Genomic DNA, 112,074 nt, shown 5'->3' on the forward strand with positions numbered 1-112,074 from the left:
CTCGTTCACGAAACGAGGCGAAATGCGGAAATGCCGGGCGGCTTCCCGGTGTCCGTGCCCCTCGTCGACATACCCAGCAACACGCTCACGCAACGCCATCGGTAGCGGCTTGCCCATCGCGGTTCTCCTTCAAACCGCAATGAATCACGCCGCAGCCTCAATGGGAATCCTGAATCACGTCAAACGCGACACGCTCTAGGATGACGAACGCATGGTGGCTAAGCCCGAACCTGCTGCGCTTCCGGCGACAGCACCCTCGCCCTCTGCCGTTCCGCCCAGTCCTCCAGCCATTCGTGGCTCTGCATCTCGATCAGCCGTGACGCCGTGCGCTCGAATTCGAAGACCTTGTTGCCGCGCCTGGCCGTATAAAGCTGCGGCGGCGGTGCAGCGGCGCTCATCACCAGCCGCACATGATGATCGTAGAGCGTGTCGATCAAGAGGATAAAGCGCTTGGCCTCGTTGCGCCTGCCTTCGCCCAGCACCGGCACGTGATCGATGAAAACGGTCGAGAAGCGGGCTGCGATGGCAAGGTAGTCGCGGGGGCCGAGCGGCTTTTCACAGAGATCGGCAAAGGAGAAGCGCGCCGCCTCGCCGGCGGCAGCCGGCACCACGACCTGCCGGCCCTTCACCGTCAGCGTCGTCTCGGCCGTCGGCCTGCCATGCGTCATCGCCTCCCAGGCCGCGTCGAGCGCGGCATCGGCGGCCGCATCCGCAGGGGTGATGTAGACCGGCATGCGGCTGAGCTTGTCCAGCCGGTAGTCCTTGTCGGCGCCCAGCGCCAGCACATGCGCATGCCGTCCCAGTATGCCGATGAACGGCAGGAAAAGCTTGCGGTTCAACCCGTCGCGGTAGAGATCCTCCGGCGCGACATTGGAGGTGGCGACCAGCACGACGCCGTTGGCAAACAGCGCCGAGAACAGCCGGGACAGGATCATCGCGTCGGCGATGTCGGTGACGGAAAACTCGTCGAAGCACAGCACCCAGGCTTCCTCGGCCAGCGCGCGGGCCACTGGCGCGATCGGGTCGTCTTCCCTGACGGTGCCCTCTTTACGCGCCTGCCGGTGCTTCTGGATGCGATCCTGCACATCGGCCATGAAGTCGTTGAAATGCACACGGCGCTTGCGCCTGACCGGCACCAGCTCGAAGAACATGTCCATCAGCATGGTCTTGCCGCGGCCGACGCCGCCATGGATGTAAAGACCCTTGACCGCCTCACGGGTCTCGCGCTTGCGCGCGAACAGCCACCCCAACGCGCTCGATTTGTGCGCCATCCGCTTTGCCGAAATCTCATCGATCAGCCGGTCGAGGTCAGCAGTGATCCGCTCCTGCGCCGGATCGCGGCCAATCAGGCCCGTCTCGACCAAATGGTCGTAGCGCTGCCTGACGGTCGCATGGGTCTGAAGGCCGTCACGCAGATGCATCGGTCACGTCGTTCTAGAGCGGTTTTCCGTCGGGAATCGCGTAAAAACAATAAGGGGCGGTCAGCCTACCTTGTAAGCGAGATTGGCAGGCCGTTGGAAGTCTGGCCGTCGAATTTCTCTCCGCCCGAGGAATAGAGCCGTGCCAGCGTGCCGCCATTCTCGTCGTACAGGGTCAACTGCTTGCCGGCGACGTTCCAGGATTTGATGCCGTCGATCGGCGCCGGGCAATGCAGCGGTCCGGCCCGATAGCCGGCGCCGAATTTGGTCTGCGGCGTCGCCACCTGGCAGCTCTGGCCGGACACACTGGCCTTCCACACGCCGGCGACGCTACCTGCTGTAAGATCCGGGGCTCCGGCCGGAGCCGTCCCGTCCGGCGGCAGCGAGGCGACCTGGGGGTCGAGCGTGCCTTGTGGCGCCGTCGGGAATTTCGACGGGTCGGCCGTGCCAGGCGCTGCCGGCGGCGGCAACTGATTTGCCGTCACGTTGCCGGAAGGCGCGGCTTGCAGCGGCGCCGGCTGCTCCTGGTCCATCGACGAGAACCGTGAGGTTGAGCAGCCGCTCGCAACGAGCGCGGCAAGCGATACGGCCAGCAGACCGGTCTTCGAAAAATTCATTTCAAACCTCCGTGGAATCCGGCTGGGGCTGCGGTCCACACAATCTCTCCCTCACCAAGATGGAGAAGGTGGCGAAATTTCAACCCGATATGGTTAAAATACTATTTGCGGCAGCATCTGTTGCAACTTTATCACAAAATGCATGCTGCCCAAAGCCTGCCCGTCGGGCCTGACCCGAGGCTGCGCAACGGTTTGCCTGGACCGGTGCCCTTGGCATTCCGGTCGCCAAATGCTTGCGCCGGCCGGCTTCGGCCCTATCTCTGATGAAACGGGACCCTGCCGGAGGCGAAACCTTGGCTGCGAGAAAAAGAGCCGCCAATCGCTACTACAGCGGCCCGCCCAGCGACCATTTCGACGGCGCCTTGTTCTTCAATCCCGACGGCAAGCCGCCTGGCCGTTTTTCCGATCTCTTGAGGTGGCAGTTGGGTGGCGAACGCGCGAAATGGCCGGCGGCGAATCCGAGCCCGTTTCCGCAGGCGAAACCGGCTGAGCGGATCGACGGCTCCGGACTGAGGCTCACCATGGTCGGCCACTCCTCGCTGCTCATCCAGACAGCCGGCCTGAACATCCTAACCGACCCGGTCTGGTCGCGGCGCGTTTCGCCGCTCTCCTTTGCCGGGCCGAAACGGGTCAATCCGCCGGGCATCGCCTTTTCCAACCTGCCACCGATCGACCTCGTACTGGTCAGCCACAACCACTACGACCATCTCGACCTCGCCACGCTGAAGCGGCTGAAGGCAAAGCACGACCCGCTGGTGCTGACGCCGCTCGGCAACGACGCCGTCATCGACGATGTCGTTCCCGCCATGCGGCTCTCCGTGCATGACTGGGGCGACCGGGTCGACATCGGTGACGGCGTCGCCGTCCATGTCGAGCCGGTACATCACTGGTCGGCGCGCGGCACCCGCGACCGGCGCATGGCGCTGTGGGCGGGTTTTGTGGTCGAGACGCCGGGCGGAAAGGTCTACTTCGCCGGCGACACCGGTTTCCACGACGGCATCAATTACCGGCTGATGGCCGAAAGGCACGGCGGTTTCCGCCTCGCCATCCTGCCGATCGGCGCCTACGAGCCGCGCTGGTTCATGGCGCCGCAGCACCAGAACCCGGAAGAGGCGGTGCAAGGCATGCTTTTGTGCAACGCCGCCCATGCCGCCGGTTGCCATTGGGGCACGTTCCGGCTCACCAACGAGCCGATCGATGAGCCAGCCAGAAAACTGGGCGAGGCCCTCGACGATCAAGGTATGCCGCAAGATCGCTTTCGCGCCTTGCGTCCCGGCGAGGTCTGGGACGTGCCGACGGTATAGAGCGACCAACGTCCGGGCAGCGGAACCCTCAGGCGGAACCCAGGGCATCGTAGATGCGTTGGTGGGGCATCCAAACTTGTCGGCTGCGAGGTTTTTCTAATGATCAAATGGATCATCATTCTTCTGATCATCGCGGCCGCGGCCAGCCTGCTCGGCATGCCGGCATTGGCCGGAGCCGCTGCCACCGGCGCCCGTATCCTCATCGGCATCGTGCTGATCATCTTCCTGCTAATCGTGCTTGGTGTCTTCGCGGTGACGTAGACGCGGCCGCACTGGTAATTTCAGCCGCTATCCGCCATATAGGCGCCAAACCGGCATGAGACCTTTCGATCGATGGCAAGTACTGCCCCCTTCGCCAAGATGAACGGCATCGGCAACGAGATCATCGTTGCCGACATGCGCGGCCGCGCCGATCGGGTGACGCCGGCTGCCGCCCTTGCGCTCAATGCCGATGGCGCGACGAAATTCGATCAGATCATGGCGATCCACGACGCCAGGACGCCGGGCACCGCCTTTTTCATCGACATACTGAATTCCGACGGTACCGGCGCGCAAGCCTGCGGCAACGGCATGCGCTGCGTGGTGCAGGCACTTGCCGCCGAGACCGGCCAGAAGGCATTCGCCTTAGAGACCGTCGCCGGCATCCTCAACGCCGAAGAACATGCCGACGGGCTGATCTCGGTCGACATGGGCAAGCCGCGTTTCGGCTGGCAGGACATTCCGCTGGCCGAGGAATTCCGCGATACCCGCATGATCGAGCTGCAGGTCGGCCCGATCGACGCGCCGGAGCTGCATTCGCCGTCGGCCGTCTCGATGGGCAATCCGCATGCCATCTTCTGGGTCGACCGCGACGTCTGGTCCTACGAGCTCGACCGTTTCGGCCCGCTGCTCGAAAACCACCCGATCTTCCCCGAACGCGCCAATATCACCATTGCGCGGGTGACCTCACCTGAGACGATGGTCATCCGCACCTGGGAGCGTGGCGCCGGCCTGACTAAGGCCTGCGGCTCGGCCGCTTGTGCCGCTGTCGTTGCTGCCGCTCGCACCAGGCGGACCGGACGTAGCGTCTCTCTGGTGACGCCCGGCGGCGGCTCCTTGCATGTCGAATGGCGCGGCGACGACCACGTCATCCTCACCGGTGCCGCCGAATGGGAATTTTCCGGCAGATTCGACCCGTCGACCGGTGTGTGGGCCCGCGACAATGAAAGCGTCGCCTGATGCCCGCTCTTCCCACGATGGGGGTTGACGTCGTCACCTTCGGCTGCCGGCTGAACACCTACGAATCCGAGGTAATGCGCAGCGAGGCGGAAAGCGCCGGCCTTGGCGCGCTGGCAGGCGGCGCCATCATCTTCAACACCTGCGCCGTCACCGGCGAGGCGGTTCGCCAGGCAAAACAGTCGATCAGGAAGGCTCGCCGCGAGAACCCGACCGCCCGTATCATCGTCACCGGCTGCGCCGCGCAGATCGAGCCAGAGAATTTCGTCGCCATGGACGAAGTCGATCTCGTGCTCGGCAATGAGGAGAAGCTGAGGGCACATTCCTATCGCGCGCTGCCGGATTTCGGCGTCAACGACACCGAAAAGGCCCGCGTCAACGATATCTTTTCGGTACGCGAGACGGCCGGCCATATGGTCGACGCCATCGAGGGCCGGGCGCGGGCCTTCGTCCAGGTGCAGAACGGCTGCGACCACCGCTGCACTTTCTGCATCATCCCCTACGGCCGCGGCAATTCGCGCTCGGTGCCGATGGGCGCCGTGGTCGAGCAGGTCAAGCGGCTGAGCGACAATGGCTATGCCGAGATCGTGCTGACCGGCGTCGACATGACCAGTTTCGGCGCCGACCTGCCTGGCAGCCCGAAACTCGGCAAATTGGTCAAGGCAATCCTGAAGCAGGTGCCCCACGTAAAACGCCTGCGCCTCTCCTCCATCGATTCGATCGAAGCCGATGACGACTTGCTCGAGGCCATCGCCACCGAGCCCAGGCTGATGCCGCATCTGCATCTGTCGTTGCAGGCGGGCGACGACATGATCCTGAAGCGGATGAAGCGCCGGCACAACCGGGATCAGTCGATCCGTTTTTGCGAGGATGTGCGCAAATTGCGCCCCGGCATCGTCTTCGGCGCCGACATCATCGCCGGCTTCCCGACAGAGACGGACGCCATGTTCGAGAATTCGCTGAAGATCGTCGAGGAATGCGGGCTGACACATCTCCACGTCTTCCCGTTTTCACCGCGCGAAGGCACGCCCGCCGCGCGCATGCCGCAGCTTCGCCGCGAGGTGGTCAAGCAGCGCGCGGCACGGCTGCGCGCCGCCGGCGACGCCGCCTATCGTAGCCACCTTTCCTCGCTGACCGGGTCGCGCCAGTCGATCCTGGTCGAGCGCGAGGGGCTCGGCCGGACCGAAGGCTTCACGCTTGCCGCCATCTCTTCGGGCGCGCCGGGCGAAATCGTCGAGGCTGATATCGCCGGCCATGACGGCGCCCGCCTGATCGCGGCGCCGCTTGCCGCCCGCGCCGCCTGAGACGCAAGAACATGGCTGGTTTTTTCAAGAAGATATTTTCGTTCGGCAAGAAGGAAGTGGTCGAGGAGCGGATCGACGAGACCGCGCCGCTGCCGCCGATCAAATGGGATGCGCTGGAGGCGCTGAAGCCAGCCGCCGGGCAGGCCGTTCCGGAATTTTTGAAACGCGAAGAGCCTCGGCCCGAGGCGGAAGCTGCGCCTCCGCCACCGGTCGAGCCGGAAGCACCTCCCGCGCCGCAGCCGGCGCCTATTGAAGAGGCCAAGCCAGCTCAGATCATTCCACCCGGGCCTGACATCCAGCCGGAGCCTGCTCCGGTCGAGGAGCCTAAGCCCGAGCCCACTCCGACCATTCCGCCCGAGCCTGAAATTCAGACAGAGCCTGCTCCGGTCGAGGAGTTGCAGCCGCCGAAGTTCGAAACGGCTGCTGAGGAGCCAGCGCCCGAGGAAATCCCGGCCGCTCCCGTCATCCCTGAGCCAGTTCCTGCACCAGAGCTGCAGGAAATTCCTGAGCCCGAGCCGCAGCGACCAGAAATCGCCCCGTCCCAGCCGGAAAAACGGCCTGAGCCAGCGCCTGTCGAAATGCCGGCACCGCCCGCCGAGGCTCCCTCGACAGCACCGGAGCCTGCAGCGCCGCCGGCGGAAATAGCGCCCCCCATTCGCCAGCCCGCGCCGGTCGAAACGCAGCCGATCTTCGACGAGATCGCGCCCGAACCGCAGGCCGTACCGCAACCGGAGCCAAAACCCGCTCCCGGCAAGGTGACCGTCACCAAGAAGGTCGAGCAGAAAGCCGAGCCGCAGAAGGCGCCGGAACCGGCACCGAAACGCTCCTGGTTCCAGCGCATGAAGGAGGGGCTTGCCCGCTCGTCCCGGGAACTGTCCGGCAACATCGCCGGCGTCTTCACCAAGCGCAAGCTCGACGAGGACACGCTGCAGGATCTGGAAGACGTGCTGATTCGCGCCGATCTCGGCATGGAGACGGCATTGCGCATCACCGATTCGCTGGCCGCCAGCCGCTACGGCAAGGACGTCTCCGAGACGGAAGTGCGCGCCATCATGGCGGCCGAGGTGGAGAAGGTGCTGACCCACGTCGCCTTGCCGCTGGAGCTCGACCTCAGCCACAAACCGCATGTCATCCTTGTCGTCGGCGTCAACGGCACCGGCAAGACCACGACCATCGGCAAGCTGGCGGCAAAGCTCACCGATGGCGGACTGGCGGTGATGCTCGCCGCCGGCGACACGTTCCGTGCCGCGGCAATAGAGCAGCTGAAGATCTGGGGCGAGCGCACCAAGTCGCCGGTCATCGCCTCGAAGCTTGGGGCCGATGCGGCAGGTCTTGCCTACGACGCCTTCGAACAGGCCAAGCAAGCCGGCTCCGACGTGCTGATCATCGACACCGCCGGGCGGCTGCAGAACAAGGCCGAGCTGATGGCGGAACTGGAAAAGATCGTGCGGGTTCTGGGCAAGCTCGATCCGGAGGCGCCGCACACCGTGCTGCAGACGGTCGACGCCACCACCGGCCAGAACGCGCTCAACCAGGTGGAGATCTTCCGCAACGTCGCCGGCGTCAACGGCCTGGTGATGACCAAGCTGGACGGCACGGCACGCGGCGGTATTCTGGTGGCGATCGCGGCAAAGCACAAACTGCCGGTCTATTTCATCGGCGTCGGCGAACAGGTCGACGACCTCGAACCTTTCTCCGCAAGCGAATTCGCCAAGGCGATCGCTGGAGTGGCGTAACAAGCATGACCCCAAAGAGTTGCAGACTTTTTGGACAGGGTCATCCGTAAGAAGGAAGCCTATGAACCCGCCCATCCTCGAACGCGACCCGTCCGATCCGCAGAAGCAGAAAAAGGAAGGCGTCAATCCGCTGCTCAAGCTGATGCTGGAGCTCGGCCCGCTGCTGGTGTTCTTCTTTGCCAACGCGCGCGGCGAATGGTTGACACAGAAATTCCCAGCGCTGGCCGAATTCGGCGGGCCGATCTTCGTCGCCACCGGCCTGTTCATGGCCGCGACGGCTATCGCGCTGATCGCCTCCTGGCTGCTCACCCGCACCTTGCCGATCATGCCGATGGTGTCGGGCGTCGTCGTCTTCGTCTTCGGCGCGCTGACGCTCTATCTGCAGGACGACGTCTTCATCAAGATGAAGCCGACCATCGTCAACACGCTGTTCGGCGGCGTGCTGCTCGGCGGCCTGTTTTTCGGCAAGTCGCTGCTCGGCTACGTCTTCGATTCGGCCTTCAGCCTCGATGCCGAGGGCTGGAAGAAACTCACCCTCCGCTGGGGCCTGTTTTTCCTGTTTCTGGCCCTTGTCAACGAGGTGGTCTGGAGGAATTTTTCCACCGATGCCTGGGTTACCTTCAAGGTCTGGGGCATCATGCCGATCACGCTTCTTTTCACCTTCAGCCAGATGCCGCTGATCATGCGCCATTCGCTTGAAGGCAAGACCGGAAAAGAAGAGAAGGCCGGCAAGTAACTGTTAGGGAGAGGGTATGGAATTCGTCACCACGCGCGAAGAGCTGAGAACGATCTACAAGACGCCTCGGCCCACCGACGGCTCGATCCGCAAGGAGCTTAAGGCGCTGGATGGCCACTGCCGTTCCTTCATCGGCAAAAGCCCCTTCGTGCTGATCGGCTCCTCCGACGGCGCCGGCAATGCCGATGTGACGCCGAAAGGCGACAGGCCGGGCTTTGCCGCCGTGCTCGACGAGAGGACCATCGCCATCCCCGACCGGCCCGGCAACAACCGGCTCGATACGCTGGAGAACATTCTTCTCAACCCCTCGGTCGGGCTGCTCTTTCTCATTCCAGGCATGAACGAGACGCTGCGCGTCAACGGCGACGCCCGCATCACCGTCGATGCGGCTTTGCGTGAGCCGCTCGCCGTCGACGGCAAGGAACCGCAAAGCGTCGTCCTGGTGACGGTCAAGGCCGCCTACATGCATTGCGCCAAGGCCCTCATGCGCTCCGATTTGTGGAAGCCCGAAACCTGGTACGACCGCGCGACGCTGCCGACACTCGGCCAGATCCTGCGCGACCAGCTAGCGCTCGCCGATTCGGCCGAAGCGACCGACCGCTGGCTGGACGAAGAATACAAACACACCATGTGGTAGCTTTTTCGGACATGGTTCGTCGAAATCCCTCGGCTTTCGCCGAGTTCATCCGTGTCCGCTGAGCGGCCGCGCCGCAACCATTTAAAGGACGCGGCGGAAGCCTGTTTTCAGCCCTTGCTGCGCCGCGTCTCGACATCGGTCTCGCCGACGAACCAGTCGCGCGCATTGACCTCCTCGAAAACCACCCAGACGTCGTTGCTGGTCAGGCCGGTGGCGCCGGTGATGGCCGCCGTCACCTGGGCAGCGATGGCGGCTTTCTTGCCGGCCGGGTCGGCGGCGATTACCTCCTTGACGATGCGGATGTTCACGAACGGCATGGCGTCCTCCCCTGGATATTGCCTGGCGACCGCTCAGTAGGTCTTTGCGCCGTTGACCATCAGCCGGACCATGTAGAGCGAGGTCGTACCGGCGATGTAGAGGCAGTTCAGCTTATTGCCGCCGAACACGCAATTGGCGACGACTTCCGGTACCTTGATCTTGCCGATCAGCGTTCCGTCCGGATCGTAGCAATGGATGCCGTCGGCGGCACTGGTCCAGATGCGCCCCTGGTCGTCGAGCCTGAAACCGTCGAACAGGCCGGCCGTGCAATCGGCGAAGACCTTTTCGCCGGAGACCTTCTTGCCGCCCTCGTCGACATTGAACACCCGCATATGTGCCGGATTCTGCGCGCCATGCGTGCGGCCGGTGTCGACGACGTAGAGCTTGCTCTCGTCAAGCGAGAAGGCAAGCCCGTTGGGCCTGACCATGTCGGTGATCACCGCTTCGATCTCGCCGGTGCCGGGGTCGACCCGGTAGACATGGCAGGCGCCGATCTCGCTTTCGGCCTTGTCGCCCTCGTAATCCGTATCGATGCCGTAGGTCGGGTCGGTGAACCAGATCGACCCGTCGGACTTCACCACCGCGTCATTGGGCGAGTTCAGCCGCTTGCTGCGCCATCTGTCGGCGATGGTGGTGACGGAGCCGTCATGCTCGGTGCGGCTGACACGGCGGCCCGAATGCTCGCAACTGACCAGCCGGCCCTGCCGGTCGACGGTATTGCCGTTGGAATTGCCGGACGGCTGCCGAAACACGCTGACGCTGCCGTCGGTCTCGTCGTAGCGCAGCATGCGGTTGTTGGGGATGTCGGACCAGATCACATAGCGGCCGGCCGCGAACCAGGCCGGCCCTTCCGCCCACCGGCATCCGGTGAACAGCTTTTCCACCTGCGCGTTGCTGTTGAACAGCCGCGCAAAACGCGGATCGATAACCTCGTAGTAGTCTTCGGCGGCCATGGTTTCCTCCCGGTCATGCAGATCGCTGGTACCGGCGCGATCAAGCCAGCCGGCGATCGATATGGCAAGATCGTTGATATCACTCTCACCGCATCTTGAGGCATCGAGGCGACCGGCGGCAACGCCGCCTTGCCCAAATGACAGGTCATGCGCCGTTAACCCGGCTATGCGCCCAGTGCAATGGTGCATTGCAACATCTTCTTTTTGCATCGCACCATAACTATGTCATGCTCAGTATCGATCAAGGGAGGAACAACCTGCCGCAACAATGCGGCGCAGAAGGAACCTCGCTATGATCCTCGACAGCCTCATGAGCCGCGCTCGCGCCAGCATCGCCAAGCGCCGGCAATACAACCGCCTCGTCGCCGAAATCGACTCCTTTTCCAGCCGCGATCTGGCCGACATGCGCGCCGACCGCAGCGAAATGCTCTATCAGGTCCACAAGCAGATTTACGGCTGAGTTCGACGCATGATCCCGAACCGAAGGTCAGCGCAGCAAAAAGTTGCAGACTTTTCGGACAAGATCATGCGTAAATAGAACAGTCCGATCGGGCTTAGCCCATCCATTCGATCCAGCGGCCGTGGTAATCGCAATGGGCCAGGCGGCGTGTCTCGCCGCCCGGCCATAGAGTGAGGCTGAGTACCGCCCAATTGTTTGTGGGATCGCCCGGCTCCATCCTCAACCTCGCGATAGGCGCAGCTGCCGTGGCCTGTCTGCCCGCCTGCTCCAGCATGGCGGTGATGGCATCCTTGGTCGCCCGCGGCAGATATTGCCACATGATCGAATGATAGAGCACGAAGGCGGCGCCCGGCTGCCGTGCGGCCAGTGCCTTCCCGACAAATTCCGCCGCATCCGCTTTGACAAGCGGCGGTGGAAATTTTTCGGCAAGCGACAGCGCGGCGTCGAGCCGGGCCAGCCGCGCTGCCTGATCGGCCCAGATGTAGGACCGAAGCCGTAGCCGCGCGGCTGCGTCAGCGAGATCGACCGGCGCGATGTCGCAGCCGGCGCGATGGCGGACGTCGATCTTCCCATCAAGTGGAACAGCGAGGCCGCGCGCCTCCGGCGCCAACCGGACGGGGGAGGCCGGGTCGCCCCACTCGGCATCGCCGTAGCGGAAGTGAAAGCGATCCAACAGTAGATTGAGCCCGGCGCTGGCGCCAATCTCGCACAGGTCCAGCGGCAGGCCGGTTTCCCGCGCGACCGTCAGAAGTCCAGGCAGCAGCATCGCCGACCGGGCGATTTCATTGGTCTGCGGCGCGCCGGCGAGGCCAGCGAGTATCCGCTCGTCGGATCGCGCAATTGCCTCCGGCAGCACCGCCGCGATCTCCGATTCGCTAGCCTGGTTGGGCGGATAGAGTCGTGCCAGCCGCTCACCGGCACCCGTCAGGACCAGCGCATGCAGCGCGCCACAGAGCCGCAGTGCCAGGGCATCGGCGCGCGCGTCGCCCGACCAGCCGAGAACCGCCTGCCCGGTCCTGGTGTTGGCGTCGAGAACCTTGGCCAGCGCACGGCATAGATTCGCCGTGAAAGGCGAGCCAAGTCCATCGCAGGCTTTCGCCTGCGCCAGAAAATGATCGCGGATGTCGCGTTCGTCCATCGCGTTTCCGAAGCCTCAGCCGGGCGCGGCCAGTGCCTTCTCGATCTCCGGCAAAAGCAGCGTCTGCGCCGAGCCTGGCGTCAGTGGGCCGACATGCTTGTAGGCGATCTTGCTGTCCTTGCCGATGACGAAGGTCTCCGGCACGCCATAGACGCCCCAGTCGATCGCCGCCCGACCCGCCGCGTCGACACCGATCGCCTGGAACGGATTGCCGAGATCGCCGAGGAACCGGCGGGCGTTTTCCGGCTGGTCCTTGTAATTGAGCGCGGCGATGACGAAGCGCTTGTCCTGCGATAGTGCCAGCAGCACCGGATGTTCGTCGCGGCATGGTCCGCACCAGGACGCGAAGACATTGACCAGCGTGACCTTGCCGGCGAACGACTTGGAATCGAGCCCCGGCAAATTCATGCCCTCGAGCGCCGGCAGATTGGTCTGCGGCGCCGGCAGGCCGATCAGCGCCGATGGCACTTCCGAAGTGTCGCGACCGGACAATAGCTGCGTCAGGAACAGTCCCGCCAGCCCGAGGAAAATCAGCAGCGGCAAAAGCACGATCAGGCGCCGCCCGCGCGCTGGCGTTTCCGTTTCCATGCTCATGATTTCCCCGCCTTGTCGGAGCGCCGCCGCACGCCGGACGCTTCCAGCTCGGCGAGGTCTCGTCTGCGTGCCCGCTGGTCGAGAAGGATCCAGCCGATCAGCCCGGCCAGAGCCACGGCCGTGAAGGCATAGGCAGCCATGACATAAAGGGCGTGTACACTCATTTCCCGATCCAAGGCTTCTTGCAGTGGAGTTCATAGCTGCACTGGCCGTCCGTCGCAATGAACGGCGTCTGCGGCAGATTTGCGGTCACTCGGAATCCGATGTTCATCTCACTGTGACTGCAGCAGACCGGATATCTTAATGATTCGCATGAACTGGCATGTCAGGGACAGCCTGACAGCTCCTTCGCAGGTGAGCAGAATTTTGCCTGCGTCATCCCACATTCTGACCGTGCTCCTGTCATGACTCTGGAACTTGCGAACGCTGACTGACTCGACACCTTCGAACCCGAGTTGAAAATGCACTGCGTTGAATGGCCCCCATTTCACGGGAGGCCGGGAAGATGGGTCGATATGAAATGTAGATGCAGACTAGGCCCGTCACGACTGATTTCGGCCTTGGTGACCTCGACGGAAGACAGGTCCGGATAGTGGCCGTAGATGGTCTGGAGAAAGAACGGATTTTCTATGCGTAGCGGCCACATCAGTCCGCCCCATGGCGCAGCGCCAGCGCCGCGGCGACCGGCCCCAGCACGGCAAGAAACAAGGTCAGCGCGGCAAGAATGAGGAAGGGCTGCAGGAACGGATCGGGGTCCGCTACCGCGCCATAGCTTGCCGAGACCCCGAAGATCAGCACGGGAATGGTCAGCGGCAGCACCAGCACCGAGATCAGCAGCCCGCCGCGCGGCAGCGCCACCGCCACCGCCGCACCGGCAGCGCCAATGAAGGTGATCGCCGGCGTGCCGACCAAAAGGGTCAGCGCCGTGGCGCCGATGCCGATCGGCTCCATGTTCATGAACAGGCCGAGCAAGGGCGCCGCGATCACCAGCGGCAGCACGCTTCCCGCCCAATGCGCCAGGCATTTCGTCAGCACGGTCAGCGCCAGCATGTGCCGATCGTTGCCGAGCACCAGCAGGTCGAGCGAGCCGTCTTCCCGGTCGGCCTGGAACAATCGGTCGAGACCGAGCAGGCAAGCGAGCAAGGCGCCGATCCACAGGATCGCCGGGCCGATGCGGGCGAGCAGATTGAGGTCCGGTCCGACGCCGAAGGGGATCGTGGCGATCACCGCGAGAAAGAAGATGACGCCGGTCAGCGCCCCGCCGCCGGCACGGATACTGAGACGGATGTCGCGCAGGAAGAGTGACCACATTACGATGCGGCCCCGATGTATTCGTAATGGCCAGGCAAAGGCCGGAGTTCCTTCGCGCCGCCCCCGGCAGGACAGAGGGGGGCGCGAAGAAATGAGACTTGCATTATTCAACCCTCCCCATCACCAGCGCTTGCGCCCCCTCGAGCCCCAGTGGCAAATGCGTTGCCGCAATGATGATCCCACCTTCCCCGCAATGCTTGCGCATCAGTTCGCCAAATCGCCCTTCCGAAGCCTTGTCCAGCCCGGCCGTCGGCTCGTCGAGCAGCCACAGCGGCCGCCGGCTGACCAGCAGTTTTGCGATCGCCGCGCGGCGGCGTTGCCCGGTGGAGAGATAACCGAACGGCAGATGACCGATACCATCAAGCCCGACCGTTTCCAGCGCCTCTTCAGCGCTCAAGAAGTCCGCGCCCGCAAAATCGCGCCAGAAGCGCAGATTTTCTACCACGCTCAGCGCCATCTTCATCGCGTTCTGGTGGCCGAGATAATGGCAGGCCGAGGCAACCGACGGAAAATCCGCGTGCCCGCCTTCGATAAGCAAACGGCCTGCCGCCACCGGCAGCAGCCCGGCGACGACCCTGAGCAGCGTCGATTTCCCCGCGCCGTTCGGCCCGGTGACGATCAGCGCCTGGCCTTTTTCGAGGGCAAAGCCGATGCCGGAAAAGACCGCCTCGCCGCCGCGTTCGCCGCCCAGATTTTCGGCGATCAGCCGCATTCGTTCCCCTTCGCCGAAAGTCCAAGCGCGGCTTCGGTGCGCCGCAACAAAAATGGCGATTCCGTGTCTAGAACTATTCCAGGAAATTCTCTATATGCGGGTCATCCGTGCCAGCGGTCGGCACGGGAACAGAATTAGCGCCGAACCAGCGCACGCGCCGCCTTGAACGGCTCGGGTTGGCTGGGAACGGACAGCGGAAATGGCCGTACCCGCACCTTTGCGCGTGATTGCATGCCATCGGCGTCCGTTCCCTTTCAGGCTGAACAGACAAGGACGGACCGCACGTGTCAAAATCCCTCGACAGTTTCAATTGCCGCCGCACGCTCGCCGCAGGCGGCGCCGACTATGCCTATTACGACCTTGTCGAGGCCGAGAAGAACGGCCTCACCGGCATCGCCCAGTTGCCCTATTCGATGAAGGTGCTGCTGGAGAACCTGCTTCGCAACGAGGACGGCCGTTCCGTCACTAAGGAGAGCATCCAGGCGGTCGCCGGCTGGTTGACCGACAGGGGCACCGCCGGCGTCGAGATCGCCTATCGCCCGGCCCGCGTGCTGATGCAGGATTTCACCGGCGTTCCGGCCGTGGTCGATCTCGCCGCGATGCGCGACGCCATGGCCTCGCTCGGCGGCGACCCGCAGAAGATCAATCCGCTGGTGCCGGTCGACCTAGTCATCGACCACTCGGTCATCGTCGACGAATTCGGCACGCCGATGGCTTTCGCAAGGAATGTCGAGCTCGAGTATGAGCGCAACGAAGAGCGCTACAAATTCCTGAAATGGGGCCAGCAGGCCTTCCGCAACTTCCGCGTCGTGCCGCCCGGCACCGGCATCTGCCATCAGGTCAACCTCGAATATCTCGGCCAGGTCGTGTGGACCAACACCGAAGACGGTGAAACCACCGCGTATCCCGATACCTGCGTCGGCACCGATTCGCACACCACCATGATCAACGGCCTTGGCGTGCTCGGCTGGGGCGTCGGCGGTATCGAGGCCGAGGCCGCCATGCTCGGCCAGCCCGTCTCCATGCTGTTGCCCGAAGTCATCGGCTTCCGCCTCACTGGCAGACTGAAGGAAGGCGTCACCGCCACCGACCTCGTGCTCACCGTCACCCAGATGCTGCGCAAGAAAGGCGTCGTCGGCAAGTTCGTCGAATTCTTCGGCCCGGGCCTTTCCAACATGACGCTGGCCGACCGCGCCACCATCGGCAACATGGCGCCGGAATATGGCGCCACCTGCGGCTTCTTCCCGGTCGATGGCGAAACCATCCGCTACCTCACCATGTCCGGCCGCGAGGAAAACCGCATCGCCCTGGTCGAGGCATACGCGAAGGCGCAAGGCATGTGGCGCGATGGCGGCTCGGCTGACCCGGTGTTCACCGATCTGCTCGAGCTCGATCTCGGCGATGTCGTGCCGTCGATGGCCGGGCCCAAGCGACCGGAAGGACGCGTGGCCCTTGAAGGCATCCCGGAAGGCTTTGCCAAGGCGATGGAGACCGAATACCGGAAGGCCGCCGAAATCGACAAGCGCTACGCCGTCGAAGGCACCGATCATGATCTCGGCCATGGCGATGTCGTCATCGCCGCCATCACCTCCTGCACCAACACCTCGAACCCGAGCGTGCTGATCGGCGCCGGGCTGTTGGCGCGCAACGCCAACCGGCTCGGGCTCAAGCAGAAGCCGTGGGTCAAGACATCGCTGGCGCCGGGCAGCCAGGTCGTCGCCGAATATCTGGAGAAATCCGGCCTGCAGAAGGAGCTCGACAAGATCGGCTTCAACCTGGTCGGCTTCGGCTGCACCACCTGTATCGGCAATTCCGGCCCGTTGCCGGCGCCGATCTCCAAGACCATCAACGATAAAGGTTTGATCGCTGCCGCGGTGCTCTCCGGCAACCGCAATTTCGAAGGTCGCGTCTCGCCCGACGTGCAGGCGAACTACCTCGCCTCGCCGCCGCTGGTCGTCGCCCATGCACTGGCTGGGACAGTGACCAAGGATCTGACCACCGAGCCGCTCGGCGAGGACAAGAATGGCAACCCGGTCTACCTCAAGGACATCTGGCCGAGCTCGGCCGAGATCCAGGAGTTCATCGAGAAGAACGTGACGCGCGAACTGTTCGCCCGCAAATATGCCGACGTCTTCAAGGGCGACGAATACTGGCAGAACGTCAAGGCGCCAGAAGGCCAGACCTACGCCTGGGACGACAATTCGACCTATGTGCAGAATCCGCCCTATTTCGCCGGCATGACATCGGGCTTCGGCACAATCGGCGACATCAAGGGCGCACGCGTGCTCGGCCTGTTCGGCGACAAGATCACCACCGACCACATCTCGCCGGCCGGCTCCATCAAGGCGGCCTCGCCGGCCGGCAAATACCTCACAGACCATGGCGTCGGCGTCGCCGACTTCAACCAGTACGGCACGCGGCGCGGCAATCACGAGGTGATGATGCGCGGCACCTTCGCCAACATCCGCATCCGCAACCACATGCTGGGCGAGAACGGCCGCGAGGGCGGCTACACCATCCACTATCCGTCGAAGGAAGAGACATCGATCTACGACGCCGCCATGGAGTACAAGAAGGAAGGCGTGCCGCTGGTCATCTTCGCCGGTGTCGAATACGGCAACGGCTCGTCGCGCGACTGGGCGGCTAAGGGCACCAACCTTCTGGGCGTCCGCGCCGTCATCGCCCAGTCCTTCGAGCGCATCCACCGCTCGAACCTAGTCGGCATGGGCGTCATTCCCTTCGTCTTCGAGGAGGGCACCTCATGGGCCTCGCTCAACCTCAAGGGCGACGAACAGGTCGAGATCGACGGACTGAGCGCCATCAAGCCGCGCCAGAAGATGATCGCGAAGATCACCTATGGCGACGGCACGGTGAAGAACGTTCCAATAATCTGCCGCATCGATACGCTGGACGAACTCGACTACTTCAAGAACGGCGGCATCCTGCAGTATGTGCTGCGCGATCTGGCAGCGTAGGAATTAGGGGAGTAGGGGAGTAGGCGAGACAATACCTATTCCCCTATTCCCCTATTTCGGCGCCCCGAAGCGCGCCGTCGCCGCCAGCAGCACGCCGAGCATCAGCCCGTTGAGGATGTGCCACAGGAAATGCGTGCCGAGCGGAAAGCTGCCGCAGACCAGCGGATCGATCATCCGGCAGATGGCCGACACGACGAAGATCGCCGCGCCCGCCAGATTGTACCAGCCGGCACGGTTGCCGCTCGCCGCCGCCATGGCGCCGAAGAAGGCGAGCGCCAGGAAGGGTGGCAGATAGCCGGTCGTGCCGTTCGACGCCTGGCGCAGCCAGTCCGGCACGGCCCAGGTCAACAACCCGGAAACGGCATAGAAGGCTAAAAAGATGGCTATCGCCGCGCCCCATTTCATGCCCAGGAAGCGGCGCAGGTTGAACAGCGTGTAGGCCAGCGTGAACCCGGCGATCGGCAGGACGTCGGCCCAGACCGTGCCCCACGTTGCAAAAGTGTGGAACAGCGTCGAGCCTATGCCGATCGCCACCACCCACCAGGCCAGCACTTCGGCGAAGATGCCGGTGCCGCGCCGGCGCACCTCCCGGACACCCCACAGGCCCGCGACAAGAAAAGCCAGATTGGTCAGTGCGTTAACCGGCTCGGCCCAGAGCTCCGGCCCGAGCCGCTCGCAATAAAGGTCGACCGGCGTCAGGAGGGTTTGCCACATGCTGATCGTTGCCCGAATCGGCTTCTACCGTGAAGTGTAGCCACTTCCTATTGCGCCCTTGCAGTTGGTTGCAATGGCAAAGTTTCACCGCAACGTGACTTCCCGTTGACTGCCGCTTCTGCCAAATATTTCGCCAATCAGAATAAGGCCGGCGTCACCGGCGGGAGTCGAAACGGCTATGACATCTCGAAGACCATTGCGGCTTGCGGCATTTGCGCTGGCCCTCTCGGTGTTTGCCGGCGCCGGACTTGCCGGCAATGCGCTTGCCGGCGAAGCCGACCAGGCTGACAGATTCTTGACCGAGAAACCTTTGGGCGTTGTCGAACTCTTCACCAGCCAGGGCTGCAATTCCTGCCTGCCGGCCGATGAATTCTTCGCCGAGCTTGCCGCCAAGGAGAACATCGTGGCGCTTGCCTATCATGTCGACTACTGGGATTACCTCGGTTGGAAGGACACGCTGAGCCGCAAGGAGAACACCGAGCGGCAATATGAGTATATGCGCGCCTTTGGCGGCCGCTCGGTCTACACGCCGCAGGCCGTCATCAATGGCCGCAGTCATGTCAACGGCGCCAGCCGCAAGGAAGTCGACGGCGCGCTAGCCCGCATGGAGAGATCCGGCGAAGGCATGCGGGTCAGCATCAAGGTCAGCCAGACCAGCGATCGCGTCATGATTGACGCCGGCGATGCCGGCAGCGGGCCTAGCGATGCCCATCTCGTCATCGTCTATTTCGATCCGCCGCAGACGATCAAGATCGCCAAGGGCGAAAACTCCGGCCGCAGCATGACCTATTGGAACGCCGTCACCGGCATCCAGACGGCCGGCATGTGGCACGGCAAGGCTCAGCGCTACGAATTGCCGATGAGCGAGATTTCCAAGAAGTCCAAGAAGGGCGGCTGCGCCGTGCTGTTGCAGTCGGTTGGCGAAGACGGCTTGCCGGGGCCGATTCTGGGCGCCGCCTTCATCCGCCAGCGGTAACCGGCTGCGCATTCCGCTTTAGGCATCCACTTTCCATCCAGATATAAAAAACCGGCGTCAGCTTGCTTCTGACGCCGGTTATTTAGGTTTTTGGGATCGTCGCACCCGATTTTTCCAGGGAAAAACCGAGGTTGGTTCGATCCGACGCAGACCCGTGGGCGGGGGGCTTGGGGTTTACGAGCCAGTGTCGGACCGAACCGTCTCAGGCAACACCCGTAAATTCGTCGGACATTGGGGCATGAGCGCGGATAAAAGATGGCAGGATTGTGGCGGAGCATCACCAATTTCAACGAACGTTTCATAAACGTGACTGGACACTGCGGAAACTGGAGGGCTCCGCCTTTGCCCGCTTGGGCTTGCAATTCCACGGCGAAAGCGCCAATTTTGGTCGGCGTAAGATTCATTTGAAGGCATCGAGGCATGGCTGATCACGGCAGTGGGACGGAGGATGGAGACGCATCCGCAATACTGATCCCGCTGCACGAGGCAAGACGCGAACGCCTCGACCAGCCGGTGCGGTTCGACCGACGCGAACTGGACCAGATTCTGAGGCTTTACGGGCGCATGGTTGCCGCCAATGAATGGCGCGACTACGCCATCGACCATCTCACCGATCGCGCCGTCTTTTCCGTGTTCCGCCGCACCAGCGAGGTGCCGCTGTTCCAGATCGTCAAGGATCCGAAACTGGCGCGCCGGCAAGGCGCATTCACCGTCATTGCCGCCGGTGGCCGCATCCTCAAGCGCGGCCAGGAACTTGGCCGCGTGCTTGGCGTCTTCGACCGCAGACTGAAGCTGGTCGAGGCCTAAAGCGCGTCGCGCCTGAAGGGATTCATGCGGCGCGCTTAAGTTCTTGTTTTTATGCATGTCGTTGTCCCAAACCGCTGCGAACTTTTGGACGACATGCCCTAGCTTTATTGACAGAATTTCCGTTCCGGCAAAGAGCGGGGATCGGGCGGAGCCAGGGCCCCGTCATTGATCGAAAGTTGCATGAACACCGTGTCCAGCCAGCGTCCATGCTTAAAGCCCGAGCCTTCCAGGCGACCCGAATGGCGAAAGCCGAGCTTCTCATGCAGCCGCACCGAGGCACTGTCCGGCCGGCCGTCGCCGATCACCGCGATGATCTGGCGGAAGCCCGCCGCCTTGGCCGCCTCGATCAACCCTTGCATCAGGTTGAGCCCGACGCCTTGGCCCTTGGCCTCGGGCGCAACATAGACGGAATCTTCTACAACAAAGCGGTACGCGGGGCGCGGCCGGAAGGCGCCGGCATAGGCATAGCCGAGCACGATGCCGTCCTTTTCGGCCACCAGATAGGGAAAGCCGCCCGCTATCAAACTGTCGAAGCGCCGGCCCATCTCGGCGAGATCAGGCGGCTCCAGTTCGTAGCTTGCCGTGCCATGGGTCACTGCATCTGCGTAGATGTCCGTGATCCGGTCGAGATCGGCCGGTGTGGCGGCGCGTATCGTGATACTGCTCATAATTTATGCACGTCAATCATCTGCCGGCCATTTCATCAAAGACCGCGACAAAAGAAAAGGGCGACCGTTGGGCCGCCCTTTCCAAACTCGCTGGTCCAGAGAAACAGGGATCGTTTTAGCGACGATCGCCCATGAACTGCAGCAGAAACATGAACAGGTTGATGAAGTCGAGATAGAGCCTCAGAGCGCCCATGATCGCCTTGCGGCCGGCGACGTCAGTCTCGTCGCCCTCGAAATACATCTCCTTGATGTTCTGCGTGTCGTAGGCGGTGAGACCTGCGAAGATCAGCACGCCGATCGCCGAAACGGCGAAGGAAAGCGCCGACGACTGCAGGAAGATGTTGATCACCATCGCGATGATCAGACCGATCAGGCCCATGACCAGGAACGAACCGAACGCGGAAAGGTCGCGCTTGGTCGTGTAGCCGTAGAGCGACAGTCCGCCAAAGGCGGCGGCCGTGGCGAAGAAGGTCTGCGAGATGCTGGCGGTGGTGTAGACCAGGAAGATCGACGACAGCGAGAGGCCGACGAGGCCGGCATAGACCCAGAACGTCGTCTGCGCGGCCGAAACGCTCATCGACTGGACACGGAACGACAGGAACATCACCGCTGCCAGCGGGGCAAAGATCACCAGCCATTTTAGCGGCGAGCCGAAGATCGCGTAGCCGAAGGAGGTCAGCATATCGCCGTTCGGCAGCGTGGCGACCGCCGAAGCCGGATCGGTGGTGGTGGCCAGCATCACCGTGCCGACCGCCGCAAGGCCGGTGATGAGGAGGCCAAGCCCCATCAGATTGTAGACCTTGATCATGTAGGCGCGCAGGCCCTGGTCGATGGCAGCATCGACGCCGGCGCCGGGCACGGCGCGCGTCTGATAATTGCGAAGGGGTTCAGCCATGGAAATCCTCATATTGCTTCTGCCCCGTCCGGTGTCAGGTCCATTTTGAACCCAGGCGCCGCTGGCGGGGCTCCAGCATGCCTGCGGCGAAATATGATGGTTCTTGGCGTCAAGAACAAGAGCGTAACCGGACGTAATGCTTCGTGAAGTACCGGAAATCCGGTTTTATTGGCCCTTCAAGCCGCAACATTAACCAGATTTAATCAAAACCCGGTCGCATGACCGCGAGAATCGACCGATTTTCGACAGGCATCATGCGCGAAATCAAAGCGCTAGCGTTCTTTGCACGTCCAGAAATACTCGGCGCCGCGGTCGCGTTGGACCCCGTAAATCCTTGCGGATCAGAGATTGCGCAGCACCGGCGCCGCCTTGTGGCCTAGCACCCGCCAGGTGCCGGCGAGGCCAATGCCGACCGTGACCACCAGCGCAAACACGATGGTTGCCACCGCCACATCAGGCATGAAATGCGATGGCAGCGTCATGATGCGTGCGACAATGAACCATGCCGCGACGCCGCCTGCCGCCAGCGCGAAGATCGCGGTGGCGAGGCCGATCAGCAAATATTCCAGCGAAAAGGCCGCGATCAGCGTCTTCCTGGTGGCCCCCAGCGTCTTCAGCACCACCGCGTCGTGGATGCGGGCGCGGTTGCCGGCGGCGAGCGCGCCAGCCAGCACCAGTACCGAGGCGATCAGCGCCACGCCGGCCGCGGCTCTGATCGCGGTGCCGAGTTGCGCCACCAGCCGGTTGACGATGTCGAGGGCGTCCTTGACCCTGACCGTCGTCACCGCGGGAAAGGCACGGGTGACGGCGTTGAGAAGACGGGCATCGTCCGCCCCAGACGCGCCCTTTTCGGTCAGCGTCGCCAGCCAGCTATGCGGCGCGCCGGCAAATGTGCTGGGCGAGAATACCATGACGAAGTTGATGCCCATCGTCTCCCACTCGACCTGGCGGAAATTGGCGATTTTCGCCGTCACGTTGCGGCCAAGCACGTTGACGGTGACAGTGTCGCCGAGCTTCAGCCCGATCTCTGCGCCTTCCTCGGCCGAAAACGATACCAGCGGCTCGCCGGCATAATCCTCCGGCCACCATGTGCCTTCGGTCAGCGTCGCATTCTGCGGCAGCCTGGCCTCGTAGGTCAGCCCGCGATCGCCGCGCAGCACCCAGGCCCCTTCCGCCGGAACCTTGACCTTGTCGACGTCGACACCGTTCAGCGCCATCACCCGGCCGCGCAGCATCGGCACCTTGACCAGCGTGCCCTGCGGTGCCTCCTTGCCGACCAGCGCGGAGAACGCATCGACATCGCTGCTCTGGATATCGACGAAGAAGAAGTTCGGCGCCCGCTCCGGCAGGCTGCCGGAAATCTGCCGCCTGAGATTGCCGTCAATCAGCGCCAGCGTCACCAGAAGCGTCAGCCCCAGTCCCAGCGACAGCACCACCGACGGCGTCAAGGCACCCGGCCGATGAATGTTGCCGATGGCCAGCCTGAGCACCGTCGAGCGAACGCGCGGGCTTCTTTTGGCGACCCACTGCACCAGAACGCCGACGATGCGCAGCACCAGAAAGGCAAGAATGGTGGCGCCGACGAAGATCGAGGCGATGCGGCGGTCGCCGGAAAACAGGATGGCCAGCGCCGCCAGGAGCAGCGCGATGCCGAGGGCCGCCGCCATGTAGAAAGGACGCGGAAAACCGCGGCCTTCAAAACCCATTTCGCGAAACAGCGCCGTCGCCGGCACGTCGCGCGCCCGGCCGAGCGGCAGCAAGGCGAAAGCCAGCGTCACCAGCAGCCCGAACAGCGCCGCCATACCCAGCGCGCCGGGATAGAACCCGCCTTCCGCCGGCACCGGAATGACCGACTGGAGTGCCGCGCTGGCCGCGAACGGCATCAATGCGCCAAGCACAAGCCCGAGCGCGATGCCGAGGGCGGCGATCATCAGGATCTGCACTAGGTAGACGGCAAAGACGAAACCGCCCGAAGCGCCCAGGCTCTTGAATGTAGCGATGACGCCGCGCTTGCCGTCGAGATAGGCGCGTACCGCATTGGCCACGCCGACGCCGCCAACCACCAGCGCCGTCAGCCCGACCAGCGTCAGGAACTGCGAGAACCGCTCGATGTTGGAGGATAGCGCGGGCGCCGCGTTGCTGCGCGTGCGGATCGACCAGCCGGCCTCGGGAAAATCCTCTGCGGCCTGATCTTGGATCGCCTTGATGCGCGCTTCGCTGGCGCCGCTGGGCAGGCGGATCTTGTAGGTATTTTCGACCAGGCTGCCGGGCTGGATCAGGCCGGAAGCGGCAAGCCCTTCCGTTGAGACCATCAGCCGCGGCGCAAAGCCGAAACCGTCGGACACCGCATCCGGCTCATCGACGATCCTGGCCCGCAGTTCAAACGTGGCGCTGCCGAGCCTCAGCCGGCCGCCAATCCCAAGGTTCAGCCGCTCGAACAAGAGGTCGGGTGCGGCAGCGCCGAAAACACCGGATCTTTCGCCGAACAGTTCCTGCTTCGACAGCGCCGGCTCTGTCTCCAGAGCACCATAGAGAGGATAGGCTCCGTCGACCGCCTTCGCCTCGACCAGCGCCTGGTCGGAGCCGTCTTCGAGCCGCGCCATCGAGCGCATGTTGGCGCTGTGCGAGATCGTGCCCAGCCCATGGAGAAAGGCATGCTCCGCTTGCGTGGCATTGCGCTGGTTGAGCTGGAAGCGGAGATCGCCGCCGAGCAGCGACTGGCCTTGGTTGGCAACCCCGGCGGTAATAGCCTGGGCCACCGAATTGACGCCGCCGATCGCCGCAACGCCAAGCGCAATGCAGGCTAGAAAGATCAGGAAGCCGGACAGCCCGCCGCGCATCTCGCGCAGCGAGAACCGGAAGGCGAGCCTCAGCGTGCGCGACCAGGCAGCCCCCTCATCCGGCCGCGGAGCCTGTCCTCGGACTTGCCGGAGGCGAGACCCGTGGGCGGCCACCTTCTCCCACAGGGGGGGCCGGCGCCGGCGTTGGCGATCTCCTCTCCCCTCGGGGAGAAGGTGGCTCGAAGAGCCGGATGAGGGGACCTTGTCCGCCATGGCGCTATGCCGTCACTTTGAGCAATGGCGCGGCCTCGATCTGGCCCGACCGCATCGAAATCTGTCTTGAGCAGCGCATCGCCAGCGCCGGATCATGGGTGACCAGCACCAGCGTCATGCCGCGCTCGGCCGCCTTGGCGAACAGAAGGTCGGCGACCTGCCGCCCCGTCGCCTGGTCGAGATTGCCGGTCGGCTCGTCGGCGATCAGGATGCGCGGCGAAGGCGCCAGCGCCCGGGCGATCGCCACACGCTGCTGTTCGCCGCCGGACAGTTCGCCGGGATAATGGGTGACGCGGTCGCTCAGGCCCACCGCCTCCAGCTCCCGCGCCGCCACGCCGAACGGATCGGCATGGCCGGCAAGTTCCAGCGGCACTGCGACATTTTCAAGCGCCGTCATGTTGGGGATGAGATGGAAGGACTGGAAGACGATGCCGATGTTTCGCCCCCGAAACGATGCGACCTGGTCTTCGCTCTTGCCATTAAACAATTCGCCGGCAATTCGTACCGTACCCGAATCGACCCTTTCCAAGCCGGCAAGAACCATCAGCAGCGTCGACTTTCCCGAGCCCGACGGCCCAACGATACCGGTTGCCTCGCCGCTCGCCACGTCGAGGCTGACGCCTTTCAGCACATGGACGGAAGACGCTCCTTCGCCGAGCGTCAGCGAAACGTCTTTCAGCGCGATGACGGCTTCTGTCAAAATGAAATCGTCCTATATGGGAGGAGGGGAGGCCGGATTCGGCCTGCCGCCAACAAGATGTCCTTGGTCATATGGGGCCTGCCGCATGGCTTTCAAACACACTCTTGCCGCAGCCTTCATCCTTTTTCTCGGAATTTGCGGCGCCATTTCGTCGGCGCGCGCCGAGCCCTTCAAGATCGTCGGCTTCGGCGACAGCTTGATGGCGGGCTTTGGCCTTAGACCGGACGAAGGCTTCACCCAGAAACTTGAGGCAGCACTTCGTGCCAAGGGCCACGATGTGACGGTCGCCAATGCAGGCGTCTCCGGCGATACGTCGAGTGGCGGCCTGTCGCGGCTCGACTGGTCGGTGCCGGACGGCACGCAACTCGTCATTCTCGAGCTCGGCGCCAACGACATGTTGCGCGGCGTTTCTCCCGACATCACGCGAAAGAATCTGGACGCCATGTTGGCGAAGCTGAAGCAGCGCAAGATCGCCGTGCTGCTGGCCGGCATGCGCGCCGCGCCCAATCTCGGCGCCGACTACCAGAACGGCTTCGACGCGATCTTCCCGAAACTGGCGGAAAAATACGGCGTCCCGCTCTATCCGTTCTTTCTCGACGGCGTCGCCGGCGAGTCCGCCTTGCAGCTCGATGGCCTGCACCCGAATGCCCGGGGCGTCGACCTTATGGTTGAGCGCATCCTGCCGGCCGTCGAAAAGGCCATCACAGCAGTGCAAGACAATTCCTGAGGAGGAAGCGTTCGGTGGCAGCATCCGTGCAAACACTTGGACGTACAAAATACGCTCTAACACTTTGATCCGACGCATCGTGCTTTCCAAACCGAAGATCAGCGCAGGCAAATCGGTTTCTACCGGGCTGATGGGTTGGGAGAAGATTTTAGGTGGGACTGCGACCAACAAACCACTTGCCCCGCTCGATTATCGATGATTCGCTAGGGACAAGAGTTCGATTCGAGGACAGGAGGCTTACCATGCCGCGTCTTTTTACCGCCCTCGAAATACCGCGTGACGCCGCCCTTTCGCTGTCCCTGCTCCGGGGCGGCCTGCCCGGAGCCCGCTGGATCGACGTCGAGAACTACCATCTTACGCTACGCTTCATTGGCGATGTCGAGGGCCATGTCGCCGACGAGATCGCCAACGCGCTCGACCGCGTCCATCGCCCGTCCTTCTCGTTGACGCTGTCCGGCGTCGGCGCCTTCGGTCAGAAAAAACCGCATTCGGTGTGGGCCGGCGTTTCCGCCTCGCCTGATCTTTCGGCGCTGCAAAGCGAGATCGAGCGCATCTGCCAGCGCCTCGGTATCCCTGCCGACCCGCGCAAATTCATGCCGCATGTGACGCTGGCGCGCTTACGCAATTCGAGCCCGCTCGACGTCGCCCAATACCTGTCGGCACGCGGCAATTTTTCGACGCTGCCCTTCCGTGTCGGTCGCTTTGTCCTGATGTCGTCGCGCGATTCGGTGGGTGGCGGACCCTACATCGTCGAGGAGGCCTGGCCGCTGTCGGGTGCCGACAGCCGCGCCTCGATCCGCGTCGCCAACGTCTCCGACGCTTCGCGGATCATGCGGTAGACCGAGGCAAACGCGTCCGGCCCGTCATGATAGGGGTCCGGCACGTCGCTCACCCTTCCGACCGCGAACTCCAGGAACAGATGGACACGGTCGCGCATGGCGGCGGGCGCCAGCGCTTTCAGATCCCGGAGATTCGATCGGTCCATGCCGAGAATAAGGTCGAAACGGGAAAAATCGTCTGGCGTCAGCTTGCGCGCCCTCTGTCTGGAAATGTCGATGCCGTGCCGCTCTGCGATCGACATGGAGCGCGGGTCTGGTGCCGAGCCGGCTTCCCAGTCGCTGGTTCCGGCCGAATCGAGCAGGATATCCCGATCGAGGCCGCGCTCCGCCAGGACGGCGCGCAACACGCCCTCCGCCAATGGCGAGCGGCAGATATTGCCGAGACAGACGAAAAGAATGGATTTTATCGGCTTTGCGCTCATCGATCCGGCATTATGCTGAGGACTGCGAATCCAGATAGCACGGGAAGCGAGCATGGCGAGAGAGAAAATGAGCAAGGAGGCGGCCGCTGAAGCGTTGGCCCGCCTCGACGGCTGGTCGCTGGGCGGGGATGGCGGCTCGATCACGCGCACCTTCATCTTCAAGAATTTCTCCGAAGCCTTCGCCTTCATGACCCGCGTCGCCTTGGCGGCGGAGAAGATGGACCATCACCCCGACTGGTCGAATGTCTACAAGACCGTGAACGTGAGCCTCAACACCCACGACGCCGCCGGCCTGACCGCGCTCGATTTCGAACTGGCCAAGGAGATGGACAGCTATTTCGATTAGGCGCGCGTCCTTTTGGACGCGCAAAGGACGCTCTGACGCTTTGAATCCATGCATCGTGCTTTTCCGAACCGCATCGTGCTTTTCCGAACCGAAGATCAGCGGAGCAAAAATCGGAACCGATTTTCGTGCCGATCCAATTGAACTCTTGTAGAGGGGCAGCGTTTTCACCACATTTCCCGCTGGCAGGCGCGTGTGGAACGATACGCACAGCCTCGTAAGGAGAGACTGATGGCGCAAAAATCCGGTTTTGATTTCTTCGGCTTTGGCGACAAGGTCGGCGACGAGAGCGACGTGCGCGAGAAATTCTGGGGCACGGCCAAGAAGGCTGCCAGGCAGATTCCGTTCATGGAAGAGCTGGTCGCTGCCTACTACTGCGCCATGGACAAGAACACGCCGCTGCGCGCCAAGGGCATCTTGGTGGCGGCGCTCGGCTATTTCGTGCTGCCGACGGACGTCATTCCAGACTTCGTCTTCGGACTGGGCTTTACCGACGACATCGCCGTGCTGACCGCCGCGATCACAACCGTCAAAGCCCATATTACGCCCGCGCACCGGCTCGCCGCCAAGCATGCGCTCGCCGATAGGAGCTGAGGCGCAAAAGTCAAACTCTCGCCGCTTTCGTGGCCTCCAAGTCGCCAAAGGGACATTGCGATTGCCGCTTTTTGGGAGGCGGCGCGGAAATGGCGGCGGGTTCCCCGGGATGGATGTCCTTTTCCTGAAGGAAATTCACCGTTTGGTAACCCAGATTAAATCAAAATGAAGCGACGGGCAGGACGCCGAGCCGGCCTGCCTCCGCACCATTTGGAATACAGGAAAAGCGATGCGCGGATTGATTGCTACAATTTCGAGCCTGGTCCTGGTGGCCATGACAGCGCCAGCACTGGCGCAGTCGGCAACCAAGATCGGCCAGCATAATGCCTGGGGCACCTACAGCTACCAGGCGTCGGGCGGCAAGGTCTGCTATGTGCTGACCGTGCCGACCGACAAACAGCCGCCAACGCTTGACCACGGCGACATGTTCTTCTTCGTCAGCCAGCGGCCGGGACAGCAGGTGTCTTACGAGCCGCAATTCATCGCCGGCTACAATTTCCAGGAAGGTTCCAAGGCCACCGTCACCATCGACGGCAAGAGCTTTTCGATGTTCACGCGCGGCAAGTCAGCCTGGGTCGAGAACGCCGCCGAGGAGCCGGTGCTGATCGCCGCGATGAAATCCGGCAGCGATATGAAGGTGCAGGCGAAATCCGGCCGCGGCAACACCACCACCTATGTCTTTTCGCTGAAAGGCATTTCGGCGGCGCTGTCGTCCATCGCCAAGTGCAACTAGAGCATGCCGCCTAGCCCAAACCGAGTTTGAATGAAAAGCTGGGTCGCAAGCCCGGCTTTTTTCACCGTTCCGCTCACTCCTGCACGGATGTCTGCGCCGTTTCCGCCCGCCGCTTCTGGGTTGCGTGCCGACTTCGTCACCGCATGACTCCGCCATCAACCTGTGCTATGCGCCGCGCTTCATTTCGGGCACGATGCTGAAATCGGCCGCAAACCACTTATATTGGCCCAACAATGACCCTGTCGTTCGATCTCACCGCCGAAGGCGCCCGTGACGCGTTGCGCGCCCGCGCTACACTGCCCGAAAAACCGTCGCTGATCGGCCTGACCCGCGCCGAGCTCGGCGCTGCCCTGGTTGCGTCAGGCATCGTGCCGGAGCGCCAGGCCAAGATGCGCGCCCAGCAACTCTGGCATTGGATGTATGTGCGCGGCGTCTCCGACTTTGCCGGCATGCTCAACATCTCCAAGGATTTGCGCGCCGAGCTCGACAGGCATTTCACCGTCGCCAGGCCCGAAATCGTCGAGGAGCAGATTTCCTCCGACGGCACGCGCAAATGGCTGTTCCGCTTTCCGCCACGCGGCGCCGGCCGGCCGGTAGAGATCGAGACCGTCTATATTCCCGAAGAGGGCCGCGGCACACTCTGCATCTCCTCGCAGGTCGGCTGCACGCTGACCTGCTCCTTCTGCCACACCGGCACGCAGAAGCTGGTGCGCAATCTGACATCAGAGGAAATCCTCGCTCAGTTGCTCACCGCCCGCGACCGGCTCGGCGATTTCCCCGACCGCGACACGCCCGACGGCACCATCGTGCCGGCCGAGGGCCGGAAAGTGTCCAACATCGTCATGATGGGCATGGGCGAGCCGCTCTATAATTTCGAAGCGGTGAAGAAGGCCCTGCTGATCGCATCCGACGGCGACGGGCTTTCCCTATCGAAAAGACGCATCACGCTGTCGACCTCCGGCGTCGTGCCGGAGATCTTCCGCACCGGCGAGGAGATCGGCGTCATGCTGGCGATCTCGCTGCACGCCACCAATGACGATCTGCGCGACCTGCTGGTGCCGATCAACAAGAAGTACCCATTGAAGGAGTTGATCGCCGCCTGCCGCGCCTATCCCGGCCTGTCGAACGCCAAGCGCATCACCTTCGAGTATGTGATGCTGAAGGATGTCAACGATTCGATCGAGGACGCCAAGGGGCTGATCAAGCTGCTCAAGGGCATTCCGGCCAAGATCAATCTGATCCCGTTCAACCCGTGGCCGGGCACCAACTACCAGTGCTCGGACTGGGAGACGATCGAGAAATTCGCCGACTACATCAACAATGCCGGCTATGCCTCGCCGATCCGTACGCCGCGCGGCCGCGATATCCTGGCCGCCTGCGGCCAGCTCAAGTCGGAGTCCGAGCGCATGCGCAAGGTCGACCGGCTGGCGCTGGAAGCGATGATGATCGCGGGGCACGGCGAGGCGTGAATCGCCTCGTTGCCTATCTCATCCGCTTTGCCGTCATCCTGATCGGCTATGGCGTCGCCTCGCTGGCGGCCAGCGCCTTCCTCAACATCATATTCCTGGCGTCGCTTGGCTACACGCCGCAGCACGCCCACCCTACAGCGACTGCTTCCCTATATTTTTCGATTCCATTCGTCGCGCTGTTCGTCGCCTATTTCGCCTTCATGCCGGCAGCCATCGTCATTCTCGTCTCCGAAATCCTCGGCCGGCGCGACTGGCTGTTCTATGCTCTGGCGGGCGCGGTAGTCGCGGTGGTCTTCCTCGGCTTCGCCTACCAGACGGCCGATGCCAATGTCGAGGTCACCGACCCGCGCACCGTCGCTGCCGTGATCGGCTGCGGCATGGTCGGCGGCATTTTCTACTGGCTGAGCGCCGGGCGCTGGGCCGGAAACTGGCGGCAGATCGGACCATGATCCCGAAAAGTGGAGGCCGGTTTTCGGAAAAGATCATGGTCAAGCAAGGATAAGCCCTACTTCGCCTGAGCCGTCAGGATCTTGAGCGCGAAGGCCGAGAACACCCCAGCGAAGAGATAGTCGACGACGCGCGTCACCCGCGGGCTGGCCTTCATCGCCGCCGAGAATTTTTCCGCCGCCAGCACCATTGGCGCCGTTACCGGGATCGACAGCACGACGAACATCGCGCCGAGGAAGAACAGCTTTCCTGGCGCGTTGGGATCATGCGCGGAGACGAATTGCGGCAGGAAGGTCATGAAGAACAGGATGATCTTCGGGTTGAGCAGATTGACGCCGAGCCCCGCCGCCCAGCTGCGAAACAGCGAGATCTTCCGTGGTCCGGTCTTCTTCTCGGGCGAAAAAGCCGATCCCCTGGTAATCGCTTGCCACGCCAGGAAGACGAGATAGGCGGCGCCGAAAATCTTCAGGGCAAAGAAGGCCGCCGGCGAGGCGACGATCAGCGCCGAGATGCCGACCACCACCAGCGTGGTGTGGATCAGCGTGCCGCACAGCGCGCCGGCCATAGATGCAAAGCCGGTGGCGCGGCCATGGCTCAGCGTGCGCGACACGAATAGCGTCATGTCCGGCCCCGGCGTGATCGCCAGGATCACGGTGGCGATGGCGAACTGGATCAGCGTGGTGGTATCGGGAATGAAGGACATGGGCGGCCCCAAGGAGGCGTAAGACAGCGCAGCCTATAGCGCAAGCACGGTGCCTGTGCCAGCGATTGGCCCGCAATAGCTGATCCAGTGTGCCTATCGCACCCTTCGTCACTTGCGCAGTCCGGAAACGCCGTGATACCTCGCCCGGCGAGAACCCCTGTCGCGGAACCGCCAAGATGTCCCCCAGCATGTCGAAACCAAAAGACGTCAAGAAAGTCGTGCTCGCCTATTCCGGCGGCCTCGACACCTCCATCATCCTGAAATGGCTGCAGACCGAGCTCGGCGCCGAGGTCGTCACCTTCACCGCCGATCTCGGCCAGGGCGGCGAGCTGGAGCCGGCGCGGCGCAAGGCCGAGATGATGGGCATCAAGGATATCCGCATCATGGATGTTCGCGAGGAGTTCGTTTCCGACTTCGTCTTCCCGATGTTCCGCGCCAACGCCGTCTATGAAGGCACCTATCTGCTCGGCACCTCGATCGCCCGCCCGCTGATCTCGAAGCATCTGGTCGAGATCGCCAGGGAGACCGGCGCCGATGCCATCGCCCACGGCGCGACCGGCAAGGGCAACGACCAGGTCCGTTTCGAGCTTTCGGCCTATGCGCTGAACCCCGACATCAAGGTCATCGCGCCATGGCGCGATTGGTCCTTCAAGTCGCGCACCGATCTGATCAACTTCGCCGAGCAGCACCAGATTCCGGTGCCGAAGGACAAGAAGGGCGACGCGCCGTTTTCGGTCGACGCCAACCTGTTGCACTCGTCTTCCGAGGGCAAAGTGCTGGAAGACCCGTGGAGCGAGCCGCCGGAATTCGTCCACCAGCGCACCATTTCGCCGATGGACGCACCGGACAAGGTCACCGAGATCGAAATCGAGTTCCTGAAGGGCGATCCGATCGCGCTCGATGGCAAGAAGCTGTCGCCGGCCACGATGCTGGCCGCGCTCAACGATCTCGGCCGCGACAACGGCATCGGCCGGCTCGACCTGGTCGAGAACCGTTTCGTCGGCATGAAGTCGCGCGGCGTCTATGAAACCCCCGGCGGCACCATCCTGATCGCTGCCCACCGGGCGATCGAATCGATCACGCTCGACCGAGGTGCTGCCCACCTCAAGGACGAGTTCATGCCGAGCTATGCCGAGCTGATCTACAACGGCTTCTGGTTCGCGCCCGAGCGCCTGATGCTGCAGGCGATGATCGACAAGAGCCAGGAAGATGTCGAAGGCACGGTGCGCCTCAAGCTCTACAAGGGCAATGTCATCGTCACCGGGCGCAAGTCGAGGAAGACGCTCTATTCCGACGCGCTCGTCACTTTCGAGGACGATCGCGGCGCCTACGACCAGAAGGACGCCGAAGGCTTCATCCGTCTCAACGCGCTCAGGTTGAGGACGTTGGCGGCGCGCAATCGAAAACGCTAATCAACGTAGGACGTGTACAATTAAAACCCGGCTTTTGCCGGGCCTTCTGTCGAATGGAACAATTCCTGGAAAAGTGTGAAAACGGTCTTCCCAGGAAAAGCACATAGCGCTTTCCCTAGGGAATTGCGTCAAAACAAAGAGATAGAGCGTTTTGCATTTCCGCGAAACGGTGAACCGCTCTAGAGATTTACATCAATCGGCATCGATCGCCGTGGCCATGCGGGCGATGGCCTGTTGATAGACGCTCGCGGAATTCCAGCCAGCAATTGCGCCCATATTCGCCTCATAACTCGCACCGGCCCGCCAGCCATGGCCCTTGAGGAAGTTGGCCGTGGAAGCCAATGCAGTGCTCTTGTCGCGCAGATTTCTGTTGCCGACTCCATACTTCAGAACATTTCCGGGCAGGAACTGCGTGTGGCCAATCTCGCCATGCATGGCGCCAACCGACGAGGCGCTCAAGGCTCCGCGATCAACCAGCTTCAGGGCTGCAACGCCATGCGGGTAAAAGAATTCCGGGCGGCGGCAATCATAGGTAAGAGTTAAAATGGCAGAGACCGTATTCTGTTTGCCCAGGTAGGAACCGAAGCCAGTCTCCATACCCCAGATGGCGAGCAACACACCTGGCGGCACGCCGTAGGTCCGTTCGATCTTGTCGAACAGCGCCGCGTTCGACTTCTTCAGCGAACGGCCCTTGGAAATGATCGTGGAAGCGCCACGGCGCTTCATGAAAGCGTCCACCGAGCCGCTGAAAGCCTTGTGGATAGCGCGGTCGGCGGAGATCGTCTTCGTTGCGTAGCGCGCGTTAGCCAGCGCGGCCAGACCCTTCGAGCCCACACCGTTGGCCTTCGCCTCCGCGGCGAACTCAGCCTTCCACGCTTCGAAACCCGCGCCGGTGTTGCCGCACTGGGCGGCCTGTGCGCCTGTCGCCGCCGCAAGCATCATCGATGCCGCCGCCGCGAAAATCTTTCCCTTGGCAAGAAATGCCATGTTGCTCTCCTGGTTGCCTCAATCACGTCCCAAATACGAATTTGCCAGCGAAACGCCCGCTTGTCACCGTTAGGCGACGCGCGTCCGCTTGGACGCACGTCGCTCCAACGCTTTAGAACCTGCGCATCGTGCTTTCCGAAAATCGGAGCCGACTTTCGAGCCGATGCGCTAAGAAGTCGTTTACGCGTTCCCGCAGCAGCGCTGGCGAATGCCGGAGAACTTGCTTACGATCAAGTAATTATTGTGGCGGGGGCTGGAATATTCATGGAAGACGTTGATGTCGTGGTCATTGGCGCCGGCTCGGCGGGACTTTCTGCCGCCAAGACCCTGCGCGCAGCCGGCCTTTCCTTCAAGCTGTTCGAAGCGATGAACCGCATCGGCGGCCGCGCCTGGACCAGCGATCAGCATTTCGGCGTTCCTTTCGACATCGGCTGCGCCTGGCTGCATGCGGCCGACCGCAATCCCTACTTTCCCGAGGCGCAAGCCGCCCGCTGGACGCTTCACCATCACGACATGAATGTCGATCATCTCTATTATCGCAACCGAAAGGCGAGCGAGGACGAAGAGGCCGCGATGAAGGTGGCCGATATCAGGCTGTTCGAAATGCTGGCCGCGCATGAGGTGAAGGATGGTGACGACGACCGTCTTTCGGCGTTGCTTGCCAGGGGCCATGCACCACGCGCCGCCGCCACCTTCGCCGGGCCGATGGATTTCGGCGCCGACGAGGACGAGATATCGATCCGCGACTTTCAGGCCGCCGCCGATCTCGATCCGAACTATTTCACCAAAGAGGGATTTGGCGCCTTGGTCGCCCGTTTCGGCGCCGACGTGCCGGTCGAACTGTCGACGCCGGTGCGGAAAGTCCTCTGGGACGTGCCTGGCGTCGCCTGCGTCACCGATCGCGGCACCATTCGCGCCAAGGCAGCCATCGTCACCGCTTCACCGGCGGTGCTCGCTTTCGAGGAGATAGAATTCTCGCCGGCGCTGCCCGACGCGCATTTCGCTGCCTTCTTCGATCTGCCGATGGGCATGCTGACCAAGCTGCCGGTCGAAATCAGAGGCACAAGGCTCGGGCTTGAGCCGTTCGACGACCTGCTGATCGAGCGGCTGGCCAGGCACGACATCTACTTCCTTTGCTTTCCCTTCGACCTAGACCTGATGGTCGGTTTCGTCGGCGGCGATTTCGCCTGGGAGATGTCGGCGGCAGGTGAGGCGGCAGGCATCGACTTCGTCGTCGACCGGCTATGCAGCATCTTCGGCAGCGACATTCGAAAACATGTCGGACGCGCCATGATGACCAATTGGGGCGGCGAGCGGTTCGTGCGCGGCGCCTATGCGGCGGCCCGCCCCGGCCGTTCGGAGGCGCGCGCCGCGCTGATGCAACCGGTGGCGGAAAAGATCTTCTTCGCCGGGGAGCATCTGGCCGGTCCGCTGATGCAGACCTGCGGCGGCGCCAGGCTGTCGGGCGAGGCGGTGGCGAGAACGGTCGCCGCCCACCTTGCGGCAAAATAGCTTCGGCGGGAACGCTGGTTGCTCACGGGCGTTTGGGCGATGTGCCGCTCCGCACCATATCCGGGCCTGATGATTTGAGACTGACATGAAGCTCTTCGATTGCCCGCATTGCGGCCACCGCCTCTATTTCGAGAACGCCCAGTGCCTGAACTGCGCCAGCTCCGTGCTCTACGATCCCTGGCATGGGCGCTTCGCGTTGTCCGGCGCCGACGGCGTTTTCCAATGCACCAATGCCGACGAGTGCGCCTGCAACTGGATGGCGGAACCGGGCCATGCCTTCTGCCGCGCCTGCATGCTGAACCAGTTGATCCCCGACCTTTCGGTCGATGGCAACCGCCGCCGCTGGATCCGCGTCGAAGCGGCAAAGAAGCGAGCCATCTATTCACTGCTCGCTGCTGGATTGCCGGTCGCACCCAAGCAGAGCGCCGGCGACGAAGCCGGCCTCGCCTTCGACTTCCTCGCCGATCCGATCGGCGGTCCGGGCGGCGAGCGTATCCTGACCGGCCATGACAATGGTCTGATCACACTCAATGTCGCCGAGGCGGACTCGTCCGAGCGCGAAAAGCGGCGCGTCGAGATGGGCGAGAACTACCGCACTTTGCTCGGCCATTTCCGCCACGAGCTCGGCCACTATTACTGGGACCGCCTGATCCGCGACGACCCGCAGCGGCTTGTCGCCTTCCGCGCACTGTTCGGCGACGAGCGCGCCGATTACGAGCAGGCGCTCAAGACCTACCATGCCAATGGCGCGCCGCCCGACTGGCAGCAGGGCCACATTTCGGCCTATGCCACGTCCCATCCCTGGGAGGACTGGGCTGAGACATGGGCGCACCATCTGCACATCACCGACACGCTGGAGATGGTGCATGCGCTGAATTTCCCGCTCGGCCGGCTGGAAACCGTGGAGGCCAACGGGCTGCCGCACAGCGACACCGGCGGCGAGCTGCAGGCGGCGCCGTCGGAACCTGTCGCCGTTCCCGAACCGTTCGAAAGGATTCTCGCCCGCTGGCTGGTGCTGTCGGAAGCCTCCAACTCGATCAACCGCTGCATGGGCCTGCCCGACCTCTATCCTTTCGTCATCTCGGAGGTGACCGCGCAAAAGCTGACTTTCGTCCACGGACTCCTGAACGGCGGCGAAAGAAACTGGAATAAAACGTGAGCCGGCCGAGGCATTTTAGCCGGAACGCATGAGGTCTTGTTTCGTTTTCGTTCGCGAGGGATTACGAAAACGGAGCGAAATCATGAACCGCATACTGCTTCCCGCCGTCGCTGGAGCGCTTGTCGCCATGTCGGGCGCGGCCTTGGCCGAAACCGCCGTCTCGGCCGTCGCCGATCTCAACGTGCGCGCCGGCCCCGGCCCGCAATACCCGGTCATCGGCACGCTGGCCGCAGGCCAGTCGGCAACGCTCGAGGGCTGCATCGAAAACAGCAAATGGTGCACCATTGCCGAGGCCAATGGCCAGGGCTGGATCTATTCCGATTACGTGACGGCCGATTTCGGCGGCAACGAGGTCGTTCTGACCCGGCGCCCGGCCGACGCCGAGATTTCCATCGTTGAAGCGCCCGCCGACAGCGAGTATTCCGACACTTATACCGGAACAATCGTTTCCGCCGAGCCGATCGAGCCCATCAGGCGTCCGCCGGCAGAAGTTCGCACCTACATCGACACGAACCGGCTCGACCCGGTCTATCTCGAGGGCGAAGTGGTTCCCGGCGCGATCTTGCCCGATACCGTCGAGCTGCGGGAGATTCCGGACTACGACTACCGCTATGTCTATGTGAACGACCAACCGGCGCTGGTCGATCCGGGCACCCGACGCATCATGTACGTCGAGCGCTGACACCGCCAACCGACAGGGCGACCGCCGGGCACGTGCCACCGGCGGTCGCCGCCATCGGACATTGTCATAACCCGAGTGGTCCGGCGTCGTTGCTCGGACAGGGAGATTGCGCGGAAGATGCCGATCACATAGATCATCCAAACCGAAGCACCAGCCTGTGAACCCGCGTGACGATCGATCCAGATGCCTTCGAGCGTTACCGGCGCTCTCCCAACGCCAAGACGACCTTGCCGCGCCTGTTGCTCGGAGCGGCGACCGTCACCCTGTTCTGGGTCGCGACGACCATGGTCGTGCTGATCGGCGGCTCCTATCTTTTCGCGCTTTGGCAGGCATCATCGGGTACGGTGCAGGATTTCATGGCGTCGCCCGCCGGGATTCTTGTCGCGCTCGCCTCCTTTGCCGGCATCTGGATCGGCCTGTGGGCTGCCATGCGCTGGGTCCATCGCGAGCCGCTGATGGCGCTGATCGGCACCAGCTGCGGGGTTTCGCGCTCGGGATTCCTTAGGGGGCTGGCTGCGGTGCTGCTCACATCGCTGCTCTCCGAGGTCCTGCTCTATTTCTTGCAGCCCGACATTGCGCGCGGTGCGATCAGCCTGTCGTCCTGGCTGCTGTTTCTTATCCCGATCGTTGTGCTGACCCTGCTGCAGACTTCGTCCGAGGAAGTGCTGTTCCGCGGCTATCTCTTGAGGGGCCTGGCCAATCGGTTTCAAAATCCCCTCATCTGGGCGCTGCTGCCAGGGCTTCTGTTCACTTCGATGCACTGGAGTCCAAGCTCGACGGCTGCCATCAACGCCTGCGTGCTGGCCTCGATCGCCGCCTTTGCGCTGCTGCTGACGCTTGTGGTTTATGCCACGGGCAATCTCGGTGCTGCCTTCGGCGCCCATCTCGGCAACAACCTGACCGGCTTCCTGCTGATTTCGCACCAGCAGACCTATAATTCGTTCGCCCTGTTCAACGCCAAGCCGCTCGAAGGCCCCGGCTGGACGACGCTTGACGCCGTCCTCATCGCGGCGATCGGCATCGTCTGCAGCCTGTTGACGATCCTGCTGCTGCTTCATCCGCGCTCGCCGCTGAAGGTCGAGCCGGATATTTCGCACCCCGGCGGATCAAGCTTGCCGGCCGATTAAGCTGTGTTGCAGCGACCGTATTCGGCCCGCAGCTTGACTTCGCGGCCGATTTCCTGTCTACACGCTGCGAATTCCGCGACGAGTATCCCTCCGAGCAAGCCGACCAGGACGCCGAAGCCTCTTTGAGGTGACGTGCTGTAAATCGATCCTGGAGGCCAACATCCGGCAGCGCTGTGCGCCCCCGGGTGCTTTTTGGCTTTGGCTCTTGCTTGGACACTGGGCGCGAACGCATTACCTCTCGGGCACCATCCGGGTGCCAGGGAAAAGGAAAAAGAATGTTTGAATCGCTACAGGAACGTCTTGGTTCGATCCTGAATGGCCTGACCGGCCGCGGCGCTCTGTCCGAGGCCGATGTCTCGGCGGCGCTGCGCGAGGTGCGGCGTGCGCTGCTAGAGGCAGACGTGGCGCTGGAAGTGGTGCGTCCCTTCACCGACAAGGTGCGCGAGAAGGCCGTTGGCGCCGCCGTGCTGAAGTCGATCAAGCCCGGCCAGATGGTCGTCAAGATCGTCCATGACGAACTGGTCGAGATGCTGGGCGCCGAGGGCGTCGCCGTCGACCTCAACGCACCGGCCCCGGTGGTCGTCATGATGGTCGGCCTGCAGGGCTCGGGCAAGACGACGACATCCGCCAAGATCGCCAAGCGCCTCACCGAGCGTCAGAACAAGAAGGTCTTGATGGCCTCGCTCGACACGCGGCGTCCCGCCGCGCAGGAGCAGCTCCGGCAACTCGGCGAGCAGGTCAAGGTCGCCACGCTGCCAATCGTCGCCGGCCAGACGCCGGTCGACATCGCCCGCCGTGCCGTGCAGGCGGCAAAGCTCGGCGGCCATGACGTCGTCATCCTCGACACCGCTGGCCGCACTCACATCGACGAGCCGCTAATGGTCGAAATGGCCGACATCAAGAAGGTGTCGTCGCCGCACGAAATCCTTTTGGTCGCCGATTCGCTGACCGGCCAGGACGCCGTCAACCTGGCGAAAAGCTTCGATGAGCGCGTCGGCATCACCGGCCTGGTGCTGACCCGCATGGATGGCGACGGCCGTGGTGGTGCGGCACTCTCCATGCGCGCCGTCACCGGCAAACCGATCAAGCTGATTGGTACGGGCGAGAAGATGGACGGGCTGGAGGAATTCCATCCCAAGCGCATCGCCGACCGCATCCTCGGCATGGGCGACATCATCAGCCTCGTCGAAAAAGCCGCCGAAAACATCGACGCCGAACATGCGGCGGCGATGGCCAAGAAGATGCAGTCGGGCAAGTTCGACCTCAACGACCTTGCCGGCCAGCTCCAGCAGATGTCGAAGATGGGCGGCATGGGCGGCATCATGGGCATGATGCCGGGCATGGGCAAGATGAAGGACCAGATGGCTGCCGCCGGTCTCGACGACAAGATGTTCGGCCGCCAGCTCGCCATCATCTCGTCGATGACCAAGGCCGAGCGCGCCAACCCCGATATTCTGAAGCACTCGCGCAAGAAACGTATCGCCGCCGGCTCCGGCACCGATGCGGCCGAGATCAACAAGCTCCTGAAGATGCATCGCGGCATGGCTGACATGATGAAGGCGATGGGTGGCAAGGGCAAAGGCGGTGGCCTGATGCGCGGCATGATGGGCGGCCTGGCCCAGAAGATGGGGCTAGGCGGCATGATGCCCGGCATGGGCGGTCCGGGCGGCATGATGGGCGGTGGCATGCCGGACCTGTCCAAGATGGACCCCAAGCAACTCGAAGCCTTGCAGAAGCAGGCGCAGGCGGCCGGTCTCGGCGGCATGAAGGGCCTTCCCGGTGGCCTACCCGGAGGTGGCGGCCTGCCTGGGCTGCCCGGCGGCATGAAGCTTCCTGGTTTGCCGGGATCTGGCGGTAGTTTGCCCGGACTCGGCAAGAAGAAGTGAGGGCGCGATGAACGAAGAAAAGGACATGGCCGACGCCTATGCGGCGCTGGTCGACTACCGCGCCTCGATCGACAACATCGACGCAGCGCTCATCCATATGCTGGCCGAACGTTTCCGCTGCACCAAGGCGGTCGGCGTGCTGAAGGCGACGCATGGCCTGCCTCCGGCGGATCCGGCGCGCGAGCAGCAGCAGATCGCCCGCCTTCGCCAACTGGCGAGGGACGCGCATCTCGACCCGGATTTCGCGGAGAAATTCCTGAATTTCGTCGTCCGTGAAGTGATCCGGCATCATGAGCAGATCGCCGCATCCAACGGCGCAACGAAAACGGGCTGAGGACCGGTGCATGTCGCCCAAAAGTGCGGAGCGGTTTTGGGGCAACGACATGCACAAAGACAACAGCCATAACCCCGATCAACGAAAATCAGAGCTTTTAGGAGAAAAGAAATGCCATTGAAAATCCGACTGGCCCGTGCGGGCTCGAAGAAGCGTCCCTATTACCACGTCGTCGTCGCCGACGCCCGTTCGCCGCGCGACGGCCGTTTCATCGAGTCGCTCGGCTCGTGGAACCCGCTGCTGCCCAAGGACGGTGAGCGCGTCAAGGTCGACGCCGACCGCGTCAAGCATTGGCTCTCGCACGGCGCCCAGCCGACCGACCGCGTGCTGCGCTTCCTCGATGAGGCCGGCATCGCCAAGCGCGAGGTTCGCTCCAACCCCAAAAAGGCCGAGCCCGGCAAGAAGGCGCAGGAGCGCGCCGCTCTTCTGAAGAAGGCGCAGGAAGATGTAGCCGCCGCTGTTGCCGCCGCGGCAGTCGCGCCGGCCGAGGCGGAAGCCGCGACCGCCGAATAATTCGGCTCGCTTGTTCGAGTGGATCACCTACGCGAAACGGCGGGCGCCTTGCCCGCCGTTTTGCTGTTCCGTCCGGCCTACGACGCGGCCCGATCAGTAACCTTGCGGGCAGCGGGCGACGTAGACGCGCCCATAGCGATCGCGATAGCGGCACTGGCCGCTTTCGCTGGCACGACCGATCAGCGCGCCGGCGACGGCGCCGACAGCGCCACCAATGACAGCACCTTCCACCGGATCGCCCGCCACGGCAGCGCCGACCGCCGCGCCGCCCAGGCCACCGACCGCCGCGCCCTTTTCCGTCTGCGAGCAAGCACCGAGCGGCACCAGCAGGGCCATCAAAAGCATCGTCTTTCTCATTTGTCGTTCCTCCCGACCGGGAAACGCCTCCTACCCGCCGCGTCGATAACGCGCGGACGCGGAATTTGATCCGTTTTGAGGAATAATGGCGGCCGTCAACCATTTTCCGTTTGCACGGATCGCCTATCGGACGAACGGGATCAGCGCGCGCACCCTGGGATCGCGCAGGAAAAGGCCACCCCACAGAATGACGCCGAGATAGACGCCGAACAGTGTGTGCGAGAACAGCGGACTGCCGAGGCGCGCATGGGTCGCGATGGCACCACCGAGATAGAAGGTGAGCAGGATGGCGCCGAGCACCGAGGTGCGCGGCACCGCATAGAGCGCGGTCGAGACCAGCCCGATGATACCGAGCATGCGCGAGACATTGGGATCGGCCGGCCAGCCGAGCTGCACCATGGTCTGGGTAACGACATCGAGCGGCGGCAGTTTGATGACGCCGTCGAAGATCATGAACAGCACGATGAGGGCGCTGAGCCCACGGCCTGCCCACAGCGCGCCCGGCGTGACGGATGCTTGAGAAATGGTCATTGGTGTTCCCTCCGGCTGTTTCGAGCACTGGCTCTCTTCGCCAGGACCCGAACCAAGGACGCGGCGCCTGACCGCGATCCGACACGCCTGCGATTTTTTGGGTGTACGGTGCTGCGGTGAGCGTCGCACAGGGGCAAATCCTGATGGATATCGCCCAAAAGTGACGCGCTTTAAGAAAAATAGAACTTTTCGGCGGGAATCATTTTGGGCGGCGCCTCGCCGAGCGCCTCGAACACCGAGATTTCACAGACGCGGCACAGGCCGTCGAGAGCGAGATCGTTGGCCTCGGTGCCGAACGGGTCCTCGAGTTCTTCCGAAAGCGCGTCGAGGCCGAAGAAGGTGTAGGCAATCAGCGCCGTGAACAGCGGCGTCGCCCAGCCGGCAGTCGAGGCGAGCCCAAACGGCAGCAGCAGGCAGAAGATATAGGCGGTGCGCTGCAGGAGCAGCGTGTAGGCAAACGGGAGCGGTGTTCCCATGATGCGCTCGCAACCGGCTTGCGCTGCGGCGATTTCCGACAGGCGCTCGTCGAGGATGCGGTAGCCCATGACATCGATTGCGCCGGCCTTGTACAGCGCGGCGGCTCGCTCGCCCATCCGTCGCACCATGGCGTCGGGTGGGTTGGCTAGCTTTGCGGCACTTTCGGCTTCGTCGCCGATGAACGCGCGTGCGTCGGATGTTGCGTCCACCCGCCTGAGCAGACCGCGCAAGAAGTGGCAGAAGGCGATCGCCTCCATCAACAGGCCGCGCAATTCGACCCGGTTTTCGATCAGCCCGGTGCTGGCGCGCGCCAGATTGCGGATGTCGAAGACAAGCTGGCCCCATAGCTTGCGCGCCTCCCACCAGCGGTCATAGGCGGCATTGTTGCGGAAGCCGAGATAGATCGACAGCGCCACACCAAGCAAGGCGAACGGCGCCGGGCCGGCATTGCCGAAATCGAGCCTCAGCGCCCTGACCGCCAGCACCACCAGCGCGCCATAGACGCCGAAGCCGAAGATCTGCGGCAGGATGCGCGGCACCACCGAGCCGCGCATGATGAAGAACAGATGCAAGAATCCCGGGCGCGGGCGAACGATCATCGAAACCCCTTTCACGGACCGGCAATGATCCTGATCGGTTCCATTTTGCGATGCAATACACGCACAAGCCCAGCCGCCAGCGACATGGCGATGTCGTCTTGCCGGCTTGGGGCAGAGCGCGCTATCGAAAGATCCGCAAGACATTCGGGAGCAAATCGATGGCCGGCGAGACCGATCTGAAGAAACTTCTGGCAATGATGACGCCGGAATTGCGTCCCGGCGTCCATGTCTTCGTCACGCTGCCGCCCGACGCGCCGGTGCCTGACTCTCTCGATCCGGTGATGCTGTTTCGCGAGCGCGAGGGCACGACGCTGATCGTGCGTGAAGAGGAAGCCAGGGCCGTTGGCCTGGAAGCCGTGTTTTCCTGCCGGATCGTGACGCTAAACATCCATTCGTCGCTGGACGCGGTGGGCTTCCTCGCCACCATCACCACGCGTCTGGCCGCGGCCGGCATGGGCGTCAATCCGGTCTCGGCCTTTTATCACGACCATCTGTTCGTCCCCGCCGACCGGGCGGAGGAGGCGATGGATATGCTGCGGAAACTCGCGGCGGAGAGCACAGGCTGAAGGTCAGCGCCTTCGGACATAAAAAATATCTGGCAGACCCTCCTCATTGTTCACGCCGCTGCGGAGAGCCTCCACGCGAAAGCCATGGCGCTCATAGAAGCGCCGGGCGCCGGTGTTGGACTGAAAACAGTACAGTTTCACGACCGGCAAACCGACGGTCGCCTCCGTCAGCAGCCGGCTGCCGATGCCTCGGCCGGTCCAGCCAGGGCCGAGATAGAGCTGTTCCACCCACTCGCCGCTGACGGCGATGAAGCCGGCAATGGTCCCGCCAGCCTCGGCGACCGTAACATGGTGCCGCAGTAACACCACACCGTTGATGAAAGCCAGGTCCTCAGGCGGCGTGTGCATGACCGGCACCCAGTCGAACGATGCAAGCGCCGCCCGCATGATCTTCGCAATGGCGCCTGCATCCGAACTCATGGCCGGACGCAGCACGACTTTGGCGGCAATGCTCATACTCGTCCGGCGCCCCCGCGGAGAGCCCGCCGCGACAGCGGCGATGCGGCCCGTGAGCGAACAGCACGCTGAGCGAAAACTAAGCCGCCTTCTTCTTCGGCTGGATCAGCCCGCGCTCAATCAGCAGCTCCGCGATCTGGACAGCGTTGAGCGCCGCGCCTTTGCGCAGATTGTCGGATACGATCCACATCGACAGGCCGTTGTCGATGGTCGAATCCTCGCGGATGCGCGAGATGAAGGTGGCGTCCTCGCCGGCCGATTCCAGCGGCGTGATGTAGCCGCCGTCCTCGCGCTTGTCGAGCACCTGGCAGCCGGGGGCTTCGCGCAGGATCTCGCGCGCTTCATCGGCGGTGATCGGCTTTTCGAACTCGATATTGACCGCTTCCGAATGGCCGATGAACACCGGGACGCGCACGCAGGTCGCCGTCAGCTTGATCTTGGGATCGAGCATCTTCTTGGTCTCGGCCACCATCTTCCACTCTTCCTTGGTGAAGCCGTCGTCGAGGAAGACGTCGATATGCGGGATGACGTTGAAGGCGATGCGCTTGGTGAACTTCTTGACGTCGACCTGGTCGGCGACGAACACGGCCCGCGTCTGAGTGAACAGCTCGTCCATGCCTTCCTTGCCGGCACCGGACACCGACTGGTAGGTGGCGACGACGACACGCTTGATGGTGGCGAAGTCGTGCAGCGGCTTCAGCGCCACGACCAATTGCGCCGTCGAGCAGTTCGGATTGGCGATGATGTTCTTGCGCGTGAACAGGGAAATCGCATCCGGGTTCACTTCCGGCACGATCAGCGGCACGTCCTGGTCGTAGCGGAAGGCCGAGGAATTATCGATGACGACGCAGCCCTGCTTGCCGATCTTCGGCGACCATTCCTTCGAAACGTTGCCGCCGGCCGACATGATGCAGATATCGGTGTCGGAGAAGTCGTAAGCATCCAGCGCCTTGACTTTCAGCGTACGGTCACCGAACGACACTTCCGTGCCCTGGCTGCGCCTAGAGGCCAGCGCCACCACCTCGCTCACCGGAAAGCCGCGCTCTTCCAGTATGTTGAGCATTTCCCGGCCCACATTGCCCGTGGCACCGACTACCGCAATCTTGAAACCCATCGAAAAATCTCCTCTTCCCTCTCCGCTCGTTTTGGAGAACCCGCCGGCCGGTGCGGGTCTCGCCCCGGGCCGGACCCGAGGAGAGGGCGAGCAGGCCAAGGGAGATCAGACCATTTTAGTGGTCGTTTTGGCCGTGATTTTGGTCGAACGCAGGAACGCGCGCTTCGCCCGCCCGGGAACCATGCTGCCATGGCCGGGGAAGTCGAATGCATAAAGCGCCATTGGAAGGCCGCGCATCGAAGCTGTCCTGTTCGGTGCCGGCTTTTACGCGCTTTGCGTGAAGAGTCAATCGTGGCGAAGCTTCCTCGCGCACCCTGTACAACGACGGCCGCACGAAGTACGAACGGCCAACATTGTTTGGCCGGCGCTGTACGGCCCTGGCGCGTGCTCCAAGGCGAGCGCGGACTGCGAATTCCGAAAGAGTGAGATGTCCAATTTCGAAGCTATCGTTCCTGCGCTGGCAAAGGCGCTGGAAAAACGCGGCTATGTCGATCTGACGCCGGTGCAGAAGGCGGTTCTGGCCCCCGAGCTCGGCCAAGCCGATGCGCTGGTTTCGGCCCAGACCGGTTCCGGCAAGACCGTCGCCTTCGGCCTTGCCTTGGCGCCGACTCTTCTGGATGGCGCCGAGCGCTTTTCCCAGGCCGCCGCTCCGCTGGCGCTAGCCGTGGCGCCGACGCGCGAACTCGCCCTGCAGGTGACGCGGGAGCTGGAATGGCTCTACGAACTGACCGGCGCAGCGATAGCGTCATGCGTCGGCGGCATGGATATGCGCACCGAGCGGCGCGCGCTGGAGCGCGGCGCCCATATCGTCGTCGGCACGCCCGGCCGGCTGCGCGACCACATCACTCGGCAATCGCTCGACATGTCCGAACTGAAGGCAGTCGTGCTCGACGAAGCCGACGAGATGCTCGATCTCGGCTTTCGCGAGGATCTGGAGTTCATCCTCGACGCCGCGCCCGCCGAGCGCCGCACGCTGATGTTTTCGGCCACCGTGCCGCGCTCCATCGCCACGCTGGCCAAGGGCTACCAGCGCGATGCGGTGCGCATTTCGGCAGCCGGCGAGGAGAAGCAGCATCTCGACATCGAATACCGGGCGCTGAGCGTGGCCCAGGCCGACCGGGAAAACGCCATCATCAACGTGCTGCGCTATTACGAGGCGAAGAACGCGCTGGTGTTCTGCAACACGCGCGCCGCTGTCAATCACCTGACCGCGCGCTTCAACAACCGCAACTTTTCCGTCGTGGCGCTTTCGGGCGAGCTGAGCCAGAACGAGCGCAGCCACGCGCTGCAGGCGATGCGCGACGGCCGCGCAAAAGTCTGCATCGCCACCGACGTGGCGGCGCGCGGCATCGACCTGCCCAACCTCGAACTGGTGATCCACGCCGACCTGCCGACCAATCCTGAGACGCTTCTGCACCGGAGCGGTCGGACCGGACGCGCGGGACGCAAAGGCGTCAGCGCGCTGATCGTGCCCAACAATGCCCGCAGGCGCACCGAACGGCTGCTGCAAAGTGCCGGCCTTGCGGCGACATGGGCAAGCCCGCCTTCAGCCGACGACGTCCTTCGGCGCGACGACGAGCGAATTCTCGCCGACCCGGTCTTCAGCGAACCTGTGACGGACGATGAGCGCGGCTTCGTCAACACGCTTCTCGACCAACGTGGCGCCGAACTGGTGGCGGCGGCCTTCGTGCGTCTCTGCCGCTCCAGCCGCTCGGCGCCCGAGGATCTTCTTGACGTTGCGCCGTTCACGCCCTCAGGCGACAGGCTCTCTGGAGATAGATCCGCCCGTCGCGACGAGGCGCCAAGCCGCCGCGATGATTTCGGCGACAGCGTCTGGTTCTCGCTGTCGGTGGGACGCCGGCAGAATGCCGAGCCGCGCTGGCTGATCCCGATGCTGTGCCGGACCGGCGGCATCAGCAAGCGCGAGATCGGCGCCATCAAGATGCAGCCGGAGGAAACCTTCGTGCAGATCGCCGCGGATTGGGCCGACCGCTTTCTCGCCACGATCGGGCCGGACCGCAAGCTGCAGAACAACATCGCCGTGAAGCGGCTGGACGGCACCCCCGACCTGTCGCGAGCCGGCTACCAGGAACCGCGGCCCGACAAAAAGCCGCACCGTGGCAAGCGGACGTTCGACCAGAACGTTCCCAAGCCGAAATTCGAGAAGCGCGCCCCATCAACCGATCAGCGCCCCGCCGCGTTCGACGCAAAGCCCTGGGCCGGGAAGGCAGGCAAACCGAAATTCGACAAAACCGGACCCGCCAAGAACAAGAAATCGAAGAAGCGGCCGGCTTAGTTTCTCGACACAGTGATTCTGCCAGGTTGAAAGCTAATCCACAGCGAACGTCACCAATTCCTCTCAGTGGCAAATCGCAAACGTTCGAGATTGGCCGAAACATCCCTCCCCTCGTCATCAACTCTGAGGAATCGTAGCGTCTCGGAGCCTTGCGTTGAGGATGACGACGATCTTTCGCATGACGGCGGCGATTGCCACCATGGGTTTTTTGCCGTTGGCAATGAGCCGTTTGTAGAAGGCGGCGAACTCGCCCTTGCCTGCGGCCGCACGCAGTGCTGGCATGTAGAGTGTGCTTCTGACCTTCGGGCGTCCGCCGCGGATTTTGCGGTAGCCTTGTTTTTGGCCGCTGTCGTTTGGATGAGGCGCGAGGCCGGCAAGTGCTGCAGCCTTTCGACGTGTCATGGTACCGAGTTCGGGCAAGACGGCGAGCAGCTTGGCGGCCATGATCGGACCGAGGCTGTCCATGGCGGTACAGATGGCTGCGCGCTGTCTGAGGGTGCTGCTGTTGGCGATCAGGTGGTTGATGGCGGCCTCGATGGCCTGGATCTGGTGTTCGACGGCTTCGATCACGGCCTCAAAGGAGGCGGCGAGCTCGCGGCCGAAAGGGTGCCTTAGCCCGGTTCTTCTCGGCACCCCTGATGGCGATGAGTTCCTGGCGGCGTCTGACCAAGGTGCGCAAGCGCATCTCGTCGGGGTCTGGAGCCTGCCAAAGGGCCAGCTTTTCCCAGCGCTCGCGACCATAGGCTCTCAACATCGCGGCATCGATGGCATCGCTCTTGCCGTGCGTGCCGTAGGAGCGAATGTAGCTCTTGAGCTTGAGCGTGTCGGCGCGATGACAGGCGATGCCGGCGCGCAGGCACTCTTCGAGCAGAAGGCCTTCATGGCCTCCGGTTGGTTCGCACACGACAAGGTCGGCATGTTGTGGCTCTTCAGGAGGGCGCGGATCGCGCGACGCTGATGGCGATGGTGCGGGTGGAGGTGCCGTCCGAGACGGTGATGGTGTCCTTGGCGATGTCGAAGCCGAGGCACAGTTTCGGTTGTTGATGCAAGAAGGCCATGCTGGTGGTATCCTTATAAGGCTTCGGATTGTTTGCGGGCGTGGCGCAAGCCAGCGGCCAATCAACTCTCCAAGCGATGGCGGACAAGACGGCAGGGACCTTGATGACGTCGGGTGTTGCCCGATCCTAGGGACGGTCGCCTGCCGCCGGGACTGCCGGCCGTGATGGGCCTGCAGTCCCGGCCGCCAAACTAACCGATCCTTCTCAAACAATCCTAGGGCGAAGCAGGAGCGAAACGACGCAAATCGCAACCCTTGGAGATTGGCGGCTGGAGGCGGGCCGGCAGCATTTTCATGCATGCCCTTGCGGTCAGCCGGAACTTTGAACAGTCTAGGCGCGGGCAAGGGGTGGGCAGGACATGCGCGGCGAAGTTCTTCACTACGACGAGGACCAGGGTTTTGGTTTCATCACCGGAGCCGACGGCAACCGCTACACGTTCGCGCGCGAAAATCTGCGCCGAGAGGCGTCGATTGCGAGGGGGACGACCGTCGAGTTCCAGCCGAGCGGCGGCCAGGCGCGCGACGTCCTTTCGGTTCGCGACCAGGCCACGACATCCACAGCAGCCACGGCAACACCACTGGCTGGGAATACGTCAGCGGCAAGCGCACCTCGGCCGCAGCATTTCGGCCGCTCCGCCGGAGGCGAGCCCGCCGAGGCCACCGGACTGTGGGATTATTTCTGGCGCGGCCTGACGCAAAACTACGTCAACTTCGCCGGCCGCGCCCGCCGCAAGGAGTTCTGGGGCTATTGCCTGTTCTGGACGATCTCGCTGTTGGTGATTGCCGGCATTGGCCTCTTTGTCGACGACGCAATGGGCAATTTCGACAGCGATCTATCGGCGGTGGTGACGGTCGGCCTTTGCGGTGTTTTCGTCCTGGCAACATTCCTGCCGGGTCTCGGCATGACTGTTCGCCGCATCCATGACATCGGCCTGTCGGGCTGGTTCTATCTGGTGGTGTTCATTCCGACGATCGGCTGGCTGATCATCCTGGTCTTCGCGCTGATCCCGACTCAGGCCCGTGAAAACCAGTGGGGACCGGTGCCGTAGGGTGTCAGGGTTTAGCGTTGTGACTGCCGTGTTCGCTCGAAGCGATGTGTTCGATGATCTTGAAGTGCTTCGCGGTGTGACCACGAAGGCCCTTCTTGTGGGCCTGGATCGTTTCGGTCCCAATAATCTCGAATTCTGATCCTTCATAGGCAATTTCACAGTCAACCACTCTGCCGGGCCAAAGCCAGATCAGGAGACCCACTTCAAACTGATCTGGGGTCACCTGTAGAAGGTAAAGATCGCTCTTCTCGATCTGATATTGTTCGCAGACGAACTGCAGCAACGGCGCGAGATGCTGATCGCCGCGAAAGTCAGCTTGGCGTTCGTGCTCGCCAAGATTATCCCTTTCGATGGCGCGACCCACCTCGCCCATCTGTCAGCCCAGGAACTTAGCGATGATCGCGTCGCCCATCTGGACGGTGCCGACCTCGGTCATGCCCTCGGACAAGATGTCCTTGGTGCGCAACCCGTCGTCGAGCACGGCGGCGATCGCGGCTTCGAGCTTGTCGGCTTCAGCCACCATGCCGAAGGAATAGCGCAGGCACATGGCGAAGGAGGCGATCATGGCGATCGGGTTGGCGATGCCCTTGCCTGATATGTCGGGCGCCGAGCCGTGCACCGGCTCGTAGAGCGCCTTGCGCTTTTTCGTCTTGGCATCCGGCGCGCCGAGCGAGGCTGAAGGCAGCATGCCGATCGAGCCGGTCAGCATGGCGGCGATGTCGGAGAGCATGTCGCCGAACAGATTGTCGGTAACGATGACGTCGAACTGCTTGGGCCAGCGCACCAGCTGCATGCCGCCGGCATCGGCCAGCATGTGGTCGAGCTTGACGTCGGCATATCTAGCCTTGTGAGTCTGTGTGACGACCTCGTTCCACAACACGCCTGATTTCATGACATTGCGCTTTTCCATGGATGTCACATGGTTTTTGCGTGTCCGCGCCAGCTCGAAGGCGACGCCCGAGATGCGCTCGATCTCGAACGTGTCGTAGACCTGCGTATCGATGCCGCGCTTCTGGCCATTGCCGAGATCGACGATCTGCTTCGGCTCGCCGAAATAGACGCCGCCGGTGAGCTCGCGCACGATCAGAATGTCGAGCCCCTCGACCACCTCCTGCTTGAGCGAGGAGGACGCCGCCAGCGCCGGATAGCAGATGGCGGGCCTGAGGTTGGCGAACAGCTCCATGTCCTTGCGCAGCCGCAGCAGCCCGGCTTCCGGGCGCACTTCGTAAGGCACCGCATCCCATTTCGGCCCGCCGACGGCGCCGAACAGCACCGCGTCGGCGGCCATCGCCTTGGCCATGTCGGCATCGGAAATCGCCGCGCCATGCGCGTCATAGGCGCAGCCACCGACCAGCCCCTCGTCGGTGACGAAATCGCTGCCGAGCTTGTCGTTCATGGCGGCGATCAGCTTCTTCACCTCGGCCATGGCCTCGGGGCCGATGCCGTCGCCGGCGAGCAGGAGAAGATTTTTTGAAGCCATCAGAGCCGTCCTAATGTAGCGCATGACCCCGAAATCGGAATCGATTTCGGAAAGGATCATGCGCAGAACCAAATTCTACAGCGTCCTTTGCGCGTCCAAAAAAAGACGCGCGGCGCAGTAGTGAGCCGCGGCCTTGCTAAACGCCAAGCGGGTTATGCGCAAGCGTTTGGTTCAGAGCATCTTGGCGATCCTTCGCGCCCCTCTGTCTTGCCGACATCGCGCAAGCTTCTGCACCGCAGCTGCACTCAGGCCGTGCGCCTGAGCGCTGTCACTTCGATCTCGATCTTCATTTCCGGTTTGTTGAGTTGGCAGATGATCATCGTCGCCGCCGGCCTGATGGCGCCGAAGGCCTCGCCCAGGATCGGGAACACCATATCCACGAAGGCTGCGTCGGTGATGTAGTAACACGCCCGCACCACGTCGGCCATCTCGAAGCCGCCGTCTTGCAACGCCTTGGCGATCGTCGCCAGGCAATTGCGCGCCTGCGCCTCGACCGTCTCCGGCATCGACATGGTCGCATAGTCGTAGCCGGTCGTTCCGGACACGAAACACCAGTCGCCTTGCACCACCGCACGCGAATAGCCGGCGGTTTTCTCGAAAGGCGAGCCGGTGGACATCAGTTTTCGCATGGGCCCCTCGCAAAGCGTCGCGATGTCTTGGAAACGAACCGATCCGGCCACGGGCCAGAGGCGGGCCGAAGCCTTCGCGTCATCCTCATCCTGGGGCGGAGCAAAGAGCGAAGCGACGCGACCGGCCGTGCGGGCGCCGGTTATGCCCAGGGACGCAGCTCGGCGTTCTTCTTCTCGAACGAGGCGATGGCGCCGGCCTTCTCCATGGTCAGGCCGATGTCGTCAAGACCGTTGAGCAGGCAGTGCCGCTTGAAGTCGTCGAGGTCGAATTTGACCACACCGCCATCCGGCCCACGGATCTCCTTGGCTTCGAGATCGATCGACAGCGTCGCGTTGGAACCGCGCGAGGCATCGTCCATCAGCTTTTCCAGGTCTTCCGGGCTGACGGTGATCGGCAGCACGCCGTTCTTGAAGCAGTTGTTGTAGAAAATGTCGGCGAACGAGGTCGAGATGACGCAGCGAATACCGAAATCGAGCAGCGCCCACGGCGCATGCTCGCGGCTCGAGCCGCAGCCGAAATTGTCGCCGGCGACCAGGATCTGCGCCTTGCGGTAGGCCGGCTTGTTGAGCACGAAATCCGGGTTTTCCGAGCCGTCGTCCTTGTAGCGCATCTCGGCGAACAGCCCGCTGCCGAGCCCGGTGCGCTTGATCGTCTTGAGATAATCCTTGGGGATGATCATGTCGGTGTCGACATTGACGATCGGCATCGGTGCGGCGACGCCGGTGAGCTTGGTGAATTTTTCCATGGTCGTTGCCCGTCTTCTTTTCGCTGCGGGGGATATGTCGGCGCCCGGTTTACACAAAGCTGCGGGCAAATAAAAGGCGGCTGTTTTGATCCATGGCACACGAGAGCGGAATAGAGCGGCTTCAAAACCGGCGGTCTATGGTGCACCTTGGCCGGCATGACAACACGATCGAAAATCCTCTGCGCCAGCGAGCCAGACCTCGACACAGCCGAGTTCCGCCGCGTGCTGGTGGAATCCGGCCTGGGCGCCAACCGTCCCGTCGATGACGAAGCCCGTTTGAAGGCGATGCTTGCCAGCGCGGATATGGTGCTGACCGCGCGCCGCGATGCGCCGGGCAGGCCACTGGTCGGTGTCGCGCGCGGCGTCACCGACTTTTCCTGGGTGTGCTACGTTTCCGAGCTCGCCGTTTCCCAATCGGCACAAGGGCTCGGCATCGGCAAGGGCCTGCTCGACGAAGCCCGCCGACAACTGGGGCCGTCGGTCGCCATCGCCCTCATTTCGATGCCCGACGCCGTCGGCTTCTACGAACGAATCGGCATGACGCGCATGGCCGACGCATTCTGGTTCGGCCGAGAACGCTGACGGCTGCCTAGGCCTTTGTACCGCGGCACCGCCTGTCGCGATCCTTCGCGCCCCCTCTGTCCCGCCGGCACCAAAGAGGACCGTCGCGGCGCCGTTGTTGTTAGATCACATTCAATTCCCTGAACGCCCGCCCTTCGGCGACACGGCTGTACCCAAACGCCGAGCAGTCCACCGTGCGGTAGCCGCCATGCACGATCAGCTCGGCCAGCGCCTTGCCGACAGCCGGCGCCTGCTGCAGGCCGTGTCCGGAAAAACCATTGGCGAAGAGGAAATTCTGCACCTGCGGATGCGGGCCGATCACCGCGTTCTGGTCGAGCGTGTTGTAGTCATAATGCCCGGCCCAGGCGCGTGTCGGCTTGATCGCCTCGAAGGCGGGAATGCGGGTCGCCAGCACCGGCCAGATCGCCTCTTCGAACAACGGCCAGTCCGGCTCGAAATCACCGGGGTCGGCGGGACCGTCGCCCTCTTCCGGCTCGGCGCCGCCGGTGATGTAGACCGAGCCTTCCGGCCGGACATAGATGCCGCTCGGATCGACCAGCAGCGGCATGTCGTCATATTTCTCACGCGCCTCGAAGATGAAGACGTTGCGCTTGCGCGGTTCCACCGGCAGCGCCAGTCCGGCCATGGCGGAAACCTTGCCGGCATTCGGCCCGGCGGCGTTGACGACGATGCCGGCCTCGAGTCGCTCGCCATTGTCGAGGCCGACGCTGGTAACACGGTCGCCCTGCCGTTCGATGCCGGTGACATCAGCGGTGATGAAATCGATGTTTTTGCCCCGCAGCGCCTTGCGGAACAGCGTCAGCATCGCGTGCGCGTCGAACCAGCCCTCGCCGCTGCGGCCATAGGCGCCGGCGGTGATGCCCTCCGCCGACAGCCACGGAAACCGGCGGACGAGCGCCTCCGCGTCCTCAAGCACGATATCGGCGCCCTCGGCCATCTGCGCCTCGTGGTTGGCCTTGAGGATCGGCAGGCCGTTCTCGCCGGCCAGGATCAGATAGCCGCCTTCGCGAAAGCCGATATCGGCGTCGGCGCCGAACTCTTCCTTCAGTCGCCGGAACAGTTTCAGCGTGAACTGCGACAGGCGGATGTTCTCAGGGATGGAGAATTGCTGGCGGATTGAAGCGCAGGACAGCGTCGTTGCCGCATGGGCGAATTGCGGATCACGCTCGACCAGCGCGATCGAGCCTGAAAACCCTTCCTCGCGCAGATAATAGGCGATCGAGGAGCCGACGATGGCTCCCCCGATGATAACGACGTCGTAGCGCACTTTCTGTCGCCTTTCCGGTTCAAACCGCCCGTGTCGATCACGCAGCCGGCAGGATGATCTCGAAGCGCGTGCCGCTATCGGAGTCAACCAGCCTGATCGTGCCATCATGCGCTTTCAGGAGGGCCAGCACGATGCCGAGGCCCATGCCGGTGCCGCCCGAATCGCGGCGCGTGGTGAAAAACGGCTCGAAGACCCGCCCGCGGTTGCTGGGCGAGATGCCGGCGCCGTCGTCGCTCACCAGGATCGTCGCCTTGCCGTCCGCGCTCGCCGTTGTGATCGAAACGAGCGTCGCGCCATGCCGCGCCGAATTGTCGATGAGATTGGCAAGAACTATTGCCGCGTTTTCGGCCGACATGCGCAGACCAATATCGCCGCCCGCCTCGACGCGAACTGCCAGCCTGTCCTCGGTCGGCAGCAGCGCCAGTGCGGTGCCGATCGACGCGCTTTCGCCGCTGGGCGCGAGATTTTCGGCGCGCGCCAGGTCGAGCAGACGGCGAACCAGAAGGTTGAGCCGCCCGGCGTCGGTGACGATGTTGTCCGAAAAACGCCGCCGCTCGGCCTCGTCCATCGCACTACCGGAATCGCGCAGCAGTTCGGCCGCACCCTGGATCGCCGTCAGCGGCGATTTGAGCTCGTGCGAGACATGGGTGGCGAAAGTCTGGATGCTGTCCGAGCGCGCATGCAGCTTTTCGGCCATGTCGAGAAAAGCGTCGGAAAGTGCTGCCATCTCGCGCGTGCCGTGATGGTCGAGCGGCCTGATAGCTTCGCGGTCGCCCGCGGCGATGCGTTTCGTGCGTTCTATCAGTGCGTAGATCGGCCGGCTGACGGTGCGCAGGAAGACAAGGGCGATGAGCAGCGTGCCGCCGAGCATGGCGATCGCCGCCAGCACCACCTTGCCGCGCTCGCCGTAGAGATGCTTGACGATGTTGTTCGGCGTCCGCGACAGATAGACCACGCCGGCGACCTTGCTGTCGACAGCAACCGGCATGGCGACGAAGACGCGGACTTTCGTGCCGCGGCTGACCGAATAGAGCGATGGCGGCGGTTCATCCGAGATCCTCAGCCTGAGCGCGCTGGCATAGCGGCCGGCCAGTGCTGCGCGAACCTCTGCTACAGCGCCGAGCGACAGCCCGACCTCTTCGCGGCCGGCGATGACGACACCCCTAGGGTCGAGCAGCCGGAAGCCGGCAAGCGTGGTTTTCTGGGTCTCGGCAAGAATGCCCGACAGCCGCGCGCCGATCGCCGCGAAGGCAGGATCGATGGTGGCGGCCGTCGGCGCAGGCCGGGTCGGGAGAACGGTATCGGAGGCGAGATCGAGGCGCGGCTCGATCGGCCGGTAGGGAGAGTCCGGATTGTCGCTGTCGGCAGGCACGGGCGCGCCAAGCTTTTCGGTGGCGATGCCGGCGTCGCGGACCTCTTGTGCGTAGATGGCGGCAAGGGCGGCGCCTTGCGCGATCAGCTCGGCCTCGGTCTGACGGATCAGCTGGTTCTCATAGAGCCGGAAGAAGAACAGGCCGACCAGCGGCAGCGCCATCACCATGATCAGGATGGCAATAACGATCGTGGCGAGGCGCGGCCGCCATTTCTGCGCGGTCACGCGCCGCACCGGCCCAGCCGGAAGCCGATGCCATGCACGGTCTCGATCGCATCCGTACAGCCGGCCGCCGCCAGCTTGGCGCGAATGTTGCGGATATGGCTGTCGACAGTGCGGTCGGCGACATGGATGTTGCCGGCATACGCATTTGCCATCACCATCTCGCGGCCGAGCACATGTGCCGGGCGTGCCAGAAATCCTTTCAGGATCGCGAATTCGGTCGAGGTCAGCACCAGCCGCTTGCCGTCGAAACTGGCGGCGTGGCTGGCCGGCACCAAAGCCAGTCTGCCATGCGAAAATTGCCTGTCGTCGGCCTGTTCCGCCTTTGTCGGGCGGGCGCGGCGCAGGATGACGTTGACGCGGGCGACCAGCTCGCGCGGGCTGAAAGGCTTGGTGACATAGTCGTCGCCACCCATTTCGAGCCCGAGCACCCGGTCGATCTCCTCGTCACGAGCCGACAGGAACAGCACCGGCACATCCGACATGTGCCGCAGCCGCCGGCAGACCTCCAGCCCATCCATCTCCGGCATGCCGATATCGAGCACGACGAGATCGGGCGCGCGACGCTCGACCGCCTGCAATGCGGCGGCACCGTCGGATACGGCAACCGTCTTCATCCCTGCCTTTTCGAGCGCAAAGCAGATGATTTCGCGGATATGCGGATCATCGTCGGCGATCAGGATGTTATGCGGCATGGATCAGCGGCCCGGCACGAAGGGTTCGGAGCCCTGAGGAACCACGAACGGGATACGTGTGTCGAGAGTGCGAAGGAGCCGCCAATTGCGAAAGCTCCAGGCGCGCCAGTTTTCTTGGCCCGCATGGTAACTGGCCTTGTCCCGCCCGTGCGGGCCGGCGAGTTCGCGCCAGGGGGGATCGTTGGCGGCAACCGTCCCGCTCTGGTGCTCGAAGAAACGGTCCAGAGCCGGCAAGGCATCGGGGCCGAGCGAACGCAGGTACCAGAAATCGAGGCGGGTGCCCTGGCCGGTCATTTCGAATGAGTGCTCGACATTGTAGTTGGCGATCAGCGCGGCGAAGTTGATGAAGGAGCAGGCATAAAGCGTCACTGATAACGTCAGAAGATTGGCGGAAAGCAGCCATTCGTTGGACTTTTCAAGCGCGATACGGGTGATGATCAGGGCAAGGCCCGCCGCCACCAGCCCCATCCAGACGAAAGCGGCGACGCGCCAGTAGGTCAGCGCATAGACGCCGATATAGAGGTCGAGCCGCAGGATCGACGAGATGACCAGAACGATGTTCTGCGCGACCCAGAGATAGACCAGCCGGCGAATGAACGGATCGCTGGAGGGTGCACTTCCCGGCCGCAGCGCCGCTAGGACGAAGCCGGCGGCGAGCAGCGCCGTGACGATCAGCGGATAGGCGCCGCGATGCGCATAGGCCGCGTAGGTCAGGCCGTCGGGAAGGGCGATGCCGCCCCACAGATAGGTGGCGTCGAGCGCGGTCTGTATCGCGAACAGGATATTGAAGACGACCAGCGCGCGAAGAATCGCGGCCTTGCCGAAGACGATATCTTCGATTGCAGTGTCGGGTTTTGTGGTTGGCACCTCGCCGGCGACAGGGACAGGCGGCGCCCGACGCGCGGTGCGGCCGAAAGAGCGCGGCAGGCGCGGACGCAGGAAGGCCCAGACGCCGGCAAGCACGAACAGCCAGAAGGCCAGCCGCGGCAGCTGGATGAAGTCGAGCAAGGCAAACAGATCGATCAGCGACAACCAGTGTTCGATGACCGGATTGGCGGCGCCGAACAAAGCAAGAAAGACCGCACCCAGAGTCAGCGGCATGACCCAGACGGCGATCGCCGCGAGACGGATGCGCCGCCGGCCAAGCCGCCGCGCCGCCTTGCGCCAGCGTAAGAAGTCGCGGATGAACCGAAATGGCGCTGCGAGCAGGAAGAGAGCGACCTGACCGGCAATGCGGGCAAGCCCGTGCCGCAGCCGGCCGACCAGCAAAAGCGCGAAGACGGCCATCGCCGCAAGCCCGATCGCGACGGACAGCGCACTGACATTTTCAATGAGCGGCAGCAGCGCGACAAGCAAGGCGCCGAGTCCGAGCCATAGACCGCGGGCGCTGAGCGCCGAAGGCTGGATGGCCGCAACGGCGGCGGCAAGCGTAATGCCGAACAGGAAAAGCGTGATGCCGACGGGCTGCCCGTAGAAGAGGAAATCGGCCAGCGCGGCAAGCAGGGCCGCGACGCCGAATCGCGCGCAATAGCTCGGCGCGCCCATGAGGAACGATGTCATGACCGGATTTTCTCAGCGGCTTTGATCCGGCCGGCATACCGGGGTGGAGACTTGCGGATGAAGGGGAGGAGGGTCGCCGACGGATGCGTCCGGGGCGGATCGGCGAGCCACCAATCTTCGCTACGGAGCCGGTAGGGCAGGGACCAACGGGAACTTGTTTGCTTAGGCATGCTGCCCTTTTCGCGGATCGGAATGCAGGCAGCGGGGCGGATCCGAGGAGATTTTCCGGAATCCGTGCAGTTTTCGTGCAGGGCCAGACGGCTTGCCTCGACCGGCCGCTAGCGCCATAGATCGGACATGACGACCGAAACCTACCGCCCGCGCCGCTCGGTGCTCTACGTCCCGGCCTCGAACGGCAAGGCGCTTGCCAAGATCTCGTCGCTGGCCTGCGATGTCGTCATCATTGATCTCGAAGATGCTGTCTCGCCGGCCGACAAGATTTCCGCGCGGGAAAGGCTGGCTGATATTTTCGCCAATGGCCCCGACCGGCGCTGCGAGATGGTCGTGCGCATCAACCCACTCTCCAGCGAATGGGGCGCCGACGACTTGCTGGCTGCGGCAAGCTGCGAGCCCGACGCCATCCTGCTGCCCAAGGTCGACACGCCGCACAATGTCCTCGAGGCCGGCGACGTGCTTGACGACAATTTCGCACCGGACGAGGTGAAACTATGGGCGATGATCGAGACGCCCAAGGCTCTGCTCAACATCGGACCGATTGCCGAGCTTGGCCGCGACCCGGCCTCGCGGCTGGTCTGTTTCGTTGCCGGAACGAACGATCTGGTCAAGGAGACCGGCATTCTCGCCACGCCCGACCGGCGCTATCTTACACCGTGGCTGATGCAGATGGTGCTCGCCGCGCGCGCCGGCGGCCTCGACCTGCTCGATGGTGTCTTCAATGATTTTCGAGACCTAGATGGCTCTGCGCGCGAATGTATGGAAGCGGCCGCCATGGGGTTCGACGGCAAGTCGCTGATCCACCCGGCTCAGATCGAGGCCGCAAACCGGGCCTTTGCGCCATCTGCCGAAGCGGTGGCCGAGGCGCGCTCGGTGAAGGAGGCTTTCGAGCTTGCCGAAAATGCCGGGAAGGGCGTCATCGCGCTGAATGGAAAAATGGTCGAGCGGCTGCATCTGGCGCAGGCCGAAAAACTACTGGCGAAGGCGGCCGCCATCGGGGCATGATCGGCAATTCACCACAGGAATGAAAAATGAAACTCTACCGCTTTCTGTCCGGTCCGGACGATTCCAGCTTCTGCCACAAGGTGACGGCGGCGCTGAACAAGGGCTGGCACCTGTTCGGCTCGCCGACCTATGCCTACGACAAGCAGACCAAGAGCATGCGCTGCGGCCAGGCCGTAGTGAAGGATGTCGAGGGCCACGACTACGGGCCCGACACCAAGCTCAGTGATTGGTAGGGCTGACACGCTCGTCCTTCGTCATCCTGAGGTTTACGCGCCGCGTCGCTTTGCCCCTTGCGCCGCTCCAGGATGACGAAGCGCGGGGCCTATCATTCGGCCGCTTCTTCGATCCGCTCCATATCGTCGTCCGACAGGCCGAAATGGTGACCGATTTCGTGAATCAGCACATGGGTGACGATGTCGCCCAGCGTCTCTTCGTTCTCGGCCCAGTAGTCGAGGATGGCGCGGCGGTAGAGCGTGACGCGGTTCGGCCCCTCACCGGTCTGCGGATTCCAGCGCTCGGCGATGCCGCGCCCCTCGAACAGGCCGAGCAGGTCGAAGGGCGTTTCCAGCGATAGATCATCCATGATCTCGTCGGTCGGGAATTCGGCGATCTGGATGACGATCTCGCCGGTCAGCTTGCGAAAATCCTCCGGCAGATGGGCGTAAGCCTCCAACGCCAGGAACTCCATTTCCTCCATCGACGGCGAAAGCTGGTCGTGCCAGGTGCGGGTCTTGTAGATGCGGGCCATGCTTTGTCCTTTGATCCCGGCATATAGGCTTTCGAGCCGGAGTCGGCAAATGGCTGGATTGTCGCCCACGCGTGGGCAGGAATAAATTCCCTATGACTCCGCTTGACTCTTCGGACGCCCTCTGGAATCTATTAGAACATAACAGGAACAATTGTGAGTGGAAGCTGACCGTCATGGCGACAAGCGCTGTGGCGCGGGAGACTGTTTTTGCCCTGCGCCGCCAGATCGCGAAGATCGAGGGAACGCTGCCCGAGCGCCTGGAGGCGTCGGCCGGCGCGGCCCCCATTGATGCCAATGTCCCTTCTGGAGACGCCACCCCCCAGAATCTAACGATCGTCCGCCACGGCCTCGCCGTGGCGCCGCCCGATGCGTTTCTGCGCACCGGCGCCGAAGGTCTCGACACCGCGCTCAGCGGCGGCCTGCCGAAGGCGGCGCTGAGCGAGATCCATGGCACCGCGACCCGCGATGCCGGGGCCGTCACCGGCTTCGCCCTCGCGCTCGTCAGCCTGATCCTCAAACAAGGGCCGCGATTGCCAGTCCTGTGGATCGGCACCGCGGAGATCTTCCGGGAAGCCGGCTTCCCCTATGCCGGAGGCCTTCACGCCTTGTTCGGCATCGAACCGGAGCAATTGCTGTTTTCCGAGGCGCCAAGGCTCCTCGATGCGCTGTGGACCGCCGAGGAGGCCGCCCGGATGACGGCGCTTGCCGCCGTCATCCTCGAAATCCGCGGCAGCCCGCAGCGGCTGGATCTCACCGCGACGCGGCGGCTGCACGCCCGGGCACAGAATGCCGGCCGGCCGGTCTTCCTGCTGCGCCAGGCCGGCGAACCCGAGCCGACGGCGGCACCCGTCCGCCTCGTCCTGTCGGCGGCGCCGTCGGCAGCGCGCGAGACGATCGCCGGGCCGCTCGCCGGCTCGATCGGTCGCCCCGCCTTCACCGTCAGCATCGGCAAGAGCCGCACGGCCTTGCCAGGACAATTCACACTGGAGTGGAACCCCCATGAACACGTTTTCAAGGAAAGACGCATCGGGGAAGAACGGGCAAAGAATCCTGTCCCTGTGGTTTCCGCATCTCGCCGCGGAAAGGATCCTGCGGCAGCGTCTGGGGCGGTCCTGGCGTTCCCGGCCGTCGAACCACCAGCCCTTGGTGATCAGCCATCGCCAAGGGAACGCGCAGCGCATCGCCGCCCTCGACGAGCGGGCTGAGGCGCTTCATCTGAAGCGCGGCATGGGCATAGCCGACGCGCGCGCCATGCTTCCGTCGATCGACGTCGTGGAAGCCGATCCCGAGGCCGACCGCCGCCTGCTCGAAAGCCTCGCCGACTGGTGCGACCGCTACACCCCGCTGGTGGCGCTCGACGCTGCCGACGGCCTGTTCCTCGATGTCACCGGCTGCACCCATCTTTTCGGCGGCGAACGGTCGATGCTGGACGACATCCTGTCGCGCTTTTTCCATCAGGGTTTCGATGTCTGCGCCGGCCTTGCCGCCACACCAGGTGCCGCCTGGGCGGCGGCACGGTTTGCCAGTGACCGCATCGTCCCCGGTGGCGAGGAGGAGGCGCTTCTCGCACCCTTGCCGCTGGCGGCGTTGCGCATCGAGCCTGATGTCCGCGCCAGCCTGGAAAGCGTCGGCCTGCGCACGGCGGGCGCCGTCATGGCAGCACCCCGCGCGCCGCTCGCCCGCCGCTTCGGCGCATCGCTGCTGCTGCGTCTCGACCAGGCGCTCGGCCGCCTCGACGAGGCCGTGTCACCGCGTCTGCCGGTCGCGCCGCTTTCGGTCGAACGCCATCTCGCAGAACCCGTCATGCTGACCGATGACATAGAGCGGCTGGTGCGATTGCTGGCGACGACGCTGAAGGCGGACCTCGAGCGCCGCGGCGAGGGCGCAAGGATGCTGGCGCTGCTGCTTTTCCGCGTCGACGGCGCCGTCAGCCGCATCGCCGTCGGCACCTCGCGGCCCTTGCGCGAGCCGTTGCTGATCCAAAAATTGTTTCACGAAAGGCTTGCCGCGCTCGAGCAGGACATCGATGCCGGCTATGGCTTCGATCTCGTGCGCCTCTCGGTGCTGTCGGCCGCGACCTTCGACATGCAGCAGGCGGATCTCGCCGGCGAGACGAGCGATGACGGTGCCGACATCGCCCTTTTCGCCGACCGCATCCGCGCCCGGCTCGGCGAAAGCGCGGTTTTGAAGCCGGTTGCTGTCGAGAGCCATCTGCCCGAGCGCGCCGTCGCCATGCTTCCCTTCGCGGAAACGCCGCAAAGGATCTCTCCGCCGAAGAAGCCGGACAAGATGCAAGGCACCAAGCCTGTCTTCCGGCCGGAACGCCCGATCCGGCTGTTCCGTTCGCCCGAACCGATCGAGGTGCCGGCCACCGAAATGCCTGAGGGACCGCCCATGAACTTCCGCTGGCGGCGCGCGCTCCACCGGGTCGCGCGCGCGGAAGGGCCGGAACGCATCGCCCCGGAATGGTGGCGGGAGGCACCGGGGCAGGAAGAGGCGCCGACCCGGGATTATTTCCGCATCGAGGATAGCGACGGCCGCCGTTACTGGCTCTACCGCCAGGGTCTCTACGGCGCTTCGCACGCCGCGCCGCGCTGGTTCATGCATGGGGTCTTCGCATGAACGCGCTGACGGTCGTTCCCTATGCCGAATTCGGCATCCAGTCGAATTTCTCGTTCCTGCGCGGCGCCTCGAAACCGGAGGAGTTGGTGGTCGCGGCAAAGTTCCTGGGATTTTCGTCGATCGGGCTTGCCGACCGCAACACGGTGGCCGGCGTCGTGCGCGCCTGGCAGCAGGCCAAGGTGGAAGGCCTTTCCTATCATCCCGGCTGCCGCCTGGTGTTTGCCGACGGCACGCCTGATGTTCTCGCCTACCCGCAGGACCGCAAGGGCTGGGGCCATCTGTGCCGCATGCTGACGCAAGCCAATATGCGTGACGAAAGCGAGAAAGGCGCACCGCTTCTTTATCGCGACGACCTTTTCGAATGGGGCGATCTCATGTCGCTGGCGGTCCTGCCGGATCTGTCAGCGTCGGAGGAAGATGATCTTGCACTACTTAGCCGGCTCAAAGATCGCTTCGACAAGAACCTGCGGCTTGCCGTTGCACCGGACTATCACGGCAACGACCGCTTCCGCATTCAGCAGGCAGCCGCCATGGCCGAGGCATCAGGCATTCCGCTGATGGCGGCCAACGACGTTCTCTATCACACAGCCGAGCGGCGTCCGCTGCAGGACGTGCTGACGGCGATCCGCCTCAACGTGCCCGTCGCCGACGTAGGGCTGGAACTGGCGGCCAATGCCGAGCGTCATTTGAAGCCGCCAATGGAGATGGCGCGGCTTTTCCGCAGGCATCCGCAAGCACTGGCGGAAACGCTGCGCTTTGCCGGGGAATTGACCTTCTCTCTCAGTGACCTCCAATACAACTATCCCGACGAACCGACGGAATCGGGCCTCGGGCCACAGGCCGAACTGGAAAGGCTGGCTCGGGAGGGGGCAGCCACGCGCTATCCGGCGGGCGTCCCTGCCAGTGTGACGAAGCGCATAGAGGAAGAGCTGGCTCTGATCGAGCGCCTGAACTACGCGCGCTATTTCCTGACTGTCTACGACATCGTCAAATACGCCCGCAGCCAGGACATACTCTGCCAGGGACGCGGCTCCGCCGCCAATTCGATCGTCTGCTTCTGCATCGGCATCACCGAAGTCGGACCCGACAGGATCGACGCGCTTTTCGAGCGCTTCATTTCCGAGGAAAGAAACGAGCCGCCCGACATCGATGTCGATTTCGAGCATGAAAAGCGCGAAGTGGTCATCCAGTATATCTACGACAAATACAGCGCCAAGCGCACCGCGCTTGCCGCGGCCGTCATCAGCTATCGCGGCCGCTCGGCGCTGCGCGAGGTGGCCAAGGCGATGGGCCTGTCCGAGGATGTCCGCAGCGCATTGTCCAGCTCGATCTGGGGCTGGTCGACCTCCGAGCTCGGCGAAAAGGAGGCAAGCGCCGGCGGCATCGATCGCACCGACCCGCTGGCAAGGCAGGTGATCGAACGCGCCAACGAGATCATGGGCTTTCCCCGCCATCTGTCGCAGCATGTCGGCGGCTTCGTCATCACCAGGGATCGGCTCGACGAGATCGTGCCCATCGTCAAGACGGCGATGGACGAGCGCAAGATGGTCGAGTGGGACAAGGACGATCTCGACGCGGTGAAGATCCTCAAGGTCGATGTGTTGGCGCTCGGCATGCTGACGTGCCTGCAGCGCGCCTTCACCCTCCTCGAAGATCATTATCCTGATGCGCGCGATGACTATGGCCGGCCCTATGTACTGGCCACCCTCCCGCCGGAGGACAAGGATGTCTACGACATGATCTGCCGTGCCGACACGCTCGGCGTCTTCCAGATCGAATCCCGCGCCCAGATGTCCATGCTGCCCAGGCTCAGGCCGCGCACCTTCTATGATCTCGTCATCGAGGTAGCGATCGTGCGGCCCGGCCCGATCCAGGGTGACATGGTCCACCCCTATCTGCGCCGCCGGCAGGGCAAGGAGAAGGCCGAATACCCCAAGCCGGAACTGGAAGAAATTCTCGGCAAGACGCTGGGCGTGCCGCTGTTCCAGGAACAGGCGATGAAGATCGCCATCGTTGCCGGCGGCTTCAGGCCGGGCGAGGCCGATGAATTGCGCCGCGCCATGGCCACTTTCAAGCGCACCGGCACGATCGGCAATTATCGCAAGAGGATGGTCGACGGCATGGTTTTGCGGGGTTACGAAAAGGGCTTCGCCGAGCGCTGTTTCAAGCAGATCGAGGGGTTCGGCGAATACGGCTTTCCCGAAAGCCATGCCGCCTCCTTTGCCCTGCTGGTCTATGCCTCCTGCTGGTTCAAGACCTTCTATCCCGACGTGTTCTGCGCCGCGATCCTGAATTCACAGCCGATGGGGTTTTATCAGCCGGCTCAGCTTGTCCGCGATGCACGCGACCATGGCGTCGAAATCCGCGAGGTCGACGTCAATTTTTCCGGCTGGGATTGCGCGCTGGAGGCCACGCCTTTCGATGCGGCCCACATCCTCGAACGCCACGCCCAGATGCGCGGCATCATTGAGACCCGTCATGCCGTCCGGCTGGGCTTTCGTCAGGTCAAGGGCCTGTCGAAAGAGGGCATGGAGGCGTTTGTCGCCAGACGCGGCGATGGCTACGAATCCGTCAGGGATGTCTGGCTGCGCTCGGGCCTCGACGTCGATGAGATCGAAAGACTGGCGCAAGCCGACGCGTTCCGCTCGCTCGGCCTCGACCGCCGTGCAGCCCTGTGGGCGGTTCGCGCGCTCGACGGCAAGAGTGCCGCCGAGACCCTGCCGCTGTTCGACCAGCCGGCGATCCGCTTGCGCAACCTCGAGCCCGAAACCAAGCTGCCCATAATGCCGCTCGGCGAGCATGTCATCCACGACTATCGTTCGCTCGGCCTGTCGCTGAGGGCGCATCCGCTTGCCTTTCTGCGCCAGCGGCTGGATCGTTCCGGCGTCACGCCAAATGCGCGCCTCGGTCAGGTTCGGGATGGCAGGCGGGTTTCGGTCGCCGGCCTAGTGCTCGTGCGGCAGCGCCCGGGCAGTGGCAAGGCAATTTTCCTGACGCTGGAGGACGAGCAGGCTGTCGCCAACGTCATTTTCTGGGAAAGAACCTTCAACCGCTACCGGCCCATTGTCATGGGCGCGCGGTTCGTCCGCGTCACCGGCAAACTGCAATCGGAATCCGACGTCATCCATATCGTCGCCGAAAAGATCGAGGATTTGACACCCTGGTTGTCCGTGCTGCTGGACGCACATGTCGTGCAAAACGATCGGCAGGATATCGCGACGCTATCGGGGAAGGCAGAAAAGGTCATGCCGAAGGGGCGTAATTTTCAATAGGCACGGTGCGGGCGGGACGAAAGCCAACCGCCTAAACGAGGCCTCGGAACAGCGCCGACCCCAACGTGTTCAGGACGGTCCGCTCAGGCGCGGCGGGGGTAATCCTTCCTCGAAGGGGATGGCACGCGCCTCCGAAGGCAGCATGATCGGGATGCCGTCACGCACCGGATAGGCAAGCCGTGCGACCCTCGAGATGAGCTCGCCGCGCTCCGGATCCCAGGTAAGCGGGCCCTTGGTCAGCGGGCAGGCCAGCAGTTCCAGCAGCCTGGGATCGACATTGGCCTTCTTTCCCTCACGCCCATCCGTCGCCATCGGATTCCCCTCGGCCTTGCAGGCCCAACCTATTGCAGACTCGAACCAAAATCCTCGTTTTCGCGCGCCAGCGCCATTTCGGTGATGGCGATCAGCGTTTCGGCGCGGGTCTTCAGGTCCGCTGCTTCGAGCAGCGCCTGTTTCTCGGCCGGCCCGTAGGGAGCCATCATCGACAGCGCATTGACCAGCATGGCATTTTCGGCGCGGCTGACGCTTTCCCAGTCGGCTTCAAGATCGTTGGCCTGCAAATAGGCGCGAAACGCCTTGAGCAGCGCCGGCCGGTCGATCCCGGCCTCCGCCTGATCTTCGTCGAGATCGGTGAGAAAGGGCGCAAACCGGCACTGGCGGAAGGGCGTCTTGACCGTGAGTTCCTGCACGATGCGAAACCGGCACACGCCTTGCAGCGAAATCAGGTAACGGCCGTCGCCGCTCTCGGAAAGTGCGATGATGCGTCCGGCGCAGCCGACATTGCAAAGCTCCGGCTCGCCGTCGGCACGCCGCGCGCCGTCGAGGCTGGGCTGAATGATGCCGATCAGCCGCGATCCGGCGATCGCCTCATCCACCATCTCCAGATAGCGCGGCTCGAAGATATTGAGCGGCATGCGGCCTCCCGGCAGCAGCAATGCGCCTTCAAGCGGGAAGATCGGCACCGTCGACGGCAAATCCCTATCGAGCCGGTAATGCGCGTTTCCCGCCTGCACTTCAATCCTCCGCTCGCGTCCTCGAGAAGCGCATCAATCCGCCCACCCTTCACAACCTGACGCGTATGTCGTCACAAAGCGAAAAACGGATGGTCTGGCCTCTAATCTGGCGCAGCCACCGCCGACCGCAAGCCCATCATGCAAAAACAGCCCCGAGTGTGCTGGTTTGCTGCTCATGTCCCTGAAAAAATCGGCTTCGATTTTCGAAAAAAGAACATGAGCAAAATCAAAAGTGTTACAGCTCAGGAAAACAGCAGCGACGACAATTTGCGCCGCGCCGCCAGCGTCGCTTCGTCGGTCATGCCCCAAGCATCGAAGAGCTGCAGCAATTGCGTCTTGGCGCCATCGTCGTTCCACGAGCGATCGGCCTTGACGATCGCCAGCAGATTGTCCGCCGCGGCCATGCGCTCACCGTTGGCGTTCTGGATCATGGCAAGATCGAAACGTGCCTGGTGGTCCCCGGGGTTCTCGGCCAGGCGCCGCTCGAACTCGGCCGGATTGCCAAGCGCGGATGCCTGCGCGGCAAGCGCCATCTTGGCGCGCACCGCGGCGAGCGGCGGCGCATCTTTCTTTGCTTCCGGCGCCCGCGCCAGCACGGCTTCGGCGCCCTCGGCATCGCCGGCCTCAAACAGCAGATCGCCCAATCCGGCAATCGCTTCGATTGTCTCCGGCGCCTGTTCCAGGATCGCGTCGTAGATATCCGCGGCCGTCTGCGCATCGCCGGCGTCGCGCGCCTCCGCGGCCGCGGCAAGTGCCTCGGCAACCTGAGGCGCACCATTGGTCTTGCCGCCGACCTTCTGGATGAACGCGGCGATCTGGCTTTCGGGAATGGCGCCCATGAAGCCGTCGACCGGCTGGCCGTCCTTGAAGGCGATGACCGCCGGTATCGACTGGATGCCGAGCTGGCCGGCGATCGAAGGATGATCGTCGATGTTCATCTTGACCAGTTTGACCTTGCCGCCGGCGGCCGTGACCGCCTTTTCCAGCAGCGGCGTCAGTTGCTTGCAGGGCCCGCACCATGGCGCCCAGAAATCGACCAGCACCGGTTGTCGGCGCGATTCCTGGATGACATCGGCGGCAAATGTGGCGGTCGTCGTATCCTTGATGACGTCGACGGCGACAGGCGGCTCGCCAAGCGCGACTTTCGCGGGGGTGGGCTCAGTGCCGCCATACTGCACCGACGTGGCATACTGTCCGCCATTGCCGCCGAATGGGCCGCCAAATGGATTGTTGTCGCTCATCTCGTCACCCTTTCGGTCGCGCCGCCGGCCACCAGCCCGGCGCAACGCCCTTATCCTCACTCAGAAGTCGGTTATCGCCATCCATGTGGCGATCATGCCGTGACTTTCAAGATAACAGCATCATGCCCGGTTGCCTCGACGAATCTGACCAAGTCGGCGGCGGCGATCGATGTCGTTGCCTCATTGGTCAGCGGATGGGCGTTAATGACAGCATGGTCCATCAACTCCTGGTCGAGAACCACCTTGACCCGCCGCTCCGTATCGTTGATCACGCCGAACACCGTGACCGCGCCCGGTACGACGCCGAGAAGCGCCATCAGCATCTCCGGCTTGCCGAAGGAAACGCGACCGGCGGCGCCAATCACATGGTGGATCTGCTTGAGATCGACCACCGCCTCCTCGCTGACGCTGACCAGGAAGAAATTGTCCTTCTTGTCCTTGAGGAACAGGTTCTTGGTGTGCCCGCCGGCAATTTCTCCACGCAGCGCCTGCGAATCGGCGACCGTGAACAGCGGCGGATGACGCAGGGTCGAGACCTCTATCCCGAGGCTGGCGAGAAAGGCAAAGAGCTCGGCTTCGGTTTTCGGCATGCTGTTTCTTGTGGGACTTCTTGTTGTCGCGGTTGGATCATGCCGTTTACGGCCAATGAGCAGGTCGAGACAAGACCGTCGTGCAGCGAAGCAGTGATTTCCGTCCGTCATAGGCGCAAGGGAGCTTCCAGGCGCCGTCAGGTGCGGCCAAAAAGCCTGCGATTTCCCTGTTGCAATCGCCGCGCTCTTCAGCCATATAGGCGCGGCTTGCGGCCCAAAAGCCGCGCGAGCGGGTGTAGCTCAGGGGTAGAGCACAACCTTGCCAAGGTTGGGGTCGAGCGTTCGAATCGCTTCACCCGCTCCAGTTTCCTCTTGGGGAATCAAGCAATTGTGAAGTAGGCCGGATTCCTTTCCGGCCTTTTTCGTTTTTGCACGGCATCACCCGGCAGACGAAGCGAGCCTGTTGTTTGTCGCGGCCCACTGGCCAGCAAGCGCTTTGTTCGCCGGGTGGAATACGCCCCCGATAGAGTTTAGGACCTTTGCCTTCCAATCTCGGACCAAGGTCCGTCTTGCGGACAGGTGTATTTGGACGAAACTGGCTAATAGCGGACCTTCTTGGAAGGTCCTCATGTTCATAGTCTAGACCATCCTGGCGGAGGGCGGCTCGAAGGAGGAACTATGAAAACCCGAACCTGTCTGCTCGCAACGGTAGCCGTCCTCGCCCTTGTCGCTTCTCCGGTCCTCGCCGGGCCCGGCGGCAATGGCGGCGGGCAAGGTATTGGCGGGAGCAACGGCAACGGCGGAAACTCGGCTGGGGCCGGATCTCAGGGACACGGCGCCGCCACTTCTGCGGCGGCCAAGGATAAGACCACGACCGGAATTGCTCATGCAATGGCTGTCGTTGCGACGACGCCGGCCTCGCCGCAGGCCACCCTGTCCTTGCAGGCAGCCTTGGACAAGTTCCTGGCAAGAAACGCCGAGGATGACCCGGCAGAGCCTTCCGACGACACCTCCGGGGAAATTCCCGACGCAGCCGAATAAAATTGCAAATCGTGCGCTGCAGGGCGGCGCACCGCATTATCGAAATTCATGCCCGGCTGGCGGGCTCCCTCATCCATTCGGCCGATGCCTTGGGGTCAACGAAGAGCCGACATTGAGCCCGGCCCTGTCGGACCACTGGACGGTCTTGCCCCTACAGACTGTCCAGAGAGCACCACCGGCTTCGGCCGGTGGTGCATTTTGCATGGGCACTCAACTGGCGCCGTGCACCGCCCCTACCTGCCCGAAAACGCGACGCGCTGGAAGCAAAGGCGGCGCCGTTAGTTCCGGGGAACCGCGAACATGCAGATAAAAAATTCTTTTAGCCTCACCCCTGCTGATGGCTCAAACCATGACGGCATTTCAACCGGCGCCCGGCGCTGTAATGCCGGCATCGACCGGAATGGCTCTATTTGACTGGGGCTATCTGGCGCCTGCGCCTCTGCGGAAGTCCGACGGCGACATGCCGGCCAGCTTGCGGAACGACTTGTTGAAGGCGCTGAGCGAACCGAAGCCGGAGTCCATGGCGACGCGCAGCACGTTGGCGTCCTGGTGCATCAGCAGCGCCTGCGCGTAGCTGAGCCGCAACAAGTTGACATATTCGTTGAGCGTCATGCCGGTCGATTTCTTGAAAATGCTCATGGCGTATTTGGGATGGATGTCGGCCGCCGCCGCGATGTCCACGCAGTCGATGTCGTAGAGGAAATTCTCCGCGATGAAGTCGCACATGCGCCCGACATTGCGCAGGGATTGCTGGTCGAAGGGACTGCCTGCTTCCTGCTCGATCGGGTTTTCGGGGGCGAGCCGGTAGGGCTCGAACCGCACTCGCTCCAGCCGCAGCAGGAGTTCGTTGACGGCGTGCTCGGCCCTGGCTGGATTGCCCGACCGGACATAGCGGTTCCAGCGCTCGAAATTGTCGTTGTCGGACCGGTCGGTGGCATTGGTCACCAATGTCGCGCCCGTCATCAGCCGGTTGCGAACGTCCGCCGGCAAATGCAACCGGAAGAAGTGCACAAGCGGCAGATGCGCGCCGGCAAAGACGGCATCGTCCGACGCATCCACCATCTGGTGCGGCAGGCCGCCCCAGAACAGGCACATCTCGCCCGCCGACAGCGAGATCTCGTGATCGTTCATGCGGTAGTGGACAGTGCCGCATATGATGAAGTTCACCTCGACCTGGGCATGCCAATGCGGCTTGAGCATCACCAGCGGATGATTGTGAAACGTCTGCAGGAGCAGCGGCAGGCCTTCCACGCTGCTGGCGCCGGGCTGGTAAAACGGCCTTTGCGGCATCTTACTTTCCGCCAATTTCTTATTCCCTTTGTCGCGGACAAGCCTTCCCCACTGCCTAGTCTAGGCACGCTCGCGAAGAGAGAGCAAATGAAATGGGAGGATTTCGATGCGCACCATATTGACTTGCGCCGCGCTCGCGCTTGCCCTGGGCTCAGCCCCGGCCTTTGCGCAATCCGGCGAAATCACGATCTGGAGCTGGAACGTCGCCGCTTCATCGCTTAAGGCTACCATAGAAGGCTTCAATAAGCAGTTTCCCGACATCAAGGTCACCGTCCAGGATCTCGGCAACCAGCCGACCTACGACAAGTCGATCGCCGGCTGCGCCGCCGGCGGCGAGGGGCTGCCTGATATCGTGACGATCGAGAACGGCGAAGCCGAGAACTACTGGAGCCAGTTCCCGGACTGCTTCGTCGACCTTCACACGCTAGGCTATGCGGCCGAAGACCAGGCGAAATTCCCCGATTTCAAGCGCACCGAACTCGAAGTGGAAGACAAGGCCTATTCGATGCCGTGGGATTCGGGCCCGGTGGCGATGTTCTACCGCCGCGACTTCTACGAGGAGGCCGGCGTCGATCCTACCTCGATCAAGACCTGGGACGATTTCATTGTCGCCGGCAAGAAGATCCAGGACGCCAATCCCGGCGTGACGATGACCAACGCCGATTTCAACGGCGATTCCGAATTCTTCCGGATGATCGCCAACGAGCAGGGCTGCGCCTATTTCGCCGCCGACGGGCAGTCGATCATCGTCAACCAGCCGGCCTGCGTGGCGTCGATGACCAAGATCAAGGAGATGAAGGACGCCGGCATCATTTCCTCGGCCGACTGGAGCACCAAGATCACCAACAACACCGCCGGCAAGGTCGCCAGCCAGATGTATGGCGGCTGGTACGAGGGCACCATACGCACCGAATCGCCCGACGGCAGCGGCAAATGGGGCGTCTACCTGATGCCGAGCCTCACTGCCGACGGCCCGCGCGCCGCCAATCTCGGTGGCTCGTCGCTCGCCATCACCTCGGTGTCCAACAACAAGGAAGCCGCCTACGCCTACCTGAAATACTCGCTCGCGACCAACGAGGGCCAGATAGCCATGCTGAAGGGCTTCGGCCTCGTGCCGTCGCTGATCTCGGCGCTCGATGACCCCTATGTCTCCGAAGGCCAGCCCTATTGGGGCGGCCAGGCGGTGTGGAAGGACATCCTCGGCACCTTGCCCAAGGTCGTCCCCAGCCGCGGCACGCCGTTCCAGAGCGACGCGGAAATCATCGTCCGTTCGGTGCAGACCAAGTATCTGGGGGGCGGCTATCCGGACGCCAAGGCGGCGCTCGACGATGCCGCAAACCAGATCGCCTCGGCGACCGGCCTGCCGATCGAAGAGTGATCTGGATGCAGCTCTTCCTTCTCCCCTTGTGGGAGAAGGAAAGACCGCACTCACCTCGGCAGTAAGCCGGCAAACCTAGAAACGGGAAGGAGGCAACGATGCGCTATCAGAACGCCACGGCGTACCGCTTCCTCGCGCCCTACCTGCTGATCTTCTCGATCTTCTGGCTGTGGCCGATCATCGACTCCTTCCTGATCTCCTTTCAGGCGACGCGCACCGTGCCGTGGCGGTTCTCGCCCACCTTCAACTGGGGCCGGCTAATCGGCGACCCGGCCTTCTTCAATGCGTTGAAGAACACGCTGCTCATCCTCGTCATCCAGGTGCCGGTGATGATCACTTTGGCGATCGTGATGGCCGTGCTTTTGAACTCGCCGCTGCTGAAAGCGAGAGGCCTGTTCCGCTTCGCCTTCTTCGCCCCGGTCGTCGTCGGCGAAGTCGCCTATTCGGCGGTCTTCCGGCTGATGTTCAACCTCGATTACGGCATCATCAACAAGCTGCTGAACAGCGTCGGCTTGCCCAGCATCGACTGGTTTTCCAACGTCACGCCGGCGATGGCGGTCATCATGATCGCGGTGACCTGGCGCTGGGCCGGCTACAACGCCATCATCCTGCTCGCCGGCCTGCAGTCTATCCCCCAGGATGTCTACGAGGCGGCGACGCTGGACCGCGTCAGCAAGCTCAAGCAGTTCATCTACATCACCCTGCCGCTGCTCAAGCCGATCATCGTGTTCTGCGCCGTGCTGTCGATCATCGGCACCATGCAGCTGTTCACCGAGCCGTTCCTGATCACGGAGCGCGGCGGACCGGGCGGCGGCACCGAAACGCTCGGCCTGCTGCTTTACCGCCAGGGCTTCAGATCGCTCAATTTCGGTTACGCCTCGGCCATCGCCTACACCATGGCCGGGCTGGCGATCGCCATCTCGCTCGTCCAGCTGTGGCTGACGAGGGACCCGAAATGAGCTCGCGTTCAGCTTCCAAACTGGGACGCAGCATCGCGCTGCATCTCTTCCTGACGCCGCTGGCGCTGATCTGGCTGTTTCCGCTGTGGATGATGGTGATCTTTTCGACCATGCCCGACAGAGGCATCTTCAGCCCCAGCATCGAACTTTTGCCGCACGGCAATTTCCTCGACAATGTCAACAATTTGCAGCGCGACACGAATTTCATCGGCGCCATCGGCATCTCCGTCTCGGTGGCCGTGACCTATACATTCCTGTCGGTGATGCTCACCTCGATGGCCGGCTGGGCGCTGGCGCGCTACCAGTTCTTCGGCAAGGGCCTGGTCGTCGCAATCATCCTCGGCACCATCACGCTTCCCTATGCGGTCGTGCTGATCCCGCAATTCATCATGGTGGCGCGCGACTTCAAGCTCGCCAACACCTGGGTGGCGCTGATCGTGCCGCCGCTCTTCAACTCGCTTGGCGTCCTGTTCATGCGGCAAGCCTTCTCGATGATGCCGCATGAGCTGTTCGACGCCGCTCGGGTCGAGGGGGTCAAGGAATGGCGGATATTCCTGTTCGTCGCGCTGCCGCTGGCGCGGCCGATGCTGGCGGCGCTCGCCATCATCCTGTTCCTTGCCTCCTGGAACAACTATCTCTGGCCGCTGCTGATCAATTCCAAACCCGGCGCGATGACGGCACCGGTGGCGCTCGGCACGCTGATCGGCCTCACCAAAGTGTCGTGGGGCGGCATCATGGCGGGCGCCGTGATGCTGACCGCGCCAATGCTCGTCGTGTTCGTGCTCTTGCAGCGTCATTTCATCGCCGGCATCGCCGCCGGCGCCATCAAATAAATCAGGGAGATTGAATGGCGGGTGTCTTGCTCAACAACGTCGTCAAGCGCTTTGGTGATTTCGAGATCATTCACGGCGCCAGCCTCGATATCGCCGACGGCGAGTTCGTCGTTTTCGTCGGCCCCTCGGGCTGCGGAAAGTCGACGCTGCTGAGGATGATCGCCGGGCTGGAGGACATCAGCGGCGGCGAGATCGCCATCGGCGGCAAGACGGTGAACGATGTCGAGCCGGCCGACCGCGGCATCGCTATGGTGTTCCAGTCCTACGCGCTCTACCCGCATATGAGCGTCGAGCAGAATCTAAGCTTCGGGCTGAGGATGAACGGCAACCCGAAGGCCGATACCGACCGGCGCGTCAAGAAAGCGGCCGAGATACTGCACATCACCGATCTGATGGCGCGCCGCCCGCGACAGCTTTCCGGCGGCCAACGCCAGCGTGTCGCCATTGGTCGCGCCATCGTGCGCGAACCGCAGGTGTTCCTGTTCGACGAGCCGCTCAGCAATCTCGATGCCGAGCTCAGGGTGCAGATGCGGGTCGAGATCTCGCGTCTTCACAAGGAGCTCGGCACGACGATGATCTACGTCACGCACGACCAGATCGAGGCGATGACGCTGGCCGACAGGATCGTGGTGCTGCGTGGCGGCCATGTCGAGCAGATCGGCAGGCCGCTCGATCTTTACAGTGACCCTGACAATCAGTTCGTCGCGGGTTTTGTCGGATCGCCGAAGATGAACTTCATCACCGCCCGGGTCCTGGAGCGCGGCGCTTCCGGTGTGACGGTCGAATTGGCAGGCGGGACGCGTCTTACACAGCCGCTGAACGGGCCGGCGCCCGAACCGGGAAGCAAGGTTGTGGTGGGCGTTCGCCCAGAACATTTCGGCCATGCCGGAAAGGGCGATGCCGACCTTTCTGTGACCATTGACGTGGTCGAGCATCTGGGCGGCACGAGCTTCCTCTACGCCAGTACTGCGGCTGGCGACGATATCGTCATTCAGCGCGACGCGGCCGAGGTATCCGACGCCCCGGAGATCACCGTTTCCATCCGCAAATCTTATTTATTCGACGACAAAGGACGGCGGCTGCGCTGACGGCCAGTTCGTCTCAAATCCCAGGAGAATGACAATGACTTCAATCGCGCCCATCCGCTGGGGCATTCTCGGGCCCGGCACCATCGCCAAGGCCTTTGCCGGCGGCGTGGCCCATTCGCGCACCGGCACATTGGCCGCTATCGGCGCGCGCAATTCCGGCAAATCAGGCCTCGCCGAAAACTTTCCCGGTGCTCGCTTCCTCAACGGCTACGAGGCTCTGCTTGCGGACCCGAGCGTCGATGCCATCTACATTTCGACGCCGCATCCCAGCCACGCCGAATGGGCGATCAAGGCGGCAGAGGCCGGAAAGCATGTGCTTTGCGAAAAGCCGATGGGGCTGACCGCCTTCGAGGCCGACGCGATGATCCATGCGGCGCGCAAGGCCGGCACCTTTCTCGGTGAAGCCTTCATGTACCGGCTGCATCCGCAGACGGCAAAGCTGGTCGAGCTGGTCAGGTCCGGCGCGATCGGCGAGGTGCGCATGGTGAAGTCGAGCTTCGGCTTCGCCATGCCGGGCTTCATGCCGGAGCACCGGCTCTATGCGAACGATCTCGCCGGCGGCGGCATTCTCGACGTCGGCGGCTATCCCGTCTCGATGGCGCGGCTGATTGCCGGGGCAGCAGCGGGAGAACCTTTCGTCGAGCCGGATAGGGTAGCTGGTGCTGCGCATCTCGGCCAATCCGGCGTCGACGAATGGGCTTCGGCGCTGCTGCATTTTCCGGGTGGCATCGTCGCTGAAGTCTCCTGCGGCATCTCGCTGGCCCAGGACAATGTCCTGCGCATCCTCGGCACCAAGGGCCGCATCGAGGTCGCGGATTTCTGGTATGCGAGCGGCAAGGAAGGCGGCACCGGCGAGATTCGCATCATCCGGCCGGACGGCGAGGAGATTATCAGGATCAAGGAGGACCGCTGGCTTTACGCTTTCGAGGTCGACGCCGCCGGCGAGGCCATTCTTGCCGGAAAACAGGAATTTGCCTGGCCGGGCATGGGTTGGGCCGACAGCCTCGGCAATCTGCGCGTGCTCGACAAATGGCGCGCTGCGGTCGGGCTCGAATATGATATCGAGAAGCCGGCAAAGCGTCTCAACACCATCTCCGGCCGGCGACTGCGTTCCGGCGGCACCGCGATCTCGAAGCGCGAAATTCCGGGTCTGCCGCGGCCGGCCTCGTGCCTTGCGCTCGGCTTCGAGGATTTCCGCACCTTCTCCTCGGGCACGATCCTGCTCGATGCCTATTTCGAGGCCGGCGGCAACGTCTTCGACACGGCCTACATCTATGGCTCGGGCTACACCGAGACGCTGCTCGGCCAATGGTTGAAGAATCGTGGGGTGCGTGAGCAATCGGTGGTCATCGGCAAGGGCGCACACACTCCGCTCTGCTATCCCGATGTGATCGGCAAGCAGCTCACCCAGTCGCTCGATCGGCTGCAGACCGATCATGTCGATGTCTATTTCATGCATCGCGACAATCCGGATGTGCCGGTCGGCGAATTCGTCGACGCGATGGACCAGGAGGTTAGGGCCGGCCGCATTCGCGGTCCGTTCGGTGGCTCGAACTGGACAAGGGAACGCATGGACGAGGCTATTGCCTATGCCGAGCGGACCGGCAAGCAAAAGCCCGGCGCGCTTTCGAACAATTTTTCGCTGGCCGAAATGCTGGAGCCGATCTGGGCAGGCTGCGTCACATCGTCAAGCGATGAATGGAAGGTCTGGCTGGCCGCCCGGCAGATGCCCAATTTCGCCTGGTCGAGCCAAGGGCGGGGTTTCTTCACCGACCGCGCTGGGCGTGACCAGCGCGACAATGAAGAGCTGGTGCGGGTCTGGTATTCGGAAAAGAATTTCGGCCGCCGCGACCGGGCCATCGAGCTCGCGAACAGGCTGGGCAAGAGCCCGATCCATGTCGCGCTGGCCTATGTCCTGGCGCAGCCCTTTCCATCCGTTCCGCTGATTGGACCGCGCACGCTCGATGAATTGGAGAACAGTCTGCAGGCGCTCGACATTGCGCTTTCGCCGGACGATCTGGCGTGGCTGGATGGCGGTTCGGATCGGACGCGCGCGCGAGGCCCAGGCTGACGCTAGGGCAATCGGTTTCAGCGTTGCGCTGCCCCTCGTCCGCCTGCGCTCCTGCGCTGGTGGTTGGCGAAAGCGGAAGCGCCATCCAATCTCCCCCTTTGCGGGCAGGGCAATCGGCAGCCTCGCCGACGGCGCCTACTCCGGTGCCCTTGGGGCCGACACCCGGCCAGCCCCCACCCTACCCACTCACCTCGGCCGGCGGTGCTTCCACGGCATCTCCCGTTCCAGCTGCGCGGAGACAGCGAGCACGGTCGCTTCGTCGCCATAGCGGCCAACCAGCTGCACGCCGATCGGCACGCCGTCGTCGGACCAGCCGAGCGGCAGCGAGATCGCCGGCTGTCCCGAGATGTTGAAGGGGAAGGCGAAGACGGCGTCCGTCCACTTCGCATTGTAGCGGTCGATATCGGGTTCCGACATGTCGTAATAGCCGAAAGGTCGCGGCAGTTGCGTCAGGGTAGGGGTGATGAAGAGATCGTAGGGCAGGAGATCACCGACGATGTCGCGGCCGACCTGACGGATTGTCTCGACATCGGAGATGTGCCGGATGCCGCTTGTCGCGCGGCCGCGCTCGATGATCGCCCAGGTCACCGGCTCGACGTCAACCTGCGTCACCGGCCTGCCGATGACCGTTTCATGGTAACCGAAAGTTGCCGCCGTCTGCACGCAGGTCATGTTGGTGTAGGTCTTCCACACCACGTTGGCGTCGAGCGGCATGTCGTGCTCCTCGACGTCGTGTCCCAGGCGCTCGAGTGCCGCCACCGTCGCCAGCACCGTGGCCTTGACCTCGGGATCGATCGCCGTGCCGTTGGGCGGCGTGACGGTAAAGCCGATGCGCAGCCTTTTCGGCGCACGCGCCGAAAGGCTGAGCCAGCTGCCGTCCGGGACCGGCGGCGTATAAGGATCGCCCGGCAGCGCGCCGGCCACGGCATCGAGATAGGCCGATGTGTCGCGCACCGTCCGCGAACAGCACAGGAAATAGGCGCCGCCGTACCAATAGTCGCCGAAGGGCGCCAGGCTGACGCGCCCGCGCGACGGTTTCAGGCCGACGATGCCGCAGCAGGACGCCGGGACGCGGATCGAGCCGGCGCCATCGCTGGCCTCGGCGATCGGCACCATGCGCGAAGCGACGGCCGCCGCCGCGCCGCCGCTCGAGCCACCGGGCGTGATGCCGTCCTTCCACGGATTTTTCGTCGCGCCGTAAAGCTTTGGTTCGGTGGTGATCGACCATCCGTTTTCGGGCGCGTTGGATTTGCCGACAAGCACCAGGCCCGCCGCCTTCATGCGGCGCACGACCTCGGTATCGAAGTCGGCGACAACGTCTTTGAGAAAGAAGCAGGCGTTGGTGTTCGGCGCCCCGGTCCAGGACGAGGCCAGTTCCTTGAGCAGGAACGGTACGCCGGCAAAGGGCGCGCTTCTGTCGACCGTTTCAGCCGAGGCGCGCGCCATGTCGTAGAGGCGGTGGACCACCGCGTTCAGCGCCGGGTTGAGCCGCTCGATCGTGATGATGGCCGCCTCGATAAGCTCAACCGGCGCAACCTCGCCGCACTGCACCAGCCCGGCCAGATCCAGCGAGTCGGACTCAGCATAGGCCTCCAGGAAACTGTCGGTGATTTCAGACATGTCTCTCTCCCTCGTTCTGCCATGCCCAAAACGGCCCGGTGGCATCGCTCCAGGCCAATTGCCGATCGTGGCGCCGCCCCTCATCTGCCTGCCGGCATCTTCTCCCCGCAAACGGGGAGAAGGGGACTGGTCGCAACCCTGGCGCTCCCTCTGCAACGCCGGAGATTGGCGAAATCCTTTGCGAAGGCGTCCTTCTCCCGTCACTATACGGGGAGAAGTGCCCGGCAGGGCGATGAGGGGCAGCGCCAAGATCGGCCGTTGTCGCTCAACACGGTTAATCGCTGTCATTCGTCTGAAGCGATCGCCCTATGAACGTTCCATATCTTCGCCAGCGCCTTTGTGATCACGCTCCGGGCTTGCAGGCGCCTCCTCTTCGCGCCGGCAGCCGGACTTTGTCAGACCAGCTCGACGGTCCGCCCTTCTTCGATGCTCTGCTCGGCGGCAAGCACGATGCGCAAGCTGTTGACCGCCGCATTCATCTGCTCGGACAGATCGAGATCCTCGCGGATGGCGCGCAGGAAGAACGCCTGCTCGCGGTCGCAAAGCTCCTGGTGGCCGGGCTCGTCCTCCATGCTGACGATCTCGTCCGGCTTGCTGAAGTTCTTGTCGCCGTCGACTTGGGCGTAGTGAATCTTGAGCGCATCTGTCTTGGTGTGCCGGTCGATATCGGCGGAGTCGGACACCTTGGCCAGTTCGGCTGCACTGCTCGCCTGCTGGCCGGCGACGATCGAGACCGCGCCCTTGGGGCCGACCACGTCCTTCACGAAATAGGCCGTTTCGCTCATCATCGGCCCCCAGCCCGCCTCGTACCAGCCGACCGAACCGTCATCGAAGGAGACATGCAGGTGGCCGTAATTCTGCTTGGCGGCATCCGCCCACAATTTGGCGCCGATGCCGTGGACGCGGACCGGCTTGGCGCCGGTCAGCTGGCACATGACGTCGACATAGTGGACGCCGCAATCGACGATCGGGATCAGCGAGTCGATCAGGTTCTTGTGCCAGTGCCAGGCGCTGCCGCTGCTCTGCTGATTGAGGTTGAGCCGCATGACCAACGGCTTGCCGAGCGTCTTGCCGACCTCGATGAACTTGATCCATGAGGGATGGACTCGCAGGATATAGCCGAGCACCAGCTTTCGGTACTTCGCCCGCGCCGCGGCGACGACCTTTTCGGCGTCCTCGATGTTGGTGGCGAGCGGCTTTTCCATGAACACGTGGCAATTGGCGTCGATCGCCTTCAACGCGTATTCGGCATGCGTGTTGGGCCAGCTGTTGATGGAAACGGCGTCCGGCCTGGTCTCCTTCAGCGCCTGGTCGAAATCCTCGTAGAGCGGGTAGCCGGCTAATTCCGCTGGGATCTTTGTGTTGCTCTTGATCGAGCGGCTCATGATGCCGACGATCTCGAAGCCGTCCGATCGATGGTAGGCGCTGGCATGCGACGCGCCCATATTGCCCAGCCCCACCACCAGCACTTTCACCTTGTCGGTCAAGGCCACCTCCCTTTTATTGATTGGTTGGGGCGGCGACTGGGTCGCCGCCCGGTTGCTCGTTTGCCGAGCGCCTCACTTGACCGCCGAGTCGAAAAGATGCGCCTTGATCTTCTCCACGTCGAGCGCAGCAAAGCCTTCCGACAGCTTGTACCCGTCGGCATCGGCCTTGACCTTGGCCTTGTCGAAATCATTGGCCGGGCCGATCAGCTCGTTGGTGCAGACGTCGTCGGCCTTCACCGGGCTGGTGATCTGGCCGATCTTGTGGATCTCGTCGAAGAAGCCCTGCCAGCTCGCCATATCGTGCGAGCCCCAGCCTTCGCGCTTGTCCATGTCGCCGCGGAAGACGTTGATCTGCTGCAGGATCGAGGTGGTGCCGAGCTCAGGCCCGAGATTCTTGGCCAGCGTCGGGAACTGCTCGAACACCGCTTCGACGGCGGCACGTGGATTCTGGTAGCCGAATTCGAGGCCCATCGCCCAGCCGCGCAGGTATTTTTCCAGGAACGCCTTGCGGTCGGGGTCCTCGAGATCGACCGCCCGCACGACGAAAGTGTTCGCCGGCAGCTTCGAATTCTGCACGCCGAGCCAGTATTCGAAGTCGAGGCTCTTGGCGATCCATTCGGCGCGTAAGCCTTCCCACGATAGCGCAGCATCGCCCTGGCCGCCGGCCAATGCGGTGCCCCAGGTTGGCCAGCCGGCTTCGACATATTTCACCTTCTTGATGTCGACGCCTTGCGCCGCCAGCAACGGATCGGTGATAGACTGCCATGCGGCGGAGCCGAGCAGGATGGTCTTGCCTTCGAGTTGCTTCAGGTCGTTCGTTCCCTCGCCCTTGCGGAAGGCGAAGCTGAACGTGTCGCGCGCGCCCATGTGGAACACGGATTTGAGCTTCATGCCGTTCTGAATGGCGAAGGAAAAGACGCCCGGGGAAGGGAAGCCCATGTCGGCTTGGCCGACATCGACGAACTTCACCGTCGCGGTGCCATCCGACGGGCCCGGCTGCATGTCGGTGTCGAGATCACCGAAATAGCCAGCTTTCTTGGCGGCCCAATAGGGATAATCGTCGAGCACTTCGAGCGTGCCGCGCGGGGAAATCCAGGTGAATTTGCCGTAGGGCTCGGCCTGCGCCCTGAACCCGGAGGCGCCGAGCGCGGTGGCCGTCACTAGGCCGGCGCCGGTCACCTGCAGGAAGGTGCGGCGGCTGATACTCGCTCTTATCGCTATGTCGATGGAACTTTCTTTGATCATGGCATTCCCCTTTTCGTTGATTGCTCGTTTGCCCTGCCGCCCGCCTCCCGGGCGCCATCACTCCCCTGTGCTCACGCCTCCCAGCTCGCCCACTTCTTGCCGATCAGGAAGAAGAACACGTAGATGAGGATGCCGAGGGTCGAGAGGATCAAAACCACCGCGAAGAACTGCGGCATCTGGATCATCGACGAATAGGTGGTCAGCCGGTTGCCGAGGCCGAAGCCGCCGCCGACCATCTCGGCGCCGACCGCGGTCAAAAGCCCGAAGATCGCGCCGATCATCAGGCCGACGAGGATCATCGGCAGCGCCATCGGCGCCCGGATCTTCCAGAATATCTGCAAGGTGCTGGCGCCATAGGAACGCGCCAGCGCGATCTTGGCGCTGTCGACGCGGCGAAAGCCTGTCGCCGCATTGATCATCACCATCGGGCCGGCGGCCAGCGCCACCGCGATGATGCGCGGCGTGTAGCCGAAGCCGAAGCGCAGGATCAGAAGCGGCACCAGCGCCAGCATCGGTGTAGTGACCAAGAGCAGGATGTACGGTGCTACGATCTTTTCGGCGAAGGGAAATTGCGTGATCACAGCGGCCATCACCAAGCCGATGATGGCGCCGATCGCAAAGCCGGAAACAAGTTCCACCAGCGTGTAGCCGAGATGCGGCGCAATCAGCGGGAACTCGTCGAACAGCGCGTAGGCGATCGCGCTTGGCCCCGGCATGATGTAGTGCGGCACGTTGAACAGCCGCAGCGCCAGCTCGATGCCGCCGATGATGACCACCGCAACGGCGATTATGGCGGCGACTTCCGCACCCGACCTGATGCCGGGGCCGCTGGCGAAGGCCGAAAGATTGGTCAGGCTGACGTCATGCCCATCGCCGGCCTTGGCGCCCGCCTTGGCCTTGGAGAATTCCGGGATGGCGTCGTCTCCGCTCACGGCCTGATCCTCACAATTTCGGCGGTGGCGCGCTCCCGCGCCTTCGGCCGCGCGCGCTCGCCGACAATGTCCATCTTGATCGTGTTGGTGAGGTCGAAGACCTCCTTCGTCGCCATGATCTCCAGCGAGCGCGGGCGCGGGAACGGCACGCGATATTCCTTGGCGACGCGCCCCGGCCGCGCGCTCAGCACCACCACCCTGTCGGACAGGAAGATCGCCTCCTCGATGCTGTGGGTGATGAAGACGATGGTGGTTTTCGTATCGAGCCATATCTCCTCGACGAGACGGTTCATCTCCTCGCGGGTAAAACTGTCGAGCGCGCCGAACGGCTCGTCCATCAAAAGGACGGACGGTTTCAGCGCCAGCGCCCGCACGATCGCGGCGCGCTGCTGCATGCCGCCCGAAAGCTCGCGCGGAAACTTGCCGCCGAAGCCGTCGAGCCCGACGCGGTGGATGAGATGCGCGATCCAGGCGCGATCCGGCTTCTCGCCCTTGATCTCGAAAGGAAAATGGATGTTGGCGTCGAGATTGCGCCAAGGCAGCAGGTTTGCCTCCTGGAAGACGATGCCGATGTCCGGGTGCGGACCGGTGATCTCTTTGCCATCGAGCCGGATTGCGCCGCTGGTCAGCCGATGCAGCCCGGACATCGACCATAAAAGCGTCGTCTTGCCGCAGCCGGAGGGCCCGACGATCGAGACGATCTCATTGGCATGGACGTCGAGGCTGCAGCGGTCCAGCGCCAAAAGGTCGCCGGAAGCCGTATGATAGATCTTGGTCGCGTCCTGCACGCCAAGCTTCGAGGTTTTTGCACTGCCCGCGTTCATGCGCCCCTCGGGGATTGCGCGATGATCCAATGGGTCATCCATCCGCAAAAATCAGTCTGTAACTATCCTACTTTACTGTCAAGCGGCGACCGTGCCTCTAGTCTGCGAGATCGTTTATGCCGCGCCTATGCCATTGTTTAAATTCGCTTTTCTATTTCTTGAAATGCTTGTTGCTTTCCTACATACTTCGCAAGCAAGCCGCGTGAGGCGGAGCAGGCAAGCGATGCGCAAACATGGTAGAGGTCGAGTTCCACGAACGGCAGGGATGACTCATGATCGAAGCTGACCGCCAGGGGCCGCCGACCTCCGACGGCGACCCCGATGGGCGCGATCCGGATGGACGCGATCATGTCAGGCGCATACCCGACATCATCTCGCTGGTGAAGGATTCCTATGGCGACCTCCGCCCGGCGGAGCGACGCGTCGCCGACGTCGTGCTCGACGACGTCAGGTTCGCGGTCGACGCTTCCAATGCGGCGCTTGCCCAGAAAGCTCAGGTCAGCGAACCCACCGTGACCCGGTTCTGCCGCGCCATCGGCTGCGAGGGCGTGCGCGACTTCAAGCTGAAGCTGGCGCAGAGCCTTGTCGTCGGCGCGCTCTATCTGAGCAAGCCGCCGCCCACCAGCAGCGACAACGGGATGCCGTTCTGGAATGCCGTGTTCGGCGAGGCCCGCCGGGCGCTGCAGGAGGCCGAACGGCAGCTTGATCCGGCACAGCTGGTGAAGGCGGCCGAGCTCATCGCCAAGGCGCGCCAGGTCACGGTGTTCGGCCTCGGCGGCAGTTCCTCGGCGCTGGCGCAGGAAACCCAGTACCGGCTGTTTCGCTACGGCATTACAGTGAGCGCCCAGTGCGACCCGTATCTGATGCGGATGACCGCCTCGACCTTGAAGCCCAGCGATCTGGTGATCGCTATTTCGGCGACGGGGCGCACGCGCGAGGTGATCGAGGCCGTCGAACTTGCCAAGCACTACCGCGCCAACGCGATCGGCGTGACCGCGCCCGACACCGACCTGGCCCGCGCCTGCGACGTCAGGCTGACGGTCGCGGTGCCCGAATATCCCGACACGCTGAAGCCGACGGCCTCGCGGTTCGCCTTCCTGGCCGTCATCGACCTGATGGCGGTGGCGGCGGCCTACAAGCTCGACGGCTCGGCCCGCGAAACGGTTCGCCGCATCAAATACAACGCCCAGATACATAGGACGGGCAAGGAGATGGAGCCGCTTGGGGATTGAAGGCCCCTCATCCGGCCGCTTCGCGGCCACCTTCTCCCCGGCGGGCAGAGGTCAGCCGAGCGAAGCGGAGGCTGGATGAGGGAAGCGCCGACTTGAAAGGAAGAAGGACAACAGATGCTCGACATGGCACCATCGAAACAGGCGGCCACCTGGCTTTCCTCCCTCGCCCGCGCGCTCGAGGCGGGCGACGTCGAGGCCGCGACCAACCTTTTCGTCGAGGATTGCTACTGGCGCGACCTGCTGACCTTCACCTGGAATATCAAGACCATGGAAGGCCGCGCGGCGATCCGCGACATGCTGGAAGCCACGCTGGCGACGACAAAGCCGACCGCCTGGCAGCTCAGCGGCGAGGCGAGCTCGGACGACGGCATCGTCGAGGCCTGGTTCACCTTCGAGACGTCGTCGGCCTGGGGCCAGGGCGTTCTGCGCCTGGCAGAGGGCCGGTGCCGAACGCTGTTCACGGCGATGAGCGATCTCAGGGGCTTTGAAGAACGCAAGGGACCCGCGCGGCCTCTGGGCGTCCGCCATAAGGCCGATCCGGATCGAGAGACCTGGGCAGAGGCGAGGGTGCGCGAAGCGCGCGACCTCGGCGCCAACGAGCAACCCTACTGCCTGGTCATCGGCGGCGGCCAGGGCGGCATCATGCTGGGGGCGCGGCTGCGGCAGCTCGGCGTGCCGGCCATCGTCATCGAGAAGAACGCTCAAGCCGGCGATTCCTGGCGCAACCGCTATCGCTCGCTCGTGCTGCACGACCCGGTCTGGTACGACCATCTGCCCTACATCCCGTTTCCCGAAAACTGGCCGGTGTTCACGCCCAAGGACAAGATGGGCGACTGGCTCGAAATGTACACGCGCGTCATGGAACTCAACTACTGGACCTCGACGAGATGCGTCAGCGCGTCCTACGACGAGGCCGAGAAGGTCTGGACGGTCGAGGTCAATCGAGCCGGCCAGCGCATCACGCTGAAGCCGAAGCACATTGTCTTTGCGACCGGCGCCTATGGCCCGCCCAGGCGGATCGACCTGCCGGGCGCCGATGTTTTCCACGGCGAGATCCTGCACTCCAGCCAATATTCCAGCGGCGAGAAATTCCGCGGCAGACGCGTTGCCGTCATCGGCGCGGCGAGTTCGGGACATGACGTCAGCGTCGACCTGTGGGAGAGCGGCGCTGAGGTGACCATGATCCAGCGCTCGCCGACGACGGTCGTCAAGTCCGACACCCTGATGGAGGTGGGGTTCGAAATCTTTTCGGAAGATGCGCTGGCCCGCGGCATAACCACAGAGAAGGCCGACATGATCGTCGCGTCGACACCCTTCGCGCTGCTGCCGCAAAGCCAGCGGGCGCTCTATGACATCATCAAGGCGCGCGACGCGGCATTCTACGATCGCTTGCGCGGCTCAGGCTTCGCCATCGATTTCGGCGACGACGAGACCGGGCTGCTGATGAAGGCCTACCGCACCGGCTCGGGCTATTACATCGACGTCGGCGCCTCGGATCTGATCATCGATGGTGAGATCGGCGTCCGCAGCGGCGTCGAGATCAAATCGCTGACGCCGGCCGGGATCCTGTTCGACGACGGCACCGAACTGGCGGCTGATGCCATCATCTCCTGCACCGGCTATCAATCGATGAACGAGACGGTAGCAGCGATCGTCTCGCGCGAGGTCGCCAACAGGGTCGGCCCGTGCTGGGGGCTGGGCTCCGGCACCAGGGGCGATCCGGGTCCGTGGCAGGGCGAATTGCGCAACATGTGGAAGCCGACGGCGCAGGAAGCGCTATGGTTCCACGGCGGCAATCTCGCACTGTCGCGTTTCTATTCGAAATTCGTGGCGCTGCAGATCAAGGCGCGCATGGAAGGCATTGCGACGCCGGTTTACGGAGCGCCAGGGCAGTAAGCCACTGTCCAGGGCAGATAGGGCAATCGCGGTGATCAAAACCAATCTCTCCGCCATCTACCGAGACTACATAGCCTGCCTGAACAAGCAGGACTGGCCGAAGCTGGGACAGTTCGTCCATGATGAAGCGATCCACAATGGTCGGCGGGTCGGGCTGTCAGGTTATCTCGAAATGCTGCGGAGAGACTTCGATGAAATTCCGGACCTTTATTTCGACGTCCAGATGCTGATTTCCGATCCGCCTTACATCGCTAGCCGGCTAGGCTTCGACTGCACGCCAAAGGGAGCGTTCCTTGGCCTCGACGTAAACGGAAAGAGAGTCTCCTTTGCCGAGAATGTGATCTATGAGTTTCGCGGCGAAAAGATCGTCCAGGTCTGGTCTGTCATAGACAAGGCGGCTATCGAAGCCCAGCTTTAGGGCTGCCGCGTATCTCGTCACCACGCTCGCCACGACCACGCATAACCAACGGGGCATGATAAATTCAGGGATGCCCACTCCGGAGTGGCGCCGAAACGGCGGGTCAGTCGGAAATCATGCCCCACTTGACCAACACATATCTCAGCGTTTATACGCCGATCAATAGCCATAGGGTTATCAATCGCAAATGCCCAACACTCACGATGTGCTCTTCAGAACGCTCGCCGATCCGACCAGGCGGGCACTCTTTGAACGACTGTGCCGCGAAGGAGAACAGACGGTCGGCGCCCTCACGGCTCAGTCCGGGGTCTCACAACCGGCCGTGTCGAAGCATCTCGGCGTCCTGAGGCAGGCCGGGTTAGTGCGCGATCGCCATGAAGGTCGCCAGACGCACTATAGTGCGCAACTCGGCGCGCTGGCTCCGCTGATCGACTGGACGAGCCAGATGGCCGGGTTCTGGCAGAGCCGCTTCGACGACCTCGAAGACCTGCTCAAAAGGATGGATCAGTGAACGAAACATCGACTGAAACGCTCTCCGTCGTTGTCGAACGGGAGATCGCTTATCCGCCGGAGAAGATCTGGCGCGCGCTCACGCAACCACACCTGATCGAGGAGTGGCTCATGAAGAACGACTTCAAGCCGTTGGCGAATCACCGTTTCAGTCTTCGCGCGGACTGGGGCGCTGTAGAGTGCCAGGTCCAGACGGTCGTGCCGAACAGAACGCTGACCTACACGTGGGATACCAAGGATCTCAAGAGCGTGGTCACCTGGACTCTCACCCCTACGAGCACGGGAGCCCATTTGCGTATGGAACAGTCGGGCTTCCGACTGGATCAGCAGCCTTACTTCCGGGGTGCCAAGGTTGGCTGGCCGAGGTTCTTTGAAAACCTGGAGCAGCTCTTGGCGCGGATAGACTGAAGTCTGCCGGCACAATTCACAGACAGACCCTGTTTACGGAGCGGCACGCCGCGAACGTGACGATGGAGGAACACCAATGAAGATCAAGTTGACCAGTGTGTATGTGACCGACCAGGAAAAGGCGCTGCGCTTCTACACCGACGTGCTGGGCTTTACCAAGAAGGCCGATTTCAGCAATGGGCCGTTCCGCTGGCTGACCGTGGCCTCACCCGATGAGCCGGACGGAACCGAGCTGCAACTCGCGGCCGACGACAACCCGGCGGCCAAGGCCTACCAGCAAGCCATATTTCAGCAGGGCCAGCCCGCGGTCATGTTCTTCACCGACGACGTCAAGGGCGACTACGATCGCATCAAAGTGCGCGGCGCCGAGTTCACCATGCCGCCGACCGAGGTAACCGGCTCGACCATCGCCCAGCTGAGCGACACCTGCGGCAACCTCATTCAGATCACCCAGCTGGCGCGCTGGTAAGCGGACTCGCTCAATAGGAGGTCCTGATGAATTGGAACATGTGGGTTCGGCAGATTCACCGGTGGACGTCGATCGTCTTTACAGGGACCGTCATCGCCAACTTCATCGCCATGGGTATGGGGGAGCCTCCGGCCTGGGTGGTCTACTCGCCGCTGCCGCCGCTCTTCCTGCAGTTGTTCACCGGTCTGTACATGTTCGTGCTGCCATATGCCGCCAAGTGGCGCAGCGGACAACGCACCGGTGCGCCGGGACTGAACGGTTAGTCGTGGCTGTGCCCGAAATGCCGGCTCACGACATCGACATGCGTCTCGTGGCCATGCGCTTCGAAACGCTCGGTATCGCTAAGATCGTCCACCGCCTCGTTCGGCCACCAGGTGCCGCCAATCACGATACCGTCCGAGACCAGCCGCTGCTCGGCGACCAGCGAGGCACCGACCGCATCGACAAAGGTGAAGCGCCCCGGACGCAGCCGCAGCACCGCGATGTCGCCGACGGCACCAACCGTGAGCTTGCCAAGATCGGGCCTTGCGATCGCTTCCGCCGGCCGTTGTGTTGCGGCGCGCAGGACCTCGACAAGCGGCATGCCGAGCGCCAGCAGCTTCGACATGCAGACCAGAATGTCGAAGGCTGGACCGTCGACGCAGTAAAGATGCACGTCGCTGCTGATCACGTCCGGCGCCAGCCCCTCGCTGAGCATCGCCTTGGCGACCGCGAAGTCGAACGAGCCCATGCCGTGGCCGATGTCGAAGATGACGCCCCGTTCGCGCGCCAGCCGCATGTCCGGCCGCACCGCGCCCGAAGCGAAGACCGGCGCGTTGGGAAACGGCCGGAAGCAATGGGTGAGAACGTCGCCCTTGCGCAGCCGCGGCAGCACTTCCGAGCGGCCCGGCGGCGGCTCGTCGATATGTGCCATCAGCGCCAGGCCGGCCTGATCGGCGGCCTCGAGTGCCAGATCGACCGGCGCGATGCCGCTGGTGCCGCCGGCATGGCGACCTGAGCGGACCTTGACGCCGACGACCACCTCGCGATGCTCGCGCGCCGCAGCGACGACCTCGCGCGGATTACACAGCCCGAGGTCGCTGCACTCGCCGACGGAGACCGTCTGCGAGAAGCCGAAAATGCCGGCAAAGGAAATGTTGACATAGGCCAGGATGCGGACCTTCGAACGCTCGATGACGTGGCGGCGAAAGCCAAGGAAATTACCGGCGCCGGCGCTTCCGGCGTCGATGAACGTCGTGGTTCCGCTTTTTGCGGCGAGGCGGTCGGCGTCAACGCCGAGCGACGTGCCGCCCCAATAGACGTGGCTGTGCAGGTCGATGAGGCCGGGCGCGACGATGGAGCCCGTAGCGTCGATGACGCGCCCGGCACGGTCGAAGGGAATATCTGCATCGATCGCGGCGATGCGGCCATCGTCGGCGATGGCGACGTCGCGTTGCGCGTCGAGGCCGGACGACGGATCGATGAGGCGGCCGCCCTTCAGCAGGAGATCAAATTGCACCGGCGTCCGCCTCCGTTCCGTCTTCAGACCGGTCTGTAGGCGACGGCCTCGACCTCGATCTTGATGTCGATCATCAGCCGCGACTCGACGGTGGTGCGCGCCGGCGGATCTTTTGGGAAATGCCTGGCATAGACGGCATTGAAGGCGCCGAAATCGCGCGCGTCCTCGAGCCAGACGGTCGTCTTGACCACGTCGTCCATGGTGCAGCCGGCAAGCGCCAAGGCTGCCTTGACGTTCGAAAGCACCTGCTCGGTCTGCTCGGTGATGCCGCCCTTGACCACCACGCCGTCGCTGCCGACCGGGACCTGGCCGGAGACATAGACCATATCGCCGGCCCGGACCGCCGGCGACAGCGGCACATGGGATGTTCCAAAACACTGCTTGGGCAAAGAAAGTCTCCTGTTCAAAAACACTGGCGCCTTGCCGTGCTGTCCGGCAATCGCCGCAAGTCAACGCTCTTCGCGCCTTCTCGCTGCACCGGTTTGCCCGTTTCCTGCCGGGAGGTCTACGCCAGTCCGCGCGATTCTCATACAGGCTGTGTTGGAAAGCAACATTTTTCGGGATTTATGTTGCTTTATTACAAGCGCATCAGCATCCTGCGCGAAGGATGATTGCTTCGGCTTATCCGGCAGGCGAGGATTGGACGAGGGACAGGCGAGGAGCCGCATGATCGATTTCGGTGGTCGAAGCGTGGTCGTCACAGGCGCGGCAGGCGGTGTCGGCAGCGCGCTGGTCGCCGTTTTATCCGCCTGCGGGGCAACGGTGGTCGCCTGCGATCGCGAAGGCACCGACCTGACCGGCGCCGAGATAGAAGAGGCGCACCATTTCGACCTGCTCGATGACGACGCCGTGGCGGCATTTGCCAAGCGCATCAGTGAAAAGGCGGCCCCGGCGGCAGTCATCTCGAATGCCGGCTGGACGCGGGCGGAAACGCTCGCCGACGTCTCGACGGCTGCTCTCGATCACGAGATGGATCTGAACTTTCGCAGCGCCGCGCTGATGTCGCAGGCACTGCTGCCCGTCATGCGCAACCAGCCGCAGGGCGCGGCCTTCGTATTCATCTCCTCGGTTAACGCGCAGGCCCATTTCGGCAACCCCGCCTACGCCGCCGCCAAGGCGGCGCTCAACGGCTGGATGCGCGCCATCGCGACCGAGGAAGGCCGCAACGGCATCCGGGCGAATTCCGTCATTCCCGGCTCGATCCGGACCGGAGCCTGGGAACATCGCCTTGCCCACAAGCCGGAAATCCTTGCAGCCGTCGGCAAGCTCTATCCGCTCGGCAGGCTGGTCGAACCGGTCGAGGTTGCCCGCGCCGCGGTATTCCTGGCGTCGCCTTTTGCCAGCGGCATCACGGGCACGACTTTGAATGTCGACGCCGGCCTGATGGCCGGCAATCTGCCGTTTCTGGACCAGATCGGCGGTTGACCGGATGAGGTCGAGCCTTCAGCCAATCGAAAATATCGCAAGACAGGGGAGCAAGAAGTGACCTTCGACAAGAACCCGTTTCCGCCCGGCGACGCCGACCGCCATGCGCTCTGGGAGATGCTGGTGCGCCGCGACATCGACGCTTTCCTCGGCCAGGACTGGTCGATGGTCGAGGATGATTTCGTGGCCTCGAGCTTCTTCGGCATGCACGCCCATTTTCTCAGCGATGCGGACGCCTGGCGGCTGCAATTCCCGACGCTAGGCAGCTATCGCGACGAGTGGCTGCGCCAGGCCAGGGAAACCGCGGCGACGATATTTGCCGAACCGTTGCGCGAGGCGCTGTTCCGCATCACCAACATGCGCGACATCGATGTCGACGGCGACCGCGCCGTGCTACACAAGAAGTTCAATGGCTCGGTCGCCAAGCCCGACGGCAGCGCCGAGAAGCTGAAATGGCAAACCCTCTATTTCTGTACCAAGGTGGAGGGAAGCTGGAAGATATCAGGCTTCGTCGGCTACATGCCGCATCCGCTCGGCAGCTAGTTCTGCCGCTCAGCGGTCGATCCGTGTCGACAGGATGATCGAGGACGACGTTCGTTCGACCCCGTCCATCGCGCCGATCTGGTCGAGGAGCGTGTCGAGGTCCCTGATCGACGGCGCGTCGACGATGACGATCATGTCGAAATTGCCGCTCACGGAATGCAGCGTCCGCACCGGCGCCAGCGCCTGCAGGCTGCGCACCACCTTGTCGGCAAGCTTGGGCGTGACGGTGAGCAGGACATGCGCCCGAACCAGTCCCTGTTCGTAATCCGGCGAAAGCCTGACCCCATAGCCGGTGATGATGCCGCGCTGTTCCAGCCGCTCGATCCGGCTCTGCACGGTTGTCCGCGACACGCCGAGCCGCCGCGCCAGTTCGGCGGTCGAGGCGCGCGCGTTCGTGCGCAGCAGCGAGAGCAGGGCATGTTCCGCGTCACTGAGCATTTCGCTGAAATCCTTCAGCATATTGTTCGAAAACAGCGTTCGTTTCGCACAATTTCACGCTTCCTTTCGACGGGCAAGCTGCGATCCTGTCCTCGCGGTCAAACATTTGGGCGAGGGAACCGGTCATGAAGAAAATCATTGTTGTCGGCGCCGGCAAGATCGGCTCGACCATCGCCGAGATGCTGGCTTCCACAGGCGACTACCACGTCACTCTCGTCGACCGCTCGGCCGCACAGCTCGGCGCGGCCGAACTGCCCGCGACCGTTGCGACCCTGAAACTCGACATCAAAGCATCAGGCCCCCTCGAAGCGGCCTTGGCCGGCACATTCGCCGTGCTCAGCGCAGCACCCTTCCATTTGACCACGCGCATCGCCGAAGCGGCAGCCAGCGCCGGCGTCCACTATCTCGACCTGACCGAGGACGTCGTCAGCACCCGGCGCGTCAAGGAGCTGGCGCGCTCCGCCAAGAGCGCCTTCATTCCGCAATGCGGGCTGGCGCCGGGCTTCATCTCGATCGTCGCCAACGATCTCGCCAGCCGCTTCCACACGCTGGAGAGCGTGCGCATGCGGGTCGGCGCGCTGCCGCAATACCCGTCGAATGCGCTGAACTACAATCTGACCTGGAGCACGGACGGCGTCATCAACGAGTATTGCGAGCCTTGCGAGGCGATCGTCGAGGGCGAATTGATCGAGGTGCCGCCGCTAGAGGAGCGTGAGGAATTCTCGCTCGACGGTGTCACCTACGAGGCGTTCAACACCTCGGGCGGGCTCGGCACTTTGGCCGAGACGCTGAAGGGCAAGGTGCGCACGCTGAACTACCGCACCATCCGCTATCCCGGCCATGCCGCGATCATGAAAGCGCTGCTCAACGACCTTGGCCTGCGCCACCGCCGCGACGTGCTGAAGGACATCTTCGAAAGCGCCCTGCCGGCAACGCTGCAGGACGTGGTCATCGTCTTCGTCACGGTCAGCGGCCGCAAGAACGGCCGCCTGCTGCAGGAGACCTACGCCAACAAGATCTACGCCAGGCGCGTCGGCGATAGGGTGCGCAGCGCCATCCAGATCACCACGGCCTCCGCCATCTGCGCTGTGCTCGACATGCTGGCCGACGGGAGCTTGCCGGGACAAGGCTTCGTCAGGCAGGAGGACATCGCCCTCGACGCCTTCCTCGCCAACCGTTTTGGGCACGCTTACGCACAGCACGAAATGGTTAGCCGGCTGGCGGGCTAGGGCCACCCATTTGCGAGACGCAGGCGGGACAGATGGGGGCGCGAAAGAACTCGACCGAACGAGCTGATCGCGTGTGAGGTCGTCTCGCCTCAAATATGCAGCGCATGCCCGAGCGCCTTCAGCGCGGCTTCCTGAAAACCCTCGCCCTGCGTCGGGTGGGCATGGATGGTGCCGGCTATATCCTCAAGCCTTGCACCCATTTCCAGCGCGAGGCCGAAAGCCGTCGACAGTTCCGACACACCCTGGCCGACCGCCTGGATGCCGAGCACCAGATGGTTGTCCGCGCGGGCAACAACCCGCACGAATCCATCCTCGCCCATTTTCGTCATGGCCCGGCCATTGGCGGCGAAGGGGAACAGCCCGACCTTGATCTCACCGCCAAGCGCCTTGGCCTCCTCCGGCGACGGGCCTGCGGTGACCAGTTCAGGGTCGGTGAAGCAGACGGCGGGAATGCAGCGCTTGTCCCAGCTGCGTTTGTGGCCAGCGACGATCTCGGCGACCATTTCGCCTTGCGCCATGGCGCGATGCGCCAGCATCGGCTCGCCGGTGACGTCGCCGATGGCGAAGATACCGCGCATGGAGGTGCGGCACTGGTCGTCGATGCGGATGAATTTTCCTGCCATGTCGAGGTCGATCTGCTCCAGGCCCCAGTCTTCGATCACCGGCTTGCGCCCGACGGTGACCAGGATCCTGTCGGCAGCGATCTTGGCATTCTTGCCGTCCTTCGTCTCGACCAGCAGTGCATCGCCCTTGGTCGACAACCCCTTGGCCTTGGCGCCCACAAGCACCTCGATACCGAGCTCAGCGAGCCGCTTCACGACTGGCCGGGTCAGCTCTGCATCATACTGCGCCAGCACGCGCGGCAAAGCCTCGACTACGGTCACCCTGGCGCCCAGCTTGGCGAAGGCAATGCCGAGCTCGAGACCGATATAGCCGCCGCCGACGACGGCAAGCCTTTCCGGCACTTCGCTCAGCGCCAGCGCTTCGGTGGACGAGATCACCGGCCCACCGAACGGCAGGAACGGCAGCTCGACCGGCGCCGAGCCGGTCGCGATCACCACCGTCTCGGCGCGGACCACCTGCATCCCGGTCTCGGTCTGGACCTCGACGGTCTTGCCGTCGCGGAATTTCGCCCAGCCATGCACGGTCTTGACCCCGGCCTTCTTGAGCAGGCCGGCGACGCCGCTGTTCAGCCGGCTAACAATACCGTCCTTCCAGGCTATGGTCGTGGCGAGGTCGAGGGACGGCGCCCCGATCATGATGCCGAGTGGGCTTTTGCCGCCGGCCATGTGCGACACCTTTTCGAACTCCTCGGCCGCATGGATCAGCGCCTTGGATGGAATGCAGCCAACATTGAGACAAGTGCCGCCCGGTTTGCCGAACTCGACGATGACAGTGTCGATGCCGAGCTGGCCGGCGCGGATGGCTGAGATATAGCCGCCAGGACCGGCGCCGATGACGAGCAGCTTGCAGGAGATTTCTTTCATGTCGACACGCTCTTTCTGGCGAACAAAGGCCCCCTCATCCGGCCGCTTCGCGGCCACCTTCTCCCCGACGGGGAGAAGAGGCTGGCGCCGGCGTTGGCGACCTCCTTGCAATTCGGTTGGCAATCCGGGTGAGGGGGCCTGAGCGACATTCTCATCGCCTCAATCCACAAAGATCAGCGCCGGGGTCTCCAGCAGCGTCTTGATCCGTTGAACAAACACCGCGGCATCCCAGCCGTCGATGACGCGGTGATCGAAGCTGGAGGACAGGTTCATCATCTTGCGCGGAATGAATTGCGTGCCGTCCCACACCGGCCGCACCATCATCTTGTTGACGCCGATGATCGCCACTTCCGGATGATTGATCACCGGCGTTGTCGCCACCCCTCCCATGGCGCCGAGCGAGGTGATGGTGATGGTCGAGCCGGACAGCTCGTCCCGCGTTGCCGTGCCTGACCTGGCCGCCTCGGCAAGCCGGTTGAGCTCAACGGCGCAGTCCCAGATGCCGCGCGCCTCGGCGTGCTTGACCACCGGCACCACCAGCCCCGAAGACGTTTGCGCGGCGATGCCGATATGCACGCCGCCATGCTGGTGGATGATGCCGGCCTCGTCGTCGAACAGCGCGTTGAGGTTGGGCTGGTCGGCAATCGCCTTGACCATCGCCCGCATCAGGAACGGCAGCAGCGTCAGCTTCGGCCGTTCCGCACCGCTGCGCTGCTCCTTGTTGAGCGCGGCGCGCAGATCCTCGAGCGCGGTGACGTCGATCTCCTCGACATAGGTGATGTGCGGGATGCGCGATTTCGCCAGCGTCATCTTCTCGGCGATCTTTCGCCTGAGCCCGATCACCTTGATGTCCTCGATCGTCTCGTTGCGGGCGAGGCCGGAGACTTTCGCCAGCTGCGGTCCGCGCGCCAGAAAGGCCTCGATGTCCTCATGCTGGATGCGGCCGGCCGGGCCGCTTCCCGTGACCTGGCGAAGATCGATGCCTGCCTCTTTCGCTCTCAGGCGGATGGCAGGCGAGGCCAGCGGCTTTTCGCCTTCGGGGCGCGGGGCGCCCGCAGCCGCAGTACCCCCACCCCTAACCCCTCCCCGCAAGGGGGAGAGGGATTCCGTCGCCGGTGCATCCTCAATTCTTGGAGAGTGTCTGGATGAGGGTGAAGCAGACTTGGAATCGGCTTTGGGGGCCGAGGCGCGTCCCCCTCCCCCTTGTGGGGAGGGGTTAGGGGTGGGGTTACTCTTGGCGACCAACTCAATGTCCTGCGGCGCACCTGCCTTCACATTGCCGTCGCCAGCCACTTTCAAACGGACGATGGGCGAGCCGATCGCCACCGTGTCGCCGATCTCGGCGCCGAGCCAGAGGATTTCGCCATCGACGGGCGAGGGAATTTCGACCGTCGCCTTGTCGGTCATCACGGCGGCCAGCACAGCGTCCTCGCGCACGAGGTCACCGACCTTGACCTGCCATTCGACCAGCTCGGCCTCGGCGACGCCTTCGCCGACATCGGGCAGCTTGATCACATATTCACCCATCAGTCAGGCCTCCATCGTTTCGACGAGCGCGCGGCCGACCCGGGCGGGCCCGGGGAAATAGTCCCACTCCTGCGCATGCGGATAGGGTGTGTCCCAGCCGGCAACGCGAGCGACTGGCGCTTCGAGGTGATAGAAACAATTCTCCTGCACCAGCGCCGACAGCTCGGCGCCGAACCCGGAAGTCAGCGTCGCCTCGTGCACGACCACGCAGCGCCCGGTTTTCTTCACCGAGGCGACGATCGTCTCGAGATCGAGCGGCAGCAGCGTCCTCAGATCGATGATCTCGGCATCGATGCCGGCCTCCTCGGCGGCCGCTTCGGCGACATAGACCATGGTGCCATAGGCAAGCACGGTGACATCAGCACCTAGCCGACGGATCACCGCCTTGCCGAGCGGGACCGTGTAGTGGCCGTCGGCGACCTCGCCGAGCTCATGCTTCGACCACGGCGTCACAGGGCGGTCGTGATGGCCGTCGAAGGGACCGTTATAGAGCCGCTTCGGCTCCAGGAAGATCACCGGGTCTGGATCCTCGATCGCCGAGATCAGCAGGCCCTTGGCGTCATGCGGATTGGACGGCACCACGACCTTCAGGCCGGAGACGTGGGTGAACAGCGCTTCCGGGCTCTGGCTGTGGGTCTGGCCGCCGAAGATGCCGCCGCCGGTCGGCATGCGCACCACGATCGGGCAGGTGAAATCGCCGTTCGAGCGGTAGCGCAGCCGCGCAGCCTCCGAGACGATCTGGTCGTAGGCCGGATAAACATAGTCGGCGAACTGCACCTCGACGCAGGGTTTCAGCCCATAGGCCGCCATGCCGATGGCCGAGCCGACGATGCCGGCTTCGCTGATCGGCGCATCGAAGCAGCGGCTCTTGCCGTATTTCGCCTGCAGGCCTTGCGTGCAGCGGAAGACGCCGCCGAAGAAGCCGACATCCTCGCCATAGACGATGACGCGTTCGTCGCGCGCCATCGACACGTCCATGGCGTCGCGGATCGCCTCGATCATGGTCCGTCTTGGCATGGTCAGACCCCCGCCTGCTGGCGCTGGCGCCTGAGATGCGGCGGCATCTCGGCATAGACGCCTTCGAACATGTCGCGCGTCGACGGCTTGCCGCCGGCATGCAGCGTGCCGTGGCGCTCGGCCTCCCTCTGCGCTGCGATCACTGTTTCGAGGATCTCCGCCTCGGCCTGTGTGTGGCGCTCGTCCGACCAGACGCCGCGCTGAATGAGGTGGTTCTTCAGCCTGACGATCGGGTCGCCGAGCGGCCATGCGTCGGACTCGGCCTTCGGCCGGTATGCGGACGGATCGTCGGAGCTCGAATGCGCGCCGACACGGTAGGTGACATATTCGACCAGCGTCGGTCCAAGATTTTTCCGCGCCCTTGTCGCGGCCCATTTGGCCACCGCATGGACGGCAAGGTAATCGTTACCGTCGACCCGCAGCGACGGGATGCCGAAGCCAAGGCCACGGGCGGCGAAAGTGCCGGAACCGCCGCGGGCGATGCCCTGGAAGGTGGAGATCGCCCACTGGTTGTTGACGACATTGAGCACGACCGGCGCCTTGTAGGTCGAGGCGAACACAAGGGCTGCATGGAAGTCGGATTCGGCCGTCGAACCGTCGCCAATCCAGGCGGCGGCGATCTTCGAATCGTTGCTGATTGCCGAAGCCATCGCCCAGCCGACCGCCTGGATGTATTGCGTCGCCAGATTGCCGGAGATCGAGAAGAAACCGTGCTCCTTCGACGAATACATGATCGGCAGCTGCCTGCCCTTCAGCGGATCGGCCTCGTTCGAATAGATCTGGTTCATCATCGTGACCATCGGATAGCCGTCGGCGATGAGCAGCCCTGCTTGCCGGTAGGTCGGAAAGTTCATGTCGCCCGGCGCCAGCGCCTTGCGGAAGGCGCAGCTCACCGCCTCTTCGCCCAGATGCTGCATGTAGAAGGAGGTCTTGCCCTGGCGCTGTGCCATCTGCATGCGTGCATCGAAGCTGCGCAGCGTCATCATGTGGCGCAGGCCTTCCAGCAACTCGTCATCGGACAGCAGCCCGGCCCAGGGACCGACGGCCTCGCCGGCGCGGTTCAGCACGCGGATGATCGAGAAAGCCATGTCGCGGATGGTGCGCGGATCGACGTCGATCTCCGGGCGCGGCACCGAGCCGGCCTTGGGGATGGTCACGTTGGAAAAATCCGGCGTCCCGCCCGGCCGCACCTCGGGTTCCGGCACATGGAAGCGCAACATTCCAGCATCGGCCATGACCTTCGTCCTCCAATGTTGCCCGGCCCGATATTTGCACACCGCCGGACCGGTGCCAATTCGTTGAGCAAAGCTTCGGGCCAACGACCGCGCCAGCCAGTGCAGCACTCGTCAAGATGAAGATATGTCGGCGAAATTTCTTGTCGATCTTCCGCCGCCATGCGCAACTTGGCATATGATTGCGCTGGGTTTTCAGCCAGATTAAACAATGCGCCCGGTTTGGGGCGGTCGAGAACCATACCCAACGAATTACGAGCGCAGGCAGTCATCGAATCGAATCGCTGCGTTTCTCGGCGACTGTAACGGCATGGGCGCTACTGCGTTGCAGGCGACACCTAACTTGGCCCTCGACCAAAACCCGCTCGCTGCCCTGCGCCTAAGTCACGCCGCGCTGGCAGTTTTGCCCGACCTCCGTTCACCCCGCGCCCGCATCATGCTAACCAGAACCCATGGCACAGAAGAAAGGTTATGAGGTCGATTCGTGGCTGGCGCGGCCCGATCCGCGCACCTCGATCGTCCTGCTCTATGGTCCCGACCGTGGGCTCGTCGCCGAGCGCGCGCGGGCCTTTGCCGGCAAAACCGGCCTGCCGCTCGACGATCCGTTCTCGGTGGTCAGACTGGACGGTTCGGAGGTGGACCGCGACGAGGGTCGCCTGCTCGACGAGGCGCGTACCGTGCCGATGTTTTCGGAGCGGCGCCTGCTCTGGGTACGCAATGCCTCCGGCCAGAAGGCGCTTGCCGACGACGTCAAGGCGCTGACCGCCGAGCCGCCGCGCGACGCCATCATCCTGATCGAGGCCGGCGACCTGAAGAAGGGCGTCGGACTGCGGGCGGTTGTCGAAGCAGCCGACATTGCCATGGCCCTGCCGTGTTACGCCGACGAGACGCGGGACATCGACACGGTCATCGACGACGAATTGCGCAAGGCCGGCATGTCGATGACGCTGGAGGCCCGCCAGGCGCTGCGTCGGAACCTCGGGGGTGATCGGCTGGCCTCGCGCGGCGAGATCGAAAAACTGGTGCTCTATGCCCACGGCCAGACGGAAATCGGCCTCGACGACGTCAAGGCGACATCGGGCGACGTTTCCGGCCTCTCCTTCGACGATGCCGTCGACGCCTTGCTCGAAGGCAAGGTCGGCGACTTCGACATGGCCTTTACCCGCCACTGCCAGTCCGGCGGCCAGGCTTTCCTGGTGCTTTCGTCGGCGATGCGACAGCTGCAGGCGATCCAGGCGATGCGCGGCCTTATGGACGCGGGCGGCCGCAACGCCGCAGCGGTCGTTGCCGCGGCGCGCCCGCCGGTGTTTTTCTCGCGGCGAAAGCTGGTCGAGAAGGCGCTCGAACGCTGGAACACCGAGGCGCTCGGCCGCGCGCTCAACCGCTTGCAGACCGCCGTGCTGCAAACCCGGCGGCGGCCGGATCTTTCGGTCGCGCTGGCCCGACAGGCCCTGCTCGGCATTGCGGTGGAGAGTGCCCGGCTGGCGCAACGCGCCTGATCTCCCCCTTGAGGGGGAGATGTCGCCGAAGGCGACAGAGGGGGTCACAGCGCATGGAACGCCGCCATCTTCTTCGCTTCCGCGAGGTGCCGGCGCTTGATGTGAGACGACCCCTTCTGGCCTGCCGGCCATCTCCCCCTCAAGGGTAGAGATCAGCAGCCTCGGCGATTTCGCCAGTCACCAGCGCTGAAAAAAGGAGGGCTGGCAATCGCCAGCCCTCCTTGTGTTACCGCGGCGAAGATGTTCGCCCAGGCCGTGCTTAATCTTAAGCCATAAGATTATTTGCCGGCTAAGAACATGAGGTTCATCAAGCACCTACCGCTCCTGCTTCAGCCTTCGGCATAATTCATCGAGCTGATCCAACGTCCGATAGGCGACGCGCAGCGCGCCGCCGCGCTCCTTGTGCTCGATTGTGACAACCATGCCGATCGTGTCGGTCATCAGCTTTTCCAGCGCCAGCATGTCCGCATCTTTTTCTGCCGGTGCTGCGACCTGTCGTTTTACGGTTGGAGCGCCCGCCGGCATCTGCGCCAGCGCTTCGGCCTGACGCACCGAAAGCCCTTCCTCGACGATCCGCTTGGCCAGGCCCGCAGGATCCTCAGCCGTCACCAATGTGCGGGCGTGACCGGCCGACAGAGCGCCGTCGACCAGCATGTCGCGGATCACTTCGGGCAGCTTCAGCAGCCGCAGCGTGTTAGCGACATGGCTGCGGCTCTTGCCGATCACCTGGCCGAGATCAGCCTGGGTATAGCCGTGGTCGTTAATGAGCTGCTGGTAGCCGAGCGATTCCTCGATCGGATTAAGGTCGGTGCGCTGGACGTTTTCGATGATCGCCAGCTCAAGCGCGGTGCGATCGTTGACATCGCGCACGATGATCGGGATCTCGCTCAGCCCGGCGCGTTGCGCCGCGCGCCAGCGCCGTTCGCCGGCGATGATCTCGTAGCGGCCGGGCTGCGTCGGCGACGGCCGCGCCACCACCGGCTGCACCACGCCATGCTCGCGGATCGACTGGGCGAGATCGGTCAGTTCGGCGTCGCCGAAATGCCGGCGCGGGTTCTTCGGATTGGGGCTGACGAACTCGATCGGCACGTTGCCGTCGGCGTTCATGCCCTGCTTTTCCACCGCGGCCGCCGGGCGATCGATTTCGCCGATCAGCGCCGCCAGTCCCCGCCCCAGTCTTTTTCTCGAAAGGTCTTCACTCATCGTCTGTCCAGATCGTTTCGGTATCGAATCGGCTTCTGCATACCAGTTCCCACTTTGGGCGACATGCATTTAGGCGGCGCGCAATTTGCGCTCACGGCGGATCACCTCCGAGGCAAGCTGCAGATAGGCCTGGCTGCCGGAGCATTTGAGGTCGTAGAGGATCGCCGGCTTGCCATAGGACGGCGCCTCCGAGACACGCACATTGCGCGGGATGACAGTTTCATAGACCTTGTCGCCCATATGCGCCCGCACGTCCTGCACCACCTGGTTGGCGAGGTTGTTGCGCCCATCGAACATGGTCAGCACGATGCCCTGGATCGTCAGATCGGGATTGATCGAGCGGCGGACCTGCTCAACCGTCTCCAACAGCTGGCTCAAGCCTTCAAGCGCAAAGAACTCGCACTGCAGCGGCACCAGCACCGAATCGGCTGCGGCCATCGAGTTCAGCGTCAGAAGATTGAGCGACGGCGGACAATCGATGAGCACATAGCCAAAGTTCGCCGAGCGCTCGGCCGAGGCGCGCAAGGCATTGCGCAGCCGCAGCACCCGGTCCGGCGCCGACGCGATCTCCATTTCGATTCCGAGCAGGTCAAGCGTCGACGGCACGATCGAGAGACCCGGCACCGCCGTCGGGATCGCCGCCGCCTCCAGATCCAGTTCGCCGGTCAGCACGTCGTAGGACGAAACGGTGCGGTCGCGCCGGTCGATGCCGAGGCCGGTGCTGGCATTGCCTTGCGGATCGAGATCGACGATCAGCACCTGTTCGCCGATCGCCGCCAGCGCCGTGGCCAGATTGATGGCCGTCGTCGTCTTGCCGACACCGCCCTTCTGGTTGGCTACGGTGATGATTCGGGGGCCATTCTTCATCATGGGTCTATGCCAGAAATTCATTCCGAGGTCGCCATAAGCAGATCAGACACGTCGCAGATCAGACAGTTCGAGGATGACGCCTTGAGCGTCGGTGATGCTGGCATGTTCTATCAGATCGAACGACCATCGTTGAGTGCTTTCTGCCACTTCGGCGCGGTAATCCCGGCCTTTGTGGAACAGGCCGCGTGCGCCCGTCGCCAGCCACGGCGCCGACAGGTCGAGCAGGGTCGAAAGCGACGCCAGCGCCCTGGCCGTCACGATTTGAGGTGTCGAAACAAGCGGATAGGCGTCATCGATGCGCCGCGCTATGACTCTCGCGGGCAGGTTGAATTGCCCGACGACCGCTTGCAGGAACGATGCTTTTTTCCGATTGCTTTCAATCAGATCGATGCTGGCGCCGTCTCGCCCGGCAAGCAGGAAGGCAAGGACAAGGCCGGGAAAACCGCCACCCGAACCCAGATCGACCCAGCGCTTCGCGTCCGGTTTGATTCGCGCAAGCTGCACGCTGTCAAGGATGTGGCGGCGCCAGACATCGTCCTGCGTCGATTGCGCCGCCAGGTTTATCCGGCGGTTCCACTTTTGGAAAACTTGTTCGAACGCGACCAGGCGATCGAATGTTTCACGTGAAACCGGGCCGGCAGCCTTTTGCAGACTCGTCCATGAGGCAGCGCTCACGCAACATCCCTTCGCGCAGCCGCCTCGGCATTGCGGACGTGGGCGACAATGATTGCCAGAGCCGCCGGCGTCATGCCCTCCATACGCTGAGCATCAGCGATGGACCGCGGCTGGCGCACCAGCATCTTCTGCTTCAGCTCGTTGGACAGACCCGGAACCGAGGCAAAGTCGAGCGAATCCGGAATCAGCCGGCTCTCCTCATGCCTGATCTGCGTGACGTCGGCCTGCTGGCGGTCGAGATACACTGAATATTTCGCTTCCGTTTCGAGACGTTCCGCCGTTTTGGCATCGATGGCAGCAAATTCCGGGGCGATTCGGGCCAACCACGCAACATCGACACCCGGATAGGCCAGCAACTCATAGGCGGAGCGGCGCACACCGTCCCTGTTGATCTCGAGTCCATGGCGCGCCGCTTCGTTCGGAGTCAGGGTCGTGCTAAGCGCAAGCTTGCGCGCCTTTTCAAGGTCCTGCACGACGTCGTTGAACCGCTGCATCCGCTCCTGCGAAGCGATGCCGAACTTGATGGCCAGCGGCGTCAGCCGCTCATCGGCGTTGTCGGCCCGCAGCGACAGCCGGAACTCGGCCCGTGAGGTGAACATGCGGTAGGGCTCGGCGATGCCGCGGCTGGTCAGATCGTCGACCATCACCCCGATATAGGCCTCGGTGCGGCTGAGCACGATCTGATCGCTTGCCGATGCCTGCCGCGCGGCGTTGAGGCCGGCGAGCAGCCCCTGCGCCCCGGCCTCCTCGTAGCCGGTGGTGCCGTTGATCTGACCGGCGAGGAAAAGACCACCAACCCGCTTGGTTTCCAGCGTCGGCCTGAGCTCGCGCGGATCGACATGGTCATACTCGATGGCATAGCCGGGCTGCAGCATGACAGCATGCTCCAATCCCGCAATGGTCTTCAGAATGTCGAGCTGCACGTCCTCGGGCAGCGAGGTCGAAATGCCGTTCGGGTAGACGGTATCGTCGTCCAGCCCTTCCGGCTCGAGAAAGATCTGGTGACCTTCGCGGTCGCCGAACTTGACGATCTTGTCCTCGATGGACGGGCAGTAGCGCGGCCCCACCCCCTCGATCGAGCCGGAATACATGGCGGAGCGGCCCAGATTGGCGCGGATCAGCTCATGCGTGGCGCCGGTCGTGCGCGTGATGCCGCAGTTGATCTGCGGGTTTTCGATGCGGTCGGTCATCAGTGAGAACGGCACCGGATCCTCATCCGCTGCCTGGCTTTCCAGCGACGCCCAATCGATGCTCCTGCCATCCAGCCGCGGTGGCGTGCCCGTCTTCAGCCGCCCGAGCTTGAAGCCCGCGCGCGCCATTGAGGCAGACAGACCGAGGCTGGCCTGTTCGTTCATCCGGCCGGCAACGATCTTCTTCTCGCCAATATGGATCAACCCGCGCAGGAAGGTGCCGGTCGTCAGCACCACCGCGCCGCAGGCGAGCCTGCGGCCTCCGGCCAGCAGGACCGCAGCGATACGCCCATTGGAGATTTCGAAATCCAGCGCCTCTCCCTCGACGACGTCGAGATCGTTCTGCTCCCGAATCGCTGCTTGCATGGCAAGGCGATAGAGCTTGCGATCCGCTTGCGTGCGCGGGCCGCGGACTGCGGGTCCCTTGCGGCGGTTGAGCAGACGGAACTGGATGCCGGCCGCGTCGGCGACGCGGCCCATCAGCCCGTCCATGGCATCGATCTCGCGCACCAGGTGCCCCTTGCCGAGGCCACCGATGGCCGGATTGCAGGACATGACGCCGATCGTATCGAAGCGCAGCGTCACCAAAGCCGTCTTCGCGCCGGCGCGCGCGGCAGCGCTGGCCGCCTCGCACCCGGCATGGCCGCCGCCCACCACAACCACATCAAAGTGATCGGTCATTTCAGTGTTCCAGATTCAGAAGTCGCCGACACATGTCCCCGAGAGCCTGCGCTGTCAAGGATGCTCGACGAATCGTTTCACGTGAAACAATGCCGTCTCCGTTGATTGCGCGGTGTTTCACGTGAATCACAGCGCTGATTCCTCGGAAGCAAGCGAGACGCCGGTGGGACAGTGCCCCCTCTGTCCTGCCGGAAATCTCCCCCACCGGGAGAGACCGGCCGTCATCTCCGCTTTCGCCAATCTCCAACGCTGAACGAGAGGCGGGACGGTGAAGCTGCCAATCTCCCCCCTCGTGGGCCCTCGAGGGGGAGATTTCCGGCAGGACAGAGGGATACGAAGGATCGCCGCCGCTCCATCTGCATCGCCGCGTTCTTCCCGCCCTAAAATGTTTCACGTGAGTCATTTGCCGATGCAGAACTGCGCGAAGATGACATCCAACATATCCTCGACATCGACAGCCCCGACGATCCGGCCAAGCCGATCCGCCGCAAGGCGCAATTCCTCGGCCCGCAGTTCCTGTCCACGCTTGCCTGTCACGGCCACGAGCAGGAAGCGTCTCGTCTCGTTGAGGAGCTCGACGTGCCGTAGTCGTGACGGCAGGATATCGCCGGCCTGGCCAACCTGCGCCGCGGCGCGACGGCCGATCTCAGCCAGCAACTCTGCTAGCCCTGTGCCGTCCTTGGTGGATATCGCCGCGTCGTACTGTGCCGCAAGCGCGGACGCCTCCGATCTGTCCTGTAGCAGATCGACTTTTGTCCCGACCCTCAATGTCGGGACGGAGGTCGGCAGTGCACCCGCTGCGATCGGGTCCACCATATCCTCCAGTACGAGCAACAAATCGGCAGTCCCAGCCTTGCTCCTTGCCTTTTCGACGCCGATGGCTTCGATCCTGCCGGGAGCCTCGCGCAGGCCGGCCGTATCGGTCACTCTGACGCGCATGCCCTCCAGATCCAGAACCACTTCGAGCAGATCGCGGGTCGTGCCGGGCTCTTCCGTAACGATCGCCGCCTCGCGCCGCGCCAGTGCGTTGAACAGGCTTGATTTACCGGCATTCGGCGCGCCGAGGATGACGACCTCGAACCCGTCGCGGATGATTTCGGCGGCCCGGAAGCCCCCGACATGACGTTCGATCTCGTCGACCATCGCCCGGACGTCCGCCCAGACAGTCTCCGCAACGGAACCGGGTACGTCGTCTTCGTCGGCAAAATCGAGCTCGGCCTCGATCATCGCCCGCGCATGGATGAGCCGCCGGCGCCAGCCCAGATAGAACTCGCTCTGAACACCTTCGGCATTCTGCACGGCAAAGCGCCGTTGTGCCTCGGTCTCGGCATTGACGAGATCGGCCAGCGCCTCTGTCTCGACCAGATCGACCTTGCCATTGAGAAAGGCGCGGCGCGTGAACTCGCCCGGCTCTGCATGCCTGACACCGTCAAAGCCGGCGATCGTCTCCAGCATCCGCGCCACGACGGCGCGCCCGCCATGGACATGGAATTCCGCGATGTCCTCGCCGGTGAAGCTGTTGGGCGCGGCGAAGAAAACGGCTAGGCCGCTGTCGAGCACCGAACCGTCGGGTGCCCTGAACTTACGATAGGCCGCAACCCGGTTCATGGCCTTCGAGCCGGCAATCGTTTCGATCACGAATCGACTTTTCGAACCGGAAATGCGGATCACGGCAACGCCGGCGGGCAGGCGACCGCTCGACAAGGCAACAATGGAATCACCTGAAATCATTTGCCGACCTAGCACAACCGCCCTAGCTTCGCTTATTCACCGACAATTGCCGAGTGCCCGACCGTGACGTTGCCCGCGCAGAACCTACTTGCCAAAGAGGCCAGCCCTTATCTGCAGCAGCATAGCGGCAATCCTGTGCATTGGCGGGCGTGGTCACCAGCGTCGCTCGCCGAGGCAAAGACGCTGGAGCGGCCAATCCTGCTCTCAGTCGGCTACGCCGCCTGCCACTGGTGCCATGTCATGGCGCATGAGAGCTTCGAGAACGACGACGTCGCCGCCGTCATGAACCGTCTCTTCGTCAATATCAAGGTCGATCGCGAGGAGCGGCCGGACATCGACCAGATCTATATGGCAGCACTGTCCTCGATGGGCGAGCAGGGCGGATGGCCATTGACCATGTTCCTGACGCCAGACAGCAAGCCCTTCTGGGGCGGCACCTATTTTCCGCGCGAGGCCCGTTACGGCCGCCCAGGCTTTGTCCAGGTGCTCGAGGCGGTCGACAAGGCGTGGCGCGACAAGAAAGAAAGCGTTAACCAAAGCGCCGACGGCTTAACCACCCACATCGAGGCGAGGCTGGCGAGCGCTCATCCCAAGGCGGTGCTCGACCGCGACACGCTCGCGACGCTCGCTAACGGCGTCGACGGGATGATCGACAGGGATCTGGGGGGGCTGCGCGGCGCGCCCAAATTCCCCAACGCGCCATTCATGCACACGCTCTGGCTGTCCTGGCTGCGCGACGGAGCCACAGCCCATCGCGATGCCGTCCTGCTCAGCCTCGAAAAGATGCTGGCGGGTGGGATCTACGACCATATCGGCGGAGGGCTTAGCCGCTATTCGACCGATGCCGAGTGGCTGGTGCCGCACTTCGAAAAAATGCTTTACGACAACGCTCAGCTCATCCGGCTGTGCAATTGGGCCTATGCGGCGACCGGCAACGAATTGTTCCGGGTACGAATCGAAGAGACTGTTCGTTGGCTTCTGCGCGAGATGCGCGTCAATGGCGGTGCGTTCGCCGCCAGCCTCGACGCCGACAGCGAGGGCGAGGAGGGGCTGTTCTACTCCTGGAACAGAGATGAGATCGAGACCGTTCTTGGCGACGAATCAGCCTTGTTTTTCAAGTACTTCACGCTTTCCAAACCGCATGGCTGGGAAGGCAAACCAATCGTCCATCAGACCGAAGCCCAGCAAACGCGATGCGTGGTCGATCATGAGCAGCTCATCCCGATGAAAGAAAAACTGCTGGCAGCCAGAGAGCAGCGCGTCAGGCCTGGGCGTGACGGCAAGGCCCTGACCGACTGGAACGGTCTGATGATCGCGGCTCTTGCCGAGGCGGGGCGTGCGCTCGGCCGGACCGACTGGATCGAGGCGTCGGAAGAGGCCTTTGCCGCCATTGCCGATGCTGGTCGCGACAACCGCTTGCCGCATTCGATGCTCGGCGTCAAAAAACTGTTTCCCGCGCTGTCCAGCGACTACGCCGCCATGACCAACGCTGCGATCTCGTTGTTCGAAGCGACCGGCACATCGAACTACGCCGATCTAGCCGGTCAATTCATCGCGCAACTCGACCAATGGCATCGCGACGATGACAACACGGGTTACTATCTGACCGCGTCGGACAGCACGGATGTGCCGATCCGCATCAGGGGCGATGTCGACGAGGCCATCCCGTCAGCCACCGGCCAAGTCATCGAGGCCATGGTCCGGCTGTCTTCCCTTACCGGCGATCTCGATCTGCAGGAAAAGGCCTGGAGGGCCGCGGAACATGCGGCCGGCCGTGCGGCGCATCAAGCCTACGGCCAGGCGGGCGTCGTCAACGCCTGTGCCCTGGCGATCGAGCCTTTGAAGCTGGTGCTGGTGGACAACCCAGAGAACCCGGAGCTTGTTCCGGTTGCGAATCGAAATCCGGACCCGCGCCGGACCGACATTATCGTGCCGGTCGGTTCGGCGACAAACCTGCCGATGCTCCCAGGCGGCGTTCTGCCGCCAACCGGCAAGGCCGGCGCCTGGCTGTGCACCGGGCAGGTCTGTCTGCCTGTGATAACGGACGCTGAGGAGTTGAAGCGCCTCTTGCGCCGGCGGTAGGTCGAGGTGCTCGCTCGCGCGCTCTCCCTTCTCCCCCTTGTGGGAGAAGGCAAGACGGGCCAACCCTGCCGACCCTTACGTATTCATCGAATCGAAGAAATCAGCATTCGTCTTAGTCTGCTTGAGCTTGTCGATCAGGAACTCGATTGCGTCGGTCGTTCCCATCGGCGCCAAGATGCGGCGCAGCACGAAGATCTTCTGCAGGTCCTGGCGGGGTACCAGGAGGTCTTCCTTGCGGGTGCCGGACTTGAGAATGTCCATGGCCGGGTAAATGCGCTTGTCCGCCACCTTGCGGTCGAGCACGATTTCCGAATTGCCGGTGCCCTTGAACTCTTCGAAGATGACTTCGTCCATGCGGCTGCCGGTGTCGATCAGCGCGGTGGCGATGATGGTCAGCGAGCCGCCTTCCTCGATGTTGCGGGCAGCGCCGAAGAAGCGCTTCGGCCGCTGCAGCGCATTGGCGTCGACACCACCGGTCAGCACCTTGCCGGATGACGGCACCACCGTGTTGTACGCACGGCCGAGGCGGGTGATCGAGTCCAGCAGGATGACGACGTCGCGTCCGTGCTCGACCAGGCGCTTGGCCTTCTCAATCACCATTTCGGCGACCTGGACGTGGCGCACCGCCGGCTCGTCGAAGGTCGAGGAGACGACCTCGCCCTTCACCGATCGCTGCATGTCGGTAACTTCCTCCGGCCGCTCGTCGATGAGCAGCACGATCAGATAGCATTCCGGGTGATTGGTGGTGATCGAATGGGCGATGTTCTGCAACAGCACCGTCTTGCCGGTGCGCGGCTGCGCCACGATCAGCGCACGCTGGCCCTTGCCGAGCGGCGCCACAAGGTCGATAACGCGCGCCGAAATGTCCTTCGAAGTCGGGACGTCCATTTCCATCTTCAGCCGCGAGGTCGGATAAAGCGGCGTCAAATTGTCGAAATGGATCTTGTGGCGGATCTTCTCCGGGTCGTCGAAATTGATCGTGTTGACCTTGAGCAGCGCGAAATAGCGCTCGCCTTCCTTCGGGCTGCGGATCGGGCCCTCGACCGTGTCGCCGGTCTTCAGCGAGAACCGGCGGATCTGCGACGGCGAAATATAGATGTCGTCCGGACCCGGCAGGTAATTGGCATTGGCCGAGCGCAGGAAGCCAAATCCGTCTTGCAGCACTTCGACCACACCGTCGCCGATGATCTCGATATCCTGAGTCGCCAGCTTCTTCAGGATCGCGAACATCAGCTCCTGCTTGCGCATTACGCTGGCGTTCTCGACCTCGAGCGATTCGGCATAGGCGATCAGCTCTGGCGGTTTCTTGTTCTTGAACTCGGTGAGTTTCATTTCTTGCATCATTAGACGGACTCTGAGTGAGTAAGTATGGGGAAATATCGGCGGGATGCGACAAATGCCGGGCGCGGCCGAAGCGATGAATGGGGGCGGCGCATGACGGGAAGGAAGACCCGTCTTTTATCGTCGGTCGGTTGAAAGAGCAAGCCGCCTTTTGCACGTCACCGAAGCCTTAAAACGGCTTCACAATGACCAGGACGACGATAACGATCATCAGCAATGTGGGGATCTCATTGACGATCCGCCAGTGCCGCGCCGGTTTTTCATTGCGGTCCTCGGCGAATTTGCGCACCGCGCCGGCCAGGTAGCCATGAACGGCCGAGAGGCCAAGCACCGCGGCGATCTTGGCATGCAGCCAGCCGCCCTGAAAACCAAAGCCTTTCCAGGCCACCCAAAGGCCGAACACCCAGGTGACGGTCATCGCCGGATTGATGATGCCGCGCAGCAGGCGGCGCTCCATCACCTTGAAGGTTTCCGACTGGACGGAACCTTTCTCGGCGTCGGAATGATAGACCAGGAGCCGCGGCAGATAGAGCATGCCCGCCATCCAGGAGATGACGGCGATGACATGGATCGCCTTTGCCCAGGGATAGAAATCGTCAGGCCCAAACAAGAACAGCAGCCCAGCGAGTACGAGGAAAACCGCAATCGCGATCGCCGCACGGCGCATCGCCGCCACGCCGCCATCCGCAGTGCCTTTTCCCATCATCGTCATGAAGCGCTCCGCACCATTTTCACCATTGCCTCAACATGCGCGATCGGCGTCTCCGGCGTGATGCCATGGCCTAGATTGAAGATCAGCGGCCCACCGCCTAACGCCCCGAGGATCGCCTCGACGCCGGCGGCAAGCGCCTTGCCGCCGGCCACCAGCCGCAACGGATCAAGATTGCCCTGCACGGCGCCATCGCGCTGCAGCTCCCGCGCCGTCGTCAACGGCACGGTCCAGTCGAGCCCCAGCCCCGTCACTCCGGTCTTCTGGCGGTAACTCCGGTAGTGCCCACCGGCGCCTTTGGGAAAGCCAATGATCGGAACTTTGGGATGCACGGCCCGAACCTGCCTGACGATCTGCGCCACCGGCCTGACGCAAAAGGCCTCGAAGGAAACTTCATCGAGAACGCCGGACCACGAGTCAAAGATCTGCACCACATCGGCGCCGGCTTCGATCTGGCGGATGAGATAGCCGGCCGATTGATCGGCGAGCACCTTCAGCAGCTGCAAAAAAGCGGCCGGCTCGCGATAGGCAAACAGCCGCGCTGGCGCCTGGTCGGGCGTGCCGTGGCCAGCGATCATGTAGGTCGCCACCGTCCACGGCGCGCCGCAGAAGCCAATCAGCGTCGTTTCATCAGGCAGTTTTGCCCGCAATCGTCTGACCGTCTCATAGACCGGTTCGAGATTCACGTGAAACGTTTCGCCATCCAGAGCCGCAATCTCGGCCGCCGAGATCGGCGTCAACAGTGGGCCGCGTCCTTCCTCGAAGCGCACGTCGCGGCCCAGCGCATGCGGCACGACAAGGATATCGGAAAACAGGATCGATGCATCGAAGCCGAAGCGCTTGATCGGTTGCAGCGACACTTCCACGGCAAGATCGGGATCGTAGCAAAGATCGAGGAACGATCCGGCCCGCCTTCGTGTCTCTCGATATTCCAGCAGATAGCGACCGGCTTGCCGCATCATCCAGAGCGGCGGGGGAGATACCGTCTTGCCTTTTAGCACGTCCAGCATGATGCGGTTTTCAGGCATTCGGCGCTCGCCTCTCCAGGCTTCTCTATAATTAAATATTCTATTTCTAGGAATCTTCTGATTCTAAGAGTCTGTTGGTATCGATGGTTGTCACCTGTCCCGCTTTGCCCCTGAAAAGGCCAGCCAGCATATTGTCGCGTGCTTCTTTTGCTGGATAGGAGGACTTTGGGGACAGTCG

The 112,074-nt window shown here is 63.3% G+C and carries 112 protein-coding genes, 1 tRNA gene and 1 pseudogene; 54 read left to right on the forward strand and 60 right to left on the reverse strand.

Going from position 1 to position 112,074, the window contains the following annotated elements:
• Positions 1-218: 218 nt before the first annotated feature.
• Both zapE and IQ26_RS18030 read right to left on the reverse strand, forming a co-directional pair.
• On the reverse strand, positions 219-1,421 hold the full coding sequence (zapE, locus tag IQ26_RS18025) for a cell division protein ZapE (RefSeq protein WP_145719674.1): 1,203 nt from the start codon (positions 1,419-1,421) through the stop codon (positions 219-221).
• Positions 1,422-1,486: 65 nt separating this feature from the next.
• A complete protein-coding gene (locus IQ26_RS18030) occupies positions 1,487-2,035 on the reverse strand; it encodes an AprI/Inh family metalloprotease inhibitor (protein ID WP_145719676.1) in 549 nt (182 codons plus the stop codon).
• Positions 2,036-2,328: 293 nt separating this feature from the next.
• Here IQ26_RS18030 and IQ26_RS18035 point away from each other — a divergent pair, with 293 nt between their 5' ends.
• From IQ26_RS18035 to IQ26_RS18065, 7 genes are all read left to right on the forward strand, one after another.
• Complete coding sequence (locus tag IQ26_RS18035; protein WP_145719678.1) at positions 2,329-3,339, forward strand: MBL fold metallo-hydrolase; 1,011 nt, start codon at positions 2,329-2,331, stop codon at positions 3,337-3,339.
• Positions 3,340-3,438: 99 nt separating this feature from the next.
• Entirely contained in the window at positions 3,439-3,600 is a 162-nt protein-coding gene (locus IQ26_RS18040) for a DUF1328 family protein (RefSeq protein ID WP_040987840.1), read from the forward strand.
• A gap of 72 nt (positions 3,601-3,672) precedes the next feature.
• Positions 3,673-4,557: a diaminopimelate epimerase gene (gene dapF / locus IQ26_RS18045; RefSeq protein WP_145719680.1), complete on the forward strand. Its 885-nt coding sequence runs from the start codon at positions 3,673-3,675 to the stop codon at positions 4,555-4,557.
• A 17-nt stretch (positions 4,558-4,574) separates the two neighbouring features.
• Entirely contained in the window at positions 4,575-5,858 is a 1,284-nt protein-coding gene (mtaB, locus tag IQ26_RS18050; protein ID WP_167522698.1) for a tRNA (N(6)-L-threonylcarbamoyladenosine(37)-C(2))-methylthiotransferase MtaB, read from the forward strand.
• Between the two features lie 11 nt (positions 5,859-5,869).
• A complete protein-coding gene (ftsY, locus tag IQ26_RS18055; RefSeq protein ID WP_145719684.1) occupies positions 5,870-7,594 on the forward strand; it encodes a signal recognition particle-docking protein FtsY in 1,725 nt (574 codons plus the stop codon).
• 61 nt (positions 7,595-7,655) lie between these two features.
• Positions 7,656-8,330 (forward strand): septation protein A, encoded by a 675-nt coding sequence (locus IQ26_RS18060; RefSeq protein ID WP_145719686.1) that lies wholly within the window; start codon positions 7,656-7,658, stop codon positions 8,328-8,330.
• A gap of 16 nt (positions 8,331-8,346) precedes the next feature.
• A complete protein-coding gene (locus IQ26_RS18065) occupies positions 8,347-8,967 on the forward strand; it encodes a pyridoxamine 5'-phosphate oxidase family protein (protein WP_145719688.1) in 621 nt (206 codons plus the stop codon).
• Positions 8,968-9,074: 107 nt separating this feature from the next.
• On the opposite strand, the gene IQ26_RS18070 is transcribed toward IQ26_RS18065, so the two are convergent.
• On the reverse strand, positions 9,075-9,284 hold the full coding sequence (locus tag IQ26_RS18070) for a tautomerase family protein (protein WP_126036025.1): 210 nt from the start codon (positions 9,282-9,284) through the stop codon (positions 9,075-9,077).
• Between the two features lie 33 nt (positions 9,285-9,317).
• Positions 9,318-10,238: an SMP-30/gluconolactonase/LRE family protein gene (locus tag IQ26_RS18075; RefSeq protein ID WP_145719820.1), complete on the reverse strand. Its 921-nt coding sequence runs from the start codon at positions 10,236-10,238 to the stop codon at positions 9,318-9,320.
• Between the two features lie 292 nt (positions 10,239-10,530).
• Here IQ26_RS18075 and IQ26_RS39745 point away from each other — a divergent pair, with 292 nt between their 5' ends.
• Positions 10,531-10,698: a hypothetical protein gene (locus IQ26_RS39745; RefSeq protein WP_006327010.1), complete on the forward strand. Its 168-nt coding sequence runs from the start codon at positions 10,531-10,533 to the stop codon at positions 10,696-10,698.
• Between the two features lie 94 nt (positions 10,699-10,792).
• Here IQ26_RS39745 and IQ26_RS18085 read toward each other — a convergent pair whose 3' ends face one another.
• From IQ26_RS18085 to ccmA, 5 genes are all read right to left on the reverse strand, one after another.
• Complete coding sequence (locus IQ26_RS18085; RefSeq protein WP_145719690.1) at positions 10,793-11,836, reverse strand: DUF2332 domain-containing protein; 1,044 nt, start codon at positions 11,834-11,836, stop codon at positions 10,793-10,795.
• A gap of 15 nt (positions 11,837-11,851) precedes the next feature.
• Positions 11,852-12,430: a DsbE family thiol:disulfide interchange protein gene (locus IQ26_RS18090; RefSeq protein ID WP_145719692.1), complete on the reverse strand. Its 579-nt coding sequence runs from the start codon at positions 12,428-12,430 to the stop codon at positions 11,852-11,854.
• Positions 12,427-12,594 (reverse strand): heme exporter protein CcmD, encoded by a 168-nt coding sequence (ccmD, locus tag IQ26_RS18095; protein WP_145719694.1) that lies wholly within the window; start codon positions 12,592-12,594, stop codon positions 12,427-12,429. The genes IQ26_RS18090 and ccmD overlap by 4 nt, the downstream gene beginning before the upstream one ends.
• A 481-nt stretch (positions 12,595-13,075) precedes the next feature.
• Entirely contained in the window at positions 13,076-13,741 is a 666-nt protein-coding gene (ccmB, locus tag IQ26_RS18100; protein ID WP_145719696.1) for a heme exporter protein CcmB, read from the reverse strand.
• Between the two features lie 103 nt (positions 13,742-13,844).
• A complete protein-coding gene (gene ccmA, locus IQ26_RS18105; protein WP_145719699.1) occupies positions 13,845-14,453 on the reverse strand; it encodes a heme ABC exporter ATP-binding protein CcmA in 609 nt (202 codons plus the stop codon).
• A 284-nt stretch (positions 14,454-14,737) separates the two neighbouring features.
• Here ccmA and acnA point away from each other — a divergent pair, with 284 nt between their 5' ends.
• A complete protein-coding gene (acnA, locus tag IQ26_RS18110; protein ID WP_145719701.1) occupies positions 14,738-17,428 on the forward strand; it encodes an aconitate hydratase AcnA in 2,691 nt (896 codons plus the stop codon).
• A gap of 51 nt (positions 17,429-17,479) precedes the next feature.
• On the opposite strand, the gene IQ26_RS18115 is transcribed toward acnA, so the two are convergent.
• Positions 17,480-18,142, reverse strand: a complete 663-nt coding sequence (locus IQ26_RS18115) for a ceramidase domain-containing protein (protein ID WP_145719707.1) — start codon at positions 18,140-18,142, stop codon at positions 17,480-17,482.
• A 178-nt stretch (positions 18,143-18,320) separates the two neighbouring features.
• On the opposite strand from IQ26_RS18115, the gene IQ26_RS18120 reads away from it, so the two are divergent.
• The gene (locus IQ26_RS18120; protein WP_145719712.1) at positions 18,321-19,118 is read left to right on the forward strand and encodes a DUF1223 domain-containing protein; all 798 of its coding nucleotides are present in this window, start codon (positions 18,321-18,323) and stop codon (positions 19,116-19,118) included.
• A gap of 420 nt (positions 19,119-19,538) precedes the next feature.
• Positions 19,539-19,925, forward strand: coding sequence for a DUF2794 domain-containing protein (locus tag IQ26_RS18125; RefSeq protein WP_145719714.1), 387 nt, complete (start codon positions 19,539-19,541; stop codon positions 19,923-19,925).
• Positions 19,926-20,029: 104 nt separating this feature from the next.
• Here IQ26_RS18125 and IQ26_RS18130 read toward each other — a convergent pair whose 3' ends face one another.
• From IQ26_RS18130 to IQ26_RS18145, 4 genes are all read right to left on the reverse strand, one after another.
• Positions 20,030-20,593 carry a GNAT family N-acetyltransferase gene (locus tag IQ26_RS18130; protein ID WP_145719716.1) on the reverse strand — a complete coding sequence of 188 codons (564 nt, stop codon included), beginning with the start codon at positions 20,591-20,593 and terminating at the stop codon, positions 20,030-20,032.
• 115 nt (positions 20,594-20,708) lie between these two features.
• Entirely contained in the window at positions 20,709-21,488 is a 780-nt protein-coding gene (locus IQ26_RS18135; protein WP_126036054.1) for a Bax inhibitor-1/YccA family protein, read from the reverse strand.
• 341 nt (positions 21,489-21,829) lie between these two features.
• The gene (locus IQ26_RS18140; RefSeq protein ID WP_145719821.1) at positions 21,830-24,328 is read right to left on the reverse strand and encodes an ABC transporter permease; all 2,499 of its coding nucleotides are present in this window, start codon (positions 24,326-24,328) and stop codon (positions 21,830-21,832) included.
• A gap of 217 nt (positions 24,329-24,545) precedes the next feature.
• Positions 24,546-25,241 carry an ABC transporter ATP-binding protein gene (locus IQ26_RS18145; RefSeq protein ID WP_145719718.1) on the reverse strand — a complete coding sequence of 232 codons (696 nt, stop codon included), beginning with the start codon at positions 25,239-25,241 and terminating at the stop codon, positions 24,546-24,548.
• A gap of 85 nt (positions 25,242-25,326) precedes the next feature.
• Here IQ26_RS18145 and IQ26_RS18150 point away from each other — a divergent pair, with 85 nt between their 5' ends.
• Both IQ26_RS18150 and thpR read left to right on the forward strand, forming a co-directional pair.
• Entirely contained in the window at positions 25,327-25,968 is a 642-nt protein-coding gene (locus IQ26_RS18150; RefSeq protein ID WP_145719720.1) for an arylesterase, read from the forward strand.
• 242 nt (positions 25,969-26,210) lie between these two features.
• Positions 26,211-26,807 carry an RNA 2',3'-cyclic phosphodiesterase gene (gene thpR, locus IQ26_RS18155; RefSeq protein ID WP_145719722.1) on the forward strand — a complete coding sequence of 199 codons (597 nt, stop codon included), beginning with the start codon at positions 26,211-26,213 and terminating at the stop codon, positions 26,805-26,807.
• Here the strand turns inward: thpR and IQ26_RS18160 are convergent.
• Entirely contained in the window at positions 26,711-27,229 is a 519-nt protein-coding gene (locus IQ26_RS18160) for a low molecular weight protein-tyrosine-phosphatase (protein ID WP_145719728.1), read from the reverse strand. The genes thpR and IQ26_RS18160 overlap by 97 nt on opposite strands.
• A gap of 52 nt (positions 27,230-27,281) precedes the next feature.
• Here IQ26_RS18160 and IQ26_RS18165 point away from each other — a divergent pair, with 52 nt between their 5' ends.
• From IQ26_RS18165 to IQ26_RS18185, 5 genes are all read left to right on the forward strand, one after another.
• Positions 27,282-27,575 carry a 4a-hydroxytetrahydrobiopterin dehydratase gene (locus IQ26_RS18165; protein WP_145719730.1) on the forward strand — a complete coding sequence of 98 codons (294 nt, stop codon included), beginning with the start codon at positions 27,282-27,284 and terminating at the stop codon, positions 27,573-27,575.
• A 228-nt stretch (positions 27,576-27,803) separates the two neighbouring features.
• Positions 27,804-28,166 carry a YkvA family protein gene (locus IQ26_RS18170; protein ID WP_145719732.1) on the forward strand — a complete coding sequence of 121 codons (363 nt, stop codon included), beginning with the start codon at positions 27,804-27,806 and terminating at the stop codon, positions 28,164-28,166.
• Between the two features lie 229 nt (positions 28,167-28,395).
• On the forward strand, positions 28,396-28,899 hold the full coding sequence (locus IQ26_RS18175) for an invasion associated locus B family protein (protein WP_145719734.1): 504 nt from the start codon (positions 28,396-28,398) through the stop codon (positions 28,897-28,899).
• Between the two features lie 233 nt (positions 28,900-29,132).
• Positions 29,133-30,368, forward strand: a complete 1,236-nt coding sequence (gene rlmN / locus IQ26_RS18180; RefSeq protein ID WP_145719736.1) for a dual-specificity RNA methyltransferase RlmN — start codon at positions 29,133-29,135, stop codon at positions 30,366-30,368.
• Positions 30,365-30,817, forward strand: coding sequence for a hypothetical protein (locus tag IQ26_RS18185; protein WP_145719739.1), 453 nt, complete (start codon positions 30,365-30,367; stop codon positions 30,815-30,817). Before rlmN ends, IQ26_RS18185 begins: the two co-directional genes overlap by 4 nt.
• Before the next feature lie 56 nt (positions 30,818-30,873).
• Here the strand turns inward: IQ26_RS18185 and IQ26_RS18190 are convergent, their stop codons facing one another.
• Positions 30,874-31,518, reverse strand: coding sequence for a LysE family translocator (locus IQ26_RS18190; protein ID WP_145719741.1), 645 nt, complete (start codon positions 31,516-31,518; stop codon positions 30,874-30,876).
• A gap of 188 nt (positions 31,519-31,706) precedes the next feature.
• On the opposite strand from IQ26_RS18190, the gene IQ26_RS18195 reads away from it, so the two are divergent.
• Positions 31,707-32,930, forward strand: a complete 1,224-nt coding sequence (locus IQ26_RS18195; RefSeq protein ID WP_145719743.1) for an argininosuccinate synthase — start codon at positions 31,707-31,709, stop codon at positions 32,928-32,930.
• A 192-nt stretch (positions 32,931-33,122) separates the two neighbouring features.
• On the opposite strand, the gene IQ26_RS18200 is transcribed toward IQ26_RS18195, so the two are convergent.
• Entirely contained in the window at positions 33,123-33,917 is a 795-nt protein-coding gene (locus IQ26_RS18200) for a lytic murein transglycosylase (RefSeq protein WP_145719745.1), read from the reverse strand.
• 264 nt (positions 33,918-34,181) lie between these two features.
• Between IQ26_RS18200 and IQ26_RS18205 the strand changes: the two genes are divergently transcribed.
• The 7 genes and pseudogenes from IQ26_RS18205 (at position 34,182) to rpsP (ending at position 41,130) form a co-directional block, all read left to right on the forward strand.
• On the forward strand, positions 34,182-35,429 hold the full coding sequence (locus tag IQ26_RS18205) for a flavin monoamine oxidase family protein (RefSeq protein ID WP_145719748.1): 1,248 nt from the start codon (positions 34,182-34,184) through the stop codon (positions 35,427-35,429).
• Positions 35,430-35,514: 85 nt separating this feature from the next.
• A pseudogene (locus IQ26_RS18210) lies at positions 35,515-36,607 on the forward strand (zinc-binding metallopeptidase family protein).
• 63 nt (positions 36,608-36,670) lie between these two features.
• Positions 36,671-37,270 carry a DUF1236 domain-containing protein gene (locus IQ26_RS18215; RefSeq protein ID WP_126036085.1) on the forward strand — a complete coding sequence of 200 codons (600 nt, stop codon included), beginning with the start codon at positions 36,671-36,673 and terminating at the stop codon, positions 37,268-37,270.
• 167 nt (positions 37,271-37,437) lie between these two features.
• A complete protein-coding gene (locus IQ26_RS18220) occupies positions 37,438-38,397 on the forward strand; it encodes a CPBP family intramembrane glutamic endopeptidase (protein WP_145719751.1) in 960 nt (319 codons plus the stop codon).
• A gap of 275 nt (positions 38,398-38,672) precedes the next feature.
• On the forward strand, positions 38,673-40,283 hold the full coding sequence (gene ffh, locus IQ26_RS18225) for a signal recognition particle protein (protein ID WP_145719752.1): 1,611 nt from the start codon (positions 38,673-38,675) through the stop codon (positions 40,281-40,283).
• Positions 40,284-40,290: 7 nt separating this feature from the next.
• Positions 40,291-40,617: a chorismate mutase gene (locus tag IQ26_RS18230; protein WP_145719753.1), complete on the forward strand. Its 327-nt coding sequence runs from the start codon at positions 40,291-40,293 to the stop codon at positions 40,615-40,617.
• A gap of 111 nt (positions 40,618-40,728) precedes the next feature.
• Entirely contained in the window at positions 40,729-41,130 is a 402-nt protein-coding gene (rpsP, locus tag IQ26_RS18235; protein WP_145719754.1) for a 30S ribosomal protein S16, read from the forward strand.
• 93 nt (positions 41,131-41,223) lie between these two features.
• On the opposite strand, the gene IQ26_RS18240 is transcribed toward rpsP, so the two are convergent.
• The 3 genes from IQ26_RS18240 to IQ26_RS18250 all read right to left on the reverse strand — a co-directional run bounded on the left by IQ26_RS18240 (position 41,224) and on the right by IQ26_RS18250 (position 43,094).
• Positions 41,224-41,487 (reverse strand): YMGG-like glycine zipper-containing protein, encoded by a 264-nt coding sequence (locus tag IQ26_RS18240; protein ID WP_126036096.1) that lies wholly within the window; start codon positions 41,485-41,487, stop codon positions 41,224-41,226.
• A gap of 123 nt (positions 41,488-41,610) precedes the next feature.
• Positions 41,611-42,018 carry a DoxX family protein gene (locus tag IQ26_RS18245; RefSeq protein WP_145719755.1) on the reverse strand — a complete coding sequence of 136 codons (408 nt, stop codon included), beginning with the start codon at positions 42,016-42,018 and terminating at the stop codon, positions 41,611-41,613.
• Between the two features lie 170 nt (positions 42,019-42,188).
• Complete coding sequence (locus IQ26_RS18250; RefSeq protein WP_145719756.1) at positions 42,189-43,094, reverse strand: bestrophin family protein; 906 nt, start codon at positions 43,092-43,094, stop codon at positions 42,189-42,191.
• A 158-nt stretch (positions 43,095-43,252) separates the two neighbouring features.
• Here IQ26_RS18250 and IQ26_RS18255 point away from each other — a divergent pair, with 158 nt between their 5' ends.
• On the forward strand, positions 43,253-43,660 hold the full coding sequence (locus IQ26_RS18255) for an ACT domain-containing protein (RefSeq protein WP_145719757.1): 408 nt from the start codon (positions 43,253-43,255) through the stop codon (positions 43,658-43,660).
• Positions 43,661-43,663: 3 nt separating this feature from the next.
• On the opposite strand, the gene IQ26_RS18260 is transcribed toward IQ26_RS18255, so the two are convergent.
• The 3 genes from IQ26_RS18260 to IQ26_RS41100 all read right to left on the reverse strand — a co-directional run bounded on the left by IQ26_RS18260 (position 43,664) and on the right by IQ26_RS41100 (position 45,467).
• Positions 43,664-44,116, reverse strand: coding sequence for a GNAT family N-acetyltransferase (locus IQ26_RS18260; protein WP_145719758.1), 453 nt, complete (start codon positions 44,114-44,116; stop codon positions 43,664-43,666).
• Between the two features lie 79 nt (positions 44,117-44,195).
• Complete coding sequence (locus tag IQ26_RS18265; RefSeq protein WP_145719759.1) at positions 44,196-45,230, reverse strand: aspartate-semialdehyde dehydrogenase; 1,035 nt, start codon at positions 45,228-45,230, stop codon at positions 44,196-44,198.
• A 105-nt stretch (positions 45,231-45,335) separates the two neighbouring features.
• Positions 45,336-45,467 carry a hypothetical protein gene (locus IQ26_RS41100; protein WP_276316434.1) on the reverse strand — a complete coding sequence of 44 codons (132 nt, stop codon included), beginning with the start codon at positions 45,465-45,467 and terminating at the stop codon, positions 45,336-45,338.
• A 190-nt stretch (positions 45,468-45,657) separates the two neighbouring features.
• Between IQ26_RS41100 and IQ26_RS18270 the strand changes: the two genes are divergently transcribed.
• Complete coding sequence (locus IQ26_RS18270) at positions 45,658-47,526, forward strand: DEAD/DEAH box helicase (protein WP_145719760.1); 1,869 nt, start codon at positions 45,658-45,660, stop codon at positions 47,524-47,526.
• Between the two features lie 117 nt (positions 47,527-47,643).
• Here the strand turns inward: IQ26_RS18270 and IQ26_RS40455 are convergent, their stop codons facing one another.
• Genes IQ26_RS40455 through IQ26_RS41105 form a run of 3 tightly spaced genes read right to left on the reverse strand, consistent with a single transcriptional unit; the run spans position 47,644 to position 48,584 of the window.
• Positions 47,644-48,096 carry a transposase gene (locus IQ26_RS40455; RefSeq protein ID WP_240547167.1) on the reverse strand — a complete coding sequence of 151 codons (453 nt, stop codon included), beginning with the start codon at positions 48,094-48,096 and terminating at the stop codon, positions 47,644-47,646.
• 4 nt (positions 48,097-48,100) lie between these two features.
• Positions 48,101-48,430, reverse strand: a complete 330-nt coding sequence (locus tag IQ26_RS40460) for an IS110 family transposase (RefSeq protein ID WP_240547168.1) — start codon at positions 48,428-48,430, stop codon at positions 48,101-48,103.
• A gap of 25 nt (positions 48,431-48,455) precedes the next feature.
• On the reverse strand, positions 48,456-48,584 hold the full coding sequence (locus IQ26_RS41105; protein ID WP_276316435.1) for a hypothetical protein: 129 nt from the start codon (positions 48,582-48,584) through the stop codon (positions 48,456-48,458).
• Between the two features lie 358 nt (positions 48,585-48,942).
• Between IQ26_RS41105 and IQ26_RS18280 the strand changes: the two genes are divergently transcribed.
• On the forward strand, positions 48,943-49,632 hold the full coding sequence (locus IQ26_RS18280; protein WP_145719761.1) for a DUF805 domain-containing protein: 690 nt from the start codon (positions 48,943-48,945) through the stop codon (positions 49,630-49,632).
• A 4-nt stretch (positions 49,633-49,636) separates the two neighbouring features.
• Here IQ26_RS18280 and IQ26_RS18285 read toward each other — a convergent pair whose 3' ends face one another.
• The 4 genes from IQ26_RS18285 to leuD form a co-directional block, all read right to left on the reverse strand.
• Complete coding sequence (locus IQ26_RS18285) at positions 49,637-50,005, reverse strand: hypothetical protein (RefSeq protein WP_145719762.1); 369 nt, start codon at positions 50,003-50,005, stop codon at positions 49,637-49,639.
• A 3-nt stretch (positions 50,006-50,008) separates the two neighbouring features.
• Complete coding sequence (gene leuB / locus IQ26_RS18290) at positions 50,009-51,112, reverse strand: 3-isopropylmalate dehydrogenase (RefSeq protein WP_145719763.1); 1,104 nt, start codon at positions 51,110-51,112, stop codon at positions 50,009-50,011.
• 245 nt (positions 51,113-51,357) lie between these two features.
• Positions 51,358-51,741, reverse strand: coding sequence for a RidA family protein (locus IQ26_RS18295; RefSeq protein ID WP_145719764.1), 384 nt, complete (start codon positions 51,739-51,741; stop codon positions 51,358-51,360).
• 140 nt (positions 51,742-51,881) lie between these two features.
• Positions 51,882-52,487, reverse strand: coding sequence for a 3-isopropylmalate dehydratase small subunit (leuD, locus tag IQ26_RS18300; protein ID WP_145719765.1), 606 nt, complete (start codon positions 52,485-52,487; stop codon positions 51,882-51,884).
• A gap of 156 nt (positions 52,488-52,643) precedes the next feature.
• Between leuD and IQ26_RS18305 the strand changes: the two genes are divergently transcribed.
• A complete protein-coding gene (locus tag IQ26_RS18305; RefSeq protein ID WP_145719766.1) occupies positions 52,644-53,069 on the forward strand; it encodes a GNAT family N-acetyltransferase in 426 nt (141 codons plus the stop codon).
• Between the two features lie 100 nt (positions 53,070-53,169).
• Here IQ26_RS18305 and IQ26_RS18310 read toward each other — a convergent pair whose 3' ends face one another.
• From IQ26_RS18310 to IQ26_RS18325, 4 genes are read right to left on the reverse strand one after another with little or no spacing between them, the layout of a single operon-like run.
• Positions 53,170-54,336, reverse strand: a complete 1,167-nt coding sequence (locus IQ26_RS18310; protein ID WP_145719767.1) for an NAD(P)/FAD-dependent oxidoreductase — start codon at positions 54,334-54,336, stop codon at positions 53,170-53,172.
• Between the two features lie 37 nt (positions 54,337-54,373).
• Complete coding sequence (locus tag IQ26_RS18315; protein WP_162458006.1) at positions 54,374-55,870, reverse strand: ATP-binding protein; 1,497 nt, start codon at positions 55,868-55,870, stop codon at positions 54,374-54,376.
• A gap of 59 nt (positions 55,871-55,929) precedes the next feature.
• Entirely contained in the window at positions 55,930-56,625 is a 696-nt protein-coding gene (locus tag IQ26_RS18320; protein ID WP_145719768.1) for a response regulator transcription factor, read from the reverse strand.
• Positions 56,626-56,628: 3 nt separating this feature from the next.
• A complete protein-coding gene (locus IQ26_RS18325; RefSeq protein ID WP_145719769.1) occupies positions 56,629-58,185 on the reverse strand; it encodes a DUF4153 domain-containing protein in 1,557 nt (518 codons plus the stop codon).
• Between the two features lie 297 nt (positions 58,186-58,482).
• Here IQ26_RS18325 and IQ26_RS18330 point away from each other — a divergent pair, with 297 nt between their 5' ends.
• Positions 58,483-59,364, forward strand: coding sequence for an HpcH/HpaI aldolase/citrate lyase family protein (locus tag IQ26_RS18330; RefSeq protein WP_145719770.1), 882 nt, complete (start codon positions 58,483-58,485; stop codon positions 59,362-59,364).
• 26 nt (positions 59,365-59,390) lie between these two features.
• Positions 59,391-59,597, forward strand: coding sequence for a DUF1737 domain-containing protein (locus tag IQ26_RS18335; RefSeq protein ID WP_145719771.1), 207 nt, complete (start codon positions 59,391-59,393; stop codon positions 59,595-59,597).
• A 92-nt stretch (positions 59,598-59,689) separates the two neighbouring features.
• Here IQ26_RS18335 and IQ26_RS18340 read toward each other — a convergent pair whose 3' ends face one another.
• On the reverse strand, positions 59,690-60,112 hold the full coding sequence (locus IQ26_RS18340; protein WP_126036142.1) for a metallopeptidase family protein: 423 nt from the start codon (positions 60,110-60,112) through the stop codon (positions 59,690-59,692).
• Positions 60,113-60,285: 173 nt separating this feature from the next.
• Between IQ26_RS18340 and IQ26_RS40465 the strand changes: the two genes are divergently transcribed.
• From IQ26_RS40465 to IQ26_RS18355, 3 genes are read left to right on the forward strand one after another with little or no spacing between them, the layout of a single operon-like run.
• Positions 60,286-61,317 (forward strand): ImuA family protein, encoded by a 1,032-nt coding sequence (locus tag IQ26_RS40465; RefSeq protein WP_145719772.1) that lies wholly within the window; start codon positions 60,286-60,288, stop codon positions 61,315-61,317.
• On the forward strand, positions 61,259-62,734 hold the full coding sequence (locus IQ26_RS18350) for a DUF6504 family protein (protein WP_145719773.1): 1,476 nt from the start codon (positions 61,259-61,261) through the stop codon (positions 62,732-62,734). The genes IQ26_RS40465 and IQ26_RS18350 overlap by 59 nt, the downstream gene beginning before the upstream one ends.
• Positions 62,731-66,006 (forward strand): error-prone DNA polymerase, encoded by a 3,276-nt coding sequence (locus IQ26_RS18355; protein WP_145719774.1) that lies wholly within the window; start codon positions 62,731-62,733, stop codon positions 66,004-66,006. Before IQ26_RS18350 ends, IQ26_RS18355 begins: the two co-directional genes overlap by 4 nt.
• 69 nt (positions 66,007-66,075) lie before the next feature.
• Here the strand turns inward: IQ26_RS18355 and IQ26_RS18360 are convergent, their stop codons facing one another.
• The 4 genes from IQ26_RS18360 to IQ26_RS18375 all read right to left on the reverse strand — a co-directional run bounded on the left by IQ26_RS18360 (position 66,076) and on the right by IQ26_RS18375 (position 68,850).
• Positions 66,076-66,318, reverse strand: a complete 243-nt coding sequence (locus IQ26_RS18360; RefSeq protein ID WP_145719775.1) for a Trm112 family protein — start codon at positions 66,316-66,318, stop codon at positions 66,076-66,078.
• A 29-nt stretch (positions 66,319-66,347) separates the two neighbouring features.
• The gene (locus IQ26_RS18365; protein WP_145719776.1) at positions 66,348-67,019 is read right to left on the reverse strand and encodes an LON peptidase substrate-binding domain-containing protein; all 672 of its coding nucleotides are present in this window, start codon (positions 67,017-67,019) and stop codon (positions 66,348-66,350) included.
• A gap of 242 nt (positions 67,020-67,261) precedes the next feature.
• Positions 67,262-68,260, reverse strand: a complete 999-nt coding sequence (trxA, locus tag IQ26_RS18370; RefSeq protein WP_145719777.1) for a thioredoxin — start codon at positions 68,258-68,260, stop codon at positions 67,262-67,264.
• 92 nt (positions 68,261-68,352) lie between these two features.
• On the reverse strand, positions 68,353-68,850 hold the full coding sequence (locus tag IQ26_RS18375; RefSeq protein ID WP_145719778.1) for a prolyl-tRNA synthetase associated domain-containing protein: 498 nt from the start codon (positions 68,848-68,850) through the stop codon (positions 68,353-68,355).
• Positions 68,851-69,079: 229 nt separating this feature from the next.
• Here IQ26_RS18375 and IQ26_RS18380 point away from each other — a divergent pair.
• Positions 69,080-69,154, forward strand: a tRNA-Gly gene (locus IQ26_RS18380).
• 314 nt (positions 69,155-69,468) lie between these two features.
• A complete protein-coding gene (locus IQ26_RS18385) occupies positions 69,469-69,831 on the forward strand; it encodes a hypothetical protein (RefSeq protein ID WP_145719779.1) in 363 nt (120 codons plus the stop codon).
• 420 nt (positions 69,832-70,251) lie between these two features.
• Here IQ26_RS18385 and IQ26_RS18390 read toward each other — a convergent pair whose 3' ends face one another.
• A complete protein-coding gene (locus tag IQ26_RS18390) occupies positions 70,252-71,121 on the reverse strand; it encodes a helix-turn-helix domain-containing protein (RefSeq protein ID WP_145719780.1) in 870 nt (289 codons plus the stop codon).
• A gap of 106 nt (positions 71,122-71,227) precedes the next feature.
• Between IQ26_RS18390 and IQ26_RS18395 the strand changes: the two genes are divergently transcribed.
• From IQ26_RS18395 to IQ26_RS18415, 5 genes are all read left to right on the forward strand, one after another.
• Entirely contained in the window at positions 71,228-72,499 is a 1,272-nt protein-coding gene (locus IQ26_RS18395) for an ABC transporter substrate-binding protein (protein ID WP_145719781.1), read from the forward strand.
• Between the two features lie 98 nt (positions 72,500-72,597).
• The gene (locus IQ26_RS18400) at positions 72,598-73,458 is read left to right on the forward strand and encodes a carbohydrate ABC transporter permease (RefSeq protein WP_145719782.1); all 861 of its coding nucleotides are present in this window, start codon (positions 72,598-72,600) and stop codon (positions 73,456-73,458) included.
• Entirely contained in the window at positions 73,455-74,291 is an 837-nt protein-coding gene (locus IQ26_RS18405) for a carbohydrate ABC transporter permease (protein WP_145719783.1), read from the forward strand. Before IQ26_RS18400 ends, IQ26_RS18405 begins: the two co-directional genes overlap by 4 nt.
• A 14-nt stretch (positions 74,292-74,305) precedes the next feature.
• The gene (locus IQ26_RS18410; protein ID WP_145719784.1) at positions 74,306-75,379 is read left to right on the forward strand and encodes an ABC transporter ATP-binding protein; all 1,074 of its coding nucleotides are present in this window, start codon (positions 74,306-74,308) and stop codon (positions 75,377-75,379) included.
• A gap of 34 nt (positions 75,380-75,413) precedes the next feature.
• Positions 75,414-77,450 (forward strand): aldo/keto reductase, encoded by a 2,037-nt coding sequence (locus IQ26_RS18415; protein WP_145719785.1) that lies wholly within the window; start codon positions 75,414-75,416, stop codon positions 77,448-77,450.
• Positions 77,451-77,636: 186 nt separating this feature from the next.
• On the opposite strand, the gene IQ26_RS18420 is transcribed toward IQ26_RS18415, so the two are convergent.
• The 5 genes from IQ26_RS18420 to IQ26_RS18440 form a co-directional block, all read right to left on the reverse strand.
• Positions 77,637-79,070, reverse strand: coding sequence for an amidase (locus IQ26_RS18420; protein WP_145719786.1), 1,434 nt, complete (start codon positions 79,068-79,070; stop codon positions 77,637-77,639).
• Between the two features lie 395 nt (positions 79,071-79,465).
• Complete coding sequence (locus IQ26_RS18425; protein WP_145719787.1) at positions 79,466-80,557, reverse strand: Gfo/Idh/MocA family protein; 1,092 nt, start codon at positions 80,555-80,557, stop codon at positions 79,466-79,468.
• A 72-nt stretch (positions 80,558-80,629) separates the two neighbouring features.
• Positions 80,630-81,802: an ABC transporter substrate-binding protein gene (locus IQ26_RS18430; RefSeq protein WP_145719788.1), complete on the reverse strand. Its 1,173-nt coding sequence runs from the start codon at positions 81,800-81,802 to the stop codon at positions 80,630-80,632.
• Positions 81,803-81,873: 71 nt separating this feature from the next.
• The gene (locus tag IQ26_RS18435; RefSeq protein WP_145719789.1) at positions 81,874-82,734 is read right to left on the reverse strand and encodes an ABC transporter permease; all 861 of its coding nucleotides are present in this window, start codon (positions 82,732-82,734) and stop codon (positions 81,874-81,876) included.
• On the reverse strand, positions 82,731-83,558 hold the full coding sequence (locus tag IQ26_RS18440) for an ABC transporter ATP-binding protein (protein ID WP_145719790.1): 828 nt from the start codon (positions 83,556-83,558) through the stop codon (positions 82,731-82,733). Before IQ26_RS18440 ends, IQ26_RS18435 begins: the two co-directional genes overlap by 4 nt.
• Before the next feature lie 272 nt (positions 83,559-83,830).
• Here IQ26_RS18440 and IQ26_RS18445 point away from each other — a divergent pair, with 272 nt between their 5' ends.
• From IQ26_RS18445 to IQ26_RS18475, 7 genes are all read left to right on the forward strand, one after another.
• Positions 83,831-84,790, forward strand: a complete 960-nt coding sequence (locus IQ26_RS18445) for a MurR/RpiR family transcriptional regulator (protein ID WP_145719791.1) — start codon at positions 83,831-83,833, stop codon at positions 84,788-84,790.
• A 114-nt stretch (positions 84,791-84,904) separates the two neighbouring features.
• Positions 84,905-86,686, forward strand: a complete 1,782-nt coding sequence (locus IQ26_RS18450) for an NAD(P)/FAD-dependent oxidoreductase (protein ID WP_145719792.1) — start codon at positions 84,905-84,907, stop codon at positions 86,684-86,686.
• 31 nt (positions 86,687-86,717) lie between these two features.
• Positions 86,718-87,104 carry an ester cyclase gene (locus IQ26_RS18455; RefSeq protein WP_145719793.1) on the forward strand — a complete coding sequence of 129 codons (387 nt, stop codon included), beginning with the start codon at positions 86,718-86,720 and terminating at the stop codon, positions 87,102-87,104.
• A 187-nt stretch (positions 87,105-87,291) separates the two neighbouring features.
• Positions 87,292-87,615 (forward strand): ArsR/SmtB family transcription factor, encoded by a 324-nt coding sequence (locus IQ26_RS18460; protein WP_145719794.1) that lies wholly within the window; start codon positions 87,292-87,294, stop codon positions 87,613-87,615.
• On the forward strand, positions 87,612-88,022 hold the full coding sequence (locus tag IQ26_RS18465) for an SRPBCC family protein (protein ID WP_145719795.1): 411 nt from the start codon (positions 87,612-87,614) through the stop codon (positions 88,020-88,022). The genes IQ26_RS18460 and IQ26_RS18465 overlap by 4 nt, the downstream gene beginning before the upstream one ends.
• 76 nt (positions 88,023-88,098) lie before the next feature.
• Positions 88,099-88,491 carry a VOC family protein gene (locus IQ26_RS18470; protein WP_145719796.1) on the forward strand — a complete coding sequence of 131 codons (393 nt, stop codon included), beginning with the start codon at positions 88,099-88,101 and terminating at the stop codon, positions 88,489-88,491.
• Between the two features lie 26 nt (positions 88,492-88,517).
• On the forward strand, positions 88,518-88,754 hold the full coding sequence (locus IQ26_RS18475) for a hypothetical protein (protein WP_145719797.1): 237 nt from the start codon (positions 88,518-88,520) through the stop codon (positions 88,752-88,754).
• Here IQ26_RS18475 and IQ26_RS18480 read toward each other — a convergent pair.
• Together IQ26_RS18480 and IQ26_RS18485 are read right to left on the reverse strand one after the other, a co-directional pair.
• Entirely contained in the window at positions 88,751-89,989 is a 1,239-nt protein-coding gene (locus tag IQ26_RS18480; protein ID WP_145719798.1) for an amidohydrolase/deacetylase family metallohydrolase, read from the reverse strand. The genes IQ26_RS18475 and IQ26_RS18480 overlap by 4 nt on opposite strands.
• 23 nt (positions 89,990-90,012) lie before the next feature.
• Complete coding sequence (locus IQ26_RS18485) at positions 90,013-90,378, reverse strand: RidA family protein (protein ID WP_145719799.1); 366 nt, start codon at positions 90,376-90,378, stop codon at positions 90,013-90,015.
• A gap of 277 nt (positions 90,379-90,655) precedes the next feature.
• Here IQ26_RS18485 and IQ26_RS18490 point away from each other — a divergent pair, with 277 nt between their 5' ends.
• Both IQ26_RS18490 and IQ26_RS18495 read left to right on the forward strand, forming a co-directional pair.
• A complete protein-coding gene (locus IQ26_RS18490) occupies positions 90,656-91,414 on the forward strand; it encodes an SDR family NAD(P)-dependent oxidoreductase (RefSeq protein ID WP_145719800.1) in 759 nt (252 codons plus the stop codon).
• A 57-nt stretch (positions 91,415-91,471) separates the two neighbouring features.
• Positions 91,472-91,957 carry a hypothetical protein gene (locus IQ26_RS18495; RefSeq protein ID WP_145719801.1) on the forward strand — a complete coding sequence of 162 codons (486 nt, stop codon included), beginning with the start codon at positions 91,472-91,474 and terminating at the stop codon, positions 91,955-91,957.
• Positions 91,958-91,966: 9 nt separating this feature from the next.
• Here IQ26_RS18495 and IQ26_RS18500 read toward each other — a convergent pair whose 3' ends face one another.
• Positions 91,967-92,416: an Lrp/AsnC family transcriptional regulator gene (locus IQ26_RS18500; RefSeq protein WP_456086340.1), complete on the reverse strand. Its 450-nt coding sequence runs from the start codon at positions 92,414-92,416 to the stop codon at positions 91,967-91,969.
• 104 nt (positions 92,417-92,520) lie between these two features.
• Here IQ26_RS18500 and IQ26_RS18505 point away from each other — a divergent pair, with 104 nt between their 5' ends.
• On the forward strand, positions 92,521-93,624 hold the full coding sequence (locus IQ26_RS18505) for a saccharopine dehydrogenase family protein (protein WP_145719803.1): 1,104 nt from the start codon (positions 92,521-92,523) through the stop codon (positions 93,622-93,624).
• Between the two features lie 89 nt (positions 93,625-93,713).
• Here the strand turns inward: IQ26_RS18505 and lpdA are convergent, their stop codons facing one another.
• The 4 genes from lpdA to IQ26_RS18525 form a co-directional block, all read right to left on the reverse strand.
• On the reverse strand, positions 93,714-95,111 hold the full coding sequence (gene lpdA / locus IQ26_RS18510; RefSeq protein WP_145719804.1) for a dihydrolipoyl dehydrogenase: 1,398 nt from the start codon (positions 95,109-95,111) through the stop codon (positions 93,714-93,716).
• Between the two features lie 159 nt (positions 95,112-95,270).
• A complete protein-coding gene (locus IQ26_RS18515) occupies positions 95,271-96,638 on the reverse strand; it encodes a dihydrolipoamide acetyltransferase family protein (protein WP_145719805.1) in 1,368 nt (455 codons plus the stop codon).
• A gap of 3 nt (positions 96,639-96,641) precedes the next feature.
• Complete coding sequence (locus tag IQ26_RS18520) at positions 96,642-97,655, reverse strand: alpha-ketoacid dehydrogenase subunit beta (protein ID WP_145719806.1); 1,014 nt, start codon at positions 97,653-97,655, stop codon at positions 96,642-96,644.
• A gap of 2 nt (positions 97,656-97,657) precedes the next feature.
• The gene (locus tag IQ26_RS18525) at positions 97,658-98,890 is read right to left on the reverse strand and encodes a 3-methyl-2-oxobutanoate dehydrogenase (2-methylpropanoyl-transferring) subunit alpha (protein WP_145719807.1); all 1,233 of its coding nucleotides are present in this window, start codon (positions 98,888-98,890) and stop codon (positions 97,658-97,660) included.
• A gap of 449 nt (positions 98,891-99,339) precedes the next feature.
• Between IQ26_RS18525 and holA the strand changes: the two genes are divergently transcribed.
• A complete protein-coding gene (gene holA, locus IQ26_RS18530) occupies positions 99,340-100,386 on the forward strand; it encodes a DNA polymerase III subunit delta (protein WP_145719808.1) in 1,047 nt (348 codons plus the stop codon).
• 315 nt (positions 100,387-100,701) lie between these two features.
• Here the strand turns inward: holA and IQ26_RS18535 are convergent, their stop codons facing one another.
• The 5 genes from IQ26_RS18535 to mnmE form a co-directional block, all read right to left on the reverse strand.
• Positions 100,702-101,589 carry a ParB/RepB/Spo0J family partition protein gene (locus IQ26_RS18535; protein WP_145719809.1) on the reverse strand — a complete coding sequence of 296 codons (888 nt, stop codon included), beginning with the start codon at positions 101,587-101,589 and terminating at the stop codon, positions 100,702-100,704.
• Between the two features lie 69 nt (positions 101,590-101,658).
• Entirely contained in the window at positions 101,659-102,459 is an 801-nt protein-coding gene (locus IQ26_RS18540) for a ParA family protein (RefSeq protein WP_084642633.1), read from the reverse strand.
• A gap of 42 nt (positions 102,460-102,501) precedes the next feature.
• Positions 102,502-103,134, reverse strand: a complete 633-nt coding sequence (rsmG, locus tag IQ26_RS18545; protein ID WP_145719810.1) for a 16S rRNA (guanine(527)-N(7))-methyltransferase RsmG — start codon at positions 103,132-103,134, stop codon at positions 102,502-102,504.
• Positions 103,131-105,005, reverse strand: a complete 1,875-nt coding sequence (gene mnmG, locus IQ26_RS18550; protein ID WP_145719811.1) for a tRNA uridine-5-carboxymethylaminomethyl(34) synthesis enzyme MnmG — start codon at positions 105,003-105,005, stop codon at positions 103,131-103,133. Before mnmG ends, rsmG begins: the two co-directional genes overlap by 4 nt.
• 399 nt (positions 105,006-105,404) lie before the next feature.
• Positions 105,405-106,736: a tRNA uridine-5-carboxymethylaminomethyl(34) synthesis GTPase MnmE gene (gene mnmE / locus IQ26_RS18555; RefSeq protein WP_145719812.1), complete on the reverse strand. Its 1,332-nt coding sequence runs from the start codon at positions 106,734-106,736 to the stop codon at positions 105,405-105,407.
• 63 nt (positions 106,737-106,799) lie between these two features.
• Between mnmE and IQ26_RS18560 the strand changes: the two genes are divergently transcribed.
• Positions 106,800-108,818 carry a thioredoxin domain-containing protein gene (locus IQ26_RS18560; protein WP_145719813.1) on the forward strand — a complete coding sequence of 673 codons (2,019 nt, stop codon included), beginning with the start codon at positions 106,800-106,802 and terminating at the stop codon, positions 108,816-108,818.
• 75 nt (positions 108,819-108,893) lie between these two features.
• Here the strand turns inward: IQ26_RS18560 and rho are convergent, their stop codons facing one another.
• The 3 genes from rho to hemE form a co-directional block, all read right to left on the reverse strand.
• Positions 108,894-110,159 (reverse strand): transcription termination factor Rho, encoded by a 1,266-nt coding sequence (gene rho / locus IQ26_RS18565; protein ID WP_145719823.1) that lies wholly within the window; start codon positions 110,157-110,159, stop codon positions 108,894-108,896.
• A 169-nt stretch (positions 110,160-110,328) separates the two neighbouring features.
• Positions 110,329-110,871, reverse strand: a complete 543-nt coding sequence (gene hemJ / locus IQ26_RS18570; RefSeq protein WP_145719814.1) for a protoporphyrinogen oxidase HemJ — start codon at positions 110,869-110,871, stop codon at positions 110,329-110,331.
• Entirely contained in the window at positions 110,868-111,896 is a 1,029-nt protein-coding gene (gene hemE / locus IQ26_RS18575; RefSeq protein ID WP_145719815.1) for a uroporphyrinogen decarboxylase, read from the reverse strand. Before hemE ends, hemJ begins: the two co-directional genes overlap by 4 nt.
• Positions 111,897-112,074 lie beyond the last annotated feature (178 nt).

Source organism: Mesorhizobium tianshanense, from assembly GCF_007830515.1.
Taxonomy (GTDB): domain Bacteria; phylum Pseudomonadota; class Alphaproteobacteria; order Rhizobiales; family Rhizobiaceae; genus Mesorhizobium; species Mesorhizobium tianshanense.

Excerpts from the sequence above, each read along its gene's own strand:
- IQ26_RS18170 (WP_145719732.1), top strand. The coding sequence starts at position 27,804 with ATGGCGCAAAAATCCGGTTTTGATTTCTTCGGCTTTGGCGACAAGGTC.
- ccmB (WP_145719696.1), bottom strand. The coding sequence starts at position 13,741 with ATGTGGTCACTCTTCCTGCGCGACATCCGTCTCAGTATCCGTGCCGGC.
- IQ26_RS18475 (WP_145719797.1), top strand. The coding sequence starts at position 88,518 with ATGAATTGGAACATGTGGGTTCGGCAGATTCACCGGTGGACGTCGATC.
- IQ26_RS18245 (WP_145719755.1), bottom strand. The coding sequence starts at position 42,018 with ATGACCATTTCTCAAGCATCCGTCACGCCGGGCGCGCTGTGGGCAGGC.
- IQ26_RS18175 (WP_145719734.1), top strand. The coding sequence starts at position 28,396 with ATGCGCGGATTGATTGCTACAATTTCGAGCCTGGTCCTGGTGGCCATG.
- IQ26_RS18075 (WP_145719820.1), bottom strand. The coding sequence starts at position 10,238 with ATGGCCGCCGAAGACTACTACGAGGTTATCGATCCGCGTTTTGCGCGG.
- IQ26_RS18215 (WP_126036085.1), top strand. The coding sequence starts at position 36,671 with ATGAACCGCATACTGCTTCCCGCCGTCGCTGGAGCGCTTGTCGCCATG.
- IQ26_RS18415 (WP_145719785.1), top strand. The coding sequence starts at position 75,414 with ATGACTTCAATCGCGCCCATCCGCTGGGGCATTCTCGGGCCCGGCACC.
- IQ26_RS18120 (WP_145719712.1), top strand. The coding sequence starts at position 18,321 with ATGACATCTCGAAGACCATTGCGGCTTGCGGCATTTGCGCTGGCCCTC.
- rlmN (WP_145719736.1), top strand. The coding sequence starts at position 29,133 with ATGACCCTGTCGTTCGATCTCACCGCCGAAGGCGCCCGTGACGCGTTG.
- IQ26_RS41100 (WP_276316434.1), bottom strand. The coding sequence starts at position 45,467 with ATGCGCGGCCTTCCAATGGCGCTTTATGCATTCGACTTCCCCGGCCAT.
- ffh (WP_145719752.1), top strand. The coding sequence starts at position 38,673 with ATGTTTGAATCGCTACAGGAACGTCTTGGTTCGATCCTGAATGGCCTG.
- hemJ (WP_145719814.1), bottom strand. The coding sequence starts at position 110,871 with ATGACGATGATGGGAAAAGGCACTGCGGATGGCGGCGTGGCGGCGATG.
- IQ26_RS18390 (WP_145719780.1), bottom strand. The coding sequence starts at position 71,121 with ATGCCGCAAAGGCCGTTTTACCAGCCCGGCGCCAGCAGCGTGGAAGGC.
- IQ26_RS18430 (WP_145719788.1), bottom strand. The coding sequence starts at position 81,802 with ATGATCAAAGAAAGTTCCATCGACATAGCGATAAGAGCGAGTATCAGC.
- rho (WP_145719823.1), bottom strand. The coding sequence starts at position 110,159 with ATGCAAGAAATGAAACTCACCGAGTTCAAGAACAAGAAACCGCCAGAG.
- IQ26_RS18260 (WP_145719758.1), bottom strand. The coding sequence starts at position 44,116 with ATGAGCATTGCCGCCAAAGTCGTGCTGCGTCCGGCCATGAGTTCGGAT.
- IQ26_RS18135 (WP_126036054.1), bottom strand. The coding sequence starts at position 21,488 with ATGGCTGAACCCCTTCGCAATTATCAGACGCGCGCCGTGCCCGGCGCC.
- IQ26_RS18060 (WP_145719686.1), top strand. The coding sequence starts at position 7,656 with ATGAACCCGCCCATCCTCGAACGCGACCCGTCCGATCCGCAGAAGCAG.
- IQ26_RS18130 (WP_145719716.1), bottom strand. The coding sequence starts at position 20,593 with ATGAGCAGTATCACGATACGCGCCGCCACACCGGCCGATCTCGACCGG.
- IQ26_RS18205 (WP_145719748.1), top strand. The coding sequence starts at position 34,182 with ATGGAAGACGTTGATGTCGTGGTCATTGGCGCCGGCTCGGCGGGACTT.
- IQ26_RS18335 (WP_145719771.1), top strand. The coding sequence starts at position 59,391 with ATGAAACTCTACCGCTTTCTGTCCGGTCCGGACGATTCCAGCTTCTGC.
- rpsP (WP_145719754.1), top strand. The coding sequence starts at position 40,729 with ATGCCATTGAAAATCCGACTGGCCCGTGCGGGCTCGAAGAAGCGTCCC.
- IQ26_RS18255 (WP_145719757.1), top strand. The coding sequence starts at position 43,253 with ATGGCCGGCGAGACCGATCTGAAGAAACTTCTGGCAATGATGACGCCG.
- IQ26_RS18115 (WP_145719707.1), bottom strand. The coding sequence starts at position 18,142 with ATGTGGCAAACCCTCCTGACGCCGGTCGACCTTTATTGCGAGCGGCTC.
- trxA (WP_145719777.1), bottom strand. The coding sequence starts at position 68,260 with ATGAGCGACAACAATCCATTTGGCGGCCCATTCGGCGGCAATGGCGGA.
- IQ26_RS18125 (WP_145719714.1), top strand. The coding sequence starts at position 19,539 with ATGGCTGATCACGGCAGTGGGACGGAGGATGGAGACGCATCCGCAATA.
- IQ26_RS18190 (WP_145719741.1), bottom strand. The coding sequence starts at position 31,518 with ATGTCCTTCATTCCCGATACCACCACGCTGATCCAGTTCGCCATCGCC.
- IQ26_RS18420 (WP_145719786.1), bottom strand. The coding sequence starts at position 79,070 with ATGTCTGAAATCACCGACAGTTTCCTGGAGGCCTATGCTGAGTCCGAC.
- IQ26_RS18295 (WP_145719764.1), bottom strand. The coding sequence starts at position 51,741 with ATGCGAAAACTGATGTCCACCGGCTCGCCTTTCGAGAAAACCGCCGGC.
- IQ26_RS18070 (WP_126036025.1), bottom strand. The coding sequence starts at position 9,284 with ATGCCGTTCGTGAACATCCGCATCGTCAAGGAGGTAATCGCCGCCGAC.
- mtaB (WP_167522698.1), top strand. The coding sequence starts at position 4,575 with ATGGGGGTTGACGTCGTCACCTTCGGCTGCCGGCTGAACACCTACGAA.
- IQ26_RS18280 (WP_145719761.1), top strand. The coding sequence starts at position 48,943 with ATGCGCGGCGAAGTTCTTCACTACGACGAGGACCAGGGTTTTGGTTTC.
- IQ26_RS18505 (WP_145719803.1), top strand. The coding sequence starts at position 92,521 with ATGAAGAAAATCATTGTTGTCGGCGCCGGCAAGATCGGCTCGACCATC.
- thpR (WP_145719722.1), top strand. The coding sequence starts at position 26,211 with ATGCCGCGTCTTTTTACCGCCCTCGAAATACCGCGTGACGCCGCCCTT.
- IQ26_RS18400 (WP_145719782.1), top strand. The coding sequence starts at position 72,598 with ATGCGCTATCAGAACGCCACGGCGTACCGCTTCCTCGCGCCCTACCTG.
- IQ26_RS18315 (WP_162458006.1), bottom strand. The coding sequence starts at position 55,870 with ATGGCGCTGCCGCTGGTCGGCCTGTTCTTCTTCCGGCTCTATGAGAAC.
- IQ26_RS18305 (WP_145719766.1), top strand. The coding sequence starts at position 52,644 with ATGACAACACGATCGAAAATCCTCTGCGCCAGCGAGCCAGACCTCGAC.
- IQ26_RS18450 (WP_145719792.1), top strand. The coding sequence starts at position 84,905 with ATGCTCGACATGGCACCATCGAAACAGGCGGCCACCTGGCTTTCCTCC.
- IQ26_RS41105 (WP_276316435.1), bottom strand. The coding sequence starts at position 48,584 with ATGGCCTTCTTGCATCAACAACCGAAACTGTGCCTCGGCTTCGACATC.
- ftsY (WP_145719684.1), top strand. The coding sequence starts at position 5,870 with ATGGCTGGTTTTTTCAAGAAGATATTTTCGTTCGGCAAGAAGGAAGTG.
- dapF (WP_145719680.1), top strand. The coding sequence starts at position 3,673 with ATGGCAAGTACTGCCCCCTTCGCCAAGATGAACGGCATCGGCAACGAG.
- IQ26_RS18520 (WP_145719806.1), bottom strand. The coding sequence starts at position 97,655 with ATGCCAAGACGGACCATGATCGAGGCGATCCGCGACGCCATGGACGTG.
- IQ26_RS18265 (WP_145719759.1), bottom strand. The coding sequence starts at position 45,230 with ATGGGTTTCAAGATTGCGGTAGTCGGTGCCACGGGCAATGTGGGCCGG.
- IQ26_RS18385 (WP_145719779.1), top strand. The coding sequence starts at position 69,469 with ATGAAAACCCGAACCTGTCTGCTCGCAACGGTAGCCGTCCTCGCCCTT.
- IQ26_RS18460 (WP_145719794.1), top strand. The coding sequence starts at position 87,292 with ATGCCCAACACTCACGATGTGCTCTTCAGAACGCTCGCCGATCCGACC.
- IQ26_RS18195 (WP_145719743.1), top strand. The coding sequence starts at position 31,707 with ATGTCGAAACCAAAAGACGTCAAGAAAGTCGTGCTCGCCTATTCCGGC.
- IQ26_RS40465 (WP_145719772.1), top strand. The coding sequence starts at position 60,286 with ATGGCGACAAGCGCTGTGGCGCGGGAGACTGTTTTTGCCCTGCGCCGC.
- hemE (WP_145719815.1), bottom strand. The coding sequence starts at position 111,896 with ATGCCTGAAAACCGCATCATGCTGGACGTGCTAAAAGGCAAGACGGTA.
- IQ26_RS18200 (WP_145719745.1), bottom strand. The coding sequence starts at position 33,917 with ATGGCATTTCTTGCCAAGGGAAAGATTTTCGCGGCGGCGGCATCGATG.
- IQ26_RS18340 (WP_126036142.1), bottom strand. The coding sequence starts at position 60,112 with ATGGCCCGCATCTACAAGACCCGCACCTGGCACGACCAGCTTTCGCCG.
- IQ26_RS18140 (WP_145719821.1), bottom strand. The coding sequence starts at position 24,328 with ATGCGCGGCGGGCTGTCCGGCTTCCTGATCTTTCTAGCCTGCATTGCG.
- IQ26_RS18090 (WP_145719692.1), bottom strand. The coding sequence starts at position 12,430 with ATGAGCATGGAAACGGAAACGCCAGCGCGCGGGCGGCGCCTGATCGTG.
- IQ26_RS18160 (WP_145719728.1), bottom strand. The coding sequence starts at position 27,229 with ATGAGCGCAAAGCCGATAAAATCCATTCTTTTCGTCTGTCTCGGCAAT.
- IQ26_RS18355 (WP_145719774.1), top strand. The coding sequence starts at position 62,731 with ATGAACGCGCTGACGGTCGTTCCCTATGCCGAATTCGGCATCCAGTCG.
- IQ26_RS18515 (WP_145719805.1), bottom strand. The coding sequence starts at position 96,638 with ATGGGTGAATATGTGATCAAGCTGCCCGATGTCGGCGAAGGCGTCGCC.
- lpdA (WP_145719804.1), bottom strand. The coding sequence starts at position 95,111 with ATGAAAGAAATCTCCTGCAAGCTGCTCGTCATCGGCGCCGGTCCTGGC.
- holA (WP_145719808.1), top strand. The coding sequence starts at position 99,340 with ATGGCACAGAAGAAAGGTTATGAGGTCGATTCGTGGCTGGCGCGGCCC.
- IQ26_RS18540 (WP_084642633.1), bottom strand. The coding sequence starts at position 102,459 with ATGATGAAGAATGGCCCCCGAATCATCACCGTAGCCAACCAGAAGGGC.
- IQ26_RS18470 (WP_145719796.1), top strand. The coding sequence starts at position 88,099 with ATGAAGATCAAGTTGACCAGTGTGTATGTGACCGACCAGGAAAAGGCG.
- ccmA (WP_145719699.1), bottom strand. The coding sequence starts at position 14,453 with ATGCGGCTGATCGCCGAAAATCTGGGCGGCGAACGCGGCGGCGAGGCG.
- IQ26_RS18165 (WP_145719730.1), top strand. The coding sequence starts at position 27,282 with ATGGCGAGAGAGAAAATGAGCAAGGAGGCGGCCGCTGAAGCGTTGGCC.
- IQ26_RS18445 (WP_145719791.1), top strand. The coding sequence starts at position 83,831 with ATGATCGAAGCTGACCGCCAGGGGCCGCCGACCTCCGACGGCGACCCC.
- IQ26_RS18330 (WP_145719770.1), top strand. The coding sequence starts at position 58,483 with ATGACGACCGAAACCTACCGCCCGCGCCGCTCGGTGCTCTACGTCCCG.
- ccmD (WP_145719694.1), bottom strand. The coding sequence starts at position 12,594 with ATGAGTGTACACGCCCTTTATGTCATGGCTGCCTATGCCTTCACGGCC.
- IQ26_RS18375 (WP_145719778.1), bottom strand. The coding sequence starts at position 68,850 with ATGCCGAAAACCGAAGCCGAGCTCTTTGCCTTTCTCGCCAGCCTCGGG.
- IQ26_RS18405 (WP_145719783.1), top strand. The coding sequence starts at position 73,455 with ATGAGCTCGCGTTCAGCTTCCAAACTGGGACGCAGCATCGCGCTGCAT.
- IQ26_RS18440 (WP_145719790.1), bottom strand. The coding sequence starts at position 83,558 with ATGAACGCGGGCAGTGCAAAAACCTCGAAGCTTGGCGTGCAGGACGCG.
- mnmE (WP_145719812.1), bottom strand. The coding sequence starts at position 106,736 with ATGATTTCAGGTGATTCCATTGTTGCCTTGTCGAGCGGTCGCCTGCCC.
- IQ26_RS18395 (WP_145719781.1), top strand. The coding sequence starts at position 71,228 with ATGCGCACCATATTGACTTGCGCCGCGCTCGCGCTTGCCCTGGGCTCA.
- IQ26_RS18325 (WP_145719769.1), bottom strand. The coding sequence starts at position 58,185 with ATGACATCGTTCCTCATGGGCGCGCCGAGCTATTGCGCGCGATTCGGC.
- IQ26_RS18240 (WP_126036096.1), bottom strand. The coding sequence starts at position 41,487 with ATGAGAAAGACGATGCTTTTGATGGCCCTGCTGGTGCCGCTCGGTGCT.
- leuB (WP_145719763.1), bottom strand. The coding sequence starts at position 51,112 with ATGGCTTCAAAAAATCTTCTCCTGCTCGCCGGCGACGGCATCGGCCCC.
- IQ26_RS18030 (WP_145719676.1), bottom strand. The coding sequence starts at position 2,035 with ATGAATTTTTCGAAGACCGGTCTGCTGGCCGTATCGCTTGCCGCGCTC.
- IQ26_RS18270 (WP_145719760.1), top strand. The coding sequence starts at position 45,658 with ATGTCCAATTTCGAAGCTATCGTTCCTGCGCTGGCAAAGGCGCTGGAA.
- IQ26_RS18360 (WP_145719775.1), bottom strand. The coding sequence starts at position 66,318 with ATGGCGACGGATGGGCGTGAGGGAAAGAAGGCCAATGTCGATCCCAGG.
- mnmG (WP_145719811.1), bottom strand. The coding sequence starts at position 105,005 with ATGACCGATCACTTTGATGTGGTTGTGGTGGGCGGCGGCCATGCCGGG.
- zapE (WP_145719674.1), bottom strand. The coding sequence starts at position 1,421 with ATGCATCTGCGTGACGGCCTTCAGACCCATGCGACCGTCAGGCAGCGC.
- IQ26_RS18150 (WP_145719720.1), top strand. The coding sequence starts at position 25,327 with ATGGCTTTCAAACACACTCTTGCCGCAGCCTTCATCCTTTTTCTCGGA.
- leuD (WP_145719765.1), bottom strand. The coding sequence starts at position 52,487 with ATGGAAAAATTCACCAAGCTCACCGGCGTCGCCGCACCGATGCCGATC.
- IQ26_RS18535 (WP_145719809.1), bottom strand. The coding sequence starts at position 101,589 with ATGAGTGAAGACCTTTCGAGAAAAAGACTGGGGCGGGGACTGGCGGCG.
- IQ26_RS18230 (WP_145719753.1), top strand. The coding sequence starts at position 40,291 with ATGAACGAAGAAAAGGACATGGCCGACGCCTATGCGGCGCTGGTCGAC.
- IQ26_RS39745 (WP_006327010.1), top strand. The coding sequence starts at position 10,531 with ATGATCCTCGACAGCCTCATGAGCCGCGCTCGCGCCAGCATCGCCAAG.
- IQ26_RS18250 (WP_145719756.1), bottom strand. The coding sequence starts at position 43,094 with ATGATCGTTCGCCCGCGCCCGGGATTCTTGCATCTGTTCTTCATCATG.
- IQ26_RS18320 (WP_145719768.1), bottom strand. The coding sequence starts at position 56,625 with ATGCCGCATAACATCCTGATCGCCGACGATGATCCGCATATCCGCGAA.
- IQ26_RS18085 (WP_145719690.1), bottom strand. The coding sequence starts at position 11,836 with ATGGACGAACGCGACATCCGCGATCATTTTCTGGCGCAGGCGAAAGCC.
- IQ26_RS18525 (WP_145719807.1), bottom strand. The coding sequence starts at position 98,890 with ATGGCCGATGCTGGAATGTTGCGCTTCCATGTGCCGGAACCCGAGGTG.
- IQ26_RS18490 (WP_145719800.1), top strand. The coding sequence starts at position 90,656 with ATGATCGATTTCGGTGGTCGAAGCGTGGTCGTCACAGGCGCGGCAGGC.
- IQ26_RS18040 (WP_040987840.1), top strand. The coding sequence starts at position 3,439 with ATGATCAAATGGATCATCATTCTTCTGATCATCGCGGCCGCGGCCAGC.
- IQ26_RS18500 (WP_456086340.1), bottom strand. The coding sequence starts at position 92,416 with ATGCTGAAGGATTTCAGCGAAATGCTCAGTGACGCGGAACATGCCCTG.
- IQ26_RS18065 (WP_145719688.1), top strand. The coding sequence starts at position 8,347 with ATGGAATTCGTCACCACGCGCGAAGAGCTGAGAACGATCTACAAGACG.
- IQ26_RS18285 (WP_145719762.1), bottom strand. The coding sequence starts at position 50,005 with ATGGGCGAGGTGGGTCGCGCCATCGAAAGGGATAATCTTGGCGAGCAC.
- IQ26_RS18410 (WP_145719784.1), top strand. The coding sequence starts at position 74,306 with ATGGCGGGTGTCTTGCTCAACAACGTCGTCAAGCGCTTTGGTGATTTC.